Genomic DNA, 96,668 nt, shown 5'->3' on the forward strand with positions numbered 1-96,668 from the left:
ACAGAAAATACTTTCGGTTATGTTTTTATAGGAATTGCCTCAAATATGACGTAATCTATAAAAAAGCTTCATTTTATAAGTGTTTTTGTGCGATTCAAGAAAAAAATCTAGGAAATCCATCAAATGAAAGTAATTTAAAGTATTTAGGGTAGTTTTTTCCAAATAACATGGAGTATAAAAGCAGCGGAAATAAGCCATATACTTTTAGTGCTGTTCCTTTCTTTTACTTTTTCTTTCGCACGATTTAACTTGTGTTCTATTTCTTGTATCAGGTATAATATGGCTAAGTAGCTTAGTACGGGTATGCTTAGCAAAATTGGTAAAAATTATAATTTAATTACATTTTCATATCATATCGAATAAGATATTTGATTTATATAATGAAAGAGAGGTGAAACCTGGTTTAAAAAATAAACAAGGACATGATATCGCATAACGGTAAGGACATTCGTCTTGGACGGTGAATATATGGTGGTTGTAGAGTTTCCCCTGGTGTCTCTGCAATTTTAGTGAAATCAGTGTTTGCAAGATTTTTAAACCAGGCAACAACATGAAGAGAAAAGAGAATGAGTCTGTTAAAGTATTTGCTCTTGGTGGAGTAGGTGAAATCGGGAAAAACATGTACTGTGTTGAAATTGATTCTGAAATCTTTATTGTGGATGCAGGGTTAATGTTCCCGGGAGATGAAATGTTTGGAATTGATATCGTTATTCCTGATATTACATATTTAGTGGAAAACCAAGAGCGAGTAAAGGGTTTATTTATTACTCACGGTCATGAAGATCATATTGGTGGTATTGTTTACGTACTTCGTAAATTATCTATTCCAGTGTATGCAACGAAATTAACAGTAGGACTTATACAAGAAAAACTTGGCGAAGCGGGTATGTTAGGTCGTGTAGACTTAAAAACAATCGATTCAAATTCAACAGTAGAGTTTAATACTACAACGGTGTCATTCTTTGGAACGACACATAGTATTCCAGATTCTGTTGGTGTTTGTTTCCATACATCAAAAGGTGCAATCGTATATACAGGAGACTTTAAATTCGATCAAACTCCAATTGGAAATAGTGGAGCAGACCTTGGGAAAATGGCTCAAATTGGAAATGAAGGCGTACTTTGCTTATTATCTGATAGTACAAACGCAGAGCGCCCAGGTTATACAGGTTCTGAAAAAGAAGTTGGTGTAGAAATTTCTAAAGTGTTCTACGGCGCAGAAGGTCGTATTATCGTTGCTTCATTTGCATCGAATGTACATCGTATTCAACAAGTATTTGATGCAGCTGCCGAAACAGGGCGAAAAGTAGCGGTAGTAGGACGTAGTATGGTGAAAGTAGTAGACATTGCAAGACGTCTTGGTTATTTAGATGTTCCAGAAGGTATGGTTATTTCATTACAAGAAGTAGACAACTTCCCAGAGAAAAAGGTAGCTATTTTAACGACAGGTAGTCAAGGTGAACCGATGGCTGCTCTATCTAGAATGGCAAAACAAGCACATAAACAAATTTCAATTCGTAAAGGTGATACTGTTATCATTGCTGCTTCGCCAATTCCGGGTAATGAAATATCTGTATCAAAAATTATTGATTTGTTATTTAGAGCTGGAGCTGAAGTTGTTTATTACGGCGAAAGAAAAGTTCATGTTTCAGGTCACGGTAGCCAAGAAGAATTAAAATTAATGTTAAATTTAATGAAACCGAAGTACTTTGTACCCGTACATGGTGAGTTCCGTATGCAAAAAGCACATGCGTATTTAGCTGAAGATGTAGGTATTACAAGAGAAAATATCTTTATCGTAGAAAAAGGCGATGTAATTGCTTTTGGTGACGATGAAGCGAACTTAGTCGGTAAAGTACAAGCTGGTAATGTTTTAATTGATGGATTAGGTGTAGGTGACGTTGGAAATATCGTTCTTCGAGATAGAAAGATGTTATCTCAAGATGGAATATTAGTAGTAGTTGTAACGCTTGGTAAAGATGAAAAGAAAATTATCTCTGGTCCAGAAATCATTTCACGTGGTTTCGTATATGTTCGTGAGTCAGAAGCGTTAATTGAACGATCTACAGAGATTGTACGTATGATTGTTGAGCAGTCAATTAAAGAATATTCGATTGAATGGTCAATGTTAAAACAAAATATTCGTGAATTATTAGGACAGTTCTTGTACGAAGAGACAAAGAGAAAACCTATGATTTTACCGATTATTATGGAAGTATAAAAAAGATCACCCTTATGGGTGATCTTTTTTTTCTTTTTAACCCTATCGAATGAAATTTATAACTTAAGAAATAATAGTTATATACGAGTGAAAGGGGATGCGAAATGACAGAACGTGATCGATATACAAATGAAGAAAAAGAAACTGAGCCAAAAGAAGCTGGAAAAGAGGCTTCAATAGTAGAAAAAATTCAACAGCTTGGACAGACAAATGTACCACAGATGAATGAATCACGTATTCATTGTTTAACGATTATCGGACAAGTGGAAGGTCATGTTCAATTACCGCCGCAAAATAAAACAACAAAATACGAGCATATCATTCCGCAAATTGTTGCGATTGAACAAAATCCGAAAATTGAAGGTTTGCTTTTAATATTAAATACGGTTGGAGGTGACGTTGAAGCTGGACTAGCAATTTCAGAAATGGTAGCTTCACTTTCAAAACCAACAGTATCTCTAGTTTTAGGTGGGGGACATTCCATCGGTGTACCGATTGCTGTTTCTACTGACTATTCGTTTATTGCGGAAACTGCGACGATGACAATTCATCCAATTCGTTTAACAGGTCTTGTCATAGGTGTGCCGCAAACATTTGAGTATTTGGATAAGATGCAAGAAAGAGTTATTCGTTTTGTGACGAAGCACTCGAAAGTAACAGAGGATCGTTTTAAAGAGCTTATGTTTGCGAAAGGAAATTTAACGCGAGATATTGGGACGAATGTAATTGGTGGAGATGCAGTAAAGTACGGTCTTATAGATGATGTTGGTGGTATTGGAAATGCGATTCGAAAATTAAACGAATTAATAGATGTTCGCGCGGAAGGTAGTGCAGAAGGGACAATGTTACAATGATTTTATATACAATTATGCCAGAGCAACTTGTGTATCCGGCCGATTATTCACAATGTAAAAGTCAAAAAGTTGTAAATATAAATGGTGTGGAATTAATGGTTTCTGAAGAGGAACATGGGTGTTATTCTATTGTACGTGTGCTAAGTACGGACCCACTTCACTATTTAGAGTTTGAGCCCGGTCAGAAAATAACCTTTTAGCAAAAAGAAGGATTTTGTTTAGAAGCTATGGTATAATATAAAAAACAAGACGGTTGAGCAGCCATGAGTAGGCTGCTTTCTTCTGTTTATTTAGCATTTTACAAGAAGTGTAAAAATAGAAGATATAAAGACCTGAAAAATAGAGAAAACAGACATATAAATAGAGCATTTTTAGGGGAGCTTTACTTATATGTAGAACACGAGGTGAAGAAATGGCAAAACAAAAGCAAAGAGGGACGAAGGCAAAGGCAAGACGTACGATAAAGCCAACTTTGTATTATGAAATCGTCGGTTTAACTCTTTTTGCACTTTCAATCATTACGATTTTACAGCTAGGCGTTGTAGGGAAATCGTTTGTGTTATTTTTTCGCTTCTTCTTTGGTGAGTGGTACATAATTGGTGTGTTAGGTGTAATAGCTTTATCGGTTTCCTTTGTTATAAAACGCGGATGGCCGAACCTTTTAAATAAACGGTTAATTGGATTTTATTTAATTGTATTGGCAATATTAATGTTTAGTCATATTACATTATTTAACCTTCTTACAAAAGATGGAGCAGTGCAAAATACTTCTGTTATTGTGAGTACGAAAGATAACTTCTTTCTTGAAATGAAAAAAGGGCCAGATAGCGTTCATTTAGGCGGTGGTATGTTTGGTGCGCTTATGTTCGCGACATGTTACTTCCTATTCGACGAAGTAGGAGCCTATATCATTGGGATTATTTTAGTTATTCTCGGGGTACTCTGTATAACAAATAAACATATTGGAGAAGTGTTAGCTCCAGTTGGTAGAATTCTTAGAAGTCAATTTCAAGTGATGCAAGTGGATTATAAAGATTGGAGATCCAAAAGAACGGCTGAACAAACAGAAAAGAAAAAAACAACAAGAAGTACAAGAAGCAAACGTGCTGCAGAACAAGAAGAAGTGATTGAGCCGATGGAAGAAATCCAAATTGATCCGCCAATTATTTCAAATTTCACTGAGAATTATCCTGCAAATGAAGAAGAGGATAAACGAATTGAAGTAGAGCAAGAAGATTTGATCACTTCACCGTTTATTGAAGAGACTCCACCAATTGAAGAATCAAAGAAAAAGCGTGGAGAAAAAATCGTTGAATCGTTAGAGAGTGAAGCGCAAGCACCTCCTATGCAATTTTCAAATGTAGAAAATAAAGATTACAAGCTTCCTTCACTTGATATATTAAAATTTCCAAAGAATAAGCAAGTTACAAATGAAAATGCGGAAATTTATGAGAATGCTCGTAAATTAGAACGTACATTCCAAAGTTTCGGAGTGAAAGCGAAAGTAACAAAAGTGCATAGAGGTCCTGCAGTTACAAAATATGAAGTGTATCCTGATATGGGGGTAAAGGTAAGCAAAATTGTCAGTTTAAGTGATGATTTAGCCCTTGCATTAGCTGCAAAGGACATTCGTATTGAGGCGCCAATTCCCGGGAAATCAGCTGTAGGGATCGAAGTTCCGAACTCAGAAGTTTCGATGGTAACGCTGAGGGAAGTTCTTGATTCTAAGGCTAACAATCATCCGGAAGAGAAGTTGTTAATTGGTCTTGGCCGAGATATTACAGGTGAAGCTGTATTAGCCCGTTTAAATAAAATGCCCCATTTACTCGTAGCTGGTGCGACAGGGAGCGGGAAAAGTGTATGTATTAACGGTATTATTGTTAGTATTTTAATGCGTGCAAAACCACATGAAGTAAAATTAATGATGATTGACCCGAAAATGGTAGAGTTAAATGTATATAACGGTGTGCCTCATTTGTTAACACCAGTTGTAACTGATCCGAAAAAAGCATCGCAAGCATTGAAAAAAGTTGTGAGTGAGATGGAACGTCGTTATGAATTGTTTGCTCATAGTGGTACACGTAACATTGAAGGATACAACGATTATATAAAAGAGCATAATAGTCAATCAGAAGCGAAACAACCCGAATTACCGTATATTGTAGTAATTGTGGACGAGTTAGCAGATTTAATGATGGTTGCTTCGTCTGATGTAGAGGATGCGATTATGCGTCTAGCGCAAATGGCTCGTGCTGCTGGTATTCATTTAATTATTGCAACGCAACGTCCGTCAGTTGACGTTATTACGGGTGTTATTAAAGCGAATATTCCATCACGTATTGCATTCGCTGTATCTTCTCAAACAGATTCTCGTACAATTCTTGACGGTGGTGGTGCAGAGAAGCTACTAGGTCGTGGCGACATGCTGTTTATACCAATTGGTGCATCGAAACCTGTACGTGTACAAGGTGCATTTTTATCAGATGATGAAGTTGAGAGAGTTGTAGAATATGTTATTGGACAGCAAAAAGCACAATATCAAGAAGATATGATTCCGCAAGATGTTCCTGATACGAAGCAGGAAGTAGAAGATGAATTATATGATGAAGCGGTTCAACTTGTAGTGGAAATGCAAACAGCATCTGTTTCTATGCTACAACGTAGGTTTAGAGTAGGTTATACGCGAGCTGCTCGTCTAATTGATGCAATGGAAATGAATGGTGTAGTAGGTCCATATGAAGGTAGTAAACCGAGAGAAGTACTCATTAATGATGTACAAGAAAAAAGTTCTTAAAAAAGCCTAATTGTTTTTACAATTAGGCTTTTTTATATAGTGTTTTTGTTATATACTATACTCAGCAATAAAGAAAGGGCTTACATTTAGAGGGTATCTTTAGAATACGAATACTTTGAGTATGTTTTATGTAAATGTTCGATATTTAATGCAGAAAAATGTTGGATTTTGTTGACACGTATGAGAGCAAGTGGTAAGATTACTTCGAAAAGAATCACTGCCTCATATAATCTTGGAGATAAGGTCCATAAGTTTCTACCTGGCAACCATGAATTGCTAGACTATGAGGGGAAAAGTGTGTAACAAAGGATGTAAAGGATCTTTGTGCCGAACTTTTTCTCGAAATGAGGAATGTTTATGGTGCAAAGTTTTTTTTATACAGTAAAGAGTGAAAATTTCATTTTAAAAAATTATTATTATTTATTCGACAATTGCGCTTATTTTTAGTGGTTAGTCATTTGTACTATGTTGTAAGTTGAAAAAAGAGAAAAGAAGTCTTACATCAGAGGTCGAATAATTGAAATGCGGGGGAGTCTTATGTCAGTAAAATCCGATAGTCGTCACCTATATTTACGGGTGATTGATCACATCAAAGAAAAAATTAAAGATGGGGCTTATAAAGAACGACAAAAGTTACCATCAGAGTTTGATTTAGCGAAAGAACTTGGCGTAAGTAGAGCGACTTTAAGGGAAGCGTTACGTATTTTAGAAGAAGAAAATGTTGTCATTCGTAGACATGGTGTAGGGACATTTGTAAATGCAAAGCCATTATTTTCTTCTGGAATAGAACAACTTTCTAGTATTACAGATATGATTTCTAGTGTGGGGAAAACACCAGGAACGATCTTTTTATCATCATCTACTACAACTTTAACAGAAGAGGAAAAAGAGAAGTTTAATAGTGAAGATGGTTTCAATGCAGTGATGATTGAACGCGTGCGTACAGCAGATGGGGAACCTGTTGTATATTGTATCGATAAACTTGCAAAAGAAATATTGCCAGATTTATCGGGTTACAATGAGGAGTCATTATTAACGGTGATACATAATAACACGCATAAGCGCATAACATATGCGGTTGCTCACATTGAGCCAATTGGCTATCACCCTAAAATCTCACCGATTTTAGAATGTGAGCCTGAAACAGCACTGCTTGTATTAAAACAAATGCACTATGATCAAAATGATGAGCCAATCTTATATTCTATCAATTACTTTAGAGCTGATAAGTTTAGCTTCCACGTATTAAGAAAGCGTATGTAGGTAAGTTCCTTTTTAGGGAGGTGACAGCAAGAAGTAAGGGACAGCAGCGAAAGAATAAAAAAATATATATCATTTTTGGAGGGGTTTCTAGTATGAAGAAAAAAGCAGGTCTTTTATTATCATTAACATTAGCAGCAAGTACAGTTTTAGGTGCATGTGGTAACTCGGATAAGGCAAGCAGTGATAAGAAAGACACGAAAGACTTCAAGGTCGGTATGGTAACGGATGTTGGGGGCGTTGATGACAAATCGTTCAACCAATCGTCTTGGGAAGGACTAAAAAAGTTTGGTAAAGATAACGGATTAAAGGAAAAGACAAATTATCGTTACCTACAGTCTGAAAAAGAAGCGGATTATATTCCAAACTTAAAGAAATTTTCAAAAGATAAGTATGATTTATCTTTCGGAATTGGTTATAAATTAGAAGGTGCAATTAAAGAAGTAGCAAAAGAATCTCCAAAACAACAATTTGCAATCGTTGATACTGTAGTAGATGCACCAAACGTAACGAGCATTACATTTAAAGATCATGAAGGATCATTCCTTGTAGGTGCGGTAGCAGCTATGTCAACAAAATCGAATAAAGTAGGATTTGTTGGTGGGATGAAGAGTGATTTAATTAGTAAATTCGAAAATGGATTTAAAGCGGGTGCAAAAGCAGTAAATCCAAACATTGAAATCGTATCTGAATATGCAGAAGCATTCGATAAACCTGAAAAAGGTACAGTTCTTGCATCAGCAATGTATGGTCAAGGCGTAGACGTAATTTATCATGCTGCTGGTGGTACAGGTAACGGTGTATTCACTGAAGCGAAAAACCGTAAGAAAAAAGGTGAAAATGTTTGGGTAATCGGTGTTGACCGTGATCAAAACCAAGAAGGTATGCCTGAAAACGTAACATTAACTTCAATGGTAAAACGTGTAGATATCGCTGTTGAAAAAGTAGCGCAAGAAGCGAAAGACGGTAAGTTAAAAGGCGGTAAAGTAGAAGCGTTTGGTTTAAAAGATGACGGTATTGGTATTTCAAAAACAACTGATAACGTGAAAAAAGTTAACCCTGAAATTTTAACAAAAGTAGAAGAATTTGAAAAGAAAATTACAGACGGTGAAATTAAAGTACCGGCTACAGATAAAGAGTATAAAGAATATGAAGCTTCTCTAAAAAAATAAATAGAGAAATAGCAAAGGTTAGTTCATAGAACTAACCTTTGTATGTATAAAACTTCCGAATTGCTTAATAAGTTAATAGTGTAATAGGGAATGTTCCCTGTTAAAAGGAGGAACACAATGGAATACGTAATTGAGATGAATAACATTACGAAAGTATTCCCAGGCATTGTAGCGAATGATGATATTACGCTGCAAGTAAAGCAGGGTGAGATACATGCTTTACTTGGAGAAAATGGTGCAGGGAAATCCACATTGATGAATGTACTATTTGGTTTGTACCAACCAGAACAAGGTGAAATTAAAATTAAAGGAAAGTCTGTAAATATTACCAATCCGAATGTGGCAAATGACCTTGGTATTGGAATGGTTCATCAGCACTTTATGCTTGTTCATAATTTTACAGTTACAGAGAATATTATTCTCGGAAATGAACCGAGGAAAAAAGGGAAAATTGCTGTTGAGGAAGCTGCTAAAGAAATTCAAAAACTGTCTGAACAATACGGTTTAGCTGTAGATCCATATGCGAAAATACAGGATATTTCAGTGGGTATGCAACAGCGTGTTGAGATTTTGAAAACTCTTTACCGCGGTGCAGAAATTTTAATATTTGATGAACCGACAGCTGTGTTAACACCACAAGAAATTCATGAGCTAATTCAAATTATGAAAAAGCTTGTGCAAGAAGGAAAATCTATTGTTCTTATTACACATAAGTTGAAAGAAATTATGGAAGTTTGCGATCGTTGTACGATTATTCGTAAAGGAAAAGGAATTGGAACGGTTGACGTTGCAAATACGGATGAAAATAAACTTGCAGAATTAATGGTCGGACGTCAAGTGAATTTTAAAACAGAAAAAATAGACGCGAAACCAAAAGAAGAGGTACTTTCAATTGCAAATCTTGTTGTTCACGATGCACGTCAACTACCTGCTGTAAAAGGCCTTGACTTAACTGTTCGTGCGGGGGAAATTGTTGGGATTGCAGGGATTGATGGAAATGGACAAAGTGAATTAATAGAAGCAATTACTGGTTTACGAAAAGTTGAGTCAGGTTCTATTGCAATTAAAGGGAAAGAAATAACAAATTGGCCTGTTAGAAGAATAACAGAAGAAGGAATTGGTCATATTCCAGAAGATCGTCATAAACACGGACTCGTCCTTGATTTTTCTGTTAGAGATAATATAGTTCTGCAAACGTACTATAAGAATCCGTTTTCAAAGAAAGGGATTTTAAATTTCAGCAAAATTACAGAAAAAGCAAAGGCTCTTATTGAACAGTTTGATGTACGTACACCTAGTGAGCAAACTTTAGCACGCGCTCTATCTGGGGGAAATCAACAAAAAGCAATTATTGCACGTGAAGTAGACCGTGATCCAGATTTATTAATCGCAGCACAGCCAACACGTGGTTTAGATGTAGGAGCAATTGAATTTATTCATAAGAGATTAATAGAGCAAAGGGATAAAGGGAAAGGTGTATTACTTTTATCACTAGAGTTAGATGAAATCTTAAATGTTAGCGATCGAATTGCTGTTATTTATGAAGGGAAAATTGTAGCAATAGTTGATGCGAAAGAAACGAATGAACAACAGCTTGGATTGTTAATGGCTGGGGGAACAAAGAAGGAGCAGGTGGGTACAAATGGCTAAAAAACTTTTAACAGAACGAACGATAAATATTTTAGTCCCAGTACTATCCGTTATTTTTGGCTTACTTGTCGGAGCGATTGTAATGTTAGTTAGTGGTTATGATCCAATTGTAGGTTATAGTGCACTTTGGACAGGGATGTTCGGTAGCGCAAGTGCGATTGGTGAAACGCTTCGTACAATGATACCGCTTATTCTTGCTGGTTTATCAGTGGCGTTTGCATTTCGTACAGGTTTATTTAATATCGGGGTAGAGGGTCAATTGCTAGTTGGTTGGCTTGCAGCGGTTTGGTTCGGTTATGCAGTTTCACTACCAGCTTTCCTTCATATTCCATTATCTATTTTATTCGCAGCATTGGTAGGAGGAATTTGGGGCTTCATTCCTGGATATTTAAAAGGAAAGTTTCAAGTTAATGAGGTTATTGTAACAATTATGATGAACTATATCGCATTATATGTAACATATGACATCATTAAGCGCTTTTTACATGAAGGTAATGATAAAACGTATGACATTAAAGAGAGTGCATCACTATCTTCAGACTGGCTTGCTAGCATTACTGATGGTTCGCGTCTTCACTGGGGAATTATTGTAGCAATATTAATCGCTATTTTAATGTGGTTCTTATTAGATCGAACAACTTTAGGCTACGAATTAAAGTCGGTAGGATTTAATCAGCATGCTTCTCAATATGCAGGTATGAAAGTTTCTCGTAATGTAGTATTCTCCATGACAATTGCTGGTGCATTTGCGGGGATTGGTGGAGCGATGGAAGGATTAGGAACATTCCAGAGTATGACCGCGATGTCTTCGTTTACAGGAGTAGGATTTGATGGGATTGCCGTAGCATTACTTGGAGGGAATAATCCGTTTGGTATAATCCTTTCAGCTTTATTATTTGGTGGTTTGAAAAGTGCTTCCCCTCAAATGAACTTTGAGGCAGATGTACCATCAGAGCTTATTAATGTAATTATTGCATGTATCATCTTCTTTGTTGCATGTAGTTATGTGTTAAGATGGGCGCTTACACGCATGAGCAAGGAGGGGAAATAAATGAGCTTTTTAGATATATTAGCCATTCTTGTGACAGGTACGTTATATACATCGGCACCTATCATTTTCACAGCACTAGGTGGAGTATTTAGTGAACGATCGGGTGTTGTAAATATCGGATTAGAAGGACTAATGCTATTTGGTGCATTTATTGGAGTTGTTACAAACTTATTAATGGGTGATACTTGGGGAACGATGACCCCGTGGATTGCGTTATTATTTGCGGCAATTGGTAGTGGATTATTTGCATTACTTCATGCGGTAGCTTCTATTACATTCCGAGCAGATCAAGTTGTAAGTGGTGTAGCAATTAACTTCTTATCTCTTGGTTTAACGGTATTTGCAATTAAGAAGATTTTTGATAAAGGGCAGACTGACTTTATTCAGTATCGTATTGAAAAGATTGATATTCCAGGCCTTTCGGATATTCCGGTTTTAGGGAAAATATTTTTCTCGAATGTACCAATAACGTCGTATATTGCCATTATTTTAGCATTCGTTGTTTGGTATGTTATTTATAAAACACCGTTCGGTCTTCGTCTACGTGCTGTTGGTGAACACCCAATGGCAGCGGATACGATGGGGATTAACGTATATAAAATGCGCTATATTGGAGTCTGTATTTCAGGAGTGTTTGCTGGAATTGGTGGAGCGATTTTTGCAATGTCAATTTCTAATAACTTCTCAGGGGCAACTATTACAGGACAAGGTTTCTTAGCTTTAGCTGCTATGATTTTTGGGAAGTGGAATCCACTAGGCGCACTAGGTGCAGCTCTATTCTTTGGTTTTGCGCAATCTCTTAGTGTAACGGGCGGAACAATTCCTGTATTAGATCAAATTCCAAGTGTTTTATTAACGATATTACCATATGTATTCACAATATTAGCGCTTGTTGGTTTTGTAGGTCGTTCTGAAGCTCCGAAAGCATTAGGAACTCCTTATGAAAAAGGAAAACGATAAGTATTTTATAAGTATAAAAAAGCTCGCACATTAGTGTGGGCTTTTTTACATAGAATATATTTAATACGGAATTTTACTATGTTCCTTACATATTAAAGTTTTTAGAAAGAATCATATGTAAGCATAATAAGGGAGAAAAGTTGATTTTTTATTTCTAAAAACTGTATATTGAAGAGGAATATTCCTATATACGTAAAGGAGGGCTATAAATGAAACTAATGGAACAACAACTACATGAGTTAGGTGGTTTGCGCGTACATATTATTCCGACTGATAAATATAAAACGAATACCTTTGTATTTCGTTTTAAAGCGCCTTTAAATGAGGAGACGGTGACAGAGCGTGCCCTATTGCCATACGTATTGCAAAGTGCCACAGAAAAATTACCTTCTGTAATTCGTCTTCGTCAATATTTAGAAGAATTATACGGGTCTTCTTTAGCGGTAGATGTAAGTAAAAAAGGGGAAGACCATATTATCTCCATTTATGTAGACATTGCAAATGAAGTTTATTTACATGATGCACCACCGTTATTTGAAAAAGCGCTTTCTATGTTGTCTGATATTGTGTTACATCCAGCAACCGAGGGGAACGGTTTCCTATCTTCTATCGTAGAAAGTGAAAAAAGAGCACTGTTACAGAGAATTGAAGCTACTTATGATGATAAAATGCGTTATGCAAACGAGCGTTTAATTGAAGAAATGTGCAAAGTAGAACCGTATCGTTTAAGTGCAAATGGAAAAAAAGAGAGTGTTGCTTCTATTACAAATGAAAGTCTGTATCAATATTATCAAAAGGTGTTAGCGGAAGATGAGATGGATCTATATATTATTGGTGATATTTCAGAAAACGCCGTTGATCTTGTAAGTAAGTATTTTTCTATTTCAGCTCGTCCAGTGAGAGAAAGAAATGTACTCCTTCATAGACGAAATAATGAAGAAAAAGAAGTTGTTGAAAAACAAGAATTAAAACAAAGTAAATTACACATCGGTTATCGTACATTTGTCACATATAAAGATGAAGATTATTTTGCATTGCAATTGTTCAATGGATTGTTTGGTGGTTTTTCTCATTCGAAGTTATTCGTAAATGTGCGTGAAAAAAATAGTTTAGCGTACTATGCAGCATCGCGCTTTGAAAGTCATAAAGGTTTATTATTTGTTATGTCAGGAATCGAAGCGAAAAATTATGAAAAAGCAGTTGAGATTATTAAAGAACAAATGCTTGCGATGCAAAACGGAGAGTTTTCTGAAGAAGAAATACATCAAACAAAAAGTGTCATCCAAAATCAAATATTAGAGGCGATTGATACACCGCGTGGATTTGTAGAAATGCTATATCATGGTATTATTTCAGATCGTACACGTCCAGTTGAAGAATGGCTTACAGGTATAGAAAGTGTAACAAAAGAAGAAATTGTAAAAGTAGCTAAAAATATTGAACTAGATACAATTTACTTTTTACAAGGAACGGAGGGAGAGTAAATGGAAAAAATTGTTTATGAGCAATTAAAAGAAACACTCTATTATGAAAAACTTCCTAATGGATTAGATGTATATGTTTTACCGAAACAAGGATTTAATAAAACATTTGCGACGTTTACGACGAAATATGGTTCAGTAGATAATACATTTGTACCATTGGGGAAAGAAGAAATGATTCGTGTGCCTGATGGGATTGCACATTTTCTTGAGCATAAATTATTTGAAAAAGAAGATCACGATGCTTTCCAATTGTTTAGTAAACAAGGAGCATCGGCAAATGCTTTTACATCCTTCACACGAACAGCTTACCTTTTTTCATGTACTTCAAACGTAGAACAAAATTTAAATACATTGCTAAACTTCGTGCAAGAGCCTTATTTCTCTGAAAAAACAGTTGAAAAAGAGAAGGGGATTATTGGGCAAGAAATTCAAATGTATCAAGATAACCCAGATTGGCGTTTGTACTTTGGGTTAATTGATAGCTTGTTTGTAAAACACCCAATTAAAATTGATATTGCAGGCACAATCGAATCTATTAGTAAAATTACGAAAGATTTATTATATGAATGTTATGAAACATTTTATCATCCGAGCAATATGTTATTATTTGTTGTGGGTGCAATTGATCCAGAGAAAACAATGGATTTAGTACGTGAAAATCAAGCGGAAAAAGATTATAAAAACCAGCCAGAAATTGTGCGTTCATTTGAAGAGGAACCAAATGAGGTAAATGAAAAGAAAAAAATTATTTCAATGCCTGTGCAAACACCGAAATGTTTAGTTGGTATTAAAGCGACTAATTTAAAAGAAAAGGGGCAAGCGCTTTTAAAACAAGAAATTGCGCTTACGTTACTCTTAGATTATTTATTTGGAAAAAGTTCTGTTCATTACGAAGCTTTATATAATGAAGGACTTATTGATGATTCATTCTCGTATGACTATACAGAAGAAAATAACTTCGGTTTTGCAATGGTTGGTGGTGATACGAAACAACCTGATGAATTGGCAGATCGTTTAAAAGATATTTTATTAAAAACAGATTATGATCAATTAGATGCGGCGGCATTAGAACGAGTGAAGAAAAAGAAAATTGGTGGTTTTTTACGCTCGTTGAATTCACCAGAATATATTGCAAATCAATTTACACGATATGCGTTTAATGAATCTAGTCTATTTGATGCATTGACTGTATTAGAAGGGCTGACGGTTCAAGACTTACAAGAAGTAGCAAAATTATTGTTATCAGAAGAAAAAATGAGTGTTTGTCAGGTGTTACCGAAAAAATAACATTTTAAAGATACCCTCATCTTATCATTGAAAAATTGTAAGATGAGGGTATTATTTAGTTGTGTGAAAATTGAACTTGTAGAGATAAGAGAGGGAATTTATGAAAAAGTATGCGTTAGTAACTGGAGGGAGCGGAGGGATTGGCTCTGCTATTTCGAAACAATTAATTCAAGATGGATATACAGTTTATGTTCATTACAATAACAGTGAAGGAAAGGTATTGGAATTGCAGAAAGCATGGGGAGAAGTTATCCCTGTTCAAGCGAATTTGGCTTCTAGTGATGGAGCAGAGCAATTGTGGGGACAAATTGAACACCCTATTGATGTTATTGTATACGCAGCTGGGAAGAGTATTTTTGGACTAGTAACAGATGTAACAAACGAAGAATTGGGTTATATGGTAGAACTTCAAGTGAAGAACGTATATAAATTACTTTCAATGGCACTTCCGCCTATGATCGGGAGGAGAAGTGGTAATATTGTAATTATTTCATCTATATGGGGACAAATAGGGGCTTCTTGTGAAGTGCTGTATTCAATGGTAAAAGGGGCGCAAAATTCATATGTGAAAGCTTTAGCGAAAGAAGTTTCTTTAAGTGGATTACGTGTGAATGCAGTAGCACCAGGAGCAATTGAAACGGAAATGTTAAGTGTTTTTTCTGAAGAAGATAAAATGGGAATTGCTGAAGATATACCATTAGGTAGAATAGGATTACCAGAAGAAGTAGCAAAAACAGTTTCATTCCTCGTATCACCAGGAGCATCATACATAACTGGACAAATCATCGGAGTGAATGGCGGTTGGCACTGCTAAAAATTTCTTACATAAAAAATGAACAGTTGCACAAATTAAGGATGATTTTATTACTCAATAGTGAGGTGCTTAATTATGTCAGTATTAGATAATTTTGATCAGTGGAAGAGCTTTTTAGGAGATCGTTTAGAGCAAGCGCAAGGAAAAGGTTTAGACGGCGGTGCGGTATCAGATATGGCATTTCGTGTTGGCGACTACCTTGCTAATGAAGTAGAAGGGCGCAATGACCAAGAGAAATTATTAGCTGAGCTTTGGAAAGTTGCTGATGAACAGGAGCAACATACAATTGCAAACTTAATGGTTAAGTTTGTACAACATAAGTAAAAGTAGAGAGGAGATTCTCCTCTCTACTTTTTTTGTATAATAATTACACAGGATAGATTATACATTTAGCTTCCCTATTAAGGTGAAATCATATAATATAGTACGTAGGTGTAAAGTAAGCAAGGGGAGTGATCTTGGATGATTGAATGGTATTTTGAATATGAAATACATAAAAACCGACCTGGCTTGCTTGGTGACGTTTCTTCGTTAATCGGTATGCTCGGCATTAATATTGTCACAATTAATGGTGTAGATAATGCACGACGTGGGTTACTTCTTATGTGTGATAATCAAGAGCAAATCTCTAGACTTGAATCAATTTTAAATACGATGGATAACATAACGGTAACGAAATATCGTCCGCCCAAGCTAAGAGATAAGCTAGCGGTTAGGCATGGTAGGTACATACAACGAGATGCAGATGATAAGAAAACATTTCGATTTGTGCGTGATGAATTAGGCTTACTTGTAGACTTTATGGCAGAAATTATGAAAAAAGAAGGCCATAAACTAATTGGGATACGCGGAATGCCTCGTGTCGGAAAAACAGAATCCATTGTTGCTGCAAGTGTTTGTGCAAATAAAAGGTGGTTATTTGTATCATCTACTCTTATTAAGCAAACTGTTCGTAGTCAATTAATTGAAGATGAGTATAGCGATGACAATATTTTCATCCTAGATGGAATTGTGTCAACGAAGCGTGCCAACGAAAGACATTGGCAGCTCGTTCGTGAAATTATGAGATTGCCTGCAACGAAAGTTGTGGAACATCCTGATGTATTTGTGAGTCAGTCAGAATACACATTGGATGATTTTGATTATATTATCGAGTTGCGTAACGATTATGATGAAGAAATTCAATATAATTTAGTAGATGAAATTGAGCAAGGTACGCAAAATAATTTCTCTATGTTTGACTTTTAAAGAAATATTGAGGTGTTAGTAGTGACGGAATTGGGACAAAAGCTGAAAGAAGCAAGAGAAGCGAAAGGCTTGTCTATTGATCAGCTGCATGAAATTACAAAAATTCAAAAACGCCATCTAGTGGCAATTGAAGAAGGCAATTATGATGTATTGCCAGGAGCTTTTTATGCGCGTGCATTCATTAAACAATACGCAGATGCTGTTGGATTAAATGGAGAGGAACTGCTTGTAGAACATCAGAGTACGATACCACAATCTGAAAGGCGTGAAGTTCCACAAGTATCAACGGGACAAAAAACACAAGAAACAATGCAAAAATCTTCATCATGGCCAGTTGCAGATCACATGCCGAAAATCTTAGTTGCGCTGTTAGTAATCGCGGTTGGAGTCGTAATCTGGTTTGTGTTTCAAGCGTTAACTGGAAAAGATGATGAAAAAGTTCCGAGTGCTCAAAGTGAGAAAATTGAAGTTCAAAAAGCGAAAGATTCTCCGTTAGATACGAAGAAAGCGGAAGAGCCAAAGAAAGAAGAGCCAAAGAAAGAAGAACTAAAGAAAGAAGAACCAAAGAAAGAGGAGCAGCCAGCACCACCAACTGGACAGCAAGAAGTGAAAGTAGTTGGAACAACTGGTAAGGTATCTACTTTGGAAATTCATAATAATAAAACGTTAGAATTGGAAATTTCAGCGAAGGGTGCAAGTTATGTAGATGTTAAGGATGATGCGGGTAATGAAATTCTAAACACTACAGTACAAAGCGGTCAAACAGAGAAACGCGATGTATCAACATTAAAAGAAGTACGACTTAATATTGGAAGTGCACCGAATGTTGAAATTAAACTGAATGGCCAAGTGCTTGCTTTCCCGTTAGATCCACAAAAAGAATATCACCAAAGATTGGTGATTAAAAACCAAGGGATAGAGCAACCTGCACAATAACAGTCATCGCTTCGATGACTTTTTTTTCGATGAACAAATGTTTTTGATATGATGGAGGAATAGCTGTGAATTTACCAAATAAAATTACAATATCTAGAATCTTCTTAATTCCAATTTTTATGGTAATTATGTTAGCGCCCTTTGATTGGGGTTCATACAAAATTGGTGATGTTGATTTGCCAATTCAACATTTAGTAGGGGCACTTATCTTTATCATTGCTTCAGCTACAGATTGGATTGATGGACATTACGCAAGAAAGTATAATCTTGTAACGAATTTAGGAAAGTTTCTTGACCCATTAGCTGATAAATTACTTGTTTCAGCAGCACTTATTACATTGGTAGAGATGCAATATGTACCGGCTTGGATTGTTATTGTAATTATCAGTCGTGAGTTTGCTGTAACAGGTTTACGTCTTGTACTTGCTGGAACAGGGGAAGTAGTTGCGGCAAATCAGCTAGGGAAAATTAAGACATGGACACAAATTATTGCGATTGCAGCATATTTATTACACGATGTACCTTTAAATTTAATCCATATTCCAGTTGCTGATATCTTCATATGGATTGCATTAATCTTTACTGTTATTTCAGGATGGGATTATTTCTGGAAAAATAGAGCTGCTTTTGTAAACTCAAAATAGAAGTTTATGGGGGAATTAGGATGAATGCTGAGATTATTGCGGTTGGAACTGAATTATTACTTGGACAAATTGCAAATACAAATGCCCAGTTTTTATCTGAAAAGTTAGCTTCAATTGGAATTAACGTGTACTATCATACTGTTGTTGGTGATAATAATAAGCGACTGCAAAAGGCGATTGAAGCTGCGGAAGAACGTGCTGATATACTTATTTTTACAGGTGGATTAGGACCGACAAAAGATGATTTAACGAAAGAAACGATAGCGGCTAGTTTAGATGAAGCGCTTGTGTATGATGAAAAGGCATTAGCCTTAATAAGTAATTACTTTAAGCGTACAGGCCGTGAATTTACGGAGAATAATAAAAAGCAAGCGCTCGTCTTAAATGGAGCAACAGTATTTGCAAATGACCACGGTATGGCGCCTGGTATGGGGGTAAATAAGAACGGAAAAGTTTATATTTTATTACCAGGGCCGCCAAAAGAAATGAAACCAATGTATGTAAGTTACGTGGAGCCTTTTTTACGTAATTTTACAACAGGAGAAAACATTTATTCCCGTGTGCTTCGTTTCTTCGGTATCGGGGAGTCCCAATTAGAGGTGAAAGTTCAAGATTTAATTGATGGACAAACAAACCCAACAATCGCCCCGCTAGCAAATGATGGAGAAGTGACATTACGTTTAACCGCTAAGCATCAAAATGTTAGCGAAGCGGAGAAACTAATTCAACATGTGGAAGATTTGATTTTAGAAAGGGTAGGAGAATTTTTCTACGGATATGACCAAGAATTTTTGCATTATAAGGCAATCGAGTTATTGAAGAGAAAAGGGTTAACTTTAGCATGTGCAGAAAGTTTAACAGGTGGTCTTTTTGGAAATCAAGTAACTGAAAATGCTGGTGTTTCTTCTGTATTTAAAGGCGGTGTCATTTGTTATCATAATGATGTGAAGCAACATGTATTGCGTGTGCCTGAAGAAGTGTTGCATACTGATGGTGCAGTTAGTAAAGAATGTGCTCATTATCTTGCTGAAAATGTTAAGGATTTATTAAAAGCGGATATCGGAATTAGTTTCACTGGGGTAGCAGGGCCAGATGCTTCAGAACAGAAAGAGCCAGGAACAGTATTTGTTGGATTGGCGATTAAAGGTGAACAAACTGCAGTTTTTCCTCTTAATTTAAGTGGAAGTCGTCAACAAATTAGAGAACGCTCGACAAAATATGGATTTTATCATTTATATAAAAAGCTAGAAGAGATATAAGTTTCTTCTAGCTTTTTTTATAGTTAAATTACGTATTTATGTAATGGAAAATAAAAAAATCGAATAAATGTTCGATTTTTGTTGGCAAATTGAATTGAAAATAGGTATAATAAGATTAGCAATTCAGTTAAGGAGGAATTTTGAATGAGTGATCGTCAAGCGGCATTAGATATGGCGTTAAAACAAATAGAGAAGCAATTTGGTAAAGGTTCAATTATGAAATTAGGAGAACAAGCGGAACGTAGAATTTCTACAATTTCAAGTGGTTCTTTAGCACTTGATGTGGCATTAGGGGTAGGCGGATACCCACGTGGCCGTATTATCGAAATTTACGGACCTGAAAGTTCAGGTAAAACGACAGTTTCATTACATGCAATTGCAGAAGTACAACGTCAAGGTGGACAAGCAGCATTCATCGATGCGGAGCACGCAATGGATCCTGTATATGCACAAAAATTAGGCGTTAACATAGATGAATTACTATTATCACAGCCTGATACAGGGGAGCAAGGATTAGAAATCGCGGAAGCTCTTGTACGAAGTGGTGCGGTTGACATTATCGTAATTGACTCTGTAGCAGCTCTTGTACCGAAAGCAGAGATTGAAGGCGACATGGGTGACTCACACGTAGGTTTACAAGCACGTTTAATGTCACAAGCACTTCGTAAGCTTTCAGGAGCAATCAACAAATCAAAAACAATTGCAATCTTTATTAACCAAATTCGTGAAAAAGTTGGGGTTATGTTCGGAAACCCAGAAACAACTCCAGGTGGTCGTGCGTTGAAATTCTATTCAACTGTCCGTCTTGAAGTGCGTCGTGCGGAGCAATTAAAGCAAGGTAACGACATCGTTGGTAATAAAACAAAAGTAAAAGTAGTGAAAAATAAAGTAGCGCCACCATTCCGTGTTGCTGAAGTTGATATTATGTACGGAGAAGGTATTTCAAGAGAGGGTGAAATCTTGGATATGGCTTCTGAGCTTGATATCGTTCAAAAGAGCGGTGCTTGGTATTCTTATAATGAAGAACGTTTAGGACAAGGTCGTGAAAATTCGAAGCAATTCTTAAAAGAGAATACGGACTTAAGAGAGGAAATTGCCTTCTTTGTTCGTGATCATCACGGAATTGGTGAAGATTCTGGTGTGGAAGACACGGAAGATGCAACTCTTCAAGATTAAAAAATAAAAGACACGGGTCCCGTGTCTTTTATTTTTTTACCTTCTATTAAAGGGGTATCTATCGTAGTGGTTAAAATATTTTTTTGACTCAAATGGGATGTGTAAAGAGGAATATTCATACGTTTTAAGGGAATAAAATGGTATTTACTAAGGTTTTCCAGGATAGTATGCTATCAATTTTTCAAATTCAGATAACATTAAGGACTGAAGGTAAAGAAAGTAAAAGTAGACAACGCTTGACAATGAAAATTACGATAGATACAATGAGAATGTATATTTTTTCTTATATACGATATACTCTTCTCAAGAAGAGAAGTAATATTCGGAGTAAGGTTTAAATCTTACCGAAATAATAATATGACATTTTAATTGTGAAATGAAGAAAGTCCCTTAAAAAAGCGGGACGACGGTCTTTGCTGTATATTGTAATTTAATGTACATGCCGACAGTCTTTTTTCATTCATAGCAAGGGGAGGTGAAATCATGAGTAGTACAGTTTGGATACTCATCTCCATTTTGCTTGCAACAACAGTCGGTGCAGTTGTTGGCTTTTTTGTTCGAAAGTCTATTGCTGAAGCGAAGATTAATGGTGCGGCTAATGAAGCGAAACGTATTTTAGACGAAGCGAATCGTGAGGCTGAAGCACTTAAGAAAGAAGCGCTTTTAGAAGCAAAGGATGAAATTCATACACTTCGTACAGAAGCTGAATTAGAAATTCGTGACCGTAGAAGCGAATTACAAAAACAAGAAAATCGTTTAATGCAAAAAGAAGAGAACCTTGATCGTAAAGACGAAACGCTCGATAAACGCGAGCAGCAGTTAGAGAAGAAAGAGGAATCTCTTGTAGCGAGACAACAACAGATTGAAGAGTTGGAAAGCAAAGTGGGAGAGTTAGTTCAAAAGCAACAAACAGAATTAGAGCGCATTTCCAATCTGACACGCGAACAAGCGAAAGCAATTATTCTTGGTAAAGTAGAAAATGAAGTTTCTCATGAAATCGCTGTTATGGTAAAAGAAAGTGAAGTTCGCGCGAAAGAAGAAGCGGATAAGAAAGCAAAAGAGATTTTATCTCTTGCAATGCAAAGATGTGCAGCTGATCATGTTGCTGAAACAACCGTTTCGGTTGTAAATCTTCCAAATGACGAAATGAAGGGACGTATTATCGGGCGTGAAGGTCGTAATATTCGTACGTTAGAAACGTTAACGGGTATTGACTTAATTATCGATGATACACCAGAGGCGGTAATTCTTTCTGGATTCGATCCAATTCGTCGTGAAACAGCTCGTATCGCTCTTGATAAACTAGTACAGGACGGACGTATTCACCCAGCGCGTATTGAAGAGATGGTCGAAAAATCAAGACGTGAAGTGGACGAGTATATTCGCGAAGTCGGAGAGCAAACAACGTTTGAAGTGGGTGTTCACGGATTACACCCAGATTTAATTAAAATTTTAGGTCGTTTAAAATACCGTACAAGTTATGGACAAAACGTCTTAAAACACTCTATGGAAGTTGCATATTTAACTGGACTTATGGCAGCAGAGCTTGGTGAGGATGAAAAACTAGCAAGACGTGCTGGTCTATTACATGATATCGGAAAAGCGATTGACCATGAAGTAGAAGGTAGCCACGTTGAAATTGGTGTTGAACTCGCAACGAAATATAAAGAGCATCCTGTAGTTATAAACAGTATCGCATCTCACCATGGTGACACAGAACCAACTTCTATCATTGCAGTTTTAGTTGCAGCAGCAGATGCTTTATCAGCTGCAAGACCGGGAGCTCGTAGTGAAACGCTTGAAAACTACATTCGTCGTCTTGAAAAGTTAGAAGAGATTTCAGAGTCTTATGAAGGCGTTGAAAAATCATTTGCAATTCAAGCAGGACGTGAAGTTCGTATTTTGGTAAAACCAGATACAATCGATGACTTAGAAGCTCATCGTTTAGCTCGTGATATCCGAAAACGTATTGAAAATGAACTGGATTACCCAGGACATATTAAAGTAACTGTTATTCGTGAAACACGTGCAGTGGAATACGCAAAATAAAGTGGTGAAACACCACTTTATTTTTTTGTGTTGGAATTGGATAAAATAAAGACAGTTATTTAGCATAAAAGTGAAACAAACTTATAATAAACATATTATAAGGAATTTACTTGATGCTATAGCAATAAAAAATGCAGTACATAGAAAGGGTAAGACATATGAGAATATTATTTGTTGGGGATGTAGTAGGATCTCCTGGTAGAGGTATGATTCAACAGTACGTACCGGCATTAAAGAAAAAATATACACCTACAGTAACAATCATTAATGGAGAAAATGCAGCAGGTGGCCGTGGGATTACAGAAAAAATATATCGAAACTTTTTAGAGTGTGGGGCACAAGCAGTTACACTTGGAAACCATGCTTGGGATAATCGTGAAGTATTTGAATTCATCGATGATGCAAAATATCTTGCAAGACCAGCTAACTTCCCAGAAGGAACTCCAGGAAAAGGACTTATCTTTGTGAACTGTAATGGAACAGAAGTTGCAGTTATTAACTTACAGGGGCGTACTTTCCTTCCTCCGATTGATTGTCCATTCCGTAAAGTGGATGAATTAATTAATATTGCGAAAAAACGTACGAATATTATCTTTATTGATTTCCATGCGGAGACTACAAGTGAAAAACAAGCGCTAGGTTGGTATGTAGATGGACGTGCTACAGCAGTAGTAGGTACGCATACGCATGTCCCTACAGCGGATAACCGTATTTTACCAAGCGGAACGGCATATATTACAGATGTTGGGATGACAGGGCCATATGATGGAATTTTAGGTATGGACCGAGAAGCAGTATTGAAGAAGTTTTTAACGAACTTACCGGTACGATTTGAAGTAACAAGTGGTAGAACGCAATTAAGTGCAGTGTTAATTGATGTGGATCCAAATACAGGAAAAGCAAAGAAAATTGAGCGCATTTTAATTAATGACGATCAACCATTTTTTGAGTAAATTTCCGTTAAATTTTAGATAAGTTATTATATTTTAATTTTTTAGAAAAATTACGAAAATTTAGCAGGAATACGCGCCATTCCTCGTGAATATAAGTTAAAGTGAAATAATTGCTAATACTTTTTAAAGAAACGAGGAGGAAACGCGGAATGGAAATATTAAAAGTTAAAGCAACGTCGGTCCCTAATTCTGTAGCTGGTGCACTTGCAGGTGTTATTCGCGAACGCGGAACAGCAGAAATTCAAGCTATTGGTGCAGGTGCATTAAACCAAGCGGTAAAGGCAGTAGCAATTGCAAGAGGGTTTGTAGCGCCTAGTGGTTTGGACCTAATTTGTATCCCAGCGTTTACAGATATTATGATTGATGGCGAAGAGCGTACAGCAATAAAATTAATTGTAGAACCTCGTTAAGTTTAAACAACCTGTTTGCAGTATGCAAACAGGTTGTTTTTATAATGGAGGAATGAAAATGAAAATTTTTGATGCTCATTGTGATGTGCTCTTTCAGTTATGGAGTGCAAAGGGAAAAAAGAATTTTAAAAACGATCCGCAATTACATATTACATTTCAACAGTTAAAGGAAAGACAAGGAAGTATACAATGTTTTGCAATATATGTGCCAGAAACAGTGACGTATGAAAAACGATTTGAAGCGGCATTACAAATGATAGATATTTTTTATAATGAAATTCTATCGCTACCAGGTGTGAGATTTATCCGAACGAAAGAGGATATAAATAGATTAAAACAAGACGAGGTTGGCGCGCTATTAACGTTAGAAGGGTGCGAAGCAATTGGCAAAGAAGCGATGAAATTACGTTTGTTTTATCGGTTAGGTGTACGTTCTTTCGGATTAACATGGAACTATGCGAATTTGTTAGCTGATGGGGCGCTAGAGACGCGTGGAGCAGGTTTAACTACTGTTGGTAGACAAGTTGTACAAGAGTTGAATACTTTGCAATTATGGACGGATCTATCACATTTAAATGAGAGAAGTTTTTGGGATGTGATAGAAATTGCAAATAACCCAATTGCATCCCACTCAAATTGTTATAAACTGTGTGAGCATCCACGCAATTTAAATGACGAACAAATTAAAGCGCTTATACAGAGAAATAGCATAATCGGTGTTACTTTTGTACCGCAGTTTCTAACAAGTGAAAGACAAGCAAATATAACAGATATAGTAAAACATATCGAATATATTTGCTCGCTAGGTGGAGAAAACAATATAGGGTTTGGTTCAGATTTTGATGGGATTGTAGATACGGTTGTCAATGTATCTGCCTACCGAGATTATGAAAATGTCATGAATGAGCTTTATAAATACTATGCTGCATCTACTGTAGAAAGATTTTTATATGATAATTTTGTTGAACATATGAGTTTTTAAGTTTTTGGTTTAAAATTCAGAATAATTAAAATTAATTCATTTGATTTTATTGCTTTTTTTAAGACCTAATACTAGAATGAAAAACAAAATAGCTTTATACTAAAGATTCAGGGAAATCAGAAGAGGCATAATTTGCGTCCGTTGTAGTTTATTTGCATAAAAAATGCTAAACTATTACTGTAAAAAAATACACTACAATGAATGCAGCCAAAAGGGGTGTAGGAGATGATTAGTCAACTTTCATGGAAAGTTGGAGGCCAACAAGGTGAAGGAATTGAAAGTACAGGAGAAATCTTCTGTATTGCATTAAACCGATTAGGATATTACCTATACGGTTACCGCCACTTCTCATCACGTATAAAAGGCGGCCATACAAATAATAAAATTCGTGTAAGTACAACAGAAGTACGAGCGATCTCAGATGATTTAGATATTTTAATTGCTTTTGACCAAGAAACAATTGATTTTAACTTCCACGAACTACGTCCAGGTGGAATTGTAGTTGCGGATGCGAAATTTAATCCAACAATACCTGATAATACAGATGTAAATCTATATGTGATACCGTTTACAGATATTGCTTCAGAATTAGGCACATCATTAATGAAAAACATGGTTGCTGTTGGAGCATCAAGTGCAGTATTAGGATTAGACGAAACAGCTTATTTAGATGTTGTTGAAGAAATCTTTGGTCGTAAAGGAGAGCAAGTCGTTCAAAAGAATATGGACGCAATTAAACGCGGCTCTCAATATATGAAAGAATTACTAGGTGAGAAAGTAAACATGATGCAGCTTGAAAAAGCTGATGGTAAAAAACGCATGTTTATGATTGGAAACGACGCAATCGCATTTGGTGCGGTAGCTGGTGGTGCTCGTTTTATGTCAGCATACCCAATCACACCTGCATCAGAAATTATGGAATACTTAATTAAAAAATTACCGAAAGTCGGCGGAACAGTAATCCAAACTGAGGATGAAATCGCAGCTTGTACAATGGCAATCGGTGCAAACTATGCTGGTGTTCGTACATTAACTGCATCTGCTGGTCCTGGTCTTTCATTAATGATGGAAGCAATCGGTTTAGCAGGTATTACAGAAACTCCATTAGTAATTGTTGATACACAACGTGGTGGTCCAAGTACGGGATTACCAACGAAACAAGAACAGTCTGACTTAATGGCGATGATTTACGGTACGCATGGTGAAATTCCAAAAATCGTAATGGCGCCAAGTACAGTTGAAGAAGCTTTCTATGACATTGTAGAAGCATTTAACTTATCTGAAGAATATCAAGTTCCTGTTATTTTCTTAACAGATTTACAGCTTTCGTTAGGAAAACAAACAGTAGAACCACTTAAATTAGATAAAGTGGAAATTCGTCGTGGTAAGCTTGATTTAGAAGCGGAATTACCAGAACGTGAAAATAAAGCATACTTCAAGCGTTATGAAGTAACTGAAGACGGCGTTTCACCGCGTGTTTTACCTGGTATGAAAAATGGTGTTCACCATGTTACAGGTGTAGAACATGATGAAACTGGAAAACCATCGGAATCAGCAATAAACCGTAAAGATCAAATGGACAAACGTTTCCGTAAAATGGAAAACTTGAAGTTTAATACCCCTGTTTATAAAAATGTTAAGCATGAAGAAGCAGACGTATTGCTTGTTGGATTTAACTCAACTCGTGGTGCGATCGAAGAGGCAATGACGCGTTTAGAACAAGAGGGTATGAAAGTAAACCATGCTCATGTACGTTTAATTCACCCGTTCCCAACAGCTGAAATCGATCCACTTGTGAAAAAGGCGAAGCGTGTTGTAGTAGTAGAAAACAATGCAACAGGTCAGCTTGCTAACATTATGAAAATGAATCTTGGTAATGGTGAGAAAATTTCTAGTCTTTTAAAATATGATGGAAACCCATTCTTGCCGAAAGAGATTTACAACGAATGCAAAAAAGGGGTTGTATTAAATGGCAACATTTAAGGACTTTCGTAACAGTGTAAAGCCAAACTGGTGCCCAGGTTGCGGAGACTTCTCAGTGCAAGCTGCAATTCAACGTGCGGCAGCTAACGTTGGTTTAAATCCAGATGAACTTGCTGTTATTTCTGGTATTGGCTGTTCAGGCCGTATTTCAGGTTATATTAATTCATATGGTGTGCATAGTATTCATGGTCGTGCCCTTCCGATTGCACAAGGTGTAAAAATGGCAAATCGTGATTTAACAGTCATCGCTTCAGGTGGTGATGGTGATGGATTTGCGATTGGTATGGGACATACAATCCATTCTATTCGTCGTAATATCGATATTACGTACATCGTAATGGATAACCAAATTTACGGGTTAACAAAAGGGCAAACTTCACCACGTAGTGAAGCTGGATTTAAAACGAAAAGCACACCGCAAGGTTCAATTGAACCATCACTAAATGTAATGGAAATGGCTTTAACAGCTGGTGCGACATTTGTGGCGCAAAGCTTTTCGAGTGATTTAAAAGAATTAACACAAATTATTGAAGCTGGTATTAACCATAAAGGATTTTCATTAATTAACGTATTTAGCCCATGTGTTACTTACAATAAAGTAAATACCTACGATTGGTTTAAAGAGAATTTAACGAAACTAAGCACAGTAGAGGGATATGATCCATCTAATCGCATGATGGCTATGCAAACTTTAATGGAAAATAACGGTTTAGTAACAGGTTTAATTTATCAAAATACTAAGCAACCATCATATCAAGAACTTGTTAAAGGCTATAGTGAAGAGCCTTTAGTGAAATCTGATTTAAATATGGATCAGAAAATGTTTGATGAGCTTGTTGCTGAATTTATGTAATATAAGAAGAGGAGGTTGCCATGTGGCAACCTTTTTTTATTAGAAAAATATAGGGTAGTCTTATTTACTTAGAAAATTCAGAATGGTAAAATAATATATAAATCGTTGTATGAAAATGGCAAGTTCATTGCTTATGAAATGTAAGATAATAAAGGGCCTCTGTATTGTTAAAATTGGCGAAACAGGTCATACTATGGTAATGTTTATAGGGATAAAGCAATATGCTTTTGGGTAGGACAACAAGAAATAATAAAAAGGGAATGTCTATTTGCGTGGGGAAGACTTCATTCTTATGAATGATTAGATTGATTACTCAAGTTTCAAAGGACAAGTTATCTCTCAAGCTATCTAACCATTTTTGAGGTGAGTCTAGGCGCATTAAAATGGACTATAGAGTGTGTATAGTTAAGGGTGAAAGGAGATTACCGATGAACGAGCAACAACGATTAGCAAGTCAACAAGCAAATTCCTCTACGAAAAAAGAAGAGAAAGATTATAGTAAATACTTTGAAAGTGTATATCAACCACCTTCCTTAAAGGATGCGAAAAAGCGAGGGAAAGAAGAAGTTAAAATTGAACGGGATTTTGGCTTACCTGAAGAGTTTCGCAATTTTGGTACAGGAAGAAAGTTCTATATTCGTACATATGGTTGTCAAATGAATGAGCATGATACGGAAGTAATGGCAGGTATTTTCACAACGCTTGGATATGAACCAACTTTTTCGACTGAGGATGCAGATGTAGTTTTATTAAATACTTGTGCAATTCGTGAAAATGCTGAAAATAAAGTGTTTGGTGAACTAGGCCATTTAAAGTCACTAAAGCGAAGAAATCCGGACCTTTTAATTGGTGTATGTGGTTGTATGTCTCAAGAAGAATCTGTTGTAAATAAAATTATGCAAAAAAATCAGCATGTAGATATGGTATTTGGAACGCATAATATTCATAGATTACCGTACATTCTAAAAGATGCGATGTTCTCGAAAGAGACGGTAGTTGAAGTATGGTCAAAGGAAGGCGACGTAATTGAAAACCTTCCGAAAGTACGTCGTGGTGATATTAAAGCTTGGGTAAATATTATGTATGGCTGTGATAAGTTCTGTACGTATTGTATTGTACCGTATACGCGCGGAAAAGAGCGGAGCAGACGTCCAGAAGATATTATCCAAGAGATTCGTCATTTAGCTGCGAATGGTTATAAAGAAATTACATTACTTGGACAGAACGTAAATGCATATGGTAAAGACTTTGAAGATGTAGAATACGGTCTTGGTGATTTAATGGACGAACTTCGTAAAGTTGATATTGCCCGTATTCGTTTTACAACGAGCCATCCACGTGATTTCGATGATCACTTAATTGAAGTGCTTGGCAAAGGTGGCAACTTAGTAGAACATATCCATTTACCAGTTCAATCTGGAAGTACAGATATGCTGAAAATTATGGCGCGTAAATATTCACGTGAGCATTATTTAGAACTTGTAAGAAAAATTAAAGAAGCAATTCCAGATGCAGTATTAACAACAGATATTATCGTTGGTTTCCCAAATGAAACAGATGAGCAATTTGAAGAAACGATGTCGTTATATCGTGAAGTAGGATTTGATACTGCCTTTACATTTATTTATTCTCCTCGCGAAGGTACACCAGCTGCAAAAATGAAAGATAATGTACCTATGGAAGTGAAGAAAGAACGTCTTCAACGCTTAAATACACTAGTAAATACGTTGGCAATTGAAAAGAATAGTCGTTACAAAGGTCAAATTGTAGAAGTGTTAGTTGATGGGGAAAGTAAAAATAATCCGGAAGTACTTGCAGGTTATACTCGCACGAATAAACTTGTAAACTTCGTCGCTTCAAAATCTTTAATTGGTCAGCTTGTGAAAGTAAAAGTAACGGAAGCAAAAACTTGGTCTCTTAACGGGGAATTAGTTGAAGAGCCGATTGAGGTGAAATAATAGATGAAAGTATATTCGAAAGATGACATTGTTGAACAAGCAAAAGAATTAGCAAAAATGATTTCTGAAACAGAAGAAGTTGATTTTTTTAAGAAAGCAGAGGCGCAAATTCATAAAAATGAAAATGTAAAGCGCGCAATCGATGAAATTAAAGCACTGCAAAAACAAGCAGTAAACTTGCAGCATTACGGGAAGTGGGAAGCTTTAAAAAAGGTAGAAGCTGAAATTGATGCATTGCAAGATAAGTTAGACAGTATTCCAGTCGTACAAGAATTTAAATCTTCACAAACATATGTAAATGACTTATTACAGTTAGTTGCTAGTACAATTTCTAACAACGTAACAGATGAAATATTAATTTCAACTGGTGGCGATGTACTTAAGGGTGAAACTGGCGCAGCGGTAGAAAGTAAAAAAGGAAATTGTGGTTGTTAAAGAGATGTCATATTGACATCTCTTTTTTTTAGTTGATTAAACGTAAGTTCTTCTCAAAAAAAGAATGACACATTCCGCTATTGTCACGCATATGATTAAGTGAATAGTGATTGAGGAGGGTTACGAATGTCCGAATTTAGAGAGATTATTACAAAAGCAGTGGTTGGAAAAGGACGTAAGTATACAAAGTCAACGCATACATGTGAATCGAATAATGAACCAACAAGTATTTTAGGGTGCTGGGTAATTAACCACTCGTACGAAGCAAGAAAGAATGGGAAGCATGTGGAAATTGAAGGTTTCTATGATGTGAACACTTGGTATTCATTTGATGGAAATACAAAGACTGAAGTTGTAACAGAACGCGTGAACTACACGGACGAAGTAAGCATTGGTTATCGTGATAAAAACTTTTCTGGTGACGATTTAGAAATTATTGCTCGTGTTATTCAGCCACCAAATTGTTTAGAAGCGCTTGTATCACCAAACGGTAATAAAATTGTTGTAACTGTAGAACGTGAATTTGTAACAGAAGTAGTTGGAGAAACGAAAATTTGTGTAAGTGTAAATCCTGAAGGCTGCGTAGAATCAGATGATGATTTCCAAATTGCTGATGATGAATTTGAAGAATTAGATCCGAACTTTATCGTTGATGCAGAAGAAGAGTAATAGAAAGCTAGGGAGAAGTTCTTCCTAGCTTTTTACTTTACATAAGTGGCGCTGAATGAACATGATTCTTTATGAAATATGTTATAATGAAGATAGACTCCTGAAATAGGAGATATGGATGTCCGTGAAATGTGACATATATGAAAATTGATTACTATGTAAGAATTATGGAGGAAAAGTATGACGCAATATACCCCTATGATACAGCAATATTTAAAGGTTAAGGCAGACTATCAAGATGCCTTTTTATTTTTCCGATTAGGCGATTTTTATGAAATGTTCTTTGAAGATGCCGTTAAAGCAGCTCATGAACTTGAGATTACATTAACGAGCCGAGATGGTGGCAGTAGTGATCGTATACCGATGTGCGGTGTACCGCATCATGCAGCTAAAAACTATATTGAACAACTTGTTGAAAAAGGATATAAAGTTGCTGTTTGTGAGCAAGTGGAAGATCCAAAAACAGCTAAAGGTGTAGTGCGCCGTGAAGTAGTACAACTAATTACGCCAGGAACGATGATGGAAGGGCGTACAATTGATGAGAAAGAAAACAACTTCTTAGCCGCATTAACACATTTTGAAGATGGATCATATGCTTTAGCTTGTAATGATTTAACGACTGGACAAAATACAGTAACGTTATTGACTGGTTCAGTAGAAGATATTTTATTGGAAGTGTATGCAACTGGTTCGAAAGAAATTGTTGTAGATTCTTCATTTTCTAAAGATGAATTAAATAAATTAACTGAAACGTTAAAAATGACAATTTCATATGAAGATGCAACGGCAATTCCTGAAGGATTAGAACATCTTGTGAAAAATGTTTCGCAAGCAAAGTTAATTAAAGCAATTGGACGCTTATTTAACTATGTGATAAGAACGCAAAAACGTTCATTAGATCATTTACAACCTGTAGAAATTTATTATACGAATCAATTTATGAAAATTGATGTGCATTCAAAGCGAAATTTAGAGCTGACGGAAACACTTCGAACGAAAGAAAAAACAGGATCATTATTATGGCTATTGGATAAAACAAAAACAGCTATGGGTGGTCGTATGTTAAAACAGTGGATGGAACGTCCACTTATTCAGAAAGAAAAAGTTGAAGAGCGTTTAGAAATGGTTGAAACATTTGTAAATGATTACTTCTTACGTGAAGATTTAAAAGAAAAATTAAAAGAAGTATATGATTTAGAACGTTTAGCAGGAAAAGTTGCATTTGGTAATGTCAATGCACGGGACTTATTACAGTTAAGACGATCTTTACTTCAAGTACCAGCTATTTTAGAAGCGATTAGTTTGTTAGATAATGCTTATGCAGCAAGGTTAATTCAAGGCGCGGATCCATGTGAGAGCTTAACTGAATTACTAGGAAGAAGTATTCAAGAAAACCCACCGCTTTCTATTAAAGATGGAGATATTATTAAAGACGGTTATAATGACAAGCTTGATCAATATCGTTACGTTAGTAAAAACGGAAAAACGTGGATCGCTGAGCTTGAAAAACGAGAGCGTGATATTACAGGAGTTAAATCGTTAAAAATCGGGTACAACCGTATTTTCGGCTACTACATTGAAGTGACGAAGGCGAATCTTGCAGCACTTCCAGAAGGCCGCTACGAACGAAAACAAACGCTTGCTAATGCTGAACGTTTCATTACAGATGAATTGAAAGAAAAAGAAACGTTAATTTTAGAAGCAGAAGAAAAAATTGTACAACTAGAATACGATTTATTTACAGCGCTTCGTGAAGAAGTAAAAGTATTTATTCCGAAATTACAACATTTAGCAAAAGTAATTAGTGAATTAGACGTACTGCAAAGTTTTGCGACAGTTAGTGAAGAAGAACAGTTTGTAAAACCTGTACTAACAACGAAGCGTGAAATCTTTATTAAAGATGGTCGTCATCCTGTCGTTGAAAAAGTATTGAACGGGAAATTGTATGTACCGAATGATTGTATTATGCCAGAGAAGATGGATGTCTTTTTAATTACAGGACCGAACATGTCTGGTAAAAGTACGTATATGAGACAGTTAGCACTTGTAACGGTTATGTCACAAATTGGTTGTTTCGTACCAGCGACAGAAGCAGTATTACCTGTATTTGACCAAATCTTTACGAGAATTGGTGCAGCAGATGATTTGATTTCAGGTCAAAGTACATTTATGGTCGAAATGTTAGAAGCGAAAAATGCAATTGCAAACGCATCAGAAAGAAGTTTAATTTTATTTGATGAAATTGGACGAGGTACATCTACGTATGATGGCATGGCACTTGCACAGGCAATCATTGAACATATTCATGACCAAATTGGGGCAAAAACGTTATTTTCTACACATTATCATGAATTGACTGTGTTAGAAGAGAGTTTAGATCAACTGAAAAATGTACACGTTTCAGCAATTGAAGAGAATGGTAAAGTAGTATTCCTTCATAAAATTCAAGATGGAGCAGCAGATAAAAGTTACGGAATCCACGTTGCGCAACTTGCAGAGCTTCCAGATAGCTTAATTGCCCGTGCGAAAGAAGTGTTAGCACAACTAGAAGGACAAGAAGAAATTATTATTCCAAAGCGTGTAGAAGTGAAAGTGCAGGAGCAAGAAGTTATTCCAGAACCTGTAGTTGTAAAAGAAGAGCCAGTAGAAGTACTAGAGGCGAAAGTAGAGACTGAGGAAGAATCACAACTATCTTTCTTTGGAGGAGAACAGTCTTCGAAGAAACAAGACAAGCTTGCGTTAGATCAAAAAGAAACAGCAGTACTGGCGCAAATTAAAAAAATTGATTTACTTGATATGACGCCTTTAGAAGCGATGAACGAACTGTATCGCTTACAGAAAAAGTTAAAGAAAGGATGAGTAAGTAGATGGGGAAAATTCGCAAACTCGATGACCAACTCTCTAACTTAATTGCGGCAGGAGAAGTAGTAGAGCGTCCTGCTTCAGTCGTAAAAGAACTTGTGGAAAATTCTATCGATGCGAATAGTACATCTATTGAAATCCACTTAGAAGAAGCTGGTTTATCGAAAATTCGCATCATTGATAATGGAGATGGCATTGCAGAAGAAGATTGCATCGTAGCTTTTGAACGACATGCGACAAGTAAAATTAAAGATGAAAACGATCTGTTTCGCATCAGAACACTCGGTTTCCGTGGTGAGGCATTGCCGAGTATCGCCTCAGTTAGTGAATTAGAATTAATCACTAGCACAGGTGATGCACCTGGTACACACCTTATTATTAAAGGTGGAGACATTATAAAGCAAGAGAAAACCGCGAGCCGAAAAGGAACAGATATTACAGTACAAAACTTATTCTTTAATACACCAGCGCGTCTTAAATATATGAAAACCATTCATACAGAGCTTGGTAATATTACAGATATTGTGTATCGTATTGCAATGTCACATCCAGAAGTATCGTTAAAGCTGTTTCATAATGAAAAGAAATTGCTTCATACGTCAGGTAATGGTGATGTAAGACAAGTACTTGCATCGATTTACAGCATTCAAGTTGCGAAGAAACTTGTTCCGATTGAAGCTGAATCTTTAGATTTCACAATTACAGGCTATGTAACATTACCAGAAGTAACGAGAGCATCTCGAAATTATATGTCAACAATCGTAAATGGCCGTTACGTTCGAAACTTTGTATTAATGAAAGCAATTCAGCAAGGATATCATACATTACTGCCAGTCGGACGATATCCAATCGGATTTTTATCGATTGAAATGGATCCAATGCTTGTTGACGTTAACGTACATCCTGCAAAATTAGAAGTTCGTTTTAGTAAAGAACAAGAATTGCTAAAGCTTATCGAAGAAACATTGCAAGCTGCATTTAAAAAAATACAGCTCATTCCAGATGCAGGCGTAACAACGAAGAAAAAAGAAAAAGACGAGAGTGTGCAAGAACAGTTCCAGTTTGAGCATGCGAAGCCGAAAGAACCATCCATGCCGGACATTGTTTTACCAACTGGCATGGATGAAAAACAAGAAGAACCGCTGCCTGTGAAACAGCCAGCACAACTGTGGCAACCGCCGAAACAAGAATGGCAACCACCACAGTCGCTCGTAAGAGAAGAACAAAGTTGGCAGCCATCTACTAGACCGATAATGGAAGAACCAATTCGAGAAGAAAAATCGTGGGACAGTAATGAAGAGGACTTTGAATTAGAGGAATTGGAAGAAGAAGTTCAGGAAATAAAAGAGATTGAAATGAACGGTAATGACTTACCGCCACTTTATCCAATTGGACAAATGCATGGAACATATATTTTCGCTCAAAATGATAAAGGCTTATATATGATTGACCAACATGCCGCGCAGGAACGTATTAATTATGAATACTTCCGTGATAAAGTAGGAAGGGTAGCGCAAGAAGTACAAGAACTGCTTGTACCGTACCGTATCGATTTATCTCTTACTGAATTTTTACGTGTTGAAGAGCAACTAGAAGAACTGAAAAAAGTCGGTCTATTCTTGGAGCAATTTGGCCATCAATCCTTTATCGTCCGCTCACATCCAACGTGGTTCCCGAAAGGACAAGAAACAGAAATTATCGATGAAATGATGGAGCAAGTTGTTAAACTAAAAAAAGTTGATATTAAAAAATTACGTGAAGAAGCAGCCATCATGATGAGCTGTAAAGCATCGATTAAAGCGAATCAATATTTAACGAACGATCAAATATTTGCTTTACTGGAAGAACTACGTACAACAACAAACCCGTATACATGCCCGCACGGAAGACCGATTCTTGTGCATCATTCTACTTATGAGTTGGAGAAGATGTTTAAGAGGGTTATGTAGAGTGAATAAACTACATTTCAAAAGGGGGCAACATTTACTGTTGCTCCCTTTTAATATGTAGATTTAATTGTTAAACGAGAATATGGTGAAGTAATTTTGCAGTTTATTTCTTGGCTGCGTTAGCTTATATTTATCTATGTATAAAAAAGCGCTGTATACAGCACTTTTTAAAAGGTGCATGAATAGTATAATGAAGATTTTTACATTATTAAAGACATAACTATGCATGGCCTAATATTGATTCTTATTTGGTTAATTGTCATAAGGATCTATACGATTATTTATTTTTATTATTATTAATTTTTTCAGTGTATAGAACTTGCTCTTTGTAGTGTTTCTTAATTGGAAAGTTATGTGTACCTGTGCCGTTCTTGAATTTTTTATCAATGGGGTTCTTTAGAGGAACTGTTGTGGTTTCAGTAAATTCATATGGGTAATTTATTTTAGATTTATCTTCAAACATGAAAATGCCTCCTTTTAGGATTTCCTAAATTCTTTACTATAACATGATATGCATATAGATTTTTTTTGGACTAGTTATTTATATAGGTTAATGGAATTTAATTACATAACCACTGAAGCCTTTTAAAGGAAAATAATTTGAGAAAGAAATGGTATGAATAGCCGTTGGCTCCTATTGTTATTTTTTTGTTTGACAGCGCAGTGAATAATGCATATAAATTCAATATAGATTGTTTTTATAATATGGTTTATATGAGATTTTCTTGATAATATAATGTGGAATATTATAGTATTATTAGGTTATTAGGAACATTTAATGCTGTTTCATAACTGAAAGGGAATTGAAAAAAAACTGAAACTTTTCTCATAAAAATTCAATCTAACTTGAAAAATGAAAGGAAAATGAAATTTTCCAAAAGATATTCTTTGTTAAGATAAAAAGCATACATACAAAAAGTATTGGTATATCTTAAAAATGTATTTTCAAGATATAGTGGGGGAAAAGATGAGATTAGAAAAACAATTAATAAAAAAGATGTATTATGAAACATTCCTAATGGAGAATGAAACAAAACCAACTCTTGACGTACTTGGACAAGCTTATGTAAACGATGAAAAAAATGAGATTTCTGATGGGTCTTATATTCGTTTTGCACAAGGTGAATTTTATTATCGTCATCAAGATTTTGAAGCAGCTATTTTTAAATGGGAGAAGGTTAGTAATGAATTAGCACCATGGGCACAAAAAAATATTGCGGATGCTTATTTCGAACTTAATCAATTATCATATGCTGAAAATATTTATACTTCTATTACTACTGATAATAAAATATTGATGATTGAAATTAGACTACAATTACTTTCTCTTTACATTGAGCAAAATAATTTTGACTCAGCTTTCGGTGTTATTAAAGAAGCAGTTTCTTTAAATCCTGATTATCCGAATGTCACAAAAATTGCCCGTTCCTTTTATGAGGAACAGCAAGATTTTGATAGTGCAGTAGAGCTTGCTGTGAATGAGTTAATTCGAATAGAATCGTATCCGTGGTTTGAGGTATTAAAAGGATATATTGATAAAGGGTTTACTAAACATATTTCACCAGATTATTTTTATAATGCATTAGCTACATTAAATAATGTAGATCAAGTACAGTTTACGCAAATGGTTTCATCACTTTGGAACAGTTATAAAGATGAACAAAATTATTTATTATGGCTTAATACAATAAATGAATTTTTCTTACATATTGAAATACATTCGTCCGATATATGGAACAAAGTTTCTGCTTTTTACGAAGAAACTTACTTTGCATTAATTCAAGGTCAATATACGCTTAGACAATTAAACGATATCATACCCAATCTGTTAGCAAATTGGTTAAAAGTAGTTAATCCATCTTATGCTGTATTTCCATCTGCAGCTGTATTGGCATGGGATGAGATTTTCCCTTCCAAAATAGATTTAGCAAATATAGAGCATGCGGAAAACTTACTGTCACATTCTATTAATCATGTAAATGGCTTAGAGTACAGCTTACACCTTTTTGAATCTATTACAGAGTGGGCACAAAAGCACAATATAGAAATAGGTCACCGATTTAAATGGTTAGTTGACGAACTCGCAGATTTAAGAACAAATCGTATTTTAGTAACGGGAACTTCAGGAAATGGAAAAACTACATTTATTAACTCTATATTAGGAGAAAACATATTAGAAAAATCAATTTCAAATGTAGTAGTTTTAAAAAATGATGCTCATATAGAAATAAACGCTATAACAGACTCAGCAATTACAACAACGGAAGATGTCTCTGATTACCATAATATGATGTCTCAGCACCATCAAACATATAGAGATAGAGCGTGTGTTGAATTTAAATTACCATGCAGATTTTTAAATGAAAATAAACTTACATTTGTAGTGACACCTGGCTTTAATAGGAATAACGACACTAGAGATGAGATATTCGAATATTTAAATTCTGTAGACGAATTACTGTTCGTATTGAATGCGGATTCACCTTTTACTGACAAAGAACGTGACATTCTATTAAGTATTCAAGAACATACGCCAAATTTACAAATTCATTTCTTATTAAATAAAATCGATAACATTTACAGTGAAGCAGAAGTGAAAAGGGTATTACATGATACGGCAACGAGAATAAACACATATTTCCCGCATGCGAGAATTTTCCCTTATTCCTCGTTATATACAAGTAGTAAACAATTAAATGATTTAACTGAGTTTATTCATTTTAACTTTAATCATAAAAATATCGATGCAGAACGTACTGAAAAGTTATTATTTTTCATTCGAAAAACAATTACATATCTTTTGGATAAACGTGTTGAGAAAGAAAATAATCTAGTAGATGCTATTAATTGGAATGAAGATATGCTAGTGAAACTAAACGGTAGCATTAATAACCTTACTGCATTTGAGAGGGAAAAAATTCATTTCATTACACAATCATATCGTTCAATGAAGACTGAAATTACAAATGATCTTACTGAAAATATTCCGAAGATATTAAAGAGCTGTTCTAATTTAATTAGTGAAGAAAGTGATTTCGGGCACATGGATACGGAACTAAATAAAGCAATGAATGAAAAAGTGCATAAATATTTAGAACAAACTGTATTACCTAATCTCGCTCTTTCTATGCAAAATTGGATTGCAACTTCTAATAATGAGCTTCTTCAAAGTCAAACGTATTTAGAAGAACTTAGTGAAGGGCTTAATTCACTATTTGGAGAAAATAGAATACAGTTAGAATGTGATTTTAAAGTGCTTGATGACTGGCGCAGAGATACTGACAGGATGACGACTAGAATACAAATGGATGAAGTAAATATTTTACGTCGATTTACGCCAGCACAATTTTTGTTGAAAAGTGCCGGTAAATTATTTGGAGTTCTTCCTAAAAATAAATCTATGCTATATAACAAATACAAACAGTATGTAGAAAATGAAGATTATACTGAAGTAACGGCTTCTATTATGAAGAAATTTTTCTTGCAATTTGAGCTGTTTGAAAACACACAAGAGCGAGATATTAATATATTCTTTAGGAATCCATTTAACTCCTTAAAGCAAGCTGTAGAAAACACGCATTTAGAAATACAAGAAAAACAAGAGATATTACATAAGATGAAATCAAATCCTGAAATCTATCATGATTCTATCATGCTCTTTGAATTGAGATTGCGTCAATGTGAAGTAATTTTAAATATAGGTGATGATAATACCTATACGGATGTAGCTTTAGAAACAAGCGTAGAATAAAAGTAAACACATCAGATTTTATATATGAAAAATCTGATGTGTTATAAGAAAGTAAAAAGGAGCAATTGTAATAAGTTGCTCCTTTTTCATATATAGATTATTTTTCTGTTTCTTTAATTTTAGTTTGTACTTCGCCAGTTTTAATTTTATTACTTTCTGAGAAGCGTAATAAATCGCCTTCAATAATTTTGTCAGACATTCGTAATTCATTTTGTGCACGTTTAATGAGGGCTTGAGCTTCTTTTTTTGGTAAATCTACAATTTCCCCTGTTATACGGTCGTAGAAAGTGTTGTTTTTGTATGCATACTTATCTGTAACGAAGCTACCATCGCGTAAAACAACAAAGCCAGTATATTCATCTGAAAACATATCATGGCCAAAACGGATATCATTCGTAGAACCAACACCTAATAAATTTAGAATAGTAGGTTTCATATCGATTTGTCCCGTAGGCTTTGAAATAGTTTGACCTTCTGTTTGTCCAGGAATATGAATATATAAAGGTGTACGTTGTAAATTTAAAGTATCAAATTCTGTTATTTGATCTTTGTCTAAAAACTGTGCCATTGCACGATTATGTTTTTCGGAAATGCCATAATGATCACCGTATAACACAATAATAGAATCATCATACATTCCCTCGGCCTTTAAACGCTCAATAAATTTTTTAATTGATTCGTCTAAGTAACGTGCAGTTACGATGTAACGATCGAATACGCCATTACCAGAGTTGTATGGTTCAATGAATTTTGTATCTTCATCATACGTGAATGGATAATGGTTTGTTAAAGTAAGGAAACGAGCATAGAATGGTTGATCAACAGTTTTTAATATATCTACTGATTGATCAAAGTATTCGATATCTTTTAATCCCCAATTTAAATTTGTTTCTGGCGTAATTTTGTAATCAAGCTCATTATAGTAACGATCATAACCAAGAGCGGAGTACATAATATTACGATTCCAAAATGTTGCGTTATTCGCATGGAATACAGAAGTGAAATAACCTTGCTGACGTAAAATTTCTGGAGTCGCAGTATAATCATTGTTACCGTGTGTGAAGAATACAGCCCCTCGATTTAATGGATACAACGACGTATCGATTAGAAATTCAGAATCGGATGTTTTCCCTTGACCAGTTTGATGGAAAAAGTTATCAAAGTAATAACTTTCATTTATGAATTCATTTAGGAATGGTGTAACTTCTTGCCCATTGACTGATGCGCCTATTAAGAAGGTCTGCAAGGATTCAAGAGTGACGACAATTACGTTTTTTCCTTTCGCTGCACCAAACATATTAGGGTTTGGCTCGCTTTGGTTTGCTTTTACGTAGTTTTCAGTTTCTTGTAATTTACTACTATCAGCAAGTGCTTTTTGTGACCCAGCTTTTACTTGCAGTGTTAAGTCATATACTTGGTGAGTATATAAGCCTAAATTTTTGACAAGCATTACCCGGTCGAATGATCTCGTTAATAATTCAGGGCGCTCTTTTTCTGCAAGCTGTAGATTCGCAAAGAATACACCAATCGTTAAAAGAAAGTATAACAAGCGTGTAGAATGAGTTACACGTTCTGTTTTAAAGACCAATGATTTCTTTTTTAATAAAATAAAGAAGAAAACAATGTCTACGAATGCGAGTATAATTTTGTAGTTTAATATCTCTATAATACTGCCGCCTAATTGGCCAAAGTTTGAGGTTTGTCCAAGTACTGGTAATGTAACGAAATCACTATAAAAATCATAGAACATTACATTTCCAACAAGCACGATCGTTAATAAGAAATTAATACATAGCGCTATATAATTTCGCTTTTCACCAGTTGCAAATAATGCTAATCCAACAAATGCTAATGATGCGGCTAGAGGGCTAATAAACAAAATAAGCTCTTGCGTTGAAGACTCAATTTTTAAATCAAAACTGAATCGCGTAATAAGATATGTTTTTAACCATACTGCTAAAGCCATTATTATAACAAAACTTATATTTTGCATTTGTAAATTTATTTTATTCTTCATTTTTACACCTTCTTTATACAATTTATTTAATTGAAGTTATATATTATGTTTTTATAACTATTAGAGTTTAATGAACCATTTAGATTATGTTTTCTAAAGGGAATAATTTGAAGTATTCATATACATACAATGGGGATTTTTAAAGCGTAGTAGCATAAATATAACTCTTTTTGAGAAACGGGCAGAACAAGTCATAGTTGTAGTGAAATTGACTTATAGACATCCTACCATATTAAACACTATGATGATGTTACAAAATATCGAACAAATGAAAGTGAAAATGGATAGAGACTTTTAAAACTGTTGACATTCAATTTATTAGAATTGAATGTCAATCGTTTTAAATATACAGTTATGTTACATATGTATTTTGTAAAATTCCGTTTCTTTGCCAGTTAATCATTAGCCGGGAAGGATAGGAGGGATTATTAAAACACTTTTACTATATATAAGTAAAAGTGTTTTGGAATTGAAAATATTTGACTGACATCTTAATGATAGAAATTAAATGTCAGATAAGTACTTTCCAACATACAGACCACTTGCAGCAGCTTGAGATAAGGAATGAGTGACGCCGGAACAATCTCCAACTAAAAATAGTCCATGCACACTTGTTTCAAAAGAGTTATTGATTTTTATCGTAGGAGCATAGAACTTTCCGTCAATTCCATATAGTAAAGTATGTTGATCAATAGGCTCTTGTATAAATTGTTCTAAACGTAATAAAAATTCTTTCAGCCCTTCAATATATAATTGAGGAACTTCTTGATTCAAATCTCCATAATCCCCCTGTAGTGTAGGTTGTATACGATTATGTTCCATGCTGTTTTTCGCCGTAGGTTGTTTCTTTAATAAGTCCTCTAAGCGCTGTATAACAATCCGATCTCGTCCTTGGTTAATGCCTTTAATAATTGAACTTGCGTATACATTTGCTTCTTTGAGAGTTGGAAAATAGCGAGGAATAAATAAAGTGAAGTTTAAATTAGAAGTGCCAGTTCCTTGCTCTCGAAAATTTTGACCGTCAGGCATAACTAAACCTTCTTCGTACTTTCGAATGATGCGTCCTTTTGGATTCATACAGTAAGTAGTTGCTGTGAAATGCTCACCTTGATAAGAAAGTTTTGTTTCAAAAGTATCTTTTAATATAGAACGTAATTGATGTTCTTTCATTTCTACTCTAATTCCTAAATCTACACGTGTTTGCTCCTGAGAAATACTTAGAGAACTGCATATTTCTTTTAACCAATCGGCCCCTGAACGCCCAGTTGCAAATACTAGTTGCTTAGTTTGAACTGTTCCTTGATTTGTCTCTATTGTAAAATAATCTTCCTGTTTCAGAATATGTTGTACATCTATTTGAAATTTGATCTTTATTTTCGTCAGTAAAAATTCATAGAGCTGCTGAAAAATGTTATTGGAAAGGGGAGTACCAAGATGTCTTACTTCTGTTGTTAGCATTTGTAAACCACACGCTTCAGCTCTTTTAGTGAGACTTGAATTTTCAGTACAATATTTTGAGACAGAACTTCCACCAAACTGACATAGAATTTCATCTACTTCAGCCATGAGCTGTATAAAGCCCTCTTTACCGACTTTTTGCTCAAGTTCTCCGCCAAATCCGTTTGTATAATTAAATTTCCCTTCAGATCTTCCTAAACCACCAAACCCGAAATATTTATCACATGTAGTACAATTACACACTTTTCCTTCGTCTAAAGGACAATGGCGATCTTCTAGCGCTTTACCTTTATCAAGAATTAAAACTTTTTTGTTACTTTTAGCTAGTGAATAAGCCATAAAAATGCTACTTACTCCAGCGCCGATAATTGTAACATCATACATATTCTTTCACCTGCTAACGAATAGTTTGTTTTTTATTTTTCTAGTGTATAACAATTTTATGAAGTTAAGAAATAGCTTTTATTAATAAAGTGGGAGTTTTTGAACTTGATGCTGTATTAACTTCTCCGAGTGGTGGAGTTAATACAAAAATTTTTATTTGAAAGAAGAAATAGTTTGAAAAATCACTATGTCATATGATTAATAACATCTTACATAGAAAAAAACAGACCTTTTAAGTGAAGAGGTCTGTTAATGATTTTAAATCTTATTTAGCAAACACATGGTTACCAATTACTGCTACTGTTTGACGTGTCGTAATCCACTTGTCTGTTGATGTTTTTGGATTGTAGAAATAAATCCAGTCAGAATGTACTCCATTTGTGGAGATAGCCTCTTCTACAGCCATTTTTGCTTCTGCACTTGCAGGCTGATTAATTCTGCCATCTGTAACAGGAGTAAATGCATATCCGTATTTAATAGGTTCATAAATAACACCTGTTATTGTATTTGGAAAACCTTTTGCATTTACACGATTTAGTATAACTTTTGCTACTGCTACTTTTCCTTTATAGGATTCGCGACCTGCTTCAGCAGTAACTAAGCGTGCCATTAAGTCTTTTTCTTTTTGTGAAATGCTTGAGTTAATTTTTAAATGTTGTCCTGTATAAAGCTTGTTTCCGACTGTATTGTTAATTTGTTTTATAGATTGGACGGTGACATTGTAACGCTTTGCTATCGTTTCTAATGAATCCCCCGGTTGTACTTGATAAATAATTTGTCCAGAAATGCTCGCAGGCTTGGCGTTTTGAGGAACAGTGATTTCATTTGATTTCACGGACCCTGGAATATGTAACTGTTCGCCAATAAAGGTTTTATCGTTTCCTTTATTATTAGCCTGTTTAATGGATTGTATTGAAACTCCGTATTGTTTACTAATGCCCCAAAGTGTATCGTTCTTTTTTACTGTATGAATGGTAGAAGCTTCAGCTGTACTTTGACTACATACGAATGTAATTGCAGCCGCGGATAAAGGGATTATATGTTTTATTTTTAGTAATTTCATTGTAAATCCTCCTAAGAAAAAATTAAGGTGAAACTATTAAGTAATGTAGTTCAGAATGTGTATATGCGTAATATATTAATGTAAGTATATTAGCACATATAAAATAAATAATCACTATAAGTTTCATATTCGTGTAGTGTAGAGTCAGAATATGAAATATTGCATATGAAAATACATTGAAGTTCATATTTCTGATTACTATAATCTATTTAGTAGAAAGGGAATACGTTATAGAAATAAAATCATTATAGATTAATATAATGATTAATAATTATTAATAGGAGGATTGATGTAATGAAAATATTTCAAAAAATGTATGCGTCAACTGTAATCATTACAACACTTTTAGGAACAGGAGGTACTATCAATAGTGTACATGCTGATTCTATAGAACAGCAGAGTAAATTAGGGATAGAACAAGAAACAGATAAGCAAATCATTGTAAAATTTAAAGCAGATTTGGATTTTCCATATGAAGATGGTATTGAAAAACAAATACAATCTCAAACGAATGATAAAGTAATAAAAGATCTTTTGACAGAATATCCAGATGTAACATTTACTCGTTTATTCACATCTGTAAGCCCGGAACAAATACAAAACCTTGAAGTGAAAGCACCTAATCATGTATCTACAAGTTTATTAAACTACTATATTCTTCAAAATCAAAATAGTGGGTATGAAGAAGAAATAGTAGATAAGTTAAAGGCATCTTCTTTAATAGAAGATGCGTATATGAAGAAACAAGAGAAAATAATGCCACCTGAGGTGCAATCATCAAGTGTAGCTCTTAATCCTAATAAAAATCCTAGATTTAAAAAACAAGGTTATCTTGAAGCAGCCCCATACGGTATTAATGCGCCTTTCGCCTGGGGAGTTCAAGGCGGTAATGGAAATGGTATCACTTTTGTTGATATGGAATACGGATGGCTATTAAATCATGAGGATTTATTACATCAAAATATTGAATTAATGTCTGGAAGAAATATAAATCAGCATGTCGGTCATGGGACGTCTGTACTAGGAATTGTATCCTCTGAGGACAATGAAGTCGGGAATATTGGGATTGCGCCAAAAGCGAAAGCAAAGGTTATCTCTCAAATAAGAGATAACGGACAGTATAATACGGCTGATGCAATATTAAGCGCTGTAAATCAGTTAGAAGCTGGGGATGTTTTATTGTTAGAGGCGCAAGCATCCTTTGATGGATATGGTGATAAATATTTACCTGTTGAAGTACAACCAGATATTTTTGATGCAATTCGTGCTGGTACAGATAAGGGAATTGTAATTATAGAGGCTGGAGCAAATGGGTGGAATGATTTAGATCAGTTCAAAGATAGAAAGGGTAAGCAAGTCTTAAATCGTAATAGTAAAGATTTTAAAGATTCGGGTGCAATTATGGTAGGAGCTGGCTCTTCATCTTTCCCTCATGAACGTATGTGGTTTTCGAATTATGGAAGCCGTATTGATGTGTACGGATGGGGAGAAAATGTAGATACAACTACAGCCGAGCAAAGTAGAAGTGCTGTAAATCTTTATACTTCAAGCTTTAGCGGAACATCTAGTGCTTCGCCAATTATTGCTGGGGCAGCGACTTTAGTACAAAGCATTGCTAAAGAAAATTTAGGACAACCATATAGACCTAGTGAACTAAGAGCAATATTAAGCAACCAGAGCACAGGAACAAAATCTAAAGATCCATATGCAGATAAAATTGGTGTTTTACCAGATTTGAAGTCTATACTAGTAAACTTAGGCTATGAACAAAGAAAACTAAACGGTGGGAATGAATTACAAGTAACAGAAAATGAACCAAATAATGAGCCTAGACAGGCAAATAAAGTTAACTTTCATACACCGGTGAAAGGAACGCTACATAATAGTGATAGAGTAGATGTATTTACTTTCCAAATTGACTCGCCGGAAAATATTAATATTTCTCTACTAAATGAACAAAATATCGGAATGACATGGGTACTTCATCATGAATCAGATTTAAATAACTATGTAGCATATGGTGAAAATGAAGGAAATGTAGTTAAAGGAACTTATAATGCAAAGCCAGGAAAATATTATTTATACGTCTATAAATATGAGAATAAAGATGGTTCATATGTATTGAACATAAAATAAGCAAAGGGAACTTCAGATGAAGTTCCTTTAAATTTTTCTAATTTAGTATATGTGAATGATTTTTTAACTTTACTTCTATGCAATATTTCATATTGATGAAATGTTATTTATTTTTTATGAACTAGCCTATATTATATTCAATAAGTTTGATATAAAAACAGAAAAAGAGAGTGATAATAATGAGAAATAAGAAGTTAATTTTGAAATTATTCATATGTAGTACAATATTTATCACATTTGTATTTGCTTTACATGATAAGAGAGTAGTTGCAGCTAGCTCTGTTAATGAGCTTGAAAATTGGTCGAAATGGATGCAACCTATACCTGATAATATTCCGTTAGCACGAATTTCAATTCCAGGAACACACGATAGTGGGACGTTCAAGTTGCAAAATCCGATTAAGCAAGTGTGGGGAATGACGCAAGAATATGATTTTCGCTATCAAATGGACCATGGAGCTCGCATTTTTGATATAAGAGGACGTTTAACAGATGATAATACGATAGTTCTTCATCATGGGCCATTATATCTTTACGTAACACTGCATGAATTCATAAATGAAGCGAAACAATTTTTAAAAGATAACCCGAGTGAAACAATTATTATGTCTTTAAAAAAAGAGTATGAGGATATGAAAGGGGCAGAAGATTCATTTAGTAGTACGTTTGAAAAAAATTATTTTGTTGATCCTATCTTTTTAAAAACAGAAGGAAATATAAAACTTGGAGATGCTCGTGGGAAAATTGTACTACTAAAAAGATATAGTGGCAGTAATGAATCTGGAGGATATAATAATTTTTATTGGCCAGATAATGAGACGTTTACCACAACTGTAAACAAAAATGTAAATGTAACAGTACAAGATAAATATAAAGTGAGTTATGATGAGAAAGTAAAATCTATTAAAGATACAATCAATGAAACGATGAACAATAGCGAGGATTTAAATCATCTATATATTAATTTTACAAGCTTGTCTTCGGGTGGTACAGCATGGAATAGTCCATATTATTATGCGTCTTATATAAATCCCGAGATCGCGGCATATATTAAACAAGAGAATCCAAAAAGAGTTGGTTGGGTTATCCAAGATTATATTAGTGATAAGTGGTCACCGATTCTCTATCAAGAAGTTATAAGAACTAATAAGTCGCTTTAATTTTTATCATAATTTCATAGAAACAATATAACTCTATTAAAAGTCTTGTGGAATTCCCATAAGACTTTTTAGTATTTGATAGTATGAGAATCAAGTTCTTCGAATATAATTATAAGATTAATAAAAAAATGTCGATAAATGTCGATTGTTGTTGTAATATAAAACAAGTAAAATATAATATATAGATGGAGTGATTTTGTTGTCTTTTATTAAAAATAGTAAAATTGGAACGAAATTAAATGTGTTAGTCATTATATCGAGTTTGGCTTGTATCATGTTATCTTCACTCGGGTTTTTAGGGCTTCAAAAAGGTGAAAATGCATCTTCTAGTATGTATGAAGAAAGACTATTACCAATTGAATGGATAGGAATTGTAGAATCAAATTTTTACCATGTTAATATGAATTTTATGGAGATTATGATATCGAAAGATGAAAAAAGAATGAAAGAACTCATAATAGAAATGGATAAGACTAGAAAAGAAAATGATGAGCTGTTAAAACAATTTGAAACTAGAATTAGTTCTCATAAAGAAAAAGATTTGTATAATGCGTTTCAAAGTCAATTTAAAGATTTAAGAGTACAAATGAAAAAAGCACAAGATTTGGGACTGACTAATAATGAAGAAGCCTATAGCTATTATTTAAAAGAAATTGACCCTAATATGGAAAAAACAATTCAGTCTATTCGTGAACTTATTTTATATAATAATAATGCTGCTGAACAGCTACAAAAAGAGAATGTTAATAGTGTGAAAAATACAATCATAACATTTGTAATTATTTCATTTGTTGGAATCATAATAATCATTTTTATTGGTTTTATAACAAAAAATGCTATAAAAAAACCAATTGTATTATTACAAAAAGATATGGAACGAGTATCTGCTGGAGATTTAACAATTCGAACTTCTTATAAATCCGAGAACGAATTAGGCCATATTGTACAGTCCTTTAATAGTATGTTAGATAACTTGCAACAATTAGTCGGTCAGGTGAAGGTTACGGCGAAAGAAGTGATTGTTTCAACTGAAAATATGCTACAAGAGACGAAAACGGCAGCACATATATCAAACGAGGTTGTTCGAACTACTTCTGAAATAAATAAAGAAATAGAGGGACAAGTGACTAGTATTCAAGAAAGTTCAACTTCAATGGAAGAAATTGCAACTGGTGTTCAAACAGTAGCTGAATCTTCAGCGATGGTTGCTGAAGTTGCTGTTGCAACAATAGACCAAGCAAACTCTGGTAGTGAAGTTATAAAACAATCTATTCATCAAATGAATAGCGTGAATGAAGTTGTCGAAGAAACTTCTAAGGTCATTGATAGACTTGTTACGCGTACACAACAAATTGAAGAAGCGTTAGATGTTATTACTAATATTGCGGAACAAACGAATTTACTTGCTTTAAATGCTGCAATTGAGGCAGCACGTGCTGGAGAAAATGGAAAAGGATTTGCAGTAGTTGCAGCTGAAGTAAGAGGTCTAGCTGAGAAATCTAAAACATCTGTAAATGATATAAATAATTTAATACGTTTTATACATCAAGATACAGAGGATACAGTTCATGTAATGAAAAAAGGTCAACAACAGGCTAGTGGTGGTAAAGAAGCAGCGCATAAGGCAGAACTCGCATTTTCATCTATTATGCAAGATATTAATAGAATAACGACCCAAATTCAAGAAGTGTCTGCTGCCACAGAAGAAATGTCTGCTGGGACAGAAGAAGTAAATGCCTCTTTGTCAATAGTTTCTGAAACTGCAACACAAGTCGCACAAGAAACGAATCGAACGGTACAATCAATTCAAGCACAAGCCACATTGATTCAAGAAATAACGACGAAATCTAATGAAATGAAAAAGAAAGTCGAAAATTTAGAAATGCTAATTTCACAATTCATTATTGAAGAATAAGTCTATTAACATTTATCCCGCTATTTGCCGGGCAGTAAGACCCCTACCTCAAAATTCAGCGGAAGCAAAGAAGTTAGGTAGGGGCCTGCTGCCCGTAAAAGCCCGATTGGTGAAGACTGATTAAAGTTTCACTTTATCATTAGTATAAACTTTAAGATACTCAACATAGTGCTGTGTTGTATAATTTGAAAAAGGACCTTCATAGGTTCTTTTTTTGTAAATGGTGTGAACGATACTTTTCATTATGAAAAAATCAAACTTTTAAATCGGGTTAATTTCAAGTGGAAAATGGATATAATTAACCTTGCGAAAAAGCAACTGGTCCTAAGTGATCAGTTGCTTTTTATTTTTAAAGTGGATGAGTAAAAAAACGCGAAAGTGGTTGGTCCGCTTTTTACAAACATCTATTATGATAAGAGAAGAAAGGTAGTATGTTATCAGCGTTTTAAAGAGGAAGGTTTTTATGTAAGTTCTTTAATTAAAATAGATGGGTCTTAGAGAGGTGAAAAGACAATGAGTTTTGCAATTTCACTAGTCGTTATTATTGTAATTGTATCGCTATTTGGGACTGTACTAGTTGCAAGAAACGTGGAGGAGAATTACGGCAAGTCTACAAAAAGAAATGTGAAAAACTTATCTGCAATCTATATTCTTCTTCTTTTTGTTCTACTGGTTGGGGTAACATGGTATGTGGTAATGATTTGATAGTTTGTGAAAGAACTGAAATGAGAGTATGAAGTTGGAATTTCAGAAGCTATCGAGTAATCAGAAAGAGAACTATTTTGGATATATCCATTTACGGATAAGAAAATGTGACTAATTAATACTATTTTTACGGTGAATACTGTTAGTAAAAAATGAGGATAGTTCGTTTTGAAAGGAGGGAACTAGATGGAATGGAAACCAAATCGTGCAGATAAGACACCTGTATATAAACAAATTGCTGATTATATTGAAAGAGGCATTTCTTCAGGTGAATTTCCTTCTGATAGTAAGTTACCTTCTGAGCGTATATTGGCAAAGGGATTACAGGTGAACCGGAGTACAATAGTAGCTGCGTATGAAGAATTAAAATCACTTGGAGTAGTAGAACGGCAAAAGGGAAGCGGAACACGGGTCAATACAGACATATGGGGTGTCTCACATAAACGAATACCGAACTGGGGTAGGTACGTGGAGGACGGATCATTCTTACCTAACGTACCACTCGTTCAACAAATTCGAACGGAAACACAAAAAGATGATTTAATTAATTTAGCAAGTGGTGAACTGTCACCAGAATTAATTCCAAGTGATAGATTTCGAACAATTTTGTCGGAGAAAACATTTATGGAAAACCTCGGTTATGACCATCCACTTGGAAATGAGATGTTGAGAAAAACAATTTCAGCACATGTTCAGCAATATAAACAAATTGAAGCAGATTCAAGCTCTATTCTTATTACGTCTGGAGCACAACAGGCGCTTAATCTTATCGTTCAATGTTTATTAAAACCTGGCGATGCGATCGCGATTGAAGATCCTTCGTATTGTTTTTCGCTTCCAATGTTTAAATCGGCCGGTTTAAACATATTTCATTTACCTGTTGATGAGCATGGAATGAATCCAGATGACTTAATCGATTTGCACAAAAAGCATCGCATTCGGATGGTATTTTTGAATCCAGATTATCAGAATCCAACGGGTACTGTACTTTCATTAGCGAGACGTAAAAAGATTTTAGAACTGTCTTCTGAGTTCGGTATACCAATTGTAGAAGATGATCCGTATAGTTTAATTTCTTTTAATGGAGAAGTGAATCCGACATTAAAATCAATGGATCAAAATGGAAATGTTCTTTATATAAGTTCATTATCAAAAATTGTTGCATCAGGATTACGTATTGGATGGATAATTGGTCCTATACGAGTAATTGAGCGTTTAGCAGATGCAAAGCAACAAGTTGATTTTGGCCATAGTGTATTTACGCAGTGGGTAGCAAATCAATTTTTAGAATCAAAGGATTTTCATACACATATTACGATACTTCGTGGACAATTAAAGCAAAGAAGAGATGAATTAATTACAGAGCTTGAAGGAACATTGGGAGACCGAGTTGAATGTTTCGTGCCAGAGGGTGGAATACATGTATGGTGTAAAGTGAAAGGAAAGTTTGATGAATATCACTTATTAGGTGAATCTATACGGAATGGTGTCGCATTTGTTCCGGGCAGTGTTTTAGGTTCGAAAAATGAATATATACGATTTACGTTTGGTAGAGCGAATATAGAACAAATTCAACTTGGAATTAAACGGTTTGCTTACACGCTAAATGAGATTTCATAATATGGATGTGTGATAGTGAAATGAGGGAAATAAATGAAGTACGTGACGCTTTTACTTCAAGTAGGCGTGCTATATGTATTTAGCTTAGTGGGTATGTGGATTCAGGAAATATTCCATCTATCAATACCGGGAAGTTTAATAGGGATGTTAATACTGTTCCTGTTTCTTTTCACTCGCGTTCTACCGTTAAAGTGGTTTGAGTTAGGTGCGGAAAAGTTAATCGTATTTTTACCGTTATTTTTAATCCCTTCGACAACAGGGCTCATGGAATACGGATCGTTTCTTTTAAGTAAGGGGAGTATTATATTCCTTTTAGTAGTTGCAAGTACTATAGTAACTTTAATTGTTTCAGGTTATATAAGTCAATTATTAGTAACATCAAAAAAATAAAATCGACAAGGTGCACGATTCAAATGGTCTTAATTATTATTACTGTAGCAATTTATTTCTTGGCGACAAATCTATATAAAAAATTTACGTTTGCATTTACGTTACCGGTGTTAACAGTTACGGCAATTATGATTTGTTTATTTTTGATTTTTGGTATTTCTCATCATGAGTATAGGGAAAATGGTGGAGACATTCTTTCAAGCTTATTGAGCCCTGCAATTGTAGCATTAGCCATACCTCTATTTAAAGAGCGAAAGATACTGATGAAAAATTTTTTATCGATACTTATCGGAGTAGTGATAGGTATAGTGGCTGTAACGAGCATGAATGTAGTGATTGGCGGAATTTTAAATATAGATAAGGAACTTATATTAACTACTTTACCACAGTTAGCAACGATGCCTATTGCCCTTTCATTAGCGGATCAAATTGGTGGTATTCCATCTATGACTTCTAGTTTTGTAGTTGTTGCAGGGATAACAGGTGCTATTGTCGGACCGACAGTACTTAAGTTTTTCAGTATAACAAGTACGATTGGAAAAGGAGTTGGAATGGGCTGTGCATCACATATTATCGGTGTGAGTCGTTTAGTGAAGGAAGGCGAGAAAGAAGCGACTATCGGTTCGGTAACGATGATTGTAACTGGAATACTCATTAGTATACTAATACCGTATGGAACGAAATTTATTTTTTAAATGTAATGGAGATGATAACAATGACAACATGGTTTATAGTTACATTATTTGTTTTTGGAGCTATTAAAGTATTAGTTTCTAGTATGCCCACTTCTGTTGTAGAATCAATTATTAGTAAATTTGAGTTGCATCAAAAACTTGAGGCGGAAAATACTTCTATATCAATAGATGGAAAAAATATAGAGGGAGAAATGAAACTACAAGTTATTCATGAATTTAATGAAGCTTTGTTTTTAGATAAACATTATTTCCCGCCGCACGGAGAAGGGACACCAATAGTCATTGATACGAAGAAAGGGAATAAAGAGATTAGGTTTTCTCTATATAGCTATGAGGAACATATTGATGTCATTAAGCAATATAAGAAGAAAGTCGTTGCCTATCGTTTACGCTCTAAAAGCCTACAAACACTGGCACCATTAGCAATAATGGAAGAGTATGCTTAAGAAGGGACCTATAATGGTCTCTTTATTTTTTTATCCAATTATATATGTTCCAAATAAAAGAATGGAAAATCATATAACCAAATAAAGAATATGTATGGTTCCAATTCGTACTGTGTATAAATAAACCTAAACTTTCAGCAATCTGTTCAAAAAGGCTAGCACAAATACCAATTGAAATAATAAATAGAATTCTAGAAACTTTAGATAGTTTTTTTGAAATGTGTATAAAGATAACTGTTAAAATCGGCAGTACGAATAATGTAAAAGCTATATTAACCGAAAATGTGGATGAGAAGGGTCTAGCTGGAAAGGAATATATTTGTTTATGAACAAAAAAAGCATCTAAACAAGTTCCAATAATAGCAGAGAGAAAGATTGTAACTACTAATGCTAGAAACTCATTCTTCTTCTCGGAGGAGGACATTTTTCTTTGCGAGAATTGCGAGTTCAATTTTTTCGAGTGTTTTGCAGTAGTCTTCTGTAATTTGTCCATTTATATTTTCCTCCTTATCAACTAAATAATGTACAACTTGCCAATCGGTAAACCAATCTTCACTGTCAACTTCCTCATGCTTCATATCTCGCCATGCATAGATGAGTGCAGGGCTGTATATGCGATAAGCGTCATTTCGTAACTGGCATTTTTTTATTCGGCGCTTATAAAACTCACGGGAAAAAGATTCATTTACACTTGAAAATAAATGGGGCCAGTAATCTTTCCTTGATCCCGTGTGTGGATGGTGTTGGGCCCAGCTTATTATTTGAGATAAAACATGTGTATCTCGAAATAATAATGAATATAATCTTTTTCCAATTAATATTCGTTCATGTAAGGAAGTGAAATGTTTCATTGTATCACCAAATAGTAACACTTTTTGTTTCTTATCATTTTCGTAGAATGGGAAAAGGATATGATTAAACTGAAAGAAATCAAAGAGTTTAAATCCAATACTATTGAGTACGGTCTTTTTAAATTGTACATTTTGAATCACTCTTTTTTCTAAGTAGTTTTGTTCATTAATAATAGTTGCAATGGCTAATGTTTTTTTGTTGCCTGTTTTCCAAAAATCGTTCCACATCGTTTCCATAAATGTAGAAACATTTAGGTGAGGGAGAAGGTGAAATAACTTTTGTGATTTCTTTACACTTTGTTCGTAAAGTAAAAATTGAGGGTATACATCTTGGAAAATAAGCCAATTCCCTCTTTCTAAAAAAGAAAAAAATATGAATTGATCTTTCTCTGATAAGATTCTCGTATATAAATCGCCCTTTAAATCAGTCATATTCCAACCGCCGTTACGTGATACCATATGTCCAAGCAGTGCCCAATGTATTTCTGGATATTGAATGTAAAATTGGTAGTATGCGCGTGTTCTTGTAACATTATTTTTATTTAGCTGTTCTGTTTGTATTTTTATTTTGTTGATGATGAGTTGCTCTTCTTTCGTTAATTTATACAAGGTATCAGAAGGAATAAGCTTGCTTTTTTGTTTCAATTCATTTTTTACATCGAATAGGGAGAGGGGCAGTGCTTTGGAAGGTCCGTTATATGTATGATTTGAATTGCTTTGGTCCATTCCGTTACCTCCCTTTTTCATAAATTTAAACATGATTATTGGCTATGAATCATTCTATTTATCCCGCTATTTGCCGGGTAGTAAGATCCCCACCTCAAAATTCAGCGGAAGCAAAGATGTTCGGTGGGGGATCAACCGCCCGTAAAAGCCCGATTGGTGAGGGCTGATAATTAGTGGGGGATGAACAATATCCCCACTGATTAAAGTTTCACTTTATTTTATTACGAGTATAAGAAATAAATGAGCGGTGTTTTTTTACAAGGAATTTATTTATCATGCAAACAGTATAAAAAATCTTACTGTTGTGAGGTGAAATGAAAAACAGAAACGTTGTTTAATAGTTTCTGTTTTTTTATTTTGTCAATTAAATGTAACAAACGACGATTATGATTTGAATCAATTGAAAATAATTCAATAAATACTATTTAAATTGAGATGTTTCGTAGGAGGAAAAGGAATGTTAAATAAAATAATTTTAATTACTGGTGGTACAGGTTCGTGGGGGCATGAACTTATAAAACAACTATTAGAAAAATCACCGAAAGAAATTAGAATTTTTTCAAGAAATGAAACGGTTCAGTTTGAAATGCAGCAACAGTTTATAAATGATGAAAGGTTAAAATTTATTATTGGAGATATTCGTGATAAAGATCAACTAGTCTATGCTTGCCAAGGTGTACATTATATATTTCATCTTGCAGCTTTAAAACACGTTCCAGTATGTGAGTATTATCCTTATGAAGCTATAAAAACCAACATACATGGTACGCAAAATGTAATTGAAGCCTCTATACAGATGCGAGTTGAAAAAGTTATATATGTTTCAACGGATAAAGCAGCTGATCCATCAAATACGTATGGGATGACAAAAGCAATTGGTGAAAAATTAATGGTTCATGCGAATATACAAACGAAGAAAACAAAATTCATTTGTGTTCGTGGTGGAAATGTTTTAGGGACGAGTGGAAGTGTAGTACCGCTTTTTAAACAACAAATTAAAAAATCTTCACAAGTAGGGATTACCGATGCGAATATGACTAGATTTTTCTTAACAGTTGAAGATGCTGTTGGATTGTTATTTAAAGCCGTATATCAAGGTAGAGGCGGGGAAATCTTTGTTATGAAAATGCCGGCATGTAAAATAACAGATTTAGCAGAAGTGTTAATTGAAGATTCGGAAAAAAGGAACGTTAAGGTAAAAGAGGTAGGGATAAGACCAGGTGAAAAATTAAGTGAAATGCTTTTATCTGAGGTAGAGAGTAAAACAAGTATAAGTTTTGATCAAAATTATTTTGTGGTACTACCGACCATTCCTATAGAAGGACTTCAAGAATATTATTCTAGCTATCCGCTAGTGGATGTGAAGAGTTTTAGTTCTCAACAAGACTTACTTGCAAAACATGAGGTGAAACAAATGCTATTAAAAGGAGGATTTTTGCGATGAAAAAAAATGCGAGCCTTTTAATAACTGGTGCAAATGGTTTTACAGGACGCCATGCTTGCCAATATTTTTTAGAGCAGGGCTTTCATGTAATTCCTATGTTTCAAAATCGTGCACATAGAGAAAAAATTAGAAATGGTATTACTTGTAATTTAACTAATAAGAGCGAAGTAATAAAGGTAATGAAACAAATAAAGCCAGACTACGTATTGCATTTAGCAGGAAGGAATTCGGTCATAGAATCTTGGACATCTGCTCTTGAATATATAGAGATTAACGTAATAGGAACGTTATATTTATTAGAAGCAATTAAGCAAGAAGCATCGTATTGTAGAACATTAGTTATAGGATCTGCTTTGCAAGCAGATAGTATGGACGAAATGAAAATTTCAAATCCATATAGTTTAAGTAAAACGATGCAAGTCATTATTGCAGAGGCTTGGGGAGAATTAATGGATTCAAATATTATCATTGCAAAGCCTTCAAATTTAATTGGTCCAGGGGTATCGAATGGCATTTGTTCGATTCTCGCAAAGAAAATGATAGATATAGAATCAGGTAGAAGTAAAGCTATTATTGAAGTAAACAGTTTGAAAGATAGTAGAGATTTTCTAGATGTACGTGATGCGGTTAAAGCGTATCATGTGTTATTACGAGATGGAATAAATGGAAAACAATATAACATCGGATCAGGAGTAAAACGATCTTTATTAGATGTACTAGAACAATATAAAGAATTAACACAGCTAAATTTTTTTATAGAGGAAACAGAGAAAAGTGGGAGCGACTCAAATGAGAGTTTAGTAATAGAGGAAATAAAAAGGTTAGGTTGGATCCCAGAAATTGAATTTCATCAATCATTAAAAGATGTACTTGAGTATGCGAAGTGTAGTGACATCTGCATGCAATGAAAAACAAAAAAGGGTGTAAGAAATATATGAATGGTTATGAAGTAATAGATAATCAAAATACGCTATTTCTTTCAATTGTTGATACGCTGGACTGGAAAGATGAAGAAGCGCATGTATTGCGTCTTTATGAGGCAATACATAAATATCAAGCGTATGTAGAAGAAAAAAGGGTTAATCGAATAAAGTCAGCATTAGAGACCGAAACTAGGTATGTGATTCAAATCTTTGCTCAATATGAGTGTAGTGAGTATGGAAATGATTTTTATGAACTCATTAAAGATCTTTTACAAGATATAGAGGTGGAGTTAAAGATTTATATAAAAAATAATAAGTTTATTTACATTTAAAAGGTAAATATAAAGCTAGATTTTTAATAATAAAGGTGGGTATAAGTTATGAGCAAAACGATTCTTTTTACTGGGGGCGGTACAGCCGGACACGTTATGATTAATATTGTATTAATTCCTAAATTTATAGAGCAAGGATGGAGAGTCGAGTATATTGGATCCAAAAATGGAATTGAAAAATCATTAGTGAAAAATGTTAAATACAATAGTGTTTCAACGGGCAAGCTTAGGAGATATTGGGATTGGGAGAATTTTAAAGATCCTTTTAAAATTATAAGCGGTTGTTTACAAAGTTATAAATTAATTAAGAAAACAAAGCCTGACGTTATCTTTTCAGCAGGAGGATTTGTTTCAGTTCCTGTAGCTATAGGAGCATGGTTAAATCGTGTGCCTATAATTATACGTGAACCAGATAGCACATTAGGACTTGCCAATAAAATAGCATTACCTTTTGCTACAAAGCTATGCACAACATTTCCTCAGACAGGAGAAAATGTAAGTAATGAGAAGAAGGTTTATGTAGGACCGATTGTAAGGGAAGAAATTGAGAAGGGTAACGTATTAAGAGGAAGAAGATATTGTGAATTTCAACAAGATAAACCAGTGTTATTAATTATGGGTGGGAGTCAAGGTGCTAAATGGATAAATGATATGGTAAGGAAATGTTTAGATACAATACTATTAAACTTTAATATTATTCATATATGTGGTAAAGGGAAGGTAGACCCATCTATTGGCATGGAGGGGTATATGCAATTTGAATATATAGGAGACGAGTTGCCGCATATACTAAATATGGCAAGTGTTGTAGTTTCCAGAGCGGGTTCTACTGCTATTTCTGAATTGTTATTTTTGAAGAAACCGATGTTGCTTATCCCGTTAACTAACAGTTCCAGTAGGGGAGATCAAGGTTTAAATGCTGAATATTTTTCACGGCAAGGATATGCGGAAGTAATACTCCAAGACAGAGTAAATACGAATACATTTATACATGCAGTAAATAAGTTGTATACAAATCAGGAGAAATATATTCAAAACATGAATGAATATAAAAAAACAAATGATGAGGGGATTCATCAATTAGTAGATATAATAAATGATGTGGTGAAGTAATAGAAATGTAAATGGAAAAACAAAAGGAAAGAAGGTATCTTCTTTCCTTTTTACTATATTTGTTCAAATTTATTGTTAGTTATTCCAATTAGCTATGTAATATGGGTGAATGCCGTTTTCTAATAGCTCAGTAAATGCATCAATATGAATAGGCTTACTGTAATAATAACCTTGAATAAACTGACATTTATTTTTTTGAAGGAAATTTACGTGCTCTTTTGTTTCTACACCTTCAGCAATGACAGACATTCCTAGTGTATTTGCTAATGTGATGATTGTTTTAATAATTTCCATTCCATCATCACATGTTTCAGACATTGTAATAAATTCTCTCGGAATTTTTAATGTATCAATTGGATATAAAGGTAAGTAGGCTAGCGAAGAATAACCTGTACCAAAGTCGTCGATTGAAATGTGAATCCCTAGACTTTTTAGTGTACGCAGTTTTATCAATGTTTCTCGTTCATCCATCATTGCAATTCGCTCTGTTAATTCAAGATCAAGAGAGCTTGCTGGTAAACCTGTATTTGTTAAAGTAGAAGAAATAGACCTTACAAAATCCTCTTGTTCAAATTCTTTAGCAGATAAATTTACACCTATTTTTAAATGTGAATATCCGAGTCCGTGCCAACGTTTCATTTGCTTACAAGCCTGCTCTAATGTCCATTTTCCTATTGAAATAATTTGTAGTGTTTCTTCTGCAATCGGAATAAACTCGTATGGAGAAATAATACCTAATTCAGGATGATTCCACCTAATTAAAGCTTCTGCACCGATGATTTTATTAGATTCACTATCAACTTGAGGTTGATACAAAAGGAACAATTCTTCATTTTGTAGTGCGTTTGGTAAATCTTTTTCTAATCGTAATCGTCTTTCAATTTTTTTAGCGATTACATCGTCATAAATAGAGAGAGAGTTAAGCTCTTTTGCTTTTGCATCATACATTGCAACATTGGCGTTTTTCAGGAGTGTAGCGGTATCGATTCCGGAATGTGGATAAATAGCGATGCCGATACTCAGTGATAAAGTTAATTTATGCTCATGTATGATAAATGATTTTTTCATGCATTCAAATAATTGGTTACATAATTGGAATAAGTAATCTTCGTCAGTATAGTTTTCAATTATGATTGTAAATTCATCGCCACCGATTCTTGAAAGATGAGTATGTGATGGAAGACATGATTGGAATCGCTTTGCTACTTCTTCTAATATGTAATCTCCTGACGAATGTCCAAGTGTATCGTTAATTGCTTTAAAGCGATCTAAATCTAAATATAATAATGCAAACTCGCTTCCTGCTATTTTAGCATTTTTTATAACTCTCTTTAATTTTTTATGAAAAAAGGCACGGTTCCCAATTTTCGTTACTGTGTCATGGAATGCTAAATATTTAATTTCTTCTTGCTGTTTTTTTAGTGCAGTAATATCTTTCACCATAATATAGCTTCCTGAAATTTGTCCGTCTATTATAATAGGAATGATTGTAACGTATAAAAAATAAGTAAAGCCATCTTTATATTGAGAACTAAGTTGTAAGGATGCCGATTCTTGTTGTTTCACTTTCTCTAATGCCAATGCTAGCTTATGCTTATCTTCATCTAAAATAATCGAAAAACAAGTTTCACCTAGTAACTCATCCGTTGGTGCACCAAGTAGTACACTCCCAGCCTTATTTACATTTAAGAATATTCCATTTAAATCAATGGTGAAAATAGGGTCAGGATGATATTCATATAATGATTTAAACTTTTGTTGTTTTTGAGAAAGAGCCTCTGATTTATGAACTAAATCAGACGTCCGTAAAGTAACTTTTTCTTCTAGTTGGGCATTAAATGCCTGCAAACGTTTTGTTAAGGAATTGTTTTGCATACGTACGATAGAATGACGAATGAGTACGAAAATAAAAGTAATACAATTTCCTGTAATGAGAGTTGAAGATGATGTTTGTTCTTTTAATGTAAACCCGATTAGTATTGCAACAGCAAGATAGGGAAATACAACTAAAGCTTTTTTTCCTATTATAGGGTTTACAATGAAATAATTTTTATGGCTATTATGATCTTCTGGAATAGAGCCAGCTATTGCAATAAGTAATATAGGTATTCTATATAAAAGACGTAATAATGTTATCGTTTCAGTTGATAAGTGGTTATTTAAGTAAAAATAAATATAGTTAAAAGTTGCAGAACTTATTAATACAAAAATAAAGATATAAATTTTCCGTTTGGATTTAAAAATTGTTGGACGGAAAAAGAGACTAACACCTAGCAGCAGAAATAATAAATCTGCAATTGGGTATAAAAATGAAAGGAAAACATCTCCTAGTGAAAGAGAGAATATATTTAAACTTGGTTGGTTAAATAAATACCATTCTAATGTAAATATGGAAGTAAGCACTATGCATATATCACAAATAAAGAACGCTTTTTCCCATTTATTGCATTCCTTTAAAATTTTATAGCAGAAAGCGATAAGACAGAAAAATAGAAAAAACATGTAAAATACATCAGAAACAGTAAAACGATGTATTGGAATTTCGAAGAAGCTATCCTGATATGTATATACTATTTTCCCTAATAAAAAACTACCAATTGCTATTGTAATACATATCCAAAACGGATTTGAACTGACTTTTTTAGAATATATAGAGTAAATCAGTGATACAAATGTAATGGCTTCAACGATAAGTGAAGCGAAGCGTACATCTGAATTTGAAAAATGAGTAGGGAACAGATAGAAAAACATAAAATAGATTGAATAGCATATTAATGTTCCAATTAATATACATAATTGTAAATTTTTATTTAATTTCAATGAAATCACCTTCTTTAATTATGTACTATGTTCGTTATATCTATACATAATAATATTATTTAAGAATTGTATCAGATTTCCTTATAAAAATCATGTTTATAAGGAAAGTGTTAAATAGTGTAAGTATTCTTAAAGTTAAAAAAACATTGTGGTTGATAGTATAGACTGTATCAAGATTTTAAATAGAAATTGTATATTTAGTCATCCTTTGAATTGTAAAGTTTTTTTAGTGATTTGTAAGTGGAGATGCAAAATTGCATATAAAATGATGAGGGTTTTTTAGGCGAGATTTTTATTTTAAATCTGAAAATTAACATTTGTGAAAATATAGGGAAAGGATATAGAATAAGAACGTGTATTCTTACAGAGTGGATAGTATTGCCACTAAATAGGGAGGTTTTTTTATGATATATCGAATTAAAGATGCAGAAATATACTATGAAATTGTGGGAGAGGGTAAACCGGTCATTATCATACATGGCTGCGCCCCTGATCATAGGTTAATGATGAAATGTATGGAATCAGTATTTCAGAAATATGAAGGTTATAAGCGAATATATATTGATTTACCTGGTATGGGGAAATCGAACGCTCCAAATTGGATAAATAGTTCAGATCGTATAGTAGAAGTGCTTATCACATTTATTGAGGAAATCATTTCTACTGAAAAATTTTTATTGGTAGGAGAATCATATGGAGGCTATTTAGCCAAAGGTATACTTACAAAGATGTTTGAGAGAGTTAGCGGATTACTATTAGTATGTCCTGTTGTTGTAGCGGAGCCAGAAAAAAGGATTCTTCCAGATAAACAGGTAATTGTACAAGATGAGGAATTTTTAAATACGCTTACTTCCACGGAAAGAGAGAAATTTTGTGAGTTAGCTGTAATAGCAAATGAATATACATATACGCGATTTAAAGAAGAAATTAAGCCTGGGTTAGATGTTGCTAATTATGAATTTATTGAAAGGTTGCAAAAGAATTACTCTCTTACTATGGATTTTCAGCGTGAAAAATATGAAAAGCCCGTTCTTTTACTGACTGGAAGACAAGATATATCAGTAGGTTATCAAAATATTATAGAAATTATTGAAGAATATCCCAGGGCAACATTAGCAGTGTTAGATATGGCAGGGCATAATTTGCAAATTGAGCAGCCTGAATTATTTGAGAGTTTAGTAGGAGAATGGATTAGACGAACAAATCAGCACATTTTATAAAGTATTTTAGTATTACACTTAAGTGTTGAAATGGGATAAATGAACGTGATGTATTAACTAATAAACAATTTTAAGGAGAAATTATGAGCACATATATTTATATGGTTAGACATGGTGAATCACCAAAACTAGAAGGAAATGAAAGAATGCGCGGGTTAACTGAGAAGGGACGTATGGATGCCCGTAGAGTAACTGACATATTAAAAGCGGAGAAAATTGATACTTTTATTTCCAGTCCCTATAATCGGGCTATGTTAACGATAGAGGAGTCAGCTAATTTCCATGAAAAAGAAATAGTAGTATATGAAAATCTTAAAGAGTGTATGTTTTCAAGTGAGGGTCAGGTTATATCAGACAAAGAGGTGTATCCACTTGTACAGAAGATGTTCTCTAATCCGGACTTTTCACGAACGGAAGGAGAGTCATATGCAGATTGCCAGAGAAGAGTAGTGAAAGTATTAAAAGAAATCTTAATAGATTTTCAAGGACGCAAAATTGTAATTGGTACACATGGGCTTGTCATGACATTAATGATGAACTATTTTGATAAACAATATGGTTTTGAATTTTTAATGAATACGTCAAAACCGGATATATATAAGATGGAGTTTAAAGAAGAACAATTAATGAATGTAGAGAGATTATGGAAAGCGGAATAAAATTAGTTGCATGGATTTTGTTGTAAAAGTTACTTTTATAGCAAAGTCTTTTTTTGAATAGAAAGCATCTTTATCAACTATTTTTAGAATGTTAAATCAATAAGTAATTATTCAGTATTTGAATAAATTATGGGGGAATTGGTTTAGGGAAACAATTTTAAATGTGTCAAAACTCCAAACGTTGGATTTATATTCAATAGGAGAAAAAGATGTAGAATTTTGTCTTACAGTCCCCGTTTACTTTTCATTTCATTACATATAGGCTTTGTGGTGTAAGGGGGACATCACCTTTACGCAAAATCTATAAGGAGGTCATTGTAATGAAACAGATTAAAAAGTTTGCGGGAGTTGCTTTAGCGGGGACGATTGGATTAAGTGGACTACTGTTTTTAGAACCAAGTGTAAGCGTTGCGGAAGCACAGCAAGTGAAAGTGGAAAATTTCAATACAATTGATGTAACGATGGATCTAAATGAATTGTATGTATTAAGTGGCAGAAGTATTGATATTCTTTCTGGAGATAAAGAAGCAATTCAGTTAAATAAATACACAATTAGTTTTAATAAACCTGGGAAGTATGTGATTAAAGTAAATGGTTGTATTTATGATGATGTATATACTTTTATTGTGAATGAGTAGTATTATATATTCTTAAATTGCGAGATAAAAACAGAAACACCCTATTTGCGGCGGGAGTCGTAAATAGGGTGAATTTATTTGCATTAAGCAGTACTTTAAATATGTTCACTAATTTTCTTTTTGTTATGTAAAGTATGTAAAAGTGTTTGAAACATCTTAAATGATTGCTGAAAGATTGGACTTTGAATAAAGGTGTACAGAAAAGTTACGATGAAAACAGGACCGCCTAGCATAAATCCAACAACTAGTACAATACATTCTACTATGATTCTAGCACGGCTAATAGAAAGTCCTGTTTTGTCGGAAATAGTAAGCATGAATCCATCACGAGGGCCAGCGCCAATCCCAGCTGCAACGTACATCCCTCCCCCGATACCTGTAATGGCAATACCAGAAAATAAAATGAGTAAGTTTATCCATAAATAATTACTAGCGTCTGGAAGCATGTTTGATTGTAAGAAAAAGTCCATAATGGGACCGATAAGTAGTGCATTCAAAAATGTACCGACATTTATATATTTTCGATCTACTAGTAAAGATATTAGAACGAGACATAACCCACATATGACACTCCACGTACCAATGGTCCATCCAAACTTTTGGTAGAGAGCCATATTTAAAACTTCCCAAGGGTGCAAGCCTAGAAATTTAACTTTGACCGCAAGAGCATTTCCAAGGCCAAAGAAAATTAATCCTAAGAAAAAAAGAAAATAGCGAAAGAGAGTTAGCCTCATCTTTAAAACCTCCCATATTTTATAATTATGTATGTTACCTGTTACGGTTTTAATGTACAAATATTATGTCTTTTTATCATTCGTTTAAAAATGTTAACAATGTAAATGAAATATGTATCTTCACAGTCAAAAAAGTTAAAATATTTCGTTTTAAGGATTATAATGGAGAGAGAAACGTAAAAGGGAGTGAATGAACTTGAAACAAGAACTTATTGAAAGATTTACGAGATATGTAAAAATTGATACGCAATCAAATGAAGAAAGCCATACAGTACCAACAACACCAGGACAAATTGAGTTTGGTAAGTTATTAGTGGAAGAGCTAAAAGAAATTGGGTTAACAGAAGTAATGATGGATGATAATGGCTATGTAATGGCAACACTTCCAGCTAATACGGACAAGGATGTTCCTGTAATCGGATTTTTAGCTCATTTAGATACGGCAACAGACTTTACAGGGAAAAACGTCAAGCCACAAATTCATGAAAATTTTGATGGTAATGCAATTACGTTAAATGAAGAGCTAAATGTTGTGTTAACACCAGAGCAGTTCCCGGAATTACCATCATATAAAGGGCATACCATTATTACAACTGATGGTACAACACTTCTAGGAGCAGATGATAAAGCTGGTCTTACAGAAATTATGGTTGCAATGAACCATTTAATACATAATCCGCAAATTAAGCACGGGAAAATAAGAGTAGCATTTACACCGGATGAAGAAATTGGTCGTGGGCCAGCGCATTTTGATGTAGAAGCGTTTGGTGCATCATTCGCTTATACGATGGATGGAGGTCCATTAGGTGGTTTAGAGTATGAAAGTTTTAATGCTGCAGGTGCTAAGTTAACGTTTAACGGAACGAATACACATCCTGGAACAGCGAAAAATAAAATGCGCAATGCAACTAAACTGGCTATGGAGTTTAATGGGCATTTACCAGTAGAAGAGGCGCCAGAATATACAGAAGGCTATGAAGGATTCTATCATTTACTTTCTTTAAATGGTGATGTTGAGCAAAGTAAAGCGTATTATATTGTTCGAGACTTTGATCGTGAAAATTTTGAGGCACGTAAAAATAACGTTAAAAATATTGTGAAGAATATGCAAGAAAAGTATGGTGAAGATGCAGTCGTCTTAGAAATGAATGATCAATACTATAACATGCTTGAAAAAATTGAACCGGTAAGAGAAATTGTTGATATTGCATATGAAGCAATGAAAAGTTTAGACATTGAACCAAATATTCATCCGATTCGCGGAGGCACAGATGGATCACAATTATCATATATGGGATTACCGACGCCGAATATTTTCACTGGTGGTGAAAACTATCACGGTAAATTTGAGTATGTTTCGGTAGATAATATGGAAAAAGCCGTTCAAGTTATTGTAGAAATTGCAAGACGTTTTGAGGAGCAAGCTTAAAAAAGAACCAAGTAGTACGAATGTGCTACTTGGTTCTTTTAATATAGTACTCGCCATAAATAAAAAGTCGCATAAGACTCCCAATTAGCCCAGTTTGCCGCGAAATCTTTTATTTCATTTTTAGTCGGTTTATTTTCGGAACCTGTTATAAATTTAATTGCATTATGCAGACCAACATCATCAATTGGAAAAGCTGAAGGAAATCTTAAACAACGCATTAAAACATAGTTGGCAGTCCATGGGCCTATACCATGGATAGCGGTTAATTGTTTCTCAGCAACCTTTACATCTTGTGTTTGCAGTAAATCCTCTTTTGATAGTTTTCCCTCTGTGATAAGCTTCGCAATACCGATTAAATATTCACATTTTCTAGTCGTCATTTTTAATTGTTGGAGATCTTCTACATGTAGATTTGCAATTGTTTCAGGTGATGGGAATATCCAATGCTTTCTACCGTCCCATTCTACATAACTTCCAAATTGCTCAACTAATCTTCTTTTTAGCGTATAAGCATATGTTAGGTTAATTTGTTGACCGATAATTCCCCAGGAAAGTGCCTCAAATAAGTCTGGAATACCTAAAGTACGAAGGCCATAATATTGTTCAATTGGTCCTTGAAGGAGTAAATCATGTTTAGCTAATGTATAAAAGGGGGCTAAATCAGTAGTTAAATCAAACCATTCTTTTACATAGTTAGCTACAGCTTCACGTATCGATTTTTCAGATGTGAATGATTCTTCTAAACAAAGTATTTGAATATTGCCATCTGTATTCACACTAATTTCAACTAAAGGATTTATATCTTGAACAGGGATAACTTTATAAATTTTGTTATCTTCAATATGGAACATACATTCATTGTTAGAACGTGATAGATAACGTAAATTTTCTTGGAAACAAAATTCTTTTGGAACTGCTATAGATAATGCGCTATTATATTCTGCTGTCATATGAATTCCACCTGCAACTTTTCTAATGTAAGCAATTTTTTCTTCATTTCTAATCCACCCCTAAATCCGGTTAGTTTCCCATTCTTCCCAATAACGCGGTGACAAGGAATGGTAATAAGAAGAGGGTTAGCAGCAATAGCAGAAGCAACGGCGCGCACAGCTTTAGGTTTTTGAATTCTTTCAGCAATTTCTGTATAAGAATAGGTCTTTCCATAAGGAATTTCACGTACCGCATTCCAAACAGATGATTGAAAATTAGTTCCATAAGCATCGATAGGGAATGTAAAAGTTTCTCGCTTGCTTTCTAAATATTCGATAATTTCTTTCGTATATATTTGCAAGTAATCTGGACTATGGATCAATATATGTTGGGGCAGTTTTTTTCTAGCCCATATATTTAATTCTTCAAAGTTTTCGTCTTGTGATCCAATGAAACATAGTCCATTTTCAGTTGCAGCAATATGAAATCGCCAATTTTTATGTGTAAGTAGCGTCCAATATATATAATTATTTTTGTAGGAATTCATTATCGTATCCCTCTTTCATTTCGTTCTTTTTTCGATATTCAGTAGGAGTAAATCCGGTTTTCTTTTTAAATAAAGTTGCGAAATACTCTGGGTTTTCTATCCCGACAGCAGTACTAATTTCTTTAATAGATTGATTTGTGTGTAAAAGGTATTCGGTTGCTTTAAGAACCCTGAATTGTTGTATATATTCTATAGGAGTTAGCCCTATTATTCTTTTGAAAGTACGCTGTAAATGAAAAGGGCTACCATGACACATTTCCGCAAGCATGTCGAGAGTTAAGGATTCGTCATAATGCTTTTCGATATAGTCTTTAATTTGTTCTACCCACTCTTCATTAGGTAAAGTGATCCCGTTTGGCTTACAACGTTTGCACGGGCGAAAGTTTTCACTTAATGCTTGTTCTGCATGATGAAAAATTCGTACATTGTTTCTATTCGGTATTCTTGATTTGCATGATGGCCTGCAAAAGATTCCAGTTGATTTCACAGCATAAAAGAATTTGCTATCATAGGAAGAATCATTATGAATAATTGCATGCCAATACTCACTCGTTAATGTTAACCCTTCATTGTGCAAAAACATCACCTCTGAAAGTAGTATAACCTGAATAAAGTGCGTATGTACGTATTTACAAATGTAAGAGCAAGATTACAAAGATGAACATATGATTGTTTTTCTATTTTGTGATAGCATGAACTTTGAAAGTGAACATCAAGAGGAGGACTATAAGTGAAGTTAATTTCATGGAATGTAAATGGTTTACGTGCAGTTATTGCAAAGGGTGGATTTTTAGAATATCTCGAAGAATCTAATGCAGATATATTTTGTCTGCAAGAGATTAAATTGCAAAGTGGCCAAATTGATTTAAATCTAGAGGGATATTATACATACTGGAATTACGCTGTGAAAAAAGGGTATTCGGGAACGGCTATTTTTACAAAAAAAGAACCGCTTTCTGTTACATACGGCTTAGAAATTGAAGAGCATGATCAAGAAGGGCGACTTATTACATTAGAATTCGAAGATTTTTACATGATCACGTTATATACACCAAATTCAAAACGTGGATTAGAACGATTAGATTACAGAATGAAATGGGAAGATGATTTCAGATCCTATATCAAACGATTAGATGAGAAAAAACCAGTTATTTTTTGTGGAGACCTAAATGTTGCTCATAAAGAAATCGATTTGAAAAATCCAAAAAGTAATCGTAAAAACCCTGGATTCTCCGATGAGGAACGAGAGAAATTTACATGTATTTTAGAAGAAGGATTTATTGATACGTATCGTTACCTTTATTCTGATCAAGAAGGTGCATACTCGTGGTGGTCGTATCGTATGGGCGCGAGAGCGAAAAATATCGGATGGCGTTTAGATTATTTTGTTGTTTCGGAAAGAATGAAAGACCAAATAACAGAAGCGAAAATTAATAGTGAAGTAATGGGATCAGACCATTGTCCAGTTGAATTACATATAAATTTCTAAAAAAAGAAGTATCTCCCTAAAATCAGGCGGATACTTCTTTTTTTAATTCAGTTTGTTAAAATTTTTCAAATCATTCTTGAAATAATTTCATATTAAATATATACTTAGTAACGATAATCATTATCAGTAGAAACGGTTATCAAGTGGTGAAGGTGTAAAAGAATTATAGTCTAGGGGAAGTGAACGTGAATGAGTTCTGGATAAAATTATTAATCTAATGAAATATATATTTGAGACAAGGTTCATATAGTTAAATTTTATTGAGAATATAGTTTGAAAATTCGAGAGGAGACATATAAAGATGAACAAGAAATTATTTACTTTAGGGATGATTACAGTTTTAAGTGTAGGTTTAGCGGCATGTAATAGTGCGGATAAAACTTCAGGCGAGCAAAAACAACAGACAAAAGCTACGGAAACGAAAAAAGATGAAAAACGAAAAATTACATATTTAGGTAAAGAATATACAGTGCCAGCAAAAGTAGATAAAATTGCGACAGCTAGTTTAGAGTCAATGGAAGATGCGGCGGTACTTGGAATTAAACCAGTTGGTGCCATTACTGTAGGTGGTAAATTACCAAAATACCTTGAAAAAGAGTTAGAAGGTGCGAAATCTGTTGGTGAGAAAATGCAACCAAATTTCGAAACATTACTACAATTAAAACCAGATGTTATTACATCGAGTACGAAATTCCCAGCAGAAACAGCTGAAAAGTTTACGAAAGTAGCTCCTACATTCCCGGTATCACACGTTTCAACAAATTGGGAAGATAACTTAAAGTTAATGGGAGAATTAACTGGTAAAAAAGATAAAGCAGAAAAAATTATTAAAGACTACAATTCGGACGCTGAAAAAGCAAAAGCAAAACTAGGAGATAAGTTAAAAGATAAAAAAGTACTTGTCATTAGATTAAGAGCAAACGAATTATTCTTATATCCAGATGGAGTATACTTCAACCCTGTAATTTATAAAGATCTTGGACTAACTGCTCCAGAACAATTGAAAACTGTAAAAGCACAAGAGAAAATTTCATTTGAAAAACTTGCTGAACTTAACCCAGATTATATTTTCTTACAATATGAGGCAAGTGAAAATAAAAACCCGAAAGTGTTAGAAGAAATTGAAAGTAATCCAATTTGGCAAAGTATGAATGCTGCGAAGGAAAAGAAAGTATTTGTAAATGTTGTAGATCCAATGGCACAAGGTGGTACTGCTTGGAGTAAAACAGCATTCTTAAAAGAAGCAGTGAAAAATTTATCTAAATAATACAATAAGTAAGGTGCGTTGAATGATATGCAGAAAACAAATGCAGTACCAGTAACCATATTATGTATAGCACCCATACTCATCTTATTTACAGTTATACTTTCGATTTTGTATGGGGCGAAAAGTATTGATGCTGAAACAGTGTGGAACGCATTATTTCATTTTGATTCAAGCGATGTAAATCATAATATTATTATTACTTCACGTTTACCAAGGGTAGTTGCAGCTCTTTTAGTCGGAGCATTTCTAGCCATATCAGGAGCACTTATGCAGGGGATGACAAGAAACTATCTTGCATCCCCTTCTATTATGGGTGTGACGGATGGCGCTGCCTTTGTTATTACACTTTGTATGATCTTTCTTCCGGGAATGTCATCAATTGGTATGGTTTTATGTTCAATGATTGGTTCTGCACTAGGAGCCGGTATCGTGTTTGGTTTTGGTTCGCTCCTTCAAAATGGCTTATCACCAGTTAGGTTAGCGATTATAGGGACAGTTATTGGAACATTTTTAAGCAGTGTATCGGCTGCAATGGCTTCATATTTTCAAATTTCTCAAAATGTTAGTTTTTGGTTTAATGCAAAATTAGATCAAGTAGATCCTAATATCATTAAAATCACGATACCGTTTGGGATAATTGGAATAATTTTAGCGCTGTTAATATCAAAATCTATTACCATTCTTTCATTAGGCGAAGAGGTTTCTATTAATTTAGGGCAGCGTACAAAACTAGTTAAAGCGATGGCAATTTTATCAGTTATCTTTTTAACAGGAACAGCAGTTGCTTTAGTGGGGAAAGTTGGTTTTGTAGGTTTAATTATTCCGCACATTACTCGCTTTATAATTGGGGTAGATTATAAGTGGATTTTGCCATGTGCAGGCGTTATTGGTGGCGTTTTCTTAGGGTTATGTGATGTTTTAAGTAGATTTGTAAATTATCCATTTGAAACGCCAATTGGAGTCGTAACATCTTTAATTGGAATTCCTTTCTTCCTTTATTTAATTCGTACAAGAGGAGGAGAGAGACATGCTTAAAAGTTCAAGTCAACGTTTTGGAATGACGATGGGGATTATTGTATTTTTAATACTATGTGCCATTTACATTAGTTTAACGAATGGTACGTTTGATATTACGATTACAGATGTATTTAAAACACTTTTTAGAATTGATCCAGTACCAGAACATGATTTAGTTATTTTTGAGTTTCGCCTTCCGCGTATTGTAATTGCTGGATTAGTAGGATTAGGCCTTGGTGTTGCGGGTGCCGTTATTCAAGGGATTACAAGAAATGGATTGGCAGACCCAGGTATTTTAGGCGTAAACGCCGGAGCAGGAACAGCCATCGTTATTTTTATGTTTTTCTTTCAAGGGCAACTAAAGAGCACAGATTGGATTTCTATAATGATGATGCCTATGTTTGGTTTAATAGGTGGATTAGGTGCAGCGCTAATCATTTATTTGTTTTCTTGGAAAAACGGTAAGTTAGATTCGCAACGACTGTTATTAACAGGGATTGCAATCGGTTCAGGGTTTGGAGCATTCTCTATGTATTTATCACTCAAAATGAAGTCAACCGATTTCGAGATGGCTGCAGTGTGGGTGTCTGGAAGTATATATAGTGCAAACTGGAAGTATATTGTGGCTATGTTACCATGGCTTATTATCTTAATTCCGCTTATACAAAAGAAAGCTTATTTATTAGATTTATTTCAATTGGAAGAAACGAGTATTACAAGTTTAGGTGTTTCAGTAGAAAGAGAGAAATCGATTTTACTGTTAAGCAGTATCGGACTTGTGAGCGCATGTGTTGCTGTTTCAGGGAGTATCGGTTTTATTGGACTAATGGCACCGCATATAGCGAAAAGACTTGTCGGTATTCAACATAAGTATATAATTCCTACGTGCGGCGTAATAGGAATGTTTCTTGTAATTGCTTCAGACTTTATTGCGAAAACAGTTTTCACACCTGTAGAGCTACCAGTTGGAATCGTTATTTCTATTGTCGGTGTACCGTATTTCTTATATTTACTTTATAAGGCGAAAGCGTAAGAGGAGGAATAAAAGTGAGTATTTTAAGTGCAAAAAATTTAGAAACAAGTTATGAAAAGCTTACAGTGTTTCGCGATTTAAATGTGGAAATACAAGAAGGAAAAGTAACGACAATTATAGGTCCAAACGGTTGCGGTAAATCGACATTGTTAAAAACAATGGGAAGAATTTTAAAACAAAAAAGCGGAAAAGTATATTTGCAAGGGCAAGATTTACATACAATTCCAACGAAAGAAATTGCGAAGCAGTTAGCTTTACTCCCGCAAACGCCAATTGCACCAGGTGAACTTAAAGTGGAAGAATTAATTTCTTATGGACGCTATCCACATCGAAATAACGTAAATAAGTTAACGACAAAAGATAAAGAAATGATTGATTGGGCATTAGATATAACGAAAACTTCTGAATTTCGGACGAGACAAATTGCAAATTTATCGGGCGGTCAAAGACAAAAGGTATGGCTAGCGATGGCATTAGCACAAGAGACAGAAGTGTTGCTATTAGATGAGCCAACTACATACCTTGATATGTCTCATCAATTAGATGTATTACAAATTGTGGAGAAGTTAAATAAAGAACATAATTGTACGGTTGTTATGGTATTACATGATATTAATCATGCAGCAAGGTTTTCAGATGAAATTATTGCAATGAAGGAAGGAGAAATTGTTATAACTGGTAGCCCAGAAGAAATCATTACAAATGAAGTGTTAAAAGAAGTATTTCATATTGATGCGCGTGTCATGATTGATCCGTATAACGGGGCTCCTGTTTGTTTCGGTTATGATAGCGTTGTATCTCAAGAAGAAAAAATCGAAATATATGTAACAAGTTAAAAAGGGGGGGATAGGGTGAATACTACAGTTGAAAAACAGCAGATTATAACATCTAATACAGAGCAGTGGAAAATGTATTCAAAATTAAAAGGTAAAGAATATCAAATTCATATTTCAAAGCCGAGGCAACCAGCACCGGATTCAGGATATCCTGTCATTTACGTATTAGATGGCAATGCCTTTTTTCAAACATTTCATGAAGCAGTTAAAATACAATCAGTAAGAGCGGAAAAAACCGGTGTTTCACCAGCTGTTATAGTAGGAGTGGGTTATCCAATTGAAGGCGCATTTTCAGGGGAAGAAAGATGCTATGATTTTACGCCTAGCGTAATTTCAAAAGATGCTCCTTTAAAACCAGATGGTAAACCGTGGCCTAAAACAGGAGGAGCACATAATTTCTTTACTTTTATTGAAGAAGAACTGAAACCACAAATTGAAAAGAATTTTGAGATTGATAAAGGTAAGCAAACGTTATTTGGGCATTCTTTAGGTGGACTATTTGCTCTCCATATACTATTTACAAACTTAAATGCTTTTCAAAATTATTTTATTAGTAGTCCATCTATATGGTGGAATAATAAATCTGTACTTGAAAAAGAAGAGAACCTTATACATGAATTAAACAATGCTAAGTTTGAAACAGGAGTGTTCCTTACAGTTGGGTCACTAGAACGAGAGCATATGGTTGTAGGTGCAAATGAATTATCAGAGCGCCTTCTCCAAGTAAACCACGATAAACTTAAATTTAAGTTTTATGAAGCTGAAGGAGAGAATCATGCATCTGTTGTGCCGACGTCTTTAAGTAAAGGATTGAGATTTATTAGTTACGTATAGGAAAAAAGGTAAGCAATTGCTTACCTTTTTTCCTTATTGTTTAAAGGCAACGTATCCATCAATTAAAAAACTAGTGAAAAAGCGAGTCATTTGAGTAAAGCCACATTCCTCGATAATAGTTAATAAATTAGCTTCGGAAATAGGAAATATTTCTGTTTCAAAAGAATTTTCAAATCGGTCCCAATCTTCTAATGGAATTTGATTTTGCATCATATGATTGCGCCAAGCATGTAATTGTGTAGAAAACATACTTGTATGGGGCACACCATTTATTGAAGCGAGAAAGAATGGCGCACCAGGCTTTAGGCGATTACTAATATCATTAATAAGTTCTTTTTTCTCCTTATTAGTTGGAATGAAGTGCAGGACGAGCATACAGGTGGCAGCGTCAAATAACTGATTTGGTAATAATGTATGGATAGTTCCATGTACAAGATGAACATGGTTTTGTATGCCTTCGTTTTTAATTCTTTTTTTAGCTAACTGTAGCATGCTTTCAGATGGATCGACCCCTGTAAAAGATAAGTTGTTATTTTGTTTGCCTATTGAGAGAATTTCTTGTCCGCCACCAGCACCTATAACTAGTAAATTTGGATTCATGTTTTTTATAGGGAGTGTAGTAAATAAAAAATGGTTCATCATTTCATATAGGTGGTAGTAGCCTGGGATTTTACATGGAATTCTTTGTTCATATGAATTTACGGTAGTATCATTCCAATTCATTTTTAACCTCCTAAGTATGTGTTTTATAGGTTTATTATGAAATGAAATTATGAAGGGGAACAATCCCGTAAATCTGGGGGGGAAGAGGATGCATGAAAAAACAATGAAAGAAATTAAAATGGTAGCGAATCATATAAGTTCTATAAGATCATTTCAAGAGTCATTTCTCCACTTGATACGTAAAGTTATTGATTTTGACGCCGCTTGTTTTACAACTATAGACCCAATTTCTTTTTTATCTACTGGGGCATTTACCGATGAGAGTGTTGAAAAGATTCATCCACAATTGTTTATGAATGAATTTTTAGAAGATGATTTTAATAAATTTAAATGTTTAACAGAACACTCTCCTCATGTTGCTTCTCTAAGTATGGCGACAAATGGTGAACAAAAGAAAAGCTCTAGATACCGAAATATTTTAAAACCAGCAAGTTTTGGAGATGAATTAAGGGGCGTTTGTATGAGTAAGGGGAAATGTTATGGCCATCTTAGTTTATTTTGAGGAAGTATAAGTCCCGCTTTTCATATCGATGATTGTAAGTACTTAGCAACGATAGTCCCAATCGCTGGAGAGGCTTTAAAGAAGACAGTTTCTATACCTTTTTCAGAAGAGAAGGTGATAGGCACAGGTACGATTATAGTAAGTGAGGATTTTAGTGTATTATATTGGAATCAAGGTGGCAGCGAGTGGCTTTCAAATCTTAGAAAGCATGAACAGTTAAATATAAAAGAAATACCAAGGCCAATACGTGCGGTTTGTTCGAAAGTAAAGGCTAACGAGTATAATGTAGGGTGTATGAATAGAGAAGAAAACGTTTGTCTACCTTTAGCCTATGGCCATTTTTTAATCATTCGGGCTAGTAAGTTAGAACGTACAAGTAGTTTTCAAGGTGGTTATATTGTTCTATTCGAAAGAGCAAGACCGGAAGAGATTTTTCCACTTATTATGGAAGCTTATAGTTTTACAATACGTGAGAAGCAAGTAATACGTAAAATTCTTACAGGTATGTCGACAAAGGAATTAGCCCAAGAACTTTGTATATCTATATACACGGTACAAGATCATTTAAAATCCATTTTTGAAAAGACTGGGGTAAGTAGCAGAAATGAACTTGTGTGGGAAGTATTTTCGAAGTTTTGCTTTGATGTCAATGAATGAAAATAAAACAACTCTACAAAGATCACATGAAGTACGGTGGATGAGTTGTAGGATTGGACTTAAAAAGGTTATGGATGAAACGTTCCATAACCTTTTTTGATATGTAGAATTGTCCTTTTTGAACGTTTTGTTTCAACTTTTCGTCTAAAGAGACAAAAAGTTGTCACAATTCGGTCACAATTAGCATAAACATAAAATAGACGAAATGAACTTATTTCCAAAAAAGCTTAGTTCATTCCAATCATGATTCGTAGAGCTGCAAAAGCATGGATTAAAAGTTCACTATATTTTCAAGGAGGTAGATCGTATGAAAACTATTCTTGCTATCGCTGGGCTTATTTGGGTTTTATCACATGGAATTCCAATTTATGAAGGAGAACAAATTCGCAGTGCTCTGAATAAAAATTTTAATGAATATCATGTTATTGATCGGCAAGATAATGTTGTGACAGTTCGTGTAAATGACTGTTTTCATACGGTAACCGTGGAAGGAACTTCAGTAGTGAATGATGAAAAAGTATGTGATCAGCAATAATTATATATAGAAGGAAAAAAGTCTCAATTTATACACGTATAAATTGAGACTTTTGTATTTATGGATGAATAATAAGAGGGGATGGATAATCCCCTCTTATTATTTTTTTGAAAAAAGGAAAGGGTATCATGATAATTGAGGCTGAGAAGCTAATAAGTTGTTAAGAATAGGCATAAAGTGTAAATATACTCTTATGGGGTATCATGCGTAGATATTTAATGCTATAATTGGTATACTCATAAAAACAATTGTTTTATTGGATGAAGAGAAACTTTAAGAAGGTGATAATATGGATCATAAAGAGAATGAAGCAGTAACACATAGATCAGAAAAAGAAAAAGAACAGATTATAAATAGATTAAAGAGAATTGAAGGACAGGTTCGCGGTATTCAAAATATGATTGAAAATGATCGTTATTGCGTGGATATTTTAGTGCAAATTTCAGCGATTAATGCAGCGATGAAAAAAGTAGGAATGGGCGTTCTCAAAAATCATACGAGTCATTGTGTTTCAGGAGCTATTAAAAATGGAAATGGTGACGAAGCAATTGAAGAATTAATGACAGTATTTGAACGTTTTTCAAAAGCGTAAAAACAAGCTAGTATTTAACTGGCTTGTTTTTTTGTTTACCCTTATATTGGATTTTGGTGTATTGTAGTGAAAAAGTGTGTGTAAAATAAACTTTTAGAAAATAATTGAAAAATCATGATATAAAACCATTGATTACCTTAGGGGGGTATGGTAAGATGTAATTGTGATTAACAAACAATGAATAAACAAGAGGAGGATTTTAAATGGAACAGTTAACATTACAAGTTGAAGGTATGTCTTGTGGACATTGTGTAAATGCTATCGAAAGCAGTGTGAAAGAGCTAAACGGTGTTGAACAAGTGAAGGTTCAATTAGCAGAAGGAACTGTTGAAGTTACTATCGATTCGTCTGCTGTAACATTAAAAGATATCGTTGCTGTAATCGAAGATCAAGGATACGATGTTCAATAATTATTTTTAGATATGGAGATAAATCGTACTTTAAATGAAGTACGATTTATTTTGCTAATAATTATACCTCATAAGGGTATATAGAGGTGAGAGACATGAATGAAAAAAAAGAGGCCAATCTTCAAATATCAGGAATGACATGTGCGGCATGTGCAAATAGAATTGAAAAAGGTCTAAAAAAAGTAGAAGGTGTTCATGAGGCAAATGTAAATTTTGCGCTTGAAAAAACAAAAATAATGTACGATCCAACTAAAACAAATCCGCAACAATTTAAAGAAAAAGTTGAATCGTTAGGATATGGAATTGTAAGTGATAAAGCTGAATTTACTGTTTCAGGAATGACATGTGCAGCATGTGCAAATAGAGTTGAAAAGCGTTTAAATAAGTTAGATGGTGTGAACAAGGCGACAGTAAATTTTGCTTTAGAATCAGCCACAGTAGACTTTAATCCTGATGAAGTTAATGTAAATGAAATGAAGAGCGTGATTACGAAGCTAGGATATAAATTAGAAGTGAAACCAGATGATCAAGATGCATCAACTGATCATCGATTACAAGAAATTGAGCGACAAAAGAAGAAGTTTATTATTTCGTTTATTTTATCTTTCCCATTATTGTGGGCAATGGTTAGTCATTTCTCATTTACTTCGTTTATTTATTTACCAGATATGTTAATGAACCCTTGGGTGCAACTAACACTTGCAACTCCTGTTCAATTTATCATTGGTGGACAGTTTTATGTTGGGGCTTATAAAGCGTTACGCAATAAAAGTGCTAATATGGATGTTCTCGTGGCGCTTGGAACGTCGGCCGCCTATTTCTATAGTGTATATTTAAGTATTCAATCTATTGGTTCTTCGGAACATATGACAGATTTATATTTTGAAACGAGTGCGGTACTTATTACATTAATTATTTTAGGTAAATTATTTGAAGCGAAAGCAAAAGGGCGCTCATCAGAAGCGATTAAAAAATTGATGGGTTTACAAGCGAAGACAGCTACAGTTGTGCGAGATGGAACAGAAATAAAAATTTTGATTGAAGAAGTAGTAGCTGGTGATATCGTCTATGTAAAGCCTGGTGAAAAAATCCCAGTAGATGGGGAAATTGTAGAAGGAAAGTCAGCGATAGATGAATCGATGTTAACAGGCGAAAGTATTCCGGTTGATAAAACAATTGGAGATGGAGTAATCGGTTCTACAATAAATAAAAATGGGTTTTTAAAAGTGAAAGCCACTAAGGTAGGCAGAGATACTGCATTAGCTCAAATTATTAAAGTAGTAGAAGAGGCTCAAGGTTCAAAAGCTCCTATTCAAAGGGTAGCAGATCAAATTTCAGGTATTTTCGTACCAGTTGTAGTTGTGATTGCAATTATCACATTTGCAGTGTGGATGCTATTTGTTACACCTGGTGATTTTGGCGGAGCACTTGAGAAAATGATTGCCGTACTTGTTATCGCTTGTCCGTGTGCATTAGGGCTTGCAACGCCTACATCTATTATGGCAGGATCAGGAAGATCGGCTGAGTATGGTATTTTATTTAAGGGCGGGGAGCATTTAGAAGCAACACACCGATTAGATACAGTTATTCTAGATAAAACAGGTACTGTGACAAACGGGAAGCCGGTGTTAACAGATGTAATTGTAGCAGATGGATTCCGTGAAGAAGAAATACTACGTTTAGTAGGGGCAGCAGAAAGAAATTCTGAACATCCACTTGCAGAAGCGATTGTAGAAGGAATTAAAGAAAAGAAAATTGATATCCCAAGTTCAGAAACGTTTGAAGCGATTCCAGGATTCGGTATCGAATCAGTTGTAGAAGGAAAACAATTATTAATTGGCACACGTCGATTAATGAAGGAATTCAATATTGATATTGAAGAAGTTTCTAAATCAATGGAAGCGCTAGAACGAGAAGGAAAAACAGCAATGCTTATTGCAATCGATAAAGAATATGCCGGTATAGTTGCCGTTGCAGATACTGTGAAAGATACTTCAAAAGCAGCTATCGCAAGACTGAAAAAAATGGGTCTAGACGTTGTGATGATTACAGGAGATAATACACAAACTGCTCAGGCGATTGCAAAGCAAGTTGGTATTGATCACGTAATTGCAGAAGTATTGCCAGAAGGAAAAGCAGAAGAAGTGAAAAAACTTCAAGCACAAGGTAAGAAAGTAGCAATGGTTGGAGATGGAATAAATGATGCTCCTGCTCTTGCTACGGCGGATATCGGTATGGCAATTGGAACAGGAACGGATGTAGCGATGGAAGCGGCAGATATTACGTTAATCCGTGGGGATTTAAATAGTATTGCTGATGCGATCTTTATGAGTAAAATGACGATAAGAAATATTAAACAAAATTTATTCTGGGCATTAGCTTATAACGCGTTAGGAATTCCAATCGCGGCATTAGGCTTCTTAGCACCTTGGGTTGCTGGAGCAGCGATGGCATTTAGTTCTGTATCCGTTGTATTAAATGCATTAAGATTACAAAGAGTTAAATTAAAGTCTTAAAAAGCTACATTAAAGTAATTGAATAGAATTAAAAAACAATACTTTGAATAAGTATTGTTTTTTTGTTCGTATAGAAATTAAAACGATATAATAAAGAAGAAATATGGAATCGTATGTAGTAGAAAAGTTAAGAGGTAGTTTGGTAAGGAGACTTATATATGTTAAAAGATATTATAGTTAGAACATTTCAGAAAGAAGATTTAGAGCAAGTATTACAATTGTTCTATGAGACAGTTCATACGGTTAATGCAAAAGATTATAATGAGTTACAGCTACAGGCGTGGGCACCAAATCGACTAGATAGAGAAAGCTGGTTAAAGTCTTTAGAGAAGAATATTAGTTATGTAGCGGATCATAACGGTGTGATATTGGGATTTGGGGATTATAACGATGATCATTACGTAGATCGTTTATTTACACATAAAGATTATCAAGGGAAAAGAGTCGCTTCATACATACTACAGATGTTAGAAAAAGAAGCAGTGAAATTGGGGCATAGGGAGATATATACAGAGGCGAGCATTACCGCAAAACCTTTTTTTAAAAGTAAAGGTTTTATTTGCATAAAAGAACAAAAGAAACAGCATAATGGTCAGATTTTTATTAATTATGTTATGAAAAAAATATCCTTCTCATAAATGAGAAGGATATTTTTCATTATTTTACAGCTTCTTTTAGTTCTTTACCAGCTTTGAAAGCAGGTACTTTAGAAGCTGCGATTTGCATTTCTTCACCAGTTTGTGGGTTACGGCCTGTACGAGCAGCTCTTTCGCGAACTTCGAATGTACCGAATCCGATAAGTTGTACTTTTTCACCAGCAGCTAAAGTGTTAGTGATTGATTCTACTACAGTTTGTACAACTACAGTAGCTTCTTTTTGAGAAATCTCAGCATTTTGTGCTACGTTTTTAATTAATTCTGTTTTGTTCATGTTTTTCACCTCATATGTAAATAATGCTATTTAAGTTGTTATTATAACGTATAAAACATTCGAGAACAAGTGTACGTACATATATTCGCAAAAAAAATGAAATTTGTAATATTTTTTAGGACACTTTATAGACATTCCATTTAAGCGGATAGAGATTTGTTCTTCATTTCAGTCTTCTCTTGATGAGAAGGTAGTTTCTTATTATAAGATATGAAGTAAGGTAGTGCTACAAATAACATACCCCCTACTAAATTTCCAAAGAAAACAAAAATAAAGTTTGGAAAATATTCAGCCCAAGTGAAATGACCGGCAAAAATCGCAGCTGGGATGACAAACATATTGGCTACAACGTGTTGAAATCCAATCGCAACAAAAGTCATAACTGGGAACCAAATACCGATAATCTTTCCGATAAATTCTTTACTTCCCATACTGAGCCAAACAGCTAAACAAACGAGCCAATTACATCCGATTGCAGAAATAAATGCTTGCAATGGTGTATCTTGTAGTTTCGCTTGAGCGATAGAAATAGTTTTCGCTAAAAAAGCTCCTTCAGTTAAGCCGACGATATGACCGAAAAAATAGGCTACGAATACAGCTCCTATGAAATTGCTAAATGTAACAATAACTAAATTTCGTATGAAATAAAATAAAGTAATTTTCTTTTGGAACCAGGCCATAGAAACTGTCATCATGTTACCAGTAACTAGTTCACCGCCTGCAAGAATAACGAGAATAAGACCAATAGGGAATACAGCAGCGCCTAGAAAACTAGAAAATGATCCCCAATATTTTGGCATTGTCCCAATAACATGAATATCGAGTAAATACCCTAATGAGATAAAAGCACCACCAAAAAAACCAAGAATTAGTATAGGGAGCAATGATAAATGACCTTTTTTCCTTCCTGAATTCGCAGCAAGTTTCGTAATTTCTTCTGGTGTAAATACAGACATGAATAACCCCTCCGTAATAAAATGATGGAATGAATAGAAAAAATTCAAAAATCTACGTATTATAAAAATATGTTATGACTTCTGTATAAAATTGTCAAAGTGAATAGAGAGGGAACGACATATTGATAACATTGTTCATGTTGTCACATTAATGTAACAATAAGGATTTAAAGTGTTTCTAGAGGTGAAAACATGAATACGAATCATGTAAAAAAAGAACGAAAAAAATCAATCGTAAAGATATTTATTATTATTTTTATAAGTATATTAATGATACCAGTAAGTTTGTATTATTATGCGACAGAAATAGAACGAAAATTAGTAACAGTTACGTGGAATGAAATAGAAGCTTCTGCAATTCCTAAAGAATTTAATAATAAAAAAATATTACAGTTTTCAGATGTACATTTAGGACCAGAGTTTACACTGAAACAACTTGAACATTTAGTGGAGAAGATGAATGAATTACATCCAGATATAGTAGTTTTTACTGGAGATTTAATAGATAAATTTGGGTCTTATAGTGCGGAAAGAGAAGAAGCGAAGGCTATTTTGCAGAAAATTTACGCTCCCTTAGGGAAATATGCTGTGTTTGGGAATCATGATAGGGGCGGGGGCGGTAGTTTATTTTACAAAAAATATATGGAGGAAGCTGGTTTTTCTGTATTAGTAAATGAAGTGCAGAAAATTAAAGTGGAAAACGGCAAATATATTACAATATCAGGTTTGGATGATTTTCTATTAGGGAAGCCGCAAATAGGTTCAACTTTAAAAAACTTGAAACAAAATGATTTCAACATGTTATTAGTACATGAGCCGGATGTTGTAACCAAAATCAATCGTTACCCAGTTGATCTTCAACTGTCAGGACATAGTCACGGAGGACAAGTCCAAATTCCTTTTGTAGGTCCGTTAATTACTACCAAACTAGCTGAGAACTATGTTGAAGGTATGTATGAAGTAGAGGGGAAGAGTAAGCCGTTATATTTATATGTAAATCGTGGCATTGGGACTACTAGGATGCCTGTTAGATTTTGGAGTGTACCTGAACTTTCAATTTTTGTGTTGAAGCAAAATAGTGACTAGAATAGTAGGAGGACTTTTAGAGAAAGTTCTCTTTTTTTAATAGTTAAATACTGAATATTATGTAAGTTTTGTTTAAAGTGTTAAATAAAGAAAGGGGAATTTCTAGGATAGAAACATGGCATAAAGAATTGGAAAGTTTATATAATCAAATAGTTTCATGACGAAGAGATTTTCATCAATATCCAGAGCTAGCGTTTCAAGAAATAGAAACGCCGAGAAAAATAGCTGAAATCTTAAAAAGTTTTCATATTGATGTGAAAACAAATATCGGGAGCAGAGGAGTAATCGGCGTAATTGAAGGTGGAAGACCTGGGAAGACGATAGCGCTACGTGCTGATTTTGATGAACAAGCAATGTTAATTGGTGGTAAATTACTTTTAAGTCTTGTGAATAGTTATGTAAGAGATGAAAAAGAATCTCTTCATCATGTAGAAGTGAAAAAGTAATTTACATAAATAAAAAACAACAATAGGTTATGTAACCTATTGTTGTTTTTTATTATTTTTGCAAGGAAAGATTATCAAAATATGTTCTGTAAGTATTAGAGAATTCAAAGTTGTTTTTTGCATCCCAATTAATAGACCAAGACATTAGGCCGCGGAATGCAGGATAGCCACTCTGATTTGAAAGTTTATACTTTCCTCCGAAAGGAATGCCCTTAATGATATAATCTAAAGCTTTTTTCATTTCAGTTGGAGAAATGTACCCGCCACTTGGAGCGGCCGCTGGAGCTGCAGGAAGTCCAATTATGACTTGATCCGAACGAAGAGCTGGGAAAATGTTATTTGCATTACCACCTACAGGAAAACCATGTAAGAGCATATCCGCCATAGCGACTTCGTAGTCTGCAGTACCTTGATTGTAGTTATTACCGTCCATTCCAATCCCGCTACCAGCATTGTAGTGTTGAACGTGAATGTATGTTAGTTTATCTTTCACTCCATAAATAATTGGTAAATATGCACCCCAGATGCTTCCGTATGCGCTATAACCGCCTTGAACATAAGCTGTTTCAGGAGCCATGCTTAATAGAAAATCTGGACCATAATGATCTGAGATTGTTCGAATAGCTGATATAAGATTTACGATTTGAGGAGTAGTTGGGTTTTTGAAATTAGTGTCATTTCCGTTTAAGTAAATACCCGATTCAAGGTCAATATCTATTCCATCAAAAGCATATTTATCAATCAGAGATTGTATGGAATTAATAAAACGTTGCTTAGCGGCATTGTCAGGGAGTAAAACGACCCCATTTTGTCCACCTATTGAAAGAACTACTTTCTTTCCTTTACTTTTTAAATAAGAAATATCTGATTTGAATTCTGCATCTGTACCATATACAGGGGAAAATTCAACAGTGGAACGATCACCACCAGTTTCACCGAAAGATACATTGATTACATCCCATTTTGGTGAAACGTCTCTTAATTTAATAATGCCAGTACCGTTATCGAAGTTATGCCAGTATCCAACGAGTAATTTTGAACCTAAATTGTTTGCTGCTTGTGTTTGGAAAGGGGATAGCGGTAGTAGTAAGAACATTACTAAAATACAACAAAAAAATTTGAACTTGTTTAACATATTAACACTCCTATACAAAAAGTTGTCTAGATGTATAATCTTGTTTATCTAATGATATCTGAAAATTCTTTCTTTTGTAAGAGGACTATAATTTTCTCAACAATTGTGTATGGGAAAGTATTAAACCTAATGAAATAATTTTTGAAGGAGATTGAATTGCAATTGTTAAATTCAGAATATTTTGATATATTTTAAAGTATAGGACAAAATCTTTCGCACAGTACTCTTACATAAATTTCAAAATTTAGTTTGGAAGGGGATGTACAAGAGTTGGATAAAAATCTTAAGAAAGACCTCAAAATACGCCACATTACAATGATCTCAATTGGTGGCGTAATAGGAGCTGGTTTGTTTGTTGGAAGTGGTGCGGTTGTGCATTCGGCAGGACCTGGTTCTATCGTTTCATATGCATTAGCAGGGCTTCTAGTTATTTTCGTTATGAGAATGCTGGGGGAAATGGCAGCTATTAATCCGACAAGTGGTTCATTTGCAACATATGCAAGAGAAGCAATTGGTCCATGGGCAGGTTATACAATTGGGTGGCTATATTGGTTTTTCTGGGTAATTGTTATTGCAATAGAAGCTACAGCAGGTGCTGGTATTATTCAATACTGGATTCCGGAAATCCCACTCTGGTTATTAAGCTTAATATTAACGATTTTATTAACGTTGACGAATGTTTTCTCGGTGAAATCATTTGGAGAATTTGAATATTGGTTTTCATTTATTAAAGTAATAAGTATTGTTTTGTTCCTTTGCTTAGGTCTTGCTGTTATTTTAGGATTTGTACCAGGAACGGAAGCACCTGGCACTTCGAATTTAGTAGGGCAAGGAGGATTTATGCCAAATGGTATAAGTTCGGTGTTACTTGGAATTACCGTCGTTATATTTTCATTTATGGGATCAGAGATTGTTGCTGTAGCCGCTGGAGAGTCTGCCGAACCTGTAAAAGCAGTAAAAACAGCAACAAATAGTGTGATTTGGCGTATTCTCGTATTTTTCATTGGATCGATCGCTGTAGTTGTTACACTCCTTCCGTGGAATTCAGCGAACATACTAAAAAGCCCATTTGTGGCGGTATTGGAACATATAGGGATACCAGCGGCAGCACAAATTATGAATTTTATCGTTTTAACAGCTGTACTTTCTTGTTTAAATTCGGGTTTATATACGAACTCAAGAATGCTTTTTTCAATGGCAGAAAGAGGAGATGCACCAAAGGCATTTTTGAAATTGAATAGTAGTGGTGTTCCGGTTCGGGCGGTTTTATTTGGAACTTTCTTTGCTTACATTGGAGTTGTTTTTAGTTACATATCTCCAGATAAAGTATTTTTATTTTTAGTGAATGCATCTGGCGGTATTGCATTACTCGTTTATCTCGTTATAGCAATTTCACATTTCAAGATACGTAAAAAAATGGGGAAAGCAGAACAACAAAATTTGAAAGTGAAGATGTGGCTTTTTCCATATGTAACATATGTTACAATTGCTGCGATTATAGCAGTTTTAGTTGCAATGATCGCAATTGAATCTTTACGTTCACAGGCACTATTAACGATACTTGTTACTCTTCTTATAATAATTTCTTATTTTATTTTTAATAGAAATAAAAATAGTACAGTATTGAATTCCGAAAGTAAAAATGAGGAATCTGTTCGATTCTAATTTCTTGTTTTAGAAGAGAGTTACACCCAATCATTGCTATAAAAGAATCATATATAATCATAGAAACAAGTAATTACTATTGTCATAGTGAATATAAACTTTTTTCTTGACTTTTTATACGAAGGCGAGCAGAATGGTAAAAAAGGAAGGGGGGATGATGTTGGAAGAGTACGTATTAGAGCTGTATAACTTGTTATATACGACAGAATGGCAAGATATTGTTTCGTTTCTAGGAATAGTATTTTGCATGAAAATTGTAATTGTATATATGGAAGAGCAAGGTATGTTCTATTCCTTCTCATCTCCGTTCGATGTGCAGCGCGAGCCGTTGCTAAACTATGCCAATGTGAATTACGAACAATTTCCTTTTGTACTATTCTTTATGATTCGATTTATAACAGCAATTGTAAAGAAGAAGGAAAGTGATGATGAAGAGTGCCACGCAACTTGTAAGGTAGCTAACGTTTTTTAAGCTAAATACAAGGAGGAGATTTATATGTGGTTTCGATTTCTTATGATTGGTTTCTTTTCATTAACAGCAATTTCATTAATGGGATATCAAGTGTCTGAAATTTTTCAAGCATATAGCGATACATTTTTTAACAAAAATTAATCGCGTTGCTATTTGAATAATAAAGCGATAAAATCCTTCTTAAGAAGTTTTATTAAGAAGGATTTTTTTCTTTGTCTTGTCTTGCTGTGTCAAACTATTGTCACATTTACACTGTGAATAATATGTTAAAATAGTGAGGTTATGTATACATACTCGAAGGAAGAGGGAGTGACCATTTTGGTGGATCAATCAACAAATCAGAAAAGCTATGCTCCTATTGTGATAACGCTTTCTGTAATTGTAAATGCGATTATTTTATTTTTGTTCTTTGGACCTGTTGGCTATGAAGGAGAAGTACATTTTGATGTAACAATTTTACCAATGTTAAATGCGATTTTTAATAGCTTTACGTTCGTATTCTTATTAGCAGCTTTATACTCTATTATTAAAAAGAATGTGAAAATGCACCGTGGTTTTATCCTCGCAGCATTTACAACGACGTTGCTATTTTGTGTTTCTTATTTATCGTATCATTACTTGGCGCCAGCAACACATTTTGGCGGAGAAGGGTTCATTAAATATGTGTACTTCATTATTTTAATTACGCATATTATCCTTGCTGCAATTATTGTACCACTTGCATTGTTTGCACTTGTATTTGGTTTTACAAATCAATTAACACGTCACCGTAAAATTGTACGTTGGACGATGCCAATTTGGTTATATGTAAGTTTATCTGGTGTTATTGTTTACTTAATGATCTCACCTTATTATCAATAAAAGTCTCAGCCCTTAGGCTGGGGCTTTTTTGTTAAGCAAATCTTTTTGTGAAATGAAAAAAATATGGTATACAAAAGTATAGTTGCTTTTCATATAGAAGGGATGGTAAAGAAATATGCAAAATTTTGTATTTCGTAATCCAACGAAACTTATTTTCGGTAAAAATCAATTAGAACAGTTAAAAACTGAAATTCCACAGTTTGGTAAGAAGGTTCTTCTCGTATATGGAGGAGGCAGTATTAAAAGAAACGGTATTTATGATAATGTAATTTCTATTTTAAACGATATTAATGTAGAAGTATTTGAATTGACGGGTGTTGAACCGAATCCTCGTGTATCAACTGTAAAGAAAGGGATTCAAATTTGTAAAGATAATGGAGTTGAATTTATTTTAGCAGTTGGTGGAGGAAGTGTAATCGACTGTACGAAAGCGATTGCTGCTGGTAGCAAATATGATGGAGATGTATGGGATATTGTAACGAAAAAAGCATTTGCTAGTGAGGCATTACCATTTGGCACTGTACTTACTCTTGCTGCGACAGGTTCTGAAATGAATGCAGGCTCGGTAATTACAAATTGGGAAACGAATGAAAAGTATGGATGGGGAAGCCCAGTTACATTCCCGCAGTTTTCAATTTTAGATCCAGTTCATACTGCATCTGTACCGAGAGATCAAACGATTTATGGTATGGTAGATATTATGTCACATGTATTAGAACAATATTTCCATCATGGAACGAATACAGAACTACAAGACCGTTATTGTGAATCTGTTTTAAGAACAGTCATTGAAACAGCACCTAAGCTTTTAAGTGATTTAGAAAATTATGAGCATAGGGAAACAATTTTATATTGCGGAACGATGGCGTTAAATGGCATTTTAGCGATGGGAGTAAGAGGTGACTGGGCAACTCATAATATTGAACATGCAGTTTCTGCTGTTCATGATATACCGCATGGAGGTGGGCTTGCGATTTTATTCCCGAACTGGATGAAACATGTTGTAGAGGAAAATGTAAGTCGTTTTAAACAGTTCGCTATTCGTGTATTTGATATAGAAACAGATGGCAAAACAGATAAAGAAGTGGCGTTAGAAGGAATTGAGGCACTGCGTCAATTTTGGACTTCAATTGAAGCACCAGCAACATTAGCTGATTACGGTATTGGAGAAAATGAAATTGATATAATGGCTAATAAAGCGATGGTGTATGGTGAATTTGGTAACTTTAAAAAATTAAATAAAGATGATGTTCTAAGTATATATAAAGCTTCTTTATAAGTGAATTTAGAAAAGAAACCTATTTGATTGTTTGATCGAATAGGTTTCTTTTTTGCTTTTTATAAGCGTTTATGAATGTTTGTGATTATTTTTGATTGTTTATGGTTGATTTTTGTGACCGTTTTCATTATACTGTAATCAAAGAAGAGGTGAATAAAATGTTAACTCCTGAACGTCATCAAATGATATTGCAACTTGTAAAAGAACAGAAAGTTGTAAAATTACAGCAATTAGTTGAAAGAACAGAAAGCTCTGAGTCGACAATTCGCCGTGATTTAGCACAATTGGAAAAGCAAAGGTTATTAAAAAGAGTTCATGGTGGTGCCGCTGTTTTAACAGGAAAAGGGCAAGAACCAACGATGGTTGAAAAATCATCCAAAAACATTCAAATAAAACAACAAATTGCTAATTATGCGGCTAGCGTTGTTGAACAAGGTGATTGTATTTATTTAGATGCAGGGAGTACAACATTTGAAATGATTCCATTTTTAATCAATAAAGATGTTACTGTCGTTACGAATGGACTTATGCATATTGAAGCTTTAGTTGAAAATAATATTCGTGCGTATTTACTAGGCGGAATGATGAAGAGTAGGACGAAAGCTTTAATCGGTGCTATGGCACAGGAAAGTATGCAGAAGTATCGCTTTGATAAATGTTTTTTAGGTGCAAATGGTGTACATGAACAGCTTGGCTTTACAACGCCAGATCCAGAAGAAGCGCTCCTAAAACAAATGGCATTAACATTAGCAAACGAAGGATATTTCTTAATTGATGAAAGTAAGTTTTCAGAAGTTGCGTTTGCGAAAATTGCAAATGTTGAAGATGCAAATATTATTACAAACCATTTAGAAATTGATTTAGAAAAATATAAAAAACAAACCAATGTAATTGAGGCTGATAAACAATGATCTATACAGTTACTTTAAACCCATCTATTGATTATGTAGTGCAAGTTCCTTCTTTTGATTTAGGAACAATAAATCGAGCGGAGAAAGATATGAAGTTTCCTGGAGGAAAAGGAATTAATGTTTCTCGTGTTCTTCAGCGTTTAGGTGTTAAAAATATAGCACTTGGATTTACTGGTGGATTTACTGGTCAATTTATTAAAGAGGTATTACAGACGGAAGGTGTAACAACAAACTTCGTCCAAGTAGATGAAGATACTCGCATTAATGTGAAAATAAAAGGGAAAGAAGAAACAGAATTAAATGGCCAAGGTCCTATTGTAACAAAAGAGCAGTTCGAACAGTTAATGAAAAAAATTGAGAGTATGCAACCTGGAGATTGTGTTGTACTCGCTGGGAGTGTACCAGTCTCTATTCCAAGTACCTTTTACGAATCAATTGCTGCGTTTGGAGCTGAAAAAGGTATTCGTGTAGTAGTAGATGCAAGTGGAAGTGCACTGCAACATGTGATTAAAAATAAGCCGTTTTTAATTAAGCCAAACCACCATGAACTTGGTGAGTTGTTTGGAGTGGAGCTTTCAACAGTAGAAGACATTTTACCTTATGGAAGAAAATTAATTGAACAAGGTGTAAAACACGTTATCGTATCGATGGCTGGAGAGGGAGCTTTATTATTTACGGCAGAAGGTATATATGAAGCGACTGTTCCAAAAGGTGTTGTAATTAATTCAGTTGGGGCCGGAGATTCTCTTGTTGCAGGGTTTGTAGGCAAATATGAACAGACAAAAGATATTGAAAAGGCATTTCAATACGGCGTTGCAACAGGGAGTGCAACAGCATTTTCAGCTGATTTATGTAAGAAGGAAAAAGTAGAAGAATTATTGTCGCAAGTAATTGTAGCTAAGCGATAGGGGGAAGCAACATATGAAAATTACAGAACTATTAAAAAGGGATACAGTCATTATGGATATGACAGCTTCAAATAAAGAAGCTGTCATAGATGAATTAGTTGAGAAATTAAACGGGGCAAATCGTTTAAATAGTAAAACGGAATTTAAAGAAGCTATTTTAAAGCGGGAGTCCCAAAGTACGACTGGAATAGGGGAAGGTATTGCAATACCTCATGCGAAGACAAAGGCTGTTAAACAACCATCGATTTGTTTTGGTAGAAGTGTAAGCGGTATCAATTATGAGTCGCTTGATGGACAACCGGCACACTTATTCTTTATGATTGCTGCAAGTGAAGGAGCGAATAATACTCATTTAGAAACGTTGTCTCGTTTATCGACATTATTAATGGATGAAGGGTTTCGCAAGCAACTATTAGAAGCGAAGGATGAAAGTGAGCTTCTTCAACTATTTGATGAAAAAGAGAATGAAAAAGAAAAAGAGAATGAAAAAGAAGAAGAGATTGAAGTTGCAAAACCAGAAGGAAATGAACCGTACGTACTTGCTGTTACAGCTTGCCCAACTGGAATCGCTCACACATATATGGCGGCGGATAGCTTAAAAGCAAAAGCGGCAGAGTTAGGAATAGCGATTAAAGTTGAAACGAACGGATCAACAGGTATTAAAAACGGTTTAACGAAAGAGGATATTGAACGTGCAACAGCTATTATTGTTGCGGCAGATAAACAAGTAGAAATGAATCGTTTTGCTGGTAAACATGTCATTCAAGTGCCAGTTGCTGATGGGATTAGAAAAACGGAAAATCTGCTTAAACGAGCTGTCAAACAAGATGCACCAATCTTTAAAGGTGTAAAAGAGGATGGGAAAACAGAAAGTATTGAGAGAGAAAAAGGATTAGGAATTTATAAGCATTTAATGAGCGGTGTAAGTAATATGCTTCCATTCGTTGTTGGTGGCGGGATTTTAATAGCGCTAGCATTTTCGTTTGGTGGTATAAAGGCGGAAGGTCCTTTAGCTGAATTGTTCATGTCAATTGGTGGAGGAAAAACAGGTGCGTTTTTATTCCTTGTACCAATTTTAGCTGGATTTATTGCAAGCTCTATTGCTGATCGTCCTGGTTTTATGCCTGGTGTTGTAGGTGGATTTTTAGCGGCGAATGCGAATGCTGGATTTTTAGGTGGATTAATTGCTGGTTTCTTAGCTGGATATGTTGTTTTAGGGTTAAAAAGATTATTTTCAGGACTACCAGTACAATTAGAAGGAATTAAACCTGTTTTGTTATATCCAGTCTTTGGATTATTGATTACAGGAGTTGTAATGCAAAAAGTAGTAATTCCGCCTGTAGTAGCATTAAATGAAATGTTGACAGGGTGGTTAAATGGTTTAAATGGTACGAATGCTATATTACTAGGTCTTATTTTAGGTGGTATGATGGCAATTGATATGGGTGGTCCAATTAATAAAGCGGCATTTACGTTTGGTATTGCTGCAATAGAAGCACAGAATTTTGGAGTGCACTCAGCAGTTATGGCTGGTGGTATGGTACCGCCACTTGCGATTGCATTCGCAACTACATTCTTTAAATCAAAGTTTACAGAAGCGGAACGTAAATCTGGTTTAACAAATTATATTATGGGAGCATCGTTCATTACAGAAGGTGCGATTCCGTTTGCAGCTGCAGATCCGGTTCGAGTAATCGTAAGTTGTGTTGTTGGTTCAAGTATTGCAGGTGCGTTATCTATGTTATTCCAAATTACATTACCGGCACCGCATGGTGGATTATTTGTAATAGCATTAGTAAATAAACCGTTACTATATATTTTCTCTATATTAATTGGAACGATTGTCTCGGCTATTATGCTAGGTGTTTGGAAAAAGAAAGTTCAATAACAAATGAAAAGAGAGCAGCTTTTAGTAGCTGCTTTCTTTTTATTACAAAAAAATAGGTTAACAATGGAATATTGATGCTTTTTGGTAAAAGATGTAATGAATTTTGGTTTTTTTGTAACAAAAAAGTAACACTGTAATTTTTTCTGGAAAAAGTTCTTGTGCTCGTATGTAAAAAATATATGAAAACCATTGGAGATTGTATTAAAAATACATTTTATTAATATGGAAATTTATGTTACAGCTCATTAATCGTATATTACGAATGCTTTGTAATTGTGTGATTTCTAAAAATTCTAAAAATCTGTTGCTATAATGAAAATACGAAAACAAAGCAAATGGAGGCTATTCATGAAAAAATTATTAAGTATAGCAACAGCAGCAGTTTTTGTTCTTGGGATTTTTGCAGGTTCTGCTAAAGCGGAAACAATTGTAACAACAGACGTATTAAATGTTAGAGAAAACCCAAATGTAGAGTCAAAGCTTGTAGGTAAAGTGTTAAGTGGGAATACACTAGATGTTATAAATACAGAAAATGGATGGACAAAAATTAAGTTAAACGGTAAGGAAGCGTTTGTAAGTGCTGAGTTTACAAGGAGCACATATTATGTAACGGCGGGCGTATTAAATGTTCGTGCTGGAGCGAATACTGATTCTGAAATTTTAGGTAAACTTAATAAAGATGATGTGATTGAAACGACGAATCAAGTTCAAAATGAATGGTTACAATTCGACTACAATGGAAAAGTCGGATATGTTCACGTGCCATTTTTAACAGGAACGGCACCTGTAATTGAAAAGAAAGAAGTTGTAGCTCAAGAAGAAGCGCCGGTTAAAAATAATACAGCAGTTAAGAATAAAGAGTCTGTTAAGAGTAACGATTCTATTAAGAATGTAGAATCAAGTAAACCTGTGGTAAAAGAAAAGCCGGCTGCAAAACCAGTTGCGAAATCTACTGAAAAAAGTGCGCCTACTGGTGGTCGTGAAATTACAGTAGAAGCGACGGCATATACAGCAGATCCGAGTGAGAATGGTTCGTATGGTGGTCGTGTATTAACTGCAATGGGGCATGATTTGACAGCAAATCCAAATATGAAAGTAATTGCTGTTGATCCGAAAGTAATTCCGCTTGGCTCAAAAGTATGGGTAGAAGGATATGGAGAAGCGATTGCTGGAGACACTGGTGGTGCGATTAAAGGAAATCGTATTGATGTATTAGTCGGTTCAGATGGTAGTGCTAATAGCTGGGGGCGCAAATCTGTAAAAGTGAAAGTTATACAATAGGTTATCGATATTAATATAAAAAGCGGTTGCTTGAAATTATGTAAGCAACCGCTTTTTATGGATTATTGAAAGGGATAAATAGTTTTACCTGTAATAATTTTATATGCACTGCAAAATTGTGTTTGTATATATTCTGTATTTTTATTTTCTGGATGTGATGTTGTTTCATGGAGAGTAGAATGAAAAGCCCGTAGTAAACAATTTAGGGCGAAGTATAATTCCTCTTGTGAACAATTTTGTTCTTTTGTAGAAGTAGCTAAAATGAGGTCTTTTGTCAAAGATGAAAAATTGATGGTGGATTGTTTCATAGTTAACTCATCCTCTCGAAACTATTTTTATCATGTATATGCAGAATTGGACAAACTATGTTCTTTTTTATATGTAATTTCATGTACCGAAATGAAAGAACTTGCAATCATGCCGTTAAAATTGGTAAGATTGGGTATAATCAATAGATGGAGTATATTACATAAAGAGAGTTGAATGCTATGGGAGAAGTGCAACGTGAAAAAGTTGCTGTCATCATTGGACCAACAGCTGTTGGAAAGACGAAGTTAAGTATCGATCTTGCCAAAGCGTTGAACGGTGAAATTATTAGTGGTGATTCCATGCAAATCTATCGAACGATGGATATTGGAACTGCAAAGGTAACACAAGCAGAGATGGACGGAATTCCACATTATATGGTCGATATAAAAAATCCGGAAGATTCATTTTCTGTCGCGGAATTTCAAGAACGTGTTCGCAAACATATTCGAGAAATTACAGAACGTGGTAAATTACCAATTATAGTTGGTGGGACCGGTCTTTATATACAATCTGTTTTATTCGATTATCAGTTTACAGATGATGCTGGTGATGTGATATACCGAGAGCAAATGGAAAAGTTAGCTTTAGAACGCGGTGTGGAATATGTACATAAAAAATTGCAAGAAGTAGATCCAGAAAGTGCAGAGCGTATTCATGCAAATAATGTACGACGTGTCATTCGGGCGTTAGAAATTTTCCACACGACGGGTGAAAAAATGAGTGACCAAATTGAGAAACAAGAAAAAGAGTTACTCTATGATGTTTCATTAATTGGCTTGACAATGGATCGAGAAATGCTATACGATCGCATTAACTTACGAGTGGATTTGATGATGGAACAAGGCCTATTAGAGGAAGTAGAAGGGCTGTATAATAGAGGGATACGAGATTGTCAATCTATTCAAGCGATTGGATATAAAGAAATCTATGATTATTTTGAGAATCGAGCCTCTTTAGAAGATGCGGTATCACAATTAAAGACGAATTCGCGTCGTTATGCAAAGCGTCAATTAACGTGGTTCCGTAATAAAATGGATGTCATGTGGTTTGATGTTACAGACGGTGAAAAAACGTCAGAAATTTTACGATACATAGAAGGAAAGTTACAAGTAAAGTCGAATAATAGTAAGTAGAGAAAAAGAGGAGGATTCGACATGAAGCAATCAATCAATATTCAAGATCAGTTTTTAAATCAACTCCGTAAAGAAAATACGTTTGTTACGCTGTACTTATTAAATGGTTTCCAGCTTCGTGGACTAATTAAAGGATTTGATAATTTTACAGTCCTACTGGAAACAGAAGGTAAGCAACAGCTTATTTATAAACATGCAATTTCTACATTTGTACCACAAAAAAATGTTTCAATTGAATTAGAATAGTAATGAATTATTGTACATAACAAAAAAAGAGCGAGTTTCTCGCTCTTTTTTTATTTGTCATAAACAATATATAGTGAAATTTAAGCGATTCTAAATACAGTAAGGCGGATGTTAGTATTTCCTGTCGCAGGAATCGTAATCTCATTAAGAGTAGATTGGACAGAAATTCTTGCACCAGCTACTAATGTTTCGATTGTAGTAAATGAAAGTGAGTCGCCTATTAAATTTGAAGAGAAATTATCAGTTGCGACTGCTCCATTAATTGAAATTCCTACTCCGAGTGGAGCGCATCCTGGCGCAGTTGTAGAAATGGATACGCTAATTACATAAATACCACCGTTGATAACAGTAACTGTATCTGTGCCGTTGAAGATAATATTGTTTACGTTAATTGCAGTACTAAAAATAAAGTTATTAAATTGCAGTACTGTTTGCTGAATATTGTTTGTTACAACAATTGTTGCTACAGGGAAGCTAGGTCCAGTTGGCCCAGTAGGTCCGGTAGGCCCACCAGAAGGTCCAGTAGGTCCAGTAACTCCTATACCAGTAGCGCCGGTAGCACCCGTTGGTCCTTGAATGCCTTGAGGTCCAGTGGCACCCGTGTTACCTTGAAGACCTTGAGGTCCAGTAGCACCCGTAGCACCCGTGTTACCTTGAACGCCTTGAGGTCCAGTAGCACCCGTGTTACCTTGAAGACCTTGAGGTCCAGTGGCACCCGTGTTACCTTGAAGA

Annotated in this window: 85 protein-coding genes, 2 pseudogenes and 1 riboswitch; of the genes and pseudogenes, 70 read left to right on the forward strand and 17 right to left on the reverse strand. The window is 34.5% G+C overall.

The annotated features are described in order from the left end of the window. Positions 1-550: 550 nt before the first annotated feature. The 29 genes from ACLBXA_RS19735 (at position 551) to mutL (ending at position 35,913) form a co-directional block, all read left to right on the forward strand. On the forward strand, positions 551-2,221 hold the full coding sequence (locus tag ACLBXA_RS19735) for a ribonuclease J (RefSeq protein ID WP_000823089.1): 1,671 nt from the start codon (positions 551-553) through the stop codon (positions 2,219-2,221). Positions 2,222-2,325: 104 nt separating this feature from the next. Further along, entirely contained in the window at positions 2,326-3,075 is a 750-nt protein-coding gene (tepA, locus tag ACLBXA_RS19740; protein WP_000139825.1) for a translocation-enhancing protein TepA, read from the forward strand. Beyond that, positions 3,072-3,275 carry a YlzJ-like family protein gene (locus ACLBXA_RS19745; RefSeq protein ID WP_447617418.1) on the forward strand — a complete coding sequence of 68 codons (204 nt, stop codon included), beginning with the start codon at positions 3,072-3,074 and terminating at the stop codon, positions 3,273-3,275. Before tepA ends, ACLBXA_RS19745 begins: the two co-directional genes overlap by 4 nt. A gap of 212 nt (positions 3,276-3,487) precedes the next feature. Further along, positions 3,488-5,869, forward strand: a complete 2,382-nt coding sequence (locus ACLBXA_RS19750) for a DNA translocase FtsK (RefSeq protein ID WP_001118795.1) — start codon at positions 3,488-3,490, stop codon at positions 5,867-5,869. A 202-nt stretch (positions 5,870-6,071) separates the two neighbouring features. Beyond that, positions 6,072-6,173, forward strand: a riboswitch (purine riboswitch). 233 nt (positions 6,174-6,406) lie between these two features. Next, the gene (locus ACLBXA_RS19755; protein ID WP_000114182.1) at positions 6,407-7,132 is read left to right on the forward strand and encodes a GntR family transcriptional regulator; all 726 of its coding nucleotides are present in this window, start codon (positions 6,407-6,409) and stop codon (positions 7,130-7,132) included. 92 nt (positions 7,133-7,224) lie between these two features. Beyond that, complete coding sequence (locus ACLBXA_RS19760) at positions 7,225-8,301, forward strand: BMP family lipoprotein (RefSeq protein ID WP_000725767.1); 1,077 nt, start codon at positions 7,225-7,227, stop codon at positions 8,299-8,301. 117 nt (positions 8,302-8,418) lie between these two features. Beyond that, complete coding sequence (locus ACLBXA_RS19765) at positions 8,419-9,951, forward strand: ABC transporter ATP-binding protein (protein ID WP_000456928.1); 1,533 nt, start codon at positions 8,419-8,421, stop codon at positions 9,949-9,951. Continuing rightward, positions 9,944-11,002 carry an ABC transporter permease gene (locus ACLBXA_RS19770; protein ID WP_001085255.1) on the forward strand — a complete coding sequence of 353 codons (1,059 nt, stop codon included), beginning with the start codon at positions 9,944-9,946 and terminating at the stop codon, positions 11,000-11,002. The genes ACLBXA_RS19765 and ACLBXA_RS19770 overlap by 8 nt, the downstream gene beginning before the upstream one ends. Then, positions 11,003-11,962: an ABC transporter permease gene (locus tag ACLBXA_RS19775; protein WP_000008857.1), complete on the forward strand. Its 960-nt coding sequence runs from the start codon at positions 11,003-11,005 to the stop codon at positions 11,960-11,962. Positions 11,963-12,171: 209 nt separating this feature from the next. Beyond that, positions 12,172-13,446, forward strand: coding sequence for an EF-P 5-aminopentanol modification-associated protein YfmF (gene yfmF / locus ACLBXA_RS19780; protein WP_000772416.1), 1,275 nt, complete (start codon positions 12,172-12,174; stop codon positions 13,444-13,446). Further along, on the forward strand, positions 13,447-14,733 hold the full coding sequence (yfmH, locus tag ACLBXA_RS19785) for an EF-P 5-aminopentanol modification-associated protein YfmH (protein WP_000411972.1): 1,287 nt from the start codon (positions 13,447-13,449) through the stop codon (positions 14,731-14,733). It abuts the gene before it with no gap. A 100-nt stretch (positions 14,734-14,833) separates the two neighbouring features. Next, a complete protein-coding gene (gene ymfI / locus ACLBXA_RS19790) occupies positions 14,834-15,547 on the forward strand; it encodes an elongation factor P 5-aminopentanone reductase (protein ID WP_000759625.1) in 714 nt (237 codons plus the stop codon). Between the two features lie 75 nt (positions 15,548-15,622). Further along, on the forward strand, positions 15,623-15,871 hold the full coding sequence (locus tag ACLBXA_RS19795) for a DUF3243 domain-containing protein (RefSeq protein ID WP_000114444.1): 249 nt from the start codon (positions 15,623-15,625) through the stop codon (positions 15,869-15,871). 138 nt (positions 15,872-16,009) lie between these two features. Next, a complete protein-coding gene (locus ACLBXA_RS19800) occupies positions 16,010-16,795 on the forward strand; it encodes a DUF3388 domain-containing protein (protein WP_000574107.1) in 786 nt (261 codons plus the stop codon). Between the two features lie 21 nt (positions 16,796-16,816). After that, positions 16,817-17,731 carry a helix-turn-helix domain-containing protein gene (locus tag ACLBXA_RS19805; protein ID WP_000137465.1) on the forward strand — a complete coding sequence of 305 codons (915 nt, stop codon included), beginning with the start codon at positions 16,817-16,819 and terminating at the stop codon, positions 17,729-17,731. A 65-nt stretch (positions 17,732-17,796) separates the two neighbouring features. Next, positions 17,797-18,375, forward strand: a complete 579-nt coding sequence (gene pgsA / locus ACLBXA_RS19810) for a CDP-diacylglycerol--glycerol-3-phosphate 3-phosphatidyltransferase (RefSeq protein ID WP_001052967.1) — start codon at positions 17,797-17,799, stop codon at positions 18,373-18,375. A gap of 20 nt (positions 18,376-18,395) precedes the next feature. Next, positions 18,396-19,634 (forward strand): competence/damage-inducible protein A, encoded by a 1,239-nt coding sequence (locus ACLBXA_RS19815; protein ID WP_000990683.1) that lies wholly within the window; start codon positions 18,396-18,398, stop codon positions 19,632-19,634. 144 nt (positions 19,635-19,778) lie between these two features. Beyond that, complete coding sequence (gene recA / locus ACLBXA_RS19820) at positions 19,779-20,810, forward strand: recombinase RecA (protein WP_001283853.1); 1,032 nt, start codon at positions 19,779-19,781, stop codon at positions 20,808-20,810. A 483-nt stretch (positions 20,811-21,293) separates the two neighbouring features. Continuing rightward, the gene (gene rny, locus ACLBXA_RS19825) at positions 21,294-22,859 is read left to right on the forward strand and encodes a ribonuclease Y (RefSeq protein WP_000099770.1); all 1,566 of its coding nucleotides are present in this window, start codon (positions 21,294-21,296) and stop codon (positions 22,857-22,859) included. A 158-nt stretch (positions 22,860-23,017) separates the two neighbouring features. Next, the gene (locus ACLBXA_RS19830) at positions 23,018-23,812 is read left to right on the forward strand and encodes a TIGR00282 family metallophosphoesterase (protein ID WP_001221092.1); all 795 of its coding nucleotides are present in this window, start codon (positions 23,018-23,020) and stop codon (positions 23,810-23,812) included. Between the two features lie 149 nt (positions 23,813-23,961). After that, on the forward strand, positions 23,962-24,222 hold the full coding sequence (gene spoVS, locus ACLBXA_RS19835) for a stage V sporulation protein SpoVS (protein ID WP_000404341.1): 261 nt from the start codon (positions 23,962-23,964) through the stop codon (positions 24,220-24,222). Positions 24,223-24,244: 22 nt separating this feature from the next. Continuing rightward, a complete protein-coding gene (locus ACLBXA_RS19840) occupies positions 24,245-25,204 on the forward strand; it encodes a dipeptidase (RefSeq protein ID WP_003309838.1) in 960 nt (319 codons plus the stop codon). 225 nt (positions 25,205-25,429) lie between these two features. Then, on the forward strand, positions 25,430-27,187 hold the full coding sequence (locus ACLBXA_RS19845) for a 2-oxoacid:acceptor oxidoreductase subunit alpha (RefSeq protein WP_000625417.1): 1,758 nt from the start codon (positions 25,430-25,432) through the stop codon (positions 27,185-27,187). Then, the gene (locus ACLBXA_RS19850) at positions 27,174-28,040 is read left to right on the forward strand and encodes a 2-oxoacid:ferredoxin oxidoreductase subunit beta (protein ID WP_000190155.1); all 867 of its coding nucleotides are present in this window, start codon (positions 27,174-27,176) and stop codon (positions 28,038-28,040) included. The genes ACLBXA_RS19845 and ACLBXA_RS19850 overlap by 14 nt, the downstream gene beginning before the upstream one ends. A gap of 428 nt (positions 28,041-28,468) precedes the next feature. Next, positions 28,469-29,998 carry a tRNA (N6-isopentenyl adenosine(37)-C2)-methylthiotransferase MiaB gene (gene miaB, locus ACLBXA_RS19855; protein WP_001005392.1) on the forward strand — a complete coding sequence of 510 codons (1,530 nt, stop codon included), beginning with the start codon at positions 28,469-28,471 and terminating at the stop codon, positions 29,996-29,998. Positions 29,999-30,001: 3 nt separating this feature from the next. Next, on the forward strand, positions 30,002-30,433 hold the full coding sequence (locus ACLBXA_RS19860) for a RicAFT regulatory complex protein RicA family protein (RefSeq protein WP_000870460.1): 432 nt from the start codon (positions 30,002-30,004) through the stop codon (positions 30,431-30,433). A 126-nt stretch (positions 30,434-30,559) separates the two neighbouring features. Beyond that, entirely contained in the window at positions 30,560-31,102 is a 543-nt protein-coding gene (gene cotE / locus ACLBXA_RS19865) for an outer spore coat protein CotE (RefSeq protein WP_001288799.1), read from the forward strand. Positions 31,103-31,282: 180 nt separating this feature from the next. Beyond that, the gene (gene mutS, locus ACLBXA_RS19870) at positions 31,283-33,961 is read left to right on the forward strand and encodes a DNA mismatch repair protein MutS (protein WP_000195990.1); all 2,679 of its coding nucleotides are present in this window, start codon (positions 31,283-31,285) and stop codon (positions 33,959-33,961) included. A gap of 8 nt (positions 33,962-33,969) precedes the next feature. After that, positions 33,970-35,913 (forward strand): DNA mismatch repair endonuclease MutL, encoded by a 1,944-nt coding sequence (gene mutL / locus ACLBXA_RS19875; RefSeq protein WP_000516486.1) that lies wholly within the window; start codon positions 33,970-33,972, stop codon positions 35,911-35,913. Positions 35,914-36,190: 277 nt separating this feature from the next. On the opposite strand, the gene ACLBXA_RS19880 is transcribed toward mutL, so the two are convergent. Continuing rightward, on the reverse strand, positions 36,191-36,376 hold the full coding sequence (locus ACLBXA_RS19880; RefSeq protein WP_000461138.1) for a hypothetical protein: 186 nt from the start codon (positions 36,374-36,376) through the stop codon (positions 36,191-36,193). Between the two features lie 504 nt (positions 36,377-36,880). On the opposite strand from ACLBXA_RS19880, the gene ACLBXA_RS19885 reads away from it, so the two are divergent. After that, a complete protein-coding gene (locus tag ACLBXA_RS19885) occupies positions 36,881-39,664 on the forward strand; it encodes a dynamin family protein (RefSeq protein ID WP_001235296.1) in 2,784 nt (927 codons plus the stop codon). Positions 39,665-39,761: 97 nt separating this feature from the next. Here ACLBXA_RS19885 and ACLBXA_RS19890 read toward each other — a convergent pair whose 3' ends face one another. The 3 genes from ACLBXA_RS19890 to ACLBXA_RS19900 form a co-directional block, all read right to left on the reverse strand. Further along, on the reverse strand, positions 39,762-41,681 hold the full coding sequence (locus ACLBXA_RS19890; protein ID WP_000791036.1) for an LTA synthase family protein: 1,920 nt from the start codon (positions 41,679-41,681) through the stop codon (positions 39,762-39,764). A gap of 504 nt (positions 41,682-42,185) precedes the next feature. After that, positions 42,186-43,523 (reverse strand): NAD(P)/FAD-dependent oxidoreductase, encoded by a 1,338-nt coding sequence (locus ACLBXA_RS19895; RefSeq protein WP_000272409.1) that lies wholly within the window; start codon positions 43,521-43,523, stop codon positions 42,186-42,188. A 265-nt stretch (positions 43,524-43,788) separates the two neighbouring features. Further along, entirely contained in the window at positions 43,789-44,586 is a 798-nt protein-coding gene (locus ACLBXA_RS19900; protein WP_447617419.1) for a cell wall hydrolase, read from the reverse strand. 294 nt (positions 44,587-44,880) lie between these two features. On the opposite strand from ACLBXA_RS19900, the gene ACLBXA_RS19905 reads away from it, so the two are divergent. From ACLBXA_RS19905 to ACLBXA_RS19940, 8 genes are all read left to right on the forward strand, one after another. Continuing rightward, the gene (locus ACLBXA_RS19905) at positions 44,881-46,722 is read left to right on the forward strand and encodes a S8 family peptidase (protein WP_000689210.1); all 1,842 of its coding nucleotides are present in this window, start codon (positions 44,881-44,883) and stop codon (positions 46,720-46,722) included. A gap of 179 nt (positions 46,723-46,901) precedes the next feature. Next, on the forward strand, positions 46,902-47,882 hold the full coding sequence (gene plcA, locus ACLBXA_RS19910; protein WP_001244684.1) for a phosphatidylinositol diacylglycerol-lyase: 981 nt from the start codon (positions 46,902-46,904) through the stop codon (positions 47,880-47,882). A 199-nt stretch (positions 47,883-48,081) separates the two neighbouring features. Next, on the forward strand, positions 48,082-49,797 hold the full coding sequence (locus ACLBXA_RS19915; protein ID WP_000008148.1) for a methyl-accepting chemotaxis protein: 1,716 nt from the start codon (positions 48,082-48,084) through the stop codon (positions 49,795-49,797). A 513-nt stretch (positions 49,798-50,310) separates the two neighbouring features. Then, positions 50,311-50,502 carry a hypothetical protein gene (locus tag ACLBXA_RS19920; protein WP_000006462.1) on the forward strand — a complete coding sequence of 64 codons (192 nt, stop codon included), beginning with the start codon at positions 50,311-50,313 and terminating at the stop codon, positions 50,500-50,502. Positions 50,503-50,688: 186 nt separating this feature from the next. After that, positions 50,689-52,122: a MocR-like pyridoxine biosynthesis transcription factor PdxR gene (gene pdxR, locus ACLBXA_RS19925; protein WP_000454959.1), complete on the forward strand. Its 1,434-nt coding sequence runs from the start codon at positions 50,689-50,691 to the stop codon at positions 52,120-52,122. A gap of 33 nt (positions 52,123-52,155) precedes the next feature. Next, positions 52,156-52,512 carry a CidA/LrgA family holin-like protein gene (locus tag ACLBXA_RS19930; RefSeq protein WP_000878483.1) on the forward strand — a complete coding sequence of 119 codons (357 nt, stop codon included), beginning with the start codon at positions 52,156-52,158 and terminating at the stop codon, positions 52,510-52,512. A gap of 23 nt (positions 52,513-52,535) precedes the next feature. Further along, positions 52,536-53,207, forward strand: a complete 672-nt coding sequence (locus ACLBXA_RS19935; protein ID WP_000242949.1) for an LrgB family protein — start codon at positions 52,536-52,538, stop codon at positions 53,205-53,207. 20 nt (positions 53,208-53,227) lie between these two features. Beyond that, positions 53,228-53,653, forward strand: coding sequence for a YfmQ family protein (locus ACLBXA_RS19940; RefSeq protein WP_000214632.1), 426 nt, complete (start codon positions 53,228-53,230; stop codon positions 53,651-53,653). 22 nt (positions 53,654-53,675) lie between these two features. Here ACLBXA_RS19940 and ACLBXA_RS19945 read toward each other — a convergent pair whose 3' ends face one another. Continuing rightward, a complete protein-coding gene (locus tag ACLBXA_RS19945) occupies positions 53,676-54,077 on the reverse strand; it encodes a CBO0543 family protein (protein ID WP_042595508.1) in 402 nt (133 codons plus the stop codon). Then, positions 54,052-55,230 (reverse strand): DUF2515 domain-containing protein, encoded by a 1,179-nt coding sequence (locus ACLBXA_RS19950; RefSeq protein WP_000372811.1) that lies wholly within the window; start codon positions 55,228-55,230, stop codon positions 54,052-54,054. The genes ACLBXA_RS19945 and ACLBXA_RS19950 overlap by 26 nt, the downstream gene beginning before the upstream one ends. Positions 55,231-55,687: 457 nt before the next feature. Here ACLBXA_RS19950 and ACLBXA_RS19955 point away from each other — a divergent pair, with 457 nt between their 5' ends. The 4 genes from ACLBXA_RS19955 to ACLBXA_RS19970 are packed head-to-tail and all read left to right on the forward strand — an operon-like array spanning position 55,688 to position 59,042. Next, complete coding sequence (locus tag ACLBXA_RS19955) at positions 55,688-56,674, forward strand: UDP-N-acetylglucosamine 4,6-dehydratase family protein (RefSeq protein WP_000932593.1); 987 nt, start codon at positions 55,688-55,690, stop codon at positions 56,672-56,674. Continuing rightward, positions 56,671-57,582: an NAD-dependent epimerase/dehydratase family protein gene (locus ACLBXA_RS19960; protein ID WP_017763527.1), complete on the forward strand. Its 912-nt coding sequence runs from the start codon at positions 56,671-56,673 to the stop codon at positions 57,580-57,582. The genes ACLBXA_RS19955 and ACLBXA_RS19960 overlap by 4 nt, the downstream gene beginning before the upstream one ends. Then, positions 57,579-57,929 (forward strand): DUF6572 domain-containing protein, encoded by a 351-nt coding sequence (locus ACLBXA_RS19965; protein WP_002082318.1) that lies wholly within the window; start codon positions 57,579-57,581, stop codon positions 57,927-57,929. The genes ACLBXA_RS19960 and ACLBXA_RS19965 overlap by 4 nt, the downstream gene beginning before the upstream one ends. 48 nt (positions 57,930-57,977) lie before the next feature. Continuing rightward, on the forward strand, positions 57,978-59,042 hold the full coding sequence (locus ACLBXA_RS19970; RefSeq protein ID WP_000047567.1) for an undecaprenyldiphospho-muramoylpentapeptide beta-N-acetylglucosaminyltransferase: 1,065 nt from the start codon (positions 57,978-57,980) through the stop codon (positions 59,040-59,042). A gap of 75 nt (positions 59,043-59,117) precedes the next feature. Here the strand turns inward: ACLBXA_RS19970 and ACLBXA_RS19975 are convergent, their stop codons facing one another. Continuing rightward, complete coding sequence (locus tag ACLBXA_RS19975) at positions 59,118-61,862, reverse strand: sensor domain-containing protein (protein ID WP_000773542.1); 2,745 nt, start codon at positions 61,860-61,862, stop codon at positions 59,118-59,120. 404 nt (positions 61,863-62,266) lie between these two features. Here ACLBXA_RS19975 and ACLBXA_RS19980 point away from each other — a divergent pair, with 404 nt between their 5' ends. The 3 genes from ACLBXA_RS19980 (at position 62,267) to ACLBXA_RS19990 (ending at position 64,379) form a co-directional block, all read left to right on the forward strand. Next, entirely contained in the window at positions 62,267-63,082 is an 816-nt protein-coding gene (locus ACLBXA_RS19980) for an alpha/beta fold hydrolase (protein ID WP_000640338.1), read from the forward strand. An 83-nt stretch (positions 63,083-63,165) separates the two neighbouring features. Next, positions 63,166-63,741 (forward strand): histidine phosphatase family protein, encoded by a 576-nt coding sequence (locus ACLBXA_RS19985; protein WP_000109172.1) that lies wholly within the window; start codon positions 63,166-63,168, stop codon positions 63,739-63,741. Between the two features lie 320 nt (positions 63,742-64,061). Further along, on the forward strand, positions 64,062-64,379 hold the full coding sequence (locus tag ACLBXA_RS19990; RefSeq protein ID WP_000809494.1) for a hypothetical protein: 318 nt from the start codon (positions 64,062-64,064) through the stop codon (positions 64,377-64,379). Positions 64,380-64,474: 95 nt separating this feature from the next. Here the strand turns inward: ACLBXA_RS19990 and ACLBXA_RS19995 are convergent, their stop codons facing one another. Beyond that, positions 64,475-65,113 carry a YczE/YyaS/YitT family protein gene (locus ACLBXA_RS19995; RefSeq protein WP_001241258.1) on the reverse strand — a complete coding sequence of 213 codons (639 nt, stop codon included), beginning with the start codon at positions 65,111-65,113 and terminating at the stop codon, positions 64,475-64,477. Positions 65,114-65,309: 196 nt separating this feature from the next. Here ACLBXA_RS19995 and pepT point away from each other — a divergent pair, with 196 nt between their 5' ends. Beyond that, positions 65,310-66,542: a peptidase T gene (pepT, locus tag ACLBXA_RS20000; RefSeq protein WP_000807003.1), complete on the forward strand. Its 1,233-nt coding sequence runs from the start codon at positions 65,310-65,312 to the stop codon at positions 66,540-66,542. 38 nt (positions 66,543-66,580) lie between these two features. Here pepT and ACLBXA_RS20005 read toward each other — a convergent pair whose 3' ends face one another. Genes ACLBXA_RS20005 through ACLBXA_RS20015 form a run of 3 tightly spaced genes read right to left on the reverse strand, consistent with a single transcriptional unit; the run spans position 66,581 to position 68,596 of the window. Then, the gene (locus tag ACLBXA_RS20005) at positions 66,581-67,492 is read right to left on the reverse strand and encodes a DNA-3-methyladenine glycosylase 2 (RefSeq protein WP_000123497.1); all 912 of its coding nucleotides are present in this window, start codon (positions 67,490-67,492) and stop codon (positions 66,581-66,583) included. Then, positions 67,489-68,019 carry a methylated-DNA--[protein]-cysteine S-methyltransferase gene (locus ACLBXA_RS20010; protein WP_001089834.1) on the reverse strand — a complete coding sequence of 177 codons (531 nt, stop codon included), beginning with the start codon at positions 68,017-68,019 and terminating at the stop codon, positions 67,489-67,491. Before ACLBXA_RS20010 ends, ACLBXA_RS20005 begins: the two co-directional genes overlap by 4 nt. Then, positions 68,000-68,596, reverse strand: a complete 597-nt coding sequence (locus ACLBXA_RS20015) for a bifunctional transcriptional activator/DNA repair enzyme AdaA (RefSeq protein ID WP_000551298.1) — start codon at positions 68,594-68,596, stop codon at positions 68,000-68,002. Before ACLBXA_RS20015 ends, ACLBXA_RS20010 begins: the two co-directional genes overlap by 20 nt. 153 nt (positions 68,597-68,749) lie before the next feature. Here ACLBXA_RS20015 and ACLBXA_RS20020 point away from each other — a divergent pair, with 153 nt between their 5' ends. From ACLBXA_RS20020 to ACLBXA_RS20045, 6 genes are all read left to right on the forward strand, one after another. Further along, positions 68,750-69,508: an exodeoxyribonuclease III gene (locus ACLBXA_RS20020; protein WP_000767606.1), complete on the forward strand. Its 759-nt coding sequence runs from the start codon at positions 68,750-68,752 to the stop codon at positions 69,506-69,508. Between the two features lie 301 nt (positions 69,509-69,809). Beyond that, positions 69,810-70,775 carry an iron-hydroxamate ABC transporter substrate-binding protein gene (locus tag ACLBXA_RS20025; RefSeq protein WP_098900202.1) on the forward strand — a complete coding sequence of 322 codons (966 nt, stop codon included), beginning with the start codon at positions 69,810-69,812 and terminating at the stop codon, positions 70,773-70,775. Positions 70,776-70,802: 27 nt separating this feature from the next. After that, positions 70,803-71,810: a FecCD family ABC transporter permease gene (locus ACLBXA_RS20030; RefSeq protein WP_447617421.1), complete on the forward strand. Its 1,008-nt coding sequence runs from the start codon at positions 70,803-70,805 to the stop codon at positions 71,808-71,810. After that, complete coding sequence (locus ACLBXA_RS20035; RefSeq protein WP_000920455.1) at positions 71,803-72,825, forward strand: FecCD family ABC transporter permease; 1,023 nt, start codon at positions 71,803-71,805, stop codon at positions 72,823-72,825. Before ACLBXA_RS20030 ends, ACLBXA_RS20035 begins: the two co-directional genes overlap by 8 nt. A gap of 14 nt (positions 72,826-72,839) precedes the next feature. Beyond that, a complete protein-coding gene (locus ACLBXA_RS20040) occupies positions 72,840-73,661 on the forward strand; it encodes an ABC transporter ATP-binding protein (protein ID WP_000025762.1) in 822 nt (273 codons plus the stop codon). A 15-nt stretch (positions 73,662-73,676) separates the two neighbouring features. Beyond that, a complete protein-coding gene (locus ACLBXA_RS20045) occupies positions 73,677-74,495 on the forward strand; it encodes an alpha/beta hydrolase (RefSeq protein ID WP_001098706.1) in 819 nt (272 codons plus the stop codon). 33 nt (positions 74,496-74,528) lie between these two features. On the opposite strand, the gene ACLBXA_RS20050 is transcribed toward ACLBXA_RS20045, so the two are convergent. Next, a complete protein-coding gene (locus ACLBXA_RS20050; RefSeq protein WP_044782941.1) occupies positions 74,529-75,218 on the reverse strand; it encodes a class I SAM-dependent methyltransferase in 690 nt (229 codons plus the stop codon). An 88-nt stretch (positions 75,219-75,306) separates the two neighbouring features. On the opposite strand from ACLBXA_RS20050, the pseudogene ACLBXA_RS20055 reads away from it, so the two are divergent. The 6 genes and pseudogenes from ACLBXA_RS20055 (at position 75,307) to ACLBXA_RS20080 (ending at position 81,068) form a co-directional block, all read left to right on the forward strand. Further along, positions 75,307-76,377 (forward strand): annotated as a pseudogene (locus ACLBXA_RS20055) (helix-turn-helix transcriptional regulator). 307 nt (positions 76,378-76,684) lie between these two features. Continuing rightward, positions 76,685-76,912 carry a hypothetical protein gene (locus ACLBXA_RS20060; RefSeq protein ID WP_000849105.1) on the forward strand — a complete coding sequence of 76 codons (228 nt, stop codon included), beginning with the start codon at positions 76,685-76,687 and terminating at the stop codon, positions 76,910-76,912. A 289-nt stretch (positions 76,913-77,201) separates the two neighbouring features. Beyond that, positions 77,202-77,504: a metal-sensing transcriptional repressor gene (locus tag ACLBXA_RS20065; RefSeq protein WP_000349643.1), complete on the forward strand. Its 303-nt coding sequence runs from the start codon at positions 77,202-77,204 to the stop codon at positions 77,502-77,504. Between the two features lie 203 nt (positions 77,505-77,707). After that, positions 77,708-77,914, forward strand: coding sequence for a copper chaperone CopZ (gene copZ / locus ACLBXA_RS20070; protein ID WP_000436973.1), 207 nt, complete (start codon positions 77,708-77,710; stop codon positions 77,912-77,914). Positions 77,915-78,009: 95 nt separating this feature from the next. Then, a complete protein-coding gene (locus tag ACLBXA_RS20075; RefSeq protein ID WP_001003184.1) occupies positions 78,010-80,430 on the forward strand; it encodes a heavy metal translocating P-type ATPase in 2,421 nt (806 codons plus the stop codon). Between the two features lie 158 nt (positions 80,431-80,588). Further along, a complete protein-coding gene (locus tag ACLBXA_RS20080; protein WP_000910172.1) occupies positions 80,589-81,068 on the forward strand; it encodes a GNAT family N-acetyltransferase in 480 nt (159 codons plus the stop codon). Positions 81,069-81,087: 19 nt separating this feature from the next. Here the strand turns inward: ACLBXA_RS20080 and ACLBXA_RS20085 are convergent, their stop codons facing one another. Continuing rightward, on the reverse strand, positions 81,088-81,360 hold the full coding sequence (locus ACLBXA_RS20085) for an HU family DNA-binding protein (protein WP_001043904.1): 273 nt from the start codon (positions 81,358-81,360) through the stop codon (positions 81,088-81,090). A 140-nt stretch (positions 81,361-81,500) separates the two neighbouring features. Further along, entirely contained in the window at positions 81,501-82,316 is an 816-nt protein-coding gene (locus ACLBXA_RS20090) for a formate/nitrite transporter family protein (RefSeq protein ID WP_000110551.1), read from the reverse strand. A gap of 192 nt (positions 82,317-82,508) precedes the next feature. On the opposite strand from ACLBXA_RS20090, the gene ACLBXA_RS20095 reads away from it, so the two are divergent. Together ACLBXA_RS20095 and ACLBXA_RS20100 are read left to right on the forward strand one after the other, a co-directional pair. Then, complete coding sequence (locus tag ACLBXA_RS20095; RefSeq protein ID WP_242297664.1) at positions 82,509-83,402, forward strand: metallophosphoesterase; 894 nt, start codon at positions 82,509-82,511, stop codon at positions 83,400-83,402. A 107-nt stretch (positions 83,403-83,509) separates the two neighbouring features. Further along, positions 83,510-83,746: pseudogene (locus ACLBXA_RS20100) on the forward strand (amidohydrolase); the annotation flags it as partial. Between the two features lie 154 nt (positions 83,747-83,900). On the opposite strand, the gene ACLBXA_RS20105 reads toward ACLBXA_RS20100, so the two are convergent. Beyond that, positions 83,901-84,983, reverse strand: a complete 1,083-nt coding sequence (locus ACLBXA_RS20105) for a chitinase (RefSeq protein WP_086390346.1) — start codon at positions 84,981-84,983, stop codon at positions 83,901-83,903. A 270-nt stretch (positions 84,984-85,253) separates the two neighbouring features. Here ACLBXA_RS20105 and gabP point away from each other — a divergent pair, with 270 nt between their 5' ends. From gabP to entD, 8 genes are all read left to right on the forward strand, one after another. Continuing rightward, a complete protein-coding gene (gene gabP, locus ACLBXA_RS20110) occupies positions 85,254-86,648 on the forward strand; it encodes a GABA permease (protein WP_000360100.1) in 1,395 nt (464 codons plus the stop codon). Positions 86,649-86,781: 133 nt separating this feature from the next. Beyond that, entirely contained in the window at positions 86,782-87,120 is a 339-nt protein-coding gene (locus ACLBXA_RS20115) for a hypothetical protein (protein ID WP_003309818.1), read from the forward strand. Between the two features lie 318 nt (positions 87,121-87,438). Further along, entirely contained in the window at positions 87,439-87,981 is a 543-nt protein-coding gene (locus ACLBXA_RS20120) for a DUF420 domain-containing protein (RefSeq protein ID WP_000228316.1), read from the forward strand. 115 nt (positions 87,982-88,096) lie between these two features. Continuing rightward, positions 88,097-89,260 carry an iron-containing alcohol dehydrogenase gene (locus ACLBXA_RS20125; RefSeq protein ID WP_086390344.1) on the forward strand — a complete coding sequence of 388 codons (1,164 nt, stop codon included), beginning with the start codon at positions 88,097-88,099 and terminating at the stop codon, positions 89,258-89,260. A 158-nt stretch (positions 89,261-89,418) separates the two neighbouring features. Continuing rightward, positions 89,419-90,171: a DeoR/GlpR family DNA-binding transcription regulator gene (locus ACLBXA_RS20130; protein ID WP_000957288.1), complete on the forward strand. Its 753-nt coding sequence runs from the start codon at positions 89,419-89,421 to the stop codon at positions 90,169-90,171. Then, positions 90,168-91,079 (forward strand): 1-phosphofructokinase, encoded by a 912-nt coding sequence (gene pfkB / locus ACLBXA_RS20135; RefSeq protein WP_000640856.1) that lies wholly within the window; start codon positions 90,168-90,170, stop codon positions 91,077-91,079. The genes ACLBXA_RS20130 and pfkB overlap by 4 nt, the downstream gene beginning before the upstream one ends. Before the next feature lie 13 nt (positions 91,080-91,092). Further along, entirely contained in the window at positions 91,093-92,967 is a 1,875-nt protein-coding gene (locus ACLBXA_RS20140; RefSeq protein WP_000704617.1) for a PTS fructose transporter subunit IIABC, read from the forward strand. A gap of 348 nt (positions 92,968-93,315) precedes the next feature. Further along, entirely contained in the window at positions 93,316-94,248 is a 933-nt protein-coding gene (gene entD, locus ACLBXA_RS20145; protein ID WP_447617422.1) for a cell wall-binding protein EntD, read from the forward strand. 62 nt (positions 94,249-94,310) lie between these two features. Here the strand turns inward: entD and ACLBXA_RS20150 are convergent, their stop codons facing one another. Next, entirely contained in the window at positions 94,311-94,556 is a 246-nt protein-coding gene (locus ACLBXA_RS20150) for a hypothetical protein (protein WP_000814431.1), read from the reverse strand. Positions 94,557-94,736: 180 nt separating this feature from the next. Here ACLBXA_RS20150 and miaA point away from each other — a divergent pair, with 180 nt between their 5' ends. Beyond that, positions 94,737-95,690 (forward strand): tRNA (adenosine(37)-N6)-dimethylallyltransferase MiaA, encoded by a 954-nt coding sequence (gene miaA, locus ACLBXA_RS20155; protein ID WP_098900203.1) that lies wholly within the window; start codon positions 94,737-94,739, stop codon positions 95,688-95,690. 21 nt (positions 95,691-95,711) lie between these two features. Then, the gene (gene hfq, locus ACLBXA_RS20160) at positions 95,712-95,936 is read left to right on the forward strand and encodes an RNA chaperone Hfq (RefSeq protein WP_000813896.1); all 225 of its coding nucleotides are present in this window, start codon (positions 95,712-95,714) and stop codon (positions 95,934-95,936) included. Between the two features lie 80 nt (positions 95,937-96,016). Here hfq and ACLBXA_RS20165 read toward each other — a convergent pair. Next, on the reverse strand, positions 96,017-96,668 hold a 652-nt coding region (locus ACLBXA_RS20165), incomplete at its 5' end, for a Gly-Xaa-Xaa repeat protein (RefSeq protein WP_447617423.1).

It is taken from the genome of Bacillus sp. D48C, assembly GCF_053345735.1.

What these genes read in the sequence shown, in the direction of transcription:
- ACLBXA_RS19735 (WP_000823089.1), top strand. Translation starts at nt 551, where the DNA reads ATGAAGAGAAAAGAGAATGAGTCTGTTAAAGTATTTGCTCTTGGTGGA.
- tepA (WP_000139825.1), top strand. Translation starts at nt 2,326, where the DNA reads ATGACAGAACGTGATCGATATACAAATGAAGAAAAAGAAACTGAGCCA.
- ACLBXA_RS19745 (WP_447617418.1), top strand. Translation starts at nt 3,072, where the DNA reads ATGATTTTATATACAATTATGCCAGAGCAACTTGTGTATCCGGCCGAT.
- ACLBXA_RS19750 (WP_001118795.1), top strand. Translation starts at nt 3,488, where the DNA reads ATGGCAAAACAAAAGCAAAGAGGGACGAAGGCAAAGGCAAGACGTACG.
- ACLBXA_RS19755 (WP_000114182.1), top strand. Translation starts at nt 6,407, where the DNA reads ATGTCAGTAAAATCCGATAGTCGTCACCTATATTTACGGGTGATTGAT.
- ACLBXA_RS19760 (WP_000725767.1), top strand. Translation starts at nt 7,225, where the DNA reads ATGAAGAAAAAAGCAGGTCTTTTATTATCATTAACATTAGCAGCAAGT.
- ACLBXA_RS19765 (WP_000456928.1), top strand. Translation starts at nt 8,419, where the DNA reads ATGGAATACGTAATTGAGATGAATAACATTACGAAAGTATTCCCAGGC.
- ACLBXA_RS19770 (WP_001085255.1), top strand. Translation starts at nt 9,944, where the DNA reads ATGGCTAAAAAACTTTTAACAGAACGAACGATAAATATTTTAGTCCCA.
- ACLBXA_RS19775 (WP_000008857.1), top strand. Translation starts at nt 11,003, where the DNA reads ATGAGCTTTTTAGATATATTAGCCATTCTTGTGACAGGTACGTTATAT.
- yfmF (WP_000772416.1), top strand. Translation starts at nt 12,172, where the DNA reads ATGAAACTAATGGAACAACAACTACATGAGTTAGGTGGTTTGCGCGTA.
- yfmH (WP_000411972.1), top strand. Translation starts at nt 13,447, where the DNA reads ATGGAAAAAATTGTTTATGAGCAATTAAAAGAAACACTCTATTATGAA.
- ymfI (WP_000759625.1), top strand. Translation starts at nt 14,834, where the DNA reads ATGAAAAAGTATGCGTTAGTAACTGGAGGGAGCGGAGGGATTGGCTCT.
- ACLBXA_RS19795 (WP_000114444.1), top strand. Translation starts at nt 15,623, where the DNA reads ATGTCAGTATTAGATAATTTTGATCAGTGGAAGAGCTTTTTAGGAGAT.
- ACLBXA_RS19800 (WP_000574107.1), top strand. Translation starts at nt 16,010, where the DNA reads ATGATTGAATGGTATTTTGAATATGAAATACATAAAAACCGACCTGGC.
- ACLBXA_RS19815 (WP_000990683.1), top strand. Translation starts at nt 18,396, where the DNA reads ATGAATGCTGAGATTATTGCGGTTGGAACTGAATTATTACTTGGACAA.
- recA (WP_001283853.1), top strand. Translation starts at nt 19,779, where the DNA reads ATGAGTGATCGTCAAGCGGCATTAGATATGGCGTTAAAACAAATAGAG.
- rny (WP_000099770.1), top strand. Translation starts at nt 21,294, where the DNA reads ATGAGTAGTACAGTTTGGATACTCATCTCCATTTTGCTTGCAACAACA.
- ACLBXA_RS19830 (WP_001221092.1), top strand. Translation starts at nt 23,018, where the DNA reads ATGAGAATATTATTTGTTGGGGATGTAGTAGGATCTCCTGGTAGAGGT.
- spoVS (WP_000404341.1), top strand. Translation starts at nt 23,962, where the DNA reads ATGGAAATATTAAAAGTTAAAGCAACGTCGGTCCCTAATTCTGTAGCT.
- ACLBXA_RS19840 (WP_003309838.1), top strand. Translation starts at nt 24,245, where the DNA reads ATGCAAACAGGTTGTTTTTATAATGGAGGAATGAAAATGAAAATTTTT.
- ACLBXA_RS19845 (WP_000625417.1), top strand. Translation starts at nt 25,430, where the DNA reads ATGATTAGTCAACTTTCATGGAAAGTTGGAGGCCAACAAGGTGAAGGA.
- ACLBXA_RS19850 (WP_000190155.1), top strand. Translation starts at nt 27,174, where the DNA reads ATGGCAACATTTAAGGACTTTCGTAACAGTGTAAAGCCAAACTGGTGC.
- miaB (WP_001005392.1), top strand. Translation starts at nt 28,469, where the DNA reads ATGAACGAGCAACAACGATTAGCAAGTCAACAAGCAAATTCCTCTACG.
- ACLBXA_RS19860 (WP_000870460.1), top strand. Translation starts at nt 30,002, where the DNA reads ATGAAAGTATATTCGAAAGATGACATTGTTGAACAAGCAAAAGAATTA.
- cotE (WP_001288799.1), top strand. Translation starts at nt 30,560, where the DNA reads ATGTCCGAATTTAGAGAGATTATTACAAAAGCAGTGGTTGGAAAAGGA.
- mutS (WP_000195990.1), top strand. Translation starts at nt 31,283, where the DNA reads ATGACGCAATATACCCCTATGATACAGCAATATTTAAAGGTTAAGGCA.
- mutL (WP_000516486.1), top strand. Translation starts at nt 33,970, where the DNA reads ATGGGGAAAATTCGCAAACTCGATGACCAACTCTCTAACTTAATTGCG.
- ACLBXA_RS19880 (WP_000461138.1), bottom strand. Translation starts at nt 36,376, where the DNA reads ATGTTTGAAGATAAATCTAAAATAAATTACCCATATGAATTTACTGAA.
- ACLBXA_RS19885 (WP_001235296.1), top strand. Translation starts at nt 36,881, where the DNA reads ATGAGATTAGAAAAACAATTAATAAAAAAGATGTATTATGAAACATTC.
- ACLBXA_RS19890 (WP_000791036.1), bottom strand. Translation starts at nt 41,681, where the DNA reads ATGAAGAATAAAATAAATTTACAAATGCAAAATATAAGTTTTGTTATA.
- ACLBXA_RS19895 (WP_000272409.1), bottom strand. Translation starts at nt 43,523, where the DNA reads ATGTATGATGTTACAATTATCGGCGCTGGAGTAAGTAGCATTTTTATG.
- ACLBXA_RS19900 (WP_447617419.1), bottom strand. Translation starts at nt 44,586, where the DNA reads ATGAAATTACTAAAAATAAAACATATAATCCCTTTATCCGCGGCTGCA.
- ACLBXA_RS19905 (WP_000689210.1), top strand. Translation starts at nt 44,881, where the DNA reads ATGAAAATATTTCAAAAAATGTATGCGTCAACTGTAATCATTACAACA.
- plcA (WP_001244684.1), top strand. Translation starts at nt 46,902, where the DNA reads ATGAGAAATAAGAAGTTAATTTTGAAATTATTCATATGTAGTACAATA.
- ACLBXA_RS19920 (WP_000006462.1), top strand. Translation starts at nt 50,311, where the DNA reads ATGAGTTTTGCAATTTCACTAGTCGTTATTATTGTAATTGTATCGCTA.
- pdxR (WP_000454959.1), top strand. Translation starts at nt 50,689, where the DNA reads ATGGAATGGAAACCAAATCGTGCAGATAAGACACCTGTATATAAACAA.
- ACLBXA_RS19930 (WP_000878483.1), top strand. Translation starts at nt 52,156, where the DNA reads ATGAAGTACGTGACGCTTTTACTTCAAGTAGGCGTGCTATATGTATTT.
- ACLBXA_RS19935 (WP_000242949.1), top strand. Translation starts at nt 52,536, where the DNA reads ATGGTCTTAATTATTATTACTGTAGCAATTTATTTCTTGGCGACAAAT.
- ACLBXA_RS19940 (WP_000214632.1), top strand. Translation starts at nt 53,228, where the DNA reads ATGACAACATGGTTTATAGTTACATTATTTGTTTTTGGAGCTATTAAA.
- ACLBXA_RS19945 (WP_042595508.1), bottom strand. Translation starts at nt 54,077, where the DNA reads ATGTCCTCCTCCGAGAAGAAGAATGAGTTTCTAGCATTAGTAGTTACA.
- ACLBXA_RS19950 (WP_000372811.1), bottom strand. Translation starts at nt 55,230, where the DNA reads ATGGACCAAAGCAATTCAAATCATACATATAACGGACCTTCCAAAGCA.
- ACLBXA_RS19955 (WP_000932593.1), top strand. Translation starts at nt 55,688, where the DNA reads ATGTTAAATAAAATAATTTTAATTACTGGTGGTACAGGTTCGTGGGGG.
- ACLBXA_RS19960 (WP_017763527.1), top strand. Translation starts at nt 56,671, where the DNA reads ATGAAAAAAAATGCGAGCCTTTTAATAACTGGTGCAAATGGTTTTACA.
- ACLBXA_RS19965 (WP_002082318.1), top strand. Translation starts at nt 57,579, where the DNA reads ATGAAAAACAAAAAAGGGTGTAAGAAATATATGAATGGTTATGAAGTA.
- ACLBXA_RS19970 (WP_000047567.1), top strand. Translation starts at nt 57,978, where the DNA reads ATGAGCAAAACGATTCTTTTTACTGGGGGCGGTACAGCCGGACACGTT.
- ACLBXA_RS19980 (WP_000640338.1), top strand. Translation starts at nt 62,267, where the DNA reads ATGATATATCGAATTAAAGATGCAGAAATATACTATGAAATTGTGGGA.
- ACLBXA_RS19985 (WP_000109172.1), top strand. Translation starts at nt 63,166, where the DNA reads ATGAGCACATATATTTATATGGTTAGACATGGTGAATCACCAAAACTA.
- ACLBXA_RS19990 (WP_000809494.1), top strand. Translation starts at nt 64,062, where the DNA reads ATGAAACAGATTAAAAAGTTTGCGGGAGTTGCTTTAGCGGGGACGATT.
- ACLBXA_RS19995 (WP_001241258.1), bottom strand. Translation starts at nt 65,113, where the DNA reads ATGAGGCTAACTCTCTTTCGCTATTTTCTTTTTTTCTTAGGATTAATT.
- ACLBXA_RS20005 (WP_000123497.1), bottom strand. Translation starts at nt 67,492, where the DNA reads ATGACAGCAGAATATAATAGCGCATTATCTATAGCAGTTCCAAAAGAA.
- ACLBXA_RS20010 (WP_001089834.1), bottom strand. Translation starts at nt 68,019, where the DNA reads ATGAATTCCTACAAAAATAATTATATATATTGGACGCTACTTACACAT.
- ACLBXA_RS20025 (WP_098900202.1), top strand. Translation starts at nt 69,810, where the DNA reads ATGAACAAGAAATTATTTACTTTAGGGATGATTACAGTTTTAAGTGTA.
- ACLBXA_RS20030 (WP_447617421.1), top strand. Translation starts at nt 70,803, where the DNA reads ATGCAGAAAACAAATGCAGTACCAGTAACCATATTATGTATAGCACCC.
- ACLBXA_RS20035 (WP_000920455.1), top strand. Translation starts at nt 71,803, where the DNA reads ATGCTTAAAAGTTCAAGTCAACGTTTTGGAATGACGATGGGGATTATT.
- ACLBXA_RS20050 (WP_044782941.1), bottom strand. Translation starts at nt 75,218, where the DNA reads ATGAATTGGAATGATACTACCGTAAATTCATATGAACAAAGAATTCCA.
- ACLBXA_RS20060 (WP_000849105.1), top strand. Translation starts at nt 76,685, where the DNA reads ATGAAAACTATTCTTGCTATCGCTGGGCTTATTTGGGTTTTATCACAT.
- ACLBXA_RS20065 (WP_000349643.1), top strand. Translation starts at nt 77,202, where the DNA reads ATGGATCATAAAGAGAATGAAGCAGTAACACATAGATCAGAAAAAGAA.
- copZ (WP_000436973.1), top strand. Translation starts at nt 77,708, where the DNA reads ATGGAACAGTTAACATTACAAGTTGAAGGTATGTCTTGTGGACATTGT.
- ACLBXA_RS20075 (WP_001003184.1), top strand. Translation starts at nt 78,010, where the DNA reads ATGAATGAAAAAAAAGAGGCCAATCTTCAAATATCAGGAATGACATGT.
- ACLBXA_RS20080 (WP_000910172.1), top strand. Translation starts at nt 80,589, where the DNA reads ATGTTAAAAGATATTATAGTTAGAACATTTCAGAAAGAAGATTTAGAG.
- ACLBXA_RS20085 (WP_001043904.1), bottom strand. Translation starts at nt 81,360, where the DNA reads ATGAACAAAACAGAATTAATTAAAAACGTAGCACAAAATGCTGAGATT.
- ACLBXA_RS20090 (WP_000110551.1), bottom strand. Translation starts at nt 82,316, where the DNA reads ATGTCTGTATTTACACCAGAAGAAATTACGAAACTTGCTGCGAATTCA.
- ACLBXA_RS20095 (WP_242297664.1), top strand. Translation starts at nt 82,509, where the DNA reads ATGAATACGAATCATGTAAAAAAAGAACGAAAAAAATCAATCGTAAAG.
- ACLBXA_RS20105 (WP_086390346.1), bottom strand. Translation starts at nt 84,983, where the DNA reads ATGTTAAACAAGTTCAAATTTTTTTGTTGTATTTTAGTAATGTTCTTA.
- ACLBXA_RS20115 (WP_003309818.1), top strand. Translation starts at nt 86,782, where the DNA reads ATGGTAAAAAAGGAAGGGGGGATGATGTTGGAAGAGTACGTATTAGAG.
- ACLBXA_RS20125 (WP_086390344.1), top strand. Translation starts at nt 88,097, where the DNA reads ATGCAAAATTTTGTATTTCGTAATCCAACGAAACTTATTTTCGGTAAA.
- ACLBXA_RS20130 (WP_000957288.1), top strand. Translation starts at nt 89,419, where the DNA reads ATGTTAACTCCTGAACGTCATCAAATGATATTGCAACTTGTAAAAGAA.
- pfkB (WP_000640856.1), top strand. Translation starts at nt 90,168, where the DNA reads ATGATCTATACAGTTACTTTAAACCCATCTATTGATTATGTAGTGCAA.
- ACLBXA_RS20140 (WP_000704617.1), top strand. Translation starts at nt 91,093, where the DNA reads ATGAAAATTACAGAACTATTAAAAAGGGATACAGTCATTATGGATATG.
- entD (WP_447617422.1), top strand. Translation starts at nt 93,316, where the DNA reads ATGAAAAAATTATTAAGTATAGCAACAGCAGCAGTTTTTGTTCTTGGG.
- ACLBXA_RS20150 (WP_000814431.1), bottom strand. Translation starts at nt 94,556, where the DNA reads ATGAAACAATCCACCATCAATTTTTCATCTTTGACAAAAGACCTCATT.
- miaA (WP_098900203.1), top strand. Translation starts at nt 94,737, where the DNA reads ATGGGAGAAGTGCAACGTGAAAAAGTTGCTGTCATCATTGGACCAACA.
- hfq (WP_000813896.1), top strand. Translation starts at nt 95,712, where the DNA reads ATGAAGCAATCAATCAATATTCAAGATCAGTTTTTAAATCAACTCCGT.